Annotated in this window: 80 protein-coding genes (1 of these 80 running past the window's edge); 30 read left to right on the forward strand and 50 right to left on the reverse strand. The window is 39.3% G+C overall.

The features are described from left to right. Positions 1–281, forward strand: the 3' portion of a protein-coding gene (locus EHQ49_RS10575; RefSeq protein ID WP_244241442.1) for a hypothetical protein. Its footprint begins 79 nt before the window's first position; 281 of the gene's 360 nt are visible here — the last part of the coding sequence; its start codon lies off the left edge, out of view; it ends in the stop codon at positions 279–281. A 43-nt stretch (positions 282–324) separates the two neighbouring features. Then, entirely contained in the window at positions 325–1020 is a 696-nt protein-coding gene (msrA, locus tag EHQ49_RS10580; RefSeq protein ID WP_208732202.1) for a peptide-methionine (S)-S-oxide reductase MsrA, read from the forward strand. Between the two features lie 22 nt (positions 1021–1042). Here msrA and EHQ49_RS10585 read toward each other — a convergent pair whose 3' ends face one another. Continuing rightward, a complete protein-coding gene (locus EHQ49_RS10585) occupies positions 1043–2563 on the reverse strand; it encodes an HDOD domain-containing protein (RefSeq protein WP_135579174.1) in 1521 nt (506 codons plus the stop codon). A gap of 197 nt (positions 2564–2760) precedes the next feature. Then, on the reverse strand, positions 2761–3387 hold the full coding sequence (locus EHQ49_RS10590; protein ID WP_135579176.1) for a trimeric intracellular cation channel family protein: 627 nt from the start codon (positions 3385–3387) through the stop codon (positions 2761–2763). Positions 3388–3468: 81 nt separating this feature from the next. On the opposite strand from EHQ49_RS10590, the gene EHQ49_RS10595 reads away from it, so the two are divergent. Next, positions 3469–6558, forward strand: coding sequence for a beta strand repeat-containing protein (locus EHQ49_RS10595; RefSeq protein ID WP_135579178.1), 3090 nt, complete (start codon positions 3469–3471; stop codon positions 6556–6558). A 40-nt stretch (positions 6559–6598) separates the two neighbouring features. Here the strand turns inward: EHQ49_RS10595 and EHQ49_RS10600 are convergent, their stop codons facing one another. From EHQ49_RS10600 to EHQ49_RS10675, 16 genes are all read right to left on the reverse strand, one after another. Beyond that, a complete protein-coding gene (locus EHQ49_RS10600) occupies positions 6599–7639 on the reverse strand; it encodes an SMP-30/gluconolactonase/LRE family protein (RefSeq protein ID WP_135579180.1) in 1041 nt (346 codons plus the stop codon). Continuing rightward, entirely contained in the window at positions 7636–8514 is an 879-nt protein-coding gene (locus tag EHQ49_RS10605) for an acetyltransferase (RefSeq protein WP_135579182.1), read from the reverse strand. Before EHQ49_RS10605 ends, EHQ49_RS10600 begins: the two co-directional genes overlap by 4 nt. 344 nt (positions 8515–8858) lie before the next feature. Beyond that, positions 8859–9224: a cupin domain-containing protein gene (locus tag EHQ49_RS10610; RefSeq protein ID WP_135579184.1), complete on the reverse strand. Its 366-nt coding sequence runs from the start codon at positions 9222–9224 to the stop codon at positions 8859–8861. A gap of 2 nt (positions 9225–9226) precedes the next feature. After that, a complete protein-coding gene (locus EHQ49_RS10615; RefSeq protein ID WP_135579186.1) occupies positions 9227–10084 on the reverse strand; it encodes an SDR family oxidoreductase in 858 nt (285 codons plus the stop codon). Between the two features lie 4 nt (positions 10085–10088). Further along, complete coding sequence (locus EHQ49_RS10620) at positions 10089–11861, reverse strand: sensor histidine kinase (protein ID WP_135579188.1); 1773 nt, start codon at positions 11859–11861, stop codon at positions 10089–10091. A gap of 1 nt (position 11862) precedes the next feature. Then, the gene (locus EHQ49_RS10625; RefSeq protein ID WP_135579190.1) at positions 11863–12231 is read right to left on the reverse strand and encodes a bactofilin family protein; all 369 of its coding nucleotides are present in this window, start codon (positions 12229–12231) and stop codon (positions 11863–11865) included. Positions 12232–12236: 5 nt separating this feature from the next. Further along, positions 12237–12458 (reverse strand): hypothetical protein, encoded by a 222-nt coding sequence (locus tag EHQ49_RS10630; RefSeq protein ID WP_208732204.1) that lies wholly within the window; start codon positions 12456–12458, stop codon positions 12237–12239. Next, entirely contained in the window at positions 12458–12841 is a 384-nt protein-coding gene (acpS, locus tag EHQ49_RS10635) for a holo-ACP synthase (RefSeq protein ID WP_135579194.1), read from the reverse strand. Before acpS ends, EHQ49_RS10630 begins: the two co-directional genes overlap by 1 nt. 11 nt (positions 12842–12852) lie before the next feature. After that, positions 12853–18567: an AAA family ATPase gene (locus EHQ49_RS10640; protein WP_135579196.1), complete on the reverse strand. Its 5715-nt coding sequence runs from the start codon at positions 18565–18567 to the stop codon at positions 12853–12855. Positions 18568–18576: 9 nt separating this feature from the next. After that, complete coding sequence (locus tag EHQ49_RS10645; protein WP_135579198.1) at positions 18577–19341, reverse strand: SDR family NAD(P)-dependent oxidoreductase; 765 nt, start codon at positions 19339–19341, stop codon at positions 18577–18579. Next, positions 19338–20597: an AfsA-related hotdog domain-containing protein gene (locus EHQ49_RS10650; protein ID WP_135579200.1), complete on the reverse strand. Its 1260-nt coding sequence runs from the start codon at positions 20595–20597 to the stop codon at positions 19338–19340. The genes EHQ49_RS10645 and EHQ49_RS10650 overlap by 4 nt, the downstream gene beginning before the upstream one ends. A gap of 102 nt (positions 20598–20699) precedes the next feature. Beyond that, positions 20700–21131 (reverse strand): universal stress protein, encoded by a 432-nt coding sequence (locus EHQ49_RS10655; RefSeq protein WP_135579202.1) that lies wholly within the window; start codon positions 21129–21131, stop codon positions 20700–20702. A gap of 128 nt (positions 21132–21259) precedes the next feature. Then, on the reverse strand, positions 21260–22063 hold the full coding sequence (locus tag EHQ49_RS10660; protein WP_135579204.1) for an ABC transporter permease: 804 nt from the start codon (positions 22061–22063) through the stop codon (positions 21260–21262). Continuing rightward, positions 22053–22970, reverse strand: a complete 918-nt coding sequence (locus EHQ49_RS10665; RefSeq protein WP_135579206.1) for an ABC transporter permease — start codon at positions 22968–22970, stop codon at positions 22053–22055. The genes EHQ49_RS10660 and EHQ49_RS10665 overlap by 11 nt, the downstream gene beginning before the upstream one ends. 10 nt (positions 22971–22980) lie before the next feature. Next, complete coding sequence (locus EHQ49_RS10670) at positions 22981–24006, reverse strand: ABC transporter ATP-binding protein (protein ID WP_135579208.1); 1026 nt, start codon at positions 24004–24006, stop codon at positions 22981–22983. Between the two features lie 34 nt (positions 24007–24040). After that, positions 24041–25210: an ABC transporter substrate-binding protein gene (locus EHQ49_RS10675; RefSeq protein WP_135579210.1), complete on the reverse strand. Its 1170-nt coding sequence runs from the start codon at positions 25208–25210 to the stop codon at positions 24041–24043. Positions 25211–25348: 138 nt separating this feature from the next. On the opposite strand from EHQ49_RS10675, the gene EHQ49_RS10680 reads away from it, so the two are divergent. Genes EHQ49_RS10680 through EHQ49_RS10690 form a run of 3 tightly spaced genes read left to right on the forward strand, consistent with a single transcriptional unit; the run spans position 25349 to position 29544 of the window. Next, positions 25349–26806 carry an NAD-dependent succinate-semialdehyde dehydrogenase gene (locus EHQ49_RS10680; protein WP_135579212.1) on the forward strand — a complete coding sequence of 486 codons (1458 nt, stop codon included), beginning with the start codon at positions 25349–25351 and terminating at the stop codon, positions 26804–26806. After that, positions 26803–28092: a 4-aminobutyrate--2-oxoglutarate transaminase gene (gabT, locus tag EHQ49_RS10685; RefSeq protein ID WP_135579214.1), complete on the forward strand. Its 1290-nt coding sequence runs from the start codon at positions 26803–26805 to the stop codon at positions 28090–28092. Before EHQ49_RS10680 ends, gabT begins: the two co-directional genes overlap by 4 nt. Before the next feature lie 6 nt (positions 28093–28098). Continuing rightward, a complete protein-coding gene (locus tag EHQ49_RS10690) occupies positions 28099–29544 on the forward strand; it encodes a gamma-aminobutyraldehyde dehydrogenase (protein WP_135579216.1) in 1446 nt (481 codons plus the stop codon). A 115-nt stretch (positions 29545–29659) separates the two neighbouring features. On the opposite strand, the gene EHQ49_RS10695 is transcribed toward EHQ49_RS10690, so the two are convergent. Continuing rightward, positions 29660–30337, reverse strand: coding sequence for an LIC_11490 family protein (locus EHQ49_RS10695; protein WP_244241443.1), 678 nt, complete (start codon positions 30335–30337; stop codon positions 29660–29662). Positions 30338–30392: 55 nt separating this feature from the next. Between EHQ49_RS10695 and EHQ49_RS10700 the strand changes: the two genes are divergently transcribed. Together EHQ49_RS10700 and EHQ49_RS10705 are read left to right on the forward strand one after the other, a co-directional pair. Then, positions 30393–31634 (forward strand): SurA N-terminal domain-containing protein, encoded by a 1242-nt coding sequence (locus tag EHQ49_RS10700; protein WP_135579218.1) that lies wholly within the window; start codon positions 30393–30395, stop codon positions 31632–31634. Further along, on the forward strand, positions 31635–32099 hold the full coding sequence (locus EHQ49_RS10705; RefSeq protein WP_135579220.1) for a chemotaxis protein CheX: 465 nt from the start codon (positions 31635–31637) through the stop codon (positions 32097–32099). A 9-nt stretch (positions 32100–32108) separates the two neighbouring features. Here the strand turns inward: EHQ49_RS10705 and EHQ49_RS10710 are convergent, their stop codons facing one another. The 3 genes from EHQ49_RS10710 to EHQ49_RS10720 are packed head-to-tail and all read right to left on the reverse strand — an operon-like array spanning position 32109 to position 35671. Further along, positions 32109–33092: a tetratricopeptide repeat protein gene (locus EHQ49_RS10710; RefSeq protein WP_244241444.1), complete on the reverse strand. Its 984-nt coding sequence runs from the start codon at positions 33090–33092 to the stop codon at positions 32109–32111. Then, entirely contained in the window at positions 33089–33811 is a 723-nt protein-coding gene (locus EHQ49_RS10715) for an LIC_11485 family protein (protein ID WP_135579222.1), read from the reverse strand. Before EHQ49_RS10715 ends, EHQ49_RS10710 begins: the two co-directional genes overlap by 4 nt. 3 nt (positions 33812–33814) lie before the next feature. Next, on the reverse strand, positions 33815–35671 hold the full coding sequence (locus EHQ49_RS10720; protein WP_135579224.1) for an OmpA family protein: 1857 nt from the start codon (positions 35669–35671) through the stop codon (positions 33815–33817). 50 nt (positions 35672–35721) lie between these two features. Between EHQ49_RS10720 and EHQ49_RS10725 the strand changes: the two genes are divergently transcribed. Continuing rightward, positions 35722–37362 carry an ATP-binding cassette domain-containing protein gene (locus tag EHQ49_RS10725; protein ID WP_135579226.1) on the forward strand — a complete coding sequence of 547 codons (1641 nt, stop codon included), beginning with the start codon at positions 35722–35724 and terminating at the stop codon, positions 37360–37362. Here EHQ49_RS10725 and EHQ49_RS10730 read toward each other — a convergent pair. Genes EHQ49_RS10730 through ompL47 form a run of 5 tightly spaced genes read right to left on the reverse strand, consistent with a single transcriptional unit; the run spans position 37359 to position 41190 of the window. Then, positions 37359–38384: an Lsa36 family surface (lipo)protein gene (locus EHQ49_RS10730; protein WP_135579228.1), complete on the reverse strand. Its 1026-nt coding sequence runs from the start codon at positions 38382–38384 to the stop codon at positions 37359–37361. The genes EHQ49_RS10725 and EHQ49_RS10730 overlap by 4 nt on opposite strands. Positions 38385–38431: 47 nt before the next feature. Then, positions 38432–39028, reverse strand: a complete 597-nt coding sequence (gene rdgB / locus EHQ49_RS10735; protein WP_135579230.1) for an RdgB/HAM1 family non-canonical purine NTP pyrophosphatase — start codon at positions 39026–39028, stop codon at positions 38432–38434. After that, complete coding sequence (locus EHQ49_RS10740; RefSeq protein WP_135579232.1) at positions 39025–39375, reverse strand: STAS domain-containing protein; 351 nt, start codon at positions 39373–39375, stop codon at positions 39025–39027. The genes rdgB and EHQ49_RS10740 overlap by 4 nt, the downstream gene beginning before the upstream one ends. 5 nt (positions 39376–39380) lie before the next feature. Continuing rightward, positions 39381–40058, reverse strand: coding sequence for a ComF family protein (locus tag EHQ49_RS10745; RefSeq protein WP_135579234.1), 678 nt, complete (start codon positions 40056–40058; stop codon positions 39381–39383). A 52-nt stretch (positions 40059–40110) separates the two neighbouring features. Continuing rightward, positions 40111–41190, reverse strand: coding sequence for a multi-beta-barrel domain surface protein OmpL47 (gene ompL47 / locus EHQ49_RS10750; RefSeq protein WP_135579236.1), 1080 nt, complete (start codon positions 41188–41190; stop codon positions 40111–40113). Between the two features lie 64 nt (positions 41191–41254). Here ompL47 and EHQ49_RS10755 point away from each other — a divergent pair, with 64 nt between their 5' ends. Together EHQ49_RS10755 and EHQ49_RS10760 are read left to right on the forward strand one after the other, a co-directional pair. Beyond that, positions 41255–41896, forward strand: a complete 642-nt coding sequence (locus EHQ49_RS10755; RefSeq protein ID WP_135579238.1) for a flagellar filament outer layer protein FlaA — start codon at positions 41255–41257, stop codon at positions 41894–41896. 83 nt (positions 41897–41979) lie between these two features. Beyond that, entirely contained in the window at positions 41980–42429 is a 450-nt protein-coding gene (locus EHQ49_RS10760; RefSeq protein ID WP_232225895.1) for a hypothetical protein, read from the forward strand. Positions 42430–42486: 57 nt separating this feature from the next. Here the strand turns inward: EHQ49_RS10760 and EHQ49_RS10765 are convergent, their stop codons facing one another. The 5 genes from EHQ49_RS10765 to EHQ49_RS10785 all read right to left on the reverse strand — a co-directional run bounded on the left by EHQ49_RS10765 (position 42487) and on the right by EHQ49_RS10785 (position 48153). Then, on the reverse strand, positions 42487–44031 hold the full coding sequence (locus EHQ49_RS10765; RefSeq protein ID WP_135579240.1) for a hypothetical protein: 1545 nt from the start codon (positions 44029–44031) through the stop codon (positions 42487–42489). Then, positions 44012–45775, reverse strand: coding sequence for an apolipoprotein N-acyltransferase (gene lnt, locus EHQ49_RS10770; RefSeq protein WP_135579242.1), 1764 nt, complete (start codon positions 45773–45775; stop codon positions 44012–44014). Before lnt ends, EHQ49_RS10765 begins: the two co-directional genes overlap by 20 nt. Before the next feature lie 24 nt (positions 45776–45799). Further along, a complete protein-coding gene (locus EHQ49_RS10775) occupies positions 45800–46837 on the reverse strand; it encodes a PIN/TRAM domain-containing protein (protein ID WP_135579244.1) in 1038 nt (345 codons plus the stop codon). 39 nt (positions 46838–46876) lie between these two features. Then, complete coding sequence (locus tag EHQ49_RS10780; protein ID WP_002978378.1) at positions 46877–47458, reverse strand: CarD family transcriptional regulator; 582 nt, start codon at positions 47456–47458, stop codon at positions 46877–46879. A gap of 83 nt (positions 47459–47541) precedes the next feature. After that, positions 47542–48153: a hypothetical protein gene (locus EHQ49_RS10785; RefSeq protein ID WP_135579246.1), complete on the reverse strand. Its 612-nt coding sequence runs from the start codon at positions 48151–48153 to the stop codon at positions 47542–47544. A 237-nt stretch (positions 48154–48390) separates the two neighbouring features. Here EHQ49_RS10785 and EHQ49_RS10790 point away from each other — a divergent pair, with 237 nt between their 5' ends. Beyond that, entirely contained in the window at positions 48391–48924 is a 534-nt protein-coding gene (locus EHQ49_RS10790) for a class I SAM-dependent methyltransferase (RefSeq protein ID WP_135579248.1), read from the forward strand. Positions 48925–49031: 107 nt separating this feature from the next. On the opposite strand, the gene EHQ49_RS10795 is transcribed toward EHQ49_RS10790, so the two are convergent. Both EHQ49_RS10795 and EHQ49_RS10800 read right to left on the reverse strand, forming a co-directional pair. After that, positions 49032–49796 carry a LamG domain-containing protein gene (locus EHQ49_RS10795; protein WP_244241446.1) on the reverse strand — a complete coding sequence of 255 codons (765 nt, stop codon included), beginning with the start codon at positions 49794–49796 and terminating at the stop codon, positions 49032–49034. 227 nt (positions 49797–50023) lie between these two features. Continuing rightward, complete coding sequence (locus EHQ49_RS10800) at positions 50024–50779, reverse strand: LamG domain-containing protein (protein ID WP_244241447.1); 756 nt, start codon at positions 50777–50779, stop codon at positions 50024–50026. A gap of 244 nt (positions 50780–51023) precedes the next feature. Here EHQ49_RS10800 and EHQ49_RS10805 point away from each other — a divergent pair, with 244 nt between their 5' ends. Then, entirely contained in the window at positions 51024–52598 is a 1575-nt protein-coding gene (locus EHQ49_RS10805; RefSeq protein WP_244241448.1) for a 7TM-DISM domain-containing protein, read from the forward strand. Positions 52599–52602: 4 nt separating this feature from the next. Here the strand turns inward: EHQ49_RS10805 and EHQ49_RS10810 are convergent, their stop codons facing one another. The 7 genes from EHQ49_RS10810 to EHQ49_RS18735 form a co-directional block, all read right to left on the reverse strand. Beyond that, positions 52603–54555: a PP2C family protein-serine/threonine phosphatase gene (locus EHQ49_RS10810; protein ID WP_135579257.1), complete on the reverse strand. Its 1953-nt coding sequence runs from the start codon at positions 54553–54555 to the stop codon at positions 52603–52605. An 82-nt stretch (positions 54556–54637) separates the two neighbouring features. After that, the gene (locus EHQ49_RS10815; RefSeq protein ID WP_135579259.1) at positions 54638–55222 is read right to left on the reverse strand and encodes a cytochrome C oxidase subunit IV family protein; all 585 of its coding nucleotides are present in this window, start codon (positions 55220–55222) and stop codon (positions 54638–54640) included. Positions 55223–55235: 13 nt separating this feature from the next. After that, positions 55236–56009: a cytochrome c oxidase subunit 3 family protein gene (locus EHQ49_RS10820; RefSeq protein ID WP_135579261.1), complete on the reverse strand. Its 774-nt coding sequence runs from the start codon at positions 56007–56009 to the stop codon at positions 55236–55238. Continuing rightward, the gene (locus tag EHQ49_RS10825; protein ID WP_135579263.1) at positions 55996–57612 is read right to left on the reverse strand and encodes a cytochrome c oxidase subunit I; all 1617 of its coding nucleotides are present in this window, start codon (positions 57610–57612) and stop codon (positions 55996–55998) included. Before EHQ49_RS10825 ends, EHQ49_RS10820 begins: the two co-directional genes overlap by 14 nt. Before the next feature lie 9 nt (positions 57613–57621). After that, positions 57622–58584, reverse strand: a complete 963-nt coding sequence (gene coxB / locus EHQ49_RS10830; protein ID WP_135579265.1) for a cytochrome c oxidase subunit II — start codon at positions 58582–58584, stop codon at positions 57622–57624. After that, entirely contained in the window at positions 58585–59421 is an 837-nt protein-coding gene (locus EHQ49_RS10835; RefSeq protein ID WP_135579267.1) for an SCO family protein, read from the reverse strand. Between the two features lie 18 nt (positions 59422–59439). Next, positions 59440–59592: a hypothetical protein gene (locus EHQ49_RS18735; protein WP_167483005.1), complete on the reverse strand. Its 153-nt coding sequence runs from the start codon at positions 59590–59592 to the stop codon at positions 59440–59442. Positions 59593–59716: 124 nt separating this feature from the next. Between EHQ49_RS18735 and EHQ49_RS10840 the strand changes: the two genes are divergently transcribed. From EHQ49_RS10840 to EHQ49_RS10855, 4 genes are read left to right on the forward strand one after another with little or no spacing between them, the layout of a single operon-like run. Next, positions 59717–60598 (forward strand): COX15/CtaA family protein, encoded by an 882-nt coding sequence (locus EHQ49_RS10840; protein ID WP_135579269.1) that lies wholly within the window; start codon positions 59717–59719, stop codon positions 60596–60598. Continuing rightward, positions 60598–61452, forward strand: a complete 855-nt coding sequence (locus EHQ49_RS10845) for a heme o synthase (RefSeq protein WP_135579271.1) — start codon at positions 60598–60600, stop codon at positions 61450–61452. The genes EHQ49_RS10840 and EHQ49_RS10845 overlap by 1 nt, the downstream gene beginning before the upstream one ends. A gap of 45 nt (positions 61453–61497) precedes the next feature. Continuing rightward, positions 61498–62169, forward strand: coding sequence for a TPM domain-containing protein (locus EHQ49_RS10850; protein WP_135579273.1), 672 nt, complete (start codon positions 61498–61500; stop codon positions 62167–62169). Continuing rightward, on the forward strand, positions 62169–63089 hold the full coding sequence (locus EHQ49_RS10855) for a TPM domain-containing protein (RefSeq protein WP_135579275.1): 921 nt from the start codon (positions 62169–62171) through the stop codon (positions 63087–63089). Before EHQ49_RS10850 ends, EHQ49_RS10855 begins: the two co-directional genes overlap by 1 nt. 83 nt (positions 63090–63172) lie before the next feature. On the opposite strand, the gene EHQ49_RS10860 is transcribed toward EHQ49_RS10855, so the two are convergent. The 6 genes from EHQ49_RS10860 to EHQ49_RS10885 form a co-directional block, all read right to left on the reverse strand. Further along, positions 63173–65200 (reverse strand): SpoIIE family protein phosphatase, encoded by a 2028-nt coding sequence (locus EHQ49_RS10860; RefSeq protein ID WP_135579277.1) that lies wholly within the window; start codon positions 65198–65200, stop codon positions 63173–63175. Positions 65201–65273: 73 nt separating this feature from the next. After that, on the reverse strand, positions 65274–66554 hold the full coding sequence (locus EHQ49_RS10865) for a citrate/2-methylcitrate synthase (RefSeq protein WP_135579279.1): 1281 nt from the start codon (positions 66552–66554) through the stop codon (positions 65274–65276). Positions 66555–66610: 56 nt separating this feature from the next. Further along, complete coding sequence (locus EHQ49_RS10870) at positions 66611–66961, reverse strand: STAS domain-containing protein (RefSeq protein ID WP_039938032.1); 351 nt, start codon at positions 66959–66961, stop codon at positions 66611–66613. A gap of 42 nt (positions 66962–67003) precedes the next feature. Further along, positions 67004–67225, reverse strand: a complete 222-nt coding sequence (locus EHQ49_RS10875) for a hypothetical protein (protein WP_135579281.1) — start codon at positions 67223–67225, stop codon at positions 67004–67006. A gap of 50 nt (positions 67226–67275) precedes the next feature. Then, positions 67276–67680 (reverse strand): c-type cytochrome, encoded by a 405-nt coding sequence (locus EHQ49_RS10880; protein ID WP_135579283.1) that lies wholly within the window; start codon positions 67678–67680, stop codon positions 67276–67278. Between the two features lie 63 nt (positions 67681–67743). After that, positions 67744–68658, reverse strand: coding sequence for a TIGR01777 family oxidoreductase (locus tag EHQ49_RS10885; protein WP_135579285.1), 915 nt, complete (start codon positions 68656–68658; stop codon positions 67744–67746). Positions 68659–68732: 74 nt separating this feature from the next. On the opposite strand from EHQ49_RS10885, the gene EHQ49_RS10890 reads away from it, so the two are divergent. From EHQ49_RS10890 to EHQ49_RS10920, 7 genes are read left to right on the forward strand one after another with little or no spacing between them, the layout of a single operon-like run. Further along, positions 68733–69314: a hypothetical protein gene (locus EHQ49_RS10890; protein WP_135579287.1), complete on the forward strand. Its 582-nt coding sequence runs from the start codon at positions 68733–68735 to the stop codon at positions 69312–69314. Further along, the gene (locus EHQ49_RS10895) at positions 69311–70888 is read left to right on the forward strand and encodes an AAA family ATPase (RefSeq protein WP_135579289.1); all 1578 of its coding nucleotides are present in this window, start codon (positions 69311–69313) and stop codon (positions 70886–70888) included. Before EHQ49_RS10890 ends, EHQ49_RS10895 begins: the two co-directional genes overlap by 4 nt. Then, positions 70885–71826 carry a hypothetical protein gene (locus EHQ49_RS10900; RefSeq protein ID WP_135579291.1) on the forward strand — a complete coding sequence of 314 codons (942 nt, stop codon included), beginning with the start codon at positions 70885–70887 and terminating at the stop codon, positions 71824–71826. Before EHQ49_RS10895 ends, EHQ49_RS10900 begins: the two co-directional genes overlap by 4 nt. Beyond that, positions 71827–73479 carry a vWA domain-containing protein gene (locus EHQ49_RS10905; protein ID WP_135579293.1) on the forward strand — a complete coding sequence of 551 codons (1653 nt, stop codon included), beginning with the start codon at positions 71827–71829 and terminating at the stop codon, positions 73477–73479. Then, positions 73454–74005, forward strand: coding sequence for a hypothetical protein (locus EHQ49_RS10910; protein ID WP_135579295.1), 552 nt, complete (start codon positions 73454–73456; stop codon positions 74003–74005). The genes EHQ49_RS10905 and EHQ49_RS10910 overlap by 26 nt, the downstream gene beginning before the upstream one ends. Positions 74006–74033: 28 nt before the next feature. Then, entirely contained in the window at positions 74034–75446 is a 1413-nt protein-coding gene (locus EHQ49_RS10915; RefSeq protein WP_135579297.1) for a phenylacetate--CoA ligase family protein, read from the forward strand. Then, a complete protein-coding gene (locus tag EHQ49_RS10920) occupies positions 75443–76471 on the forward strand; it encodes an AAA family ATPase (RefSeq protein ID WP_135579299.1) in 1029 nt (342 codons plus the stop codon). Before EHQ49_RS10915 ends, EHQ49_RS10920 begins: the two co-directional genes overlap by 4 nt. Here the strand turns inward: EHQ49_RS10920 and EHQ49_RS10925 are convergent. From EHQ49_RS10925 to lmtA, 3 genes are read right to left on the reverse strand one after another with little or no spacing between them, the layout of a single operon-like run. After that, positions 76434–77285 (reverse strand): hypothetical protein, encoded by an 852-nt coding sequence (locus EHQ49_RS10925; RefSeq protein ID WP_135579301.1) that lies wholly within the window; start codon positions 77283–77285, stop codon positions 76434–76436. The genes EHQ49_RS10920 and EHQ49_RS10925 overlap by 38 nt on opposite strands. Next, complete coding sequence (locus EHQ49_RS10930) at positions 77275–77538, reverse strand: hypothetical protein (RefSeq protein WP_135579303.1); 264 nt, start codon at positions 77536–77538, stop codon at positions 77275–77277. The genes EHQ49_RS10925 and EHQ49_RS10930 overlap by 11 nt, the downstream gene beginning before the upstream one ends. A gap of 5 nt (positions 77539–77543) precedes the next feature. After that, positions 77544–78305 (reverse strand): lipid A Kdo2 1-phosphate O-methyltransferase, encoded by a 762-nt coding sequence (lmtA, locus tag EHQ49_RS10935; protein ID WP_135579305.1) that lies wholly within the window; start codon positions 78303–78305, stop codon positions 77544–77546. A gap of 47 nt (positions 78306–78352) precedes the next feature. Here lmtA and EHQ49_RS10940 point away from each other — a divergent pair, with 47 nt between their 5' ends. From EHQ49_RS10940 to EHQ49_RS10965, 6 genes are all read left to right on the forward strand, one after another. After that, a complete protein-coding gene (locus EHQ49_RS10940) occupies positions 78353–79609 on the forward strand; it encodes a 1-acyl-sn-glycerol-3-phosphate acyltransferase (protein ID WP_135579307.1) in 1257 nt (418 codons plus the stop codon). Beyond that, positions 79609–80256, forward strand: coding sequence for a hypothetical protein (locus tag EHQ49_RS10945; protein WP_135579309.1), 648 nt, complete (start codon positions 79609–79611; stop codon positions 80254–80256). The genes EHQ49_RS10940 and EHQ49_RS10945 overlap by 1 nt, the downstream gene beginning before the upstream one ends. A 31-nt stretch (positions 80257–80287) precedes the next feature. Then, the gene (locus EHQ49_RS10950; RefSeq protein WP_135579311.1) at positions 80288–80923 is read left to right on the forward strand and encodes a rubrerythrin; all 636 of its coding nucleotides are present in this window, start codon (positions 80288–80290) and stop codon (positions 80921–80923) included. 83 nt (positions 80924–81006) lie between these two features. Continuing rightward, a complete protein-coding gene (locus EHQ49_RS10955; RefSeq protein ID WP_135579313.1) occupies positions 81007–84237 on the forward strand; it encodes a SpiroCoCo family coiled-coil protein in 3231 nt (1076 codons plus the stop codon). An 11-nt stretch (positions 84238–84248) separates the two neighbouring features. Next, the gene (locus tag EHQ49_RS10960) at positions 84249–84452 is read left to right on the forward strand and encodes a hypothetical protein (RefSeq protein WP_135579315.1); all 204 of its coding nucleotides are present in this window, start codon (positions 84249–84251) and stop codon (positions 84450–84452) included. A 39-nt stretch (positions 84453–84491) separates the two neighbouring features. Beyond that, positions 84492–84729 (forward strand): M24 family metallopeptidase (locus EHQ49_RS10965; RefSeq protein WP_244241450.1); only part of this gene is annotated, 238 nt, incomplete at its 3' end.

An 84729-nucleotide genomic window follows, 5' to 3' on the forward strand; every position in this document is an offset into this window, starting at 1 on the left:
ACAAGTTCCTTCTGAACAGAACGACCGTTTGGTTGTTAAGTCAAACCCTCATCCTTTTTGGCTCTTTTGTTTTTGGATACGGAGGAGGTTCTGAACCTTACGTGTATACAGCGGCCCTAATGACAACGGTCTTAGGTTACTTCATTAAACAAAATTTTTACAAACCGATGGCGCGTTTTTCGGGATCAAAAAATATATTTATCTATCGGGGTAGAACCGGTAATGATTCTCCGCTAAACCCAGACCAGTTCCCAAAAGAAAAAGATGTAACCCCTTCTTAAACCAATTTTGTTTTATTACTAAACCACTTGGACAAACAATCTAATGGATATGGCCTCTACAAAAAAAATCTCATTTTATCCGTTATTCCCTTTTGGAATTTTATTATTTATCTCTCTTTTAGTTAGTTTCCAATGCCATCTTTTTTCGGAAAAAGATGAGAAGGTTCAAAGGATTCATCTAGAACCAAAAAAAGGACAAAAACTGGCAGCTTTTGCAGAAGGTTGTTTCTGGTGTTCGGAACATATTTTTGAATCCGTACCGGGAGTTTTGGAAGTTGTATCAGGATATGCGGGTGGACATACAAAAAATCCAACTTACGATTCAGTAAACACGGAAACAACGGGACATGCAGAAACTGTTTTGGTTTATTATGACCCGTCTAAGATAGATTACGCGGAACTTTGTAGGATTTTTTTCCTTTCCCATGACCCAACGACATTGAACCAACAAGGCCCTGACGAAGGATCTTCTTACAGATCAATTCTATTTTATAGTTCCGATGCCGAACTAAAAATCGCCCAAAAAATCCAAGAAGAAATTAAAGAAAACCGAATTTGGAAAAATCCAATTGTTACTGAATACCAAGAACTAAAAGAATTCTATCAGGCAGAAGGTTACCACCAAAACTTCATTCAAAACAATCCAAACCAATCTTATGTACGTAATGTTTCCATTCCAAGATACAAAGAATTTCAGTCGCGGTATGAATTCTACAAAACTGCCAAAAAACAAAATTAACTTTATTTTGTTTTGGTTCCGATCAATAGGTTAAAAATTCTTCTTTTAGTTTGGTGCGAAAGGAATCAAATTCCGACTTAGAATTTAGTTTACAAAGTTTGAGAATTTCGATTGGGATTTCTGAAGATTTTGCTTCTTTCGCATTGATTGCAATCATCATATCACTCAAATAAATGGGAAATACAATCGAAGCATATTCCTCATCCGCAACAAGAGGTCTATGATGAAATTCCATTGCCTTAACATAAAGGATAGGAAAACTCCATTTTTCACCAACCATAGCACCTAACTTTGAATGTGTAATGCCAATTGCCGATTCTTCCATACTGATAGTAGAGGCAATTTCCCGAGAATTAGAATATGTTTTGATTTGCGACATATGTTGTTTGTCAAAAGACAAAAGTAAAATTTCACCAATATCATGCAGAAGTGACGCCGCAATTAGATTACTTAGGTCTGATTTATTCATTCCCATCTTTTGTCCAATGGCCTTACAATAAAAAGCAGACTCATTCGATTTTTCCCAAATGGCAGCAAAAGCGGGGAATTTATCTTCTAACATCTGCTTGGTTCCCAGGCTATATAATAAAGTTTGTAATTCTTTCAAACCAATTAGTTGGATGGCTCGATCCAAACTTTCAACCCTACCACCGCGTCTAAACGCAGCGGAGTTGGAAAGTTTCAAAATATTGGCAGACAATGCAATATCTCGTTTGATCATTTCTGCAATGGTTCCAATACTTGAATTGGGTTTGTCAATGGCATCTTGAATGTCTTTAATTGCTTTTGGGAATGTTGGTAAATTATCAATTTGAGAAACGATATCATCAATTTTTTCCAACTGTTGGCTTTCTTTAGAAACCTTAGAAGGAATATCGATCATAAAAACAGTTTTGTTTTCTCCAGATTCAAACTTAAAGGCAGAATCCCCCAACCCATCGTTACGTAACATCATGAGAGTCATAATCAAACCAAGGCCAGCACCTTCTTGATCACTTGACATATCCATAAATGCTTCTGCTAAATCGTTATAAGTTTTTGCCTTATCAATCCTTTCTTTGATTCGTGTTGATTCTGCAGATGTCAGTTGCACATTGTTCATGATACGTATGCGCATCAAACTTTTGTTATGAATGAATGAAACAAAAACTCCAAAATTATTTCTCTGGAGTGATTCTTCTATTGTATCACGGTTTTCCAGGTAAGTTTTTTTGAACTCGGCAATCCCCGCTTCATACTCAGCTTCATTTTCTATATTACTAGCTCTGTTTTTGAAAAAAACTCGTTTGGCATTTGCTTTGATTGCATTTGTAACAGTTTCTTTTACCGCTGCAAGCACCGAATCTCTAACAATGATTAGATCAAGTTGTAACAAAAATCGATCTAAAACCTGATATAATGTATTTTCTACTTCATCAGTAATTTGAAAGAATTTAAAATGAAATGGTGAATTCTCTAAAATTGGATGGTTGATATCATCTATGTTAGAATGAAGACCTAAGTCTTGTTTGTATTCTAATGTGACAGCCTTCGGACTTGCCATAAAACCTCAAATAGTGAAGAAGCACCAAGAGGGAATTCCCTAGACTGATATTTGTGGTGACACTTCTTTTCCATTCGACGTAAATATTTTGCTAACGCAAGCGTTTAACAATAAAATAACGATACTTAAAAAATATTGCGGTAAGTACGAAATACCTGTTACGTAAAATCACTCATTTTGCTACATTTGTGTAATAATTAATCAAAAATTTTGATCTTTGGCAAACCTAAGTTGTAACGAACGGCCAGGACTCGAATGGCCACAACCACGCTTGAGGAAACAATTAAATTCACATTGGAATTCACATCCCAAACATTCAGAACGATATACAAAACGGAGCCCACCAAACAAGCTGTAGCATAAATTTCTTTTCGAAAGATAAATGGAACTGCATTCATCAGTGTATCACGAATGACTCCGCCAAAAATTGCAGAGATCATTCCAAGAAGAGCAGATGCAAAGAAATTCACCCCGTGGTCCAAAGCAATCCGAGTTCCAAGCACCGTGTAGATTCCAATTCCTAAAGTATCAAATAAAAACAATTCGCCTTTCAGTTTTGTCAGCAAACGTGGCAAAAGGATGACAAGTAAAAAACCTAGAAATATGGCCCAAAGGATATTCTCATCACGGACCCAAGAAACAGGATAGTTCCCGAGAGTAATGTCCCTTAAAGTCCCTCCTCCAATGGCAGTGATGAAACCAGTAAAAAACACACTAAAGAGATCGTGATGGTGGTCCTTATGTTCCAAAGCAGCAAGGGCTCCAGAAATAGTAAAAACCATGATCCCGGCAAGTCCAATGTAATAAGAAAAACTAAAATCCACGGATTATCTCCTATAATTCTCATTTAGACAGAAAAAAAATGACATTGTCCCTATCTCTCAATTGTTGTATAAAGTAGCGATATGAAAACTCCTACAAGGTTTTTTAGGAATGCCATCCTGATCCCCATTTTTCTTTTTCAGGCATGTGTTCCGAGTTTGTCCAAAGGTATTTTACAATCAGTCAGTGACTTCCTCCAACTGCGTAGTTTAGCCAATGTAAACCCTTCCGGTCCTTATCACATTTCAGTGACTGTTTCTGGCCTTCTTGGTTCTGGTTTGGTCGTTGATTTAAATGCAGGTACCGAAACTAAAACAATCAATACAGACGGTTCTTATCAATTCACAACAACTCTTACAACTGGTAGTAATTTCAATGTGACAATCAGTACACAACCTACACTTCCTGTCCAAACTTGTTCCGTAAGTGGAGGAATGGGAGTGGTGGGATTTGGGGATATCAATTCCATCATTGTGAATTGTGATCCTTTACGTTATACTGTTGGAGGAACTATCACTGGCCTCGATGGAATCACTGGTCTTGTTCTCACAAACTCAGTTGATGGATCAACTCTAAGTGTTGCCGTTGCTTCTGGTTCCTTTGCCTTTACTCAGACCTATTTGGATGCAACTACGTACAATGTTTCGGTTACCACACAACCCAACCATCCCGTACAAAACTGTGTCACGACTAACGGATCCGGTACCATCGCTGGTACAAATATCACTAATATTACCATTGCTTGTACTTCCATTGCTTTTCCCATTGAAATCACAGCTGTGGGAATTGCCTCAGGAACCCTTTCCATACGAAATAATAATTCAGAACTACTGACCATTTCAACAAATGGATTACATAGATTCCCAACAAATATCATAACGAACAATACTTATAGTCTTCAGATAATCTCCACACCTGCAAACCACCAATGTATTCTTTCTGCATCTGGGGGAACGGTGACAGGAACTATTTCTGTCATTGCCAATTGTTTTAGTGTATTGGCGATGAATCCTTCCAATGGGGGAGTCCTCCAACCCACAGAAAACCTTCGTTTACAATTTTCTGATGAAATCAATGCAGGCAGTTGCACAGGATCTACAGGTACATTAAACACTACTTTAAGTATGCCGATCCAATTTGCAGTGGCCACAACTACACTTACGAACGATACCCTCATCGTTTCACCGGCGGCCACGGACAGTTGGGCGAGTGGTCACAAAACTTTAACACTCAATTGTAATAGTGTCGGTGGTTATCCGCTTTCTTCTACAGTGAATTTACTTTACCTAATACCGTCTTCACTTCGTTATGTTGCCGATGCAACTGGGAATGATTTAAATGACGGACTGACTCCTCTTACTCCCAAACGAAATATCCAAGCGGCTATTAATAGTTTTGCAAGTTGTCCAACTTCTGACTGTGCTGTACTTGTGGAAGGAGGATCCTATGATCCAGCTGTCATTGGCGGAACCATTCAACTTGTATCTGGAATTTCATTATACGGCAGTTATGTTCCTACAACTAATTACGGAACTTGGAATCCAGACGCTCACTCCTCCGTAATACTTATGGATACAACCCCTGCCGGTTGTTCCATTTCATCTGCAACTGCACCGTGTGCTTCTATCATAGGAGATGCATCTGTTACAAATAACGTAACCATCTCTGGTTTTAGAATTCAATCTGGACCGGATATTGCACCTAACATGGCAGGAGTCTTTTTGAATTCCACAAACAATGTACGCCTCATCAATAATGATATTAATGGAGGATCGGGTACGAACGGCTCTTCGGGTGTTCATGCCATCAATAGCAATCCCTATCTAATTAAAAATACCGTTGATGGAGGCCTTTGTGGGTCAGCCGGCTGTTATTCTGTTGGACTCTATATTTCCTCGACTACCGTTCTCACACCCATTGTATTAGCCAATATCATTGCGGGTGGGAATATACCATCTACTGTAAATGGAAAATCAAAGGGGATTCAGTATATAGGTTCGACAGGTTTGGATGTAACCAATATCCGAGGAAACCAAATACTAGGCCAAAACGTAGATACAACAACTTCCACCACAAGTGATAGTATTGGTTTTGATATCAATGCGGGAACCAGTTCCACAGGGATTCTATCGGGAAATATCATAACATCCAGTGCAGGTTACAATTCAATGGGTATCCGTATCTCACCTGCTACTTCAATCCAAATTGGATCAACTACTCAAGGGAACTTAATTACTTCTGGAAATGCAGTGAGTGGGTCATACGGAATCTGGTTAACTTCCGGACATATCGTACGACGAAATCAAATCCAAACAGGTAACACTCTCAGTGCTGCCTTAACTACATCCACAGGAATTCTTTCTTTTTCTGGTGGAACTGCCACAATTGAAAATAATGCCCTAGTCATTGGAAATGCAACCTCAACGGCGGCCACAGGAACGGTAATCGGAATTTATGGCGGAACTTCCTTCACCGCTGCATCCAGTATCACTGGCAATTACATGCGTTTAGGTACTGCATCCGGTGGAACCGCAACTTCCGTATCAGGAATCCAACTTTCCTCACCCTTAGCAATGTTAATCGCAAATAACTGGATCCAAAATGGAATCAGTTCTGCACGGGCAAGAGGTATTGAACTTTCTGGAATATCCAGTGCCATTCGAATTTACCATAATACAGTGAATAGTGGATCGGGATCTGTAGGAAACGAAGCCGTTTTGTATCTAAACAATACTTCTTCCTTAGCAGACATCCAAAACAATGTGTTCCTCTTGAATAACAATTCAGGGAACAATGCTTGTATTTATAACGCAGGTCTTGGATTACAAACTGCAATTCGTTTTAATGTTTTATTTAATTGTCTCATTAAAGTACATCATAATTCGTTAGACTATACAGACCTTTGTGCAGGCGGGATTTTTGGTACACCCTCTTGTGTCCTACCACTTGGGCTTGCGGCAAACTTTGGCGACAACCTAATACTAAATCCAAATTTTGTTTCAAACTTTGGAGCCGTTGCTGTTTACACTCCACAACCGACAACATCTTGTTTGATTACAAAATCAACGAATCAAATCATTACGAACAGTTATAATGGAAATGGAACAAGGCCCGGAAGTGATGGGGCTGTTAGTCTTGGGGCTGTAGAATACGACCAAGTTTGTACTCCCTAATCAAAAGTGATTAGGGGTATAGAATACAATTTTTTTCTTTTTAAGGTAAAACGTAAATTCCAACGCGGTCATTGTACAAACTTCCAATGTACAATTGCCTTTTTTTCTCTAAAACACTTGTTACTTCTTTTAAGTGTTCCCCACCTGGATCTTGTAAGGTCATAAGTACTTTTCCGTTTCCATCCATTTTCAGTGCGTAACCGTAAGGTTCTGCCTTTGGCCAGAGGAATTTTGGTAAAAACGAAATCATTCTTTTGACAACTGGGGACGGATGCATATTATCCATACGATCATTTCTTACAGTAAACAAAGCCACCCAGAAGTCACCATTTTCGTTTCGAGTGATATTATCAGGAAAACCGGGAAGATTTTCTATGACAGTTTCTTTATTACCTTTTTTAGGACCTTTTAACCAAAGTTTTGTGACCTTATAACGATAGGTTTCATTTACAAGAAGGTAATCCTCATTTTTGGATAAGGCAATCCCATTGGCAAAATACAATCCGTCCGCGAGAAGTTCTGTTTCTTTAGTTTTTGGGTCATATACAAAAACACGTCCATAAGGTCTTGCTTCTAAAAGATCATATAAATATTCTTTTTGTTCATACACGGAGGCATCAGAAAAATAAATTTTACCATCTAAAGCAATGTCCAAGTCGTCTGTGAATTGAAAAGGTTTACCTTTGTATTCGGAAACAAGGACAGTCAACTTTCCTGACTTATCCATGGACAAAAGCCCACGATACGCATCTGCAATGATGAGGTTTCCTAATTTATCAAACTGGATTCCTAAAGGTCTGCCACCTGTTTTAGCTATCGGTTTGATTTCCCCTTTGAGAGTGATTCGTATGATACGACCTTCTTTGTCCCCACCATATATGTTCCCATCGGCATCGACATCCAGTGATTCCAAACCTTTCACTTTTCCAATAGCAAGTAAAATGGATTTTTGTAGTTCGGTATTAGGTGCGTAAATTCCAACTGCTTCTGGTTTGGTTGGTGGTTCATAAGCCACAGGTTCAAATGTCCTACAAGAAACAAAAACCGAAAAAAGAATGATAGTAGTTCCTAGATTTTTCATTTTGAATGTTTCTCCTTCCCAATCAAAGCATCTTTTAAAGCCCAACGTTCATCCACCCATCGTTTCATTTTTTTTGACATAGGTGCAAACTGTTCGTTTTCTTCCACTGGAACAGCTGAAGCAGGAATTACATCCACAAACACTTTAAGTTTACGGATTTTACCTTGCATCAGCTCTAAAAAACTGGGATTTTCTGTTGGATAAACGATTGTTAAATCGATAAAAGCATCAAGCGAATTCTTTAGTGCCGTAGACACGACCGAAATCCCTCCACTATGAGGACGGAGTAAATTTTCGTAAGGATTTTTCTTTTGTAACTTCTGAACACGTTCAGGGGTCCGACGATGGCCTTCGAGAAAGTTCAAAATAGAAAAAGGCATTCCCGCAAATTTCTCACATACTTTTTTTACGTTTTCCAAATCTTTAGAAGCAAGTTCTGGATTTTTTTTCAACTGCTCTTTCGTACTTCTTTTTACAAAGGGAAAGTCTAACGCAAGCCATGCATGGCCGAGAATAGGAACATATTTTAACGAATCTTTGATGAAAAACCGAATGAGAGGGATTTTTCGATTGAGAACCGACTGAATGATATAAATATCGGACCAAGATTGGTGATTACAGATAATCATATAACGACCGTCATGTTTTAAATCTTTATAAGAATCCCCTATCACTTCAAACTGGACACCATATAACATTCTTGAAATCCGATAGTTGTTTTCGATCCAGATCTCACCCACTTTCAGAAGAAGCCTGTCACCTAACCTTCTTGCTGAACCTGTAGTTACCAGCTTCCAAATGTACAACGGATACATAGTTGGTATAATCGATAACAAATTCAAAAGAAACAAAATATAAGCGATAATTAAACCCAAAGAAAATCTCCCAATTAAAACGTAATACCAAATCCGGGAATGGTAACATTATCCATAATCCCGATATCCTCTCTCCAAACCAAGTAGCACTCCTGATTCCGTATGGGAATCGTTCCCACTCTACTACCATATAGGGTTCATTATGACCAGCAGAAGAATAAGTCAATTGACTTTCCTCCAAATTCAAATCCACGGCGACGGCTTAAATTGAATCAATCTTTCACCACATCAATCCATAAAAATTTAATTGAGTTCTTATCATACAGCAACGTTTTTTGTATTGTGTTTGGTATAATCTATTTCAGATTTCCCTAAACAAATCACCGAATGAGTCTGGTTGACTTTTAAATTTCTTCTTCTCGATTCACTGAACTCAGGGTAAAGGCAGGTTTACAAACGGACCAATATTCTGCCTCATCCGAAAAAGGATTAGAATATCGAACATTTGTTCCTTTTTCAATGAGGATTGATTCACCCGCAGATAGAACCAGTTTTTTTCCATCTACCTCAATCTGTTTTTTACCACGAACCATAAGTGTCCACTCATCAAAGTTAGGTGTTTGAAACGGCTCACCCCAACCAGGTGGTGCGACCATATGTGCGATTGAAATGTCGGAATTCCCTGTCGAAGGAATTCCAAAATGTTCGGCAATTGTTTTCCCACCGGGAACAGGAATTTGAATGGGGGTTTTTTGGTGTTTGAAACCCATATTTAAAAACCGGGAAATTTATAACTAAATTTATGTTTAATAAGATCTTCCGTATAGGCCCATAAATTCCTTCTGGCAGAAAGATCATAAGATGGATCGGAACTTTTTGTGATTTTCTTTTTTACAAAATACTTACCCGAAACCGATGTTACAGATGGATCTGTTGCAAGAAATATAGAAGTTTCCGCACCTTTATCTTCTGAGATAGCAAAAACATTTTGAGCAAAAGTCAAAAGAACTTTCGCCAAACCATCATTATTTTGACCGAATTTGGTTTTTACAAATCCAGGATGTAAACAATTAACAGTAATTTTTGTTTGATTCAAACGTTCTGCGAGTTCGTAGGTAAAATAGATATTCATCAATTTAGATCTTTGGTATTGTTTCCAACCAGAATAATCCTTTTCGCCTAACAAATCGCTGAAATCTAAAGAAACACCCATATGGGCACGAGAGGCAACATTGACAATTCTTGCCTCACCTGCTTTTTTCAAAGAAGGAAGTAAACCTAGAGACAATATAAAATAGTTCAAATGATTCAAAGCAAATGTGGATTCAATTCCCTCTTTGGTAATTGTATGTTTATCAAAATAAGCTCCCGCATTATTGAGTAAAACATCAATTTTGGGGTGATCCTTACGAATTGTTTCTGACAATAAAAAAGTTTCTTTTGCAGAGGACAAATCGGCAACATATGAATGAACAACCGCACCTGTTAGTTGTAACGAGTAGACAAGTGCAGCTAATTTATCTGCATTGCGCCCCACTAATATCAATTCTTCTTTGTTTTTTGCAAAGGAATGTGCACATACCCTTCCAATTCCGTCAGTAGCACCAGTAATTAAAATTATCTTATTCATAAAATCATCCTCCTTGTATTTTCTTAGGAATGGTAAAAACAAACCGTGAACCGGAAACACCATCACTATCTGCAAAAAGAGTTCCACCATTCACAGTTACAAATTCATGGCAGAGCAAAAGTCCGATCCCATTCCCAGTTTCCCCACCAGTTCCAGTCGACTTAATCACTTCCCCTGCTTTAAAAAGTTTATCGATTATGGTTTTGGACATACCCACTCCTGAATCGATAACCGAAACTTGCCAATCCCCATTCACATCCAAAGCTTGAATCAAAATTTCACCATTGGTGTGGCTGAACTTTAACGCATTCGAAACTAAGTTTCGGATTACAGTAATGATCATTCTATCGTCGCAAAATACCATTGCATGAGAAGGGACTTCTACTTTAAAACTGATACCTTTGTTGGAAGCACTCAAAACAAAAAGCTCCAAACATTCTCTTACAATGTTATCTAACCTGTAATAGTGAGGACGAAACTCTTCCTGGCCTCGTTGTAACTTAGACCATTCTAATAGATTTTCTAATAAGGAAAAAACAGATTCCGTGGCATCAACCAAAGATTGTGTCATTCCGGCAAGGGCATCTTCTTTCTTTTTCATGTCCTCATTCAATACTTTGAGTAACATTTTAATACCAGCAAGTGGGCCACGTAGATCGTGGGAAATAATCGACAAAAAACGATCCTTGGTTCCATTAGCGACCATCAACTCACGGTTGACGTTAGACATTTGTTTTTCTAAATTTCGTTGTTCTGTGTTATCTCTAAAAACAATAACCATCCCAATTTTTTTACGATTGGCATCACGAATCTGTTTGGCGGTTACTTCCCAATATTTATCGTCTTTTTCCCAAATCCATTTTGTGAGTGTACGTTTATCCGATAAATGATCAAGGCGGGAAATAATACCTGGGGCAGATGCAAAAAAATACTTATATGAAAGTAAGGTAGAGTTTTTGGAAGCAACATGAAATAAATGTTCTGCCGCCATATTCCAATCTACAATTCGATTATTTGAATCGAGAATCACAACTGCTTCATCTAATTCGTCTACAATCTCTCCACGAACCAATGGAACCAAATCGAACATACGATAATATCCAATGGCAAAGAAAATAAGAATCACCTGAATAGTACTCATCACCGCAGTGATGTTGAGCCCCGGCAAGGGTCTAAAACCTAATTTATGTAAAATTGCAGTTACCCAAATAAAAAGGTACGACAATAGAATCAGTGTATACCTTCGCCTTTCGGTTGACTTTGATATAAAGATTCCTTTAATTAATAAATACCCAACAAATACAGACCAGAAAAATGAAAAAAAATAAGAAACAACAAACCCACCAGTATTGGTTTCTTGAACCCACTGTATTCTTCCATTGATATCCACTAAATAAGTATCTAGTGTTAAGGTTTTAAAAATAGGATCAAGGACACAAACCACCAATGTCAAAAGAGGTTGTATGGTCAAAAGAACCCAAAATCTTTTAGTCAACAAATGTTTGTTTTGTGTAAATTCTAACGAAACAAGAACCATACCCACATTGGCAAGAGACACACCAATGTATAACAGAGAGATAAAGGATCTGTGTAAAGCTGGGCTGATAAATATAAAATCGATTCCATAGAATCCGGTCCACATTAATGAACCGAAAACTAAAACTAAAAGGTATTTAACAAGATCAAGGCGGAAGGATTTTAAAACGAATAGCCCCAATACAAGATTGAAGCCGAATGCTAGAAATAAAAGTAGACTATATGGATGGAATTGCCACAAACTAAGTTTCTTCGCTACTTAGCATTTCACAATTTCCGTCAAAAACAACACCATCAGCAATTTGAAGTTTTGCTGTACGAATATTACCTTGGACTTTTCCTGTTGCTAACATTTCCAATCTTTGTGTGGCAGTTACGTTCCCAATGATGGTTCCACCGACAACAACAGTACCTGCTTTGATGTTTGCTTTCACTCTAGCACCTTCACTGATTACAAGGTAACCATCAGAGATGATTTCGCCGGTGAAATCACCGGAAATTTGTAAAGGTTTCTTGAACGCTAAAGTTCCGCTAAATGCTGTTTCTTTTCCGAGGATAGTGGCAATTACTCCGTGTTCGGTGATGGTTGTTTGCATTTCTTTTTTTGACATAGTTCCTATTTAGTTTTCATATTATACACGCCGTCCCAATCTTCTGGTGGAGGGTCTGCAATATAATCGTCACATCTTTCAATGTATAATTTCGAAGGGCCATCATCAGGATGAATCGCAAGTCCCTTTTTGAACTCTTCTTTCGCTTCCGCGAACTTTCGCGACTTGTACAAGGAAAGTGCGTGGTTGTAATGAACAAGCACTGCCTTCATTTTATCACTAACGATCATTTGGGCTCCTTATAGAAAATAACAACGGCAGTTGCGTAATGGTCAGCATGGCTGATGGATACGGAACTTGTTGTAAATCCTTTCTCTCGGAAAAACTTCTCAGTTTTCCCATGGATGACTAGCGTTTTTTTACCAAAATTTGTACCCGCGAGTTCAATCTCACGCATATCCGCAACTTCCCCCGGATTTAGGTTTAGGGCCTTAATTACGGCTTCTTTACAAGCAAATCGGCCCGCGAGAAAGGGAACGGGGTCTTTGTGTTTGTGACAGTATTCCACTTCTTCATCGGTAAAAACCCGTTTCAAGAACCGGTCCCCATGTTTTTCAAGGAGTTCACGGATCCTTTGGTTTTCAACAATGTCGTTCCCGACGGATAACATAAGATGATTTATTATTTTCGTCGAAGTTCTAATAGTCGAGCAAATAATATATTGTTTTCCTTGTGGTAGGGACGTCTGAGCTGCACTCTTTCAGAATAATCGAAGGCAGCAGAAAAATCACCGTTTTCATACAAGGCTTCTGCAATATAAAATAATGTTAGGCTGTCCGAAGGATTTTTTTGGACATAGTTTACCGCAAATTCAAGAGGGAACGCAGACATTCTGTGTTCTGTATATAAGTATATTTTTTGGACCGAAAGTGGTGCCTCGTGAATCGAGGCAAAATTGTTAGAAATTATTTGTTCCACGTCAGTCCATTTTTTTTGTTTATACAATGTAAGTGCCCTTAGATAAACAAAATGTTTAGGGTGGTTGGAAAGAACATGAATGGGCGATCCCTCTCCGATGTATTCCACTCGAATGAGGGATAAATCATCAATCAATTCACCATGACTTTTGATTGCATCGCGAATGGATTCCAAATCCCCTTGCCCTTCTAGTGTTGTTTTTAAAAAAAGTTCGTCATCTTCATTAACTTCCATTTCGACTTCAGAACCGATCAAAATATCATCTCGTCCATCGGAACCAACAAGTAACAAATCTCCTTTCTCAAGTTGAAAGGTATTGACTTGCAGGGCTTTTTTTGATGCCAAAAGCCCTAACTTCGCACAAACATAGTTATGTGGCAGAAAAAAAGTTTTATGATTTCTGTAAATCACAGGCCTTGGATGTTCAGCATTTAAAAAATAAAAAAATCCAGTTTCGTCATCGATCAAACAAAGAAACATAGAAATGAGCATGGATCCGTCAAAGGTCACAAGAGTGCTATGTAATTCAGTATAAGCATTACTCACCCATTTTTCAGGAGTGATATCCCGCACTTCTTCCGATTGACCATTTCTTTTAATGATGGCTTCAAATACAGATCCAATCACAAGGGCACCACTCGCTCCTTGCATCGATTTACCCATTGCGTCCCCATTCAGAACAACTATGTATTTTTTGTTTTGTAATTGGATCGAAGAAGAGACACATAAGTCTCCCCCAATTTCAGAATTCCATTGTTTGTAAGAAAACTTCTTCTTTTGTTCAGTAAGGAACTGAATATTCATGTTTGAGGAGGTGGCAAGGTTTTGTGTCAAAGGTTCAATGAGTAACGAGGCCAAAAAGTAATCCCCATCTTGTTGTTCCTTAAGACCTTTCACTTCGGTTAACGCGTAATTCAGTTCCTTGGTTCGTTCATCAACCTTTTGCTCCAAGTTGGTATACAAAAGGGAATTCTCGATAGAAACAGCAATTTGCGAAGATAAAATTTTTAAAATTTCTACACGACCAGGTGTGAAAGCATCCGTTGTTAGATTATTTTCTAAATAAACAATACCAACCACAGTCCCGTGACTTAAAATAGGATAACATAATAAAGACTTAGGAAGTGTTGATTTTACGTACGGGTCGTTCTTAAAATCACCTTCTCTAGCGGCATCTCCACAAATTACAACAAGCCCAGTCCTCACCACATAACCGATGATCTGCGAAGGAATTTTATTTTGATTCACATAGGCAACTGGTTCTAAAAAGTCTATAGCAAAGGGTGATTCCGAGTAAACAAAAACTGATTCTTTTTCTGCTTCTGATTCAGCCAAAACTTGCCAACCCGAGTCAGATTTGAGTATAAAGTATCCTCTTTCCGCCCCGGCATTTTCGATGAGAATTTTCATCATCTTTTCCAGAAGACGATTGAGTTGGATTTCTCCAGAAATGGTTTGCGAAGCTTTGATTACCGTATTAATATCTAAAGAAGATCCTACATCTCCAAAAATATCTTTTGTTGTACTAAATAGAGAAAGACTATCAGTGGAGTCGGTTCTAAAGTTTCGACCGATGTATTTTTTTAAAGAAATATGGTTTGCTTCAAGTTGTTTTACTTTAGATAAAAAGCCGTATTTCCCATATCGGTAATGGGCTTCCACCAAATGTAGGTTACTGTATTGTTCGAATCCGGTTTCCTTCCACATCCGAACCAAAAACTCGTTTGCAATGGCTTCTTCCAATATATAACTTGATTCGCGCGCGGAAGAAATCGCCGCTTTACAAGCGATTACTGCCTGCGTTTTTTCATTAGCAAGGTATAATAACAGTGCAGAAATGATTTCATATTTATGGGCGAAGTTTTCGGGTGAACTCTTTGCCCATACCTTCATTCGTTTTTCAAATCCGTATAATCTTTTTTTCAGGGTTGCGGTTGTGACTCCCGGCGGATTTTTTTCGTCTACAATCAACGAAAAAGCAACTAGCGCTCCAAGGAATACATGTTCAGGAACAAACATCATTCCAAACATGGCACCTTCTAAAGTATCTAATTTTGTTGAGTATTCGTAAGCTTTTCCTTTGTCTCCGAGAAAGTATTCGATTCGCAACTTACATAAATAATAATCGAAGAGAGCATTGGCATTACCAGTGGATAACCATTCGGCAACCGTTTCTGTTTCAGAAAAATATCTGCCTTCCAAACACATGGAGTCGGCGGATTCCCCTCTCATGTTTTCAACCAATTGAAGATTGAGACGGTGCACTTGGTAAGCGTGGTTTTGACGTAAACTTAAGAGAGAAGCATCGTAACGAAGTTGGCTTTTGTAAAGGTCTTCTAAATTTTCGCGGAAAGCCAATCCTTGAAAATGGATATTATTCAAAGAATAAGAAGAATATTGTAAATCACCCGTCTCCATTCCGGCAAGAAAACTTTCCCAAAAAATAGGACGGCTATCTCTTGTATGATTTTTCCATGGAGAAATCATACATGCAAACATAAACAAGGTTCTACAACGAAACGTTTTTGCTTCAAGTGAATCAAGTAACCGAACACCTAACTGGCCAAACTTCAATCCATCATCATAATTCCCCAAACCAGAACCTTGGATGATCCCCATCGCACAAAACCCGAATGCACTGATTTCACAAAGCCCGTATCGTAAAGTGTGATTGACAAGTTTCAGAACAATCACAGGAAATAAATTTGGTTCTGCAAGAAAGGAAGGTGCAATACAAGCATTCAGAAGCCGCATGATTGCTAAATATTTCGGATCATCGGAAACAGGTAAGTTTTCCAAACTTTCAATGGACCTTCTACCTAACTTAAATTTAAACTTTAGGATCTCACGAAGCGGAGATAAAGGACCAGCTTTTTTTGGTAATCTTACACCGAGTAACTTTAAGGCTTGTTTGAGTGTCTCCAAAACCTCTTTCATTTTGTTTTGAGTCACAAGCATAGAAGATTGGAGTTCGTAGACTAGAATTTTATCTAAGTCATTCCGAGCAAACTTAAGGATATAATTAAAACTTTTTTCAGCTGCTTCAAAGTTTTTAGAAAGATAGGCAGATCTTGCATAAGCCAAATGGAGTTTTAAAGTATTCTCATATTCAGAATTCCATTCGTCATCCGTCATGAGCCCGGCCATCCGATCAAAGAAAGTAAAGGCGGCATCATATGCAGATGAATTTAATGCTTTAAAACCTGCCTTTTCGTTTAAGATCCGTAACTCGGCTAACTCTTCACTACCCTTCATTTGAGAAGAACCCAAATTCAATTGGTTTACAATGGTAAACAAATGATCTTCTAGTTTGTATTTGTAAAGAATAGAAAGATAGGTTTTTCCAATTTTATAATGTAACTTTGATTTTTCTTCAGGGGAAATAATTTTATAAATTGCTTCCCGTATTTTGTCATGAGTGAAGTTTGCATCCTCCATTCCAAGAATCAGAAACTCTTCATTAGCTAGAGAAACCAAATCCATAGATGCTTTGTGAAATGGTCTTTCTGAAATCGTAGCATAGATATCGTGACGGAACCAGTTTCCAATACAAGCAGTGAGTTTGAGGGCATCGATTAATTCGGCAGACTGAAGATTAATTTTATCTATGATTAAATCGATGACATTATCTGAGATATTTACTGAATCGATTTTATCTTTATCCCAAGACCAATGATCATCTGCAAAATAAATATAAGACCTTTCATAAAGGTTCTTAAACATTTCGTTTACATGAAATGGATTTCCTTTGGTTTTTTTCCAAAGCACTTCGGCGATGGGTCGAATTTCCGATTCCGGGACCACCAGTGTTTCCGAAACCAATAGAGCAACATCTCGTTCTCTGAGTGGTTCTAAACGAATCTCGGAAACAGGAATTTGGTTTTCATGAAGTTCTTCCAATAACCGAGAGAAAGGATCGGTTGGAAACACTTCGTTGTCTCGATAGGACAATATAATAAAAAAATGCGATATTTCTGGATCCGTTAAAACTTCTTTTAATAGAAGAATACTCGAAGAATCAGCCCACTGCATATCATCTAAAAACAAAACAACAGGATGTTCTTTCGTACAAATGGTTCGAAGAAACTTTCGAAAAACTAAATGAAATCGATTTTCTGTCTCTAAACTATCAAGTTCTGGTGGCGCCGGCTTATCACCTAATAACTGTGAAAGTTCGGGAACTACATCAATGATTAACTTTGCATTGGCGCCGAGTGCATTAGAAAGTAAGGTTTTCCATTCTTTTACCGATGATTCACTTTCCGAAAGTAACTGTCGGACAAGACCTTGTAAGGCTAAATTGATCGCACGATATGGAATCGATTTTTTATATAAATCAAATTTACCTGAGGCAAAGTATGCTTTTTCTCTTGTAACTGGTTTTTGGATTTCATTGATGAGTGCAGACTTTCCGATTCCAGATCTACCCGAGATCAAAAAAATTTCAATTTTACCTTCTGTCGCATCCAAAAATTTTTCTTCGAAGATTTGGAGTTGGGATTCTCTTCCGTATAATTTCTTTGGAATTTGAAACCTTGAGGATTTATCATTTTTGGCAAGTTCCATCTGGAACTGATTTAGAGCCTCACGTCCATTTTCTAAAAGAACGGATTGGATTGCTGATAAATCCGAAAGTAAACCAGTCGCTGTCTGGTAACGATCTTCCGGGTTTTTTTCCAAAAGTTTCATAATCAGATCAGAAATAATTTTTGGAGCCCCTGTTCTTTCTTTGGGAGAAAGTGGTGTTTTTGCTAAGTGTGCATGCACCATCTCCAAACTATCTGTATATAAAAAGGGAAGATCTCCTGTGATTAACTGATATAAGGTGACGCCGAAAGAATAAAAATCTGTTCTATAATCTACAGTCCGATTCATCCGGCCAGTTTGTTCAGGAGAAATATGTGCAAGAGTCCCGGTTAAGTTTTGATTCATCGGAAGATAAAAACTTCGATGAGTCAAAAGAGTTGCTGAACCAAAATCAATTACCTTTAAAGTTCCAGTATCTGGATTATAAATTATATTCTGAGCTTTAATATCATTATGAACAATTTTTGCTTTATGAATGTCTATAAGGGCACGACAAACCTCAATGGCAATATTCAAAAAAGTGGCGATATTACTATACTTTCCACTTAACTGTAATTTAGCGAGATCTGTATAACCAACATTAGGAAATACAATGGCAACTGTATTTTGATAAGATTCTAAATCTAAAGGCCTTAACGTATACGTTGAATCAATGGATCTTAGAATTTCAAATTCACTTTTAAAACGTGTGATCTCTTGATTGTCTGGATAATCACGATTTAATAATTTGATCACAACGGAACCACCGGTCGTGGATTCCCCTGTATAAACAGAACTTCTTTTCCCTAAATGAAGTTCCCTGATCGCCTTATATTTTCCTACAGTAAACAATGAAGTTCCTTATCTAGCTGTTTTGCCACCGTCTACTGGTATCACAGCCCCTGTGATAAAAGCAGCTCCGTCTGTTGACAACCAAACACAAGTTTTTGCAACTTCTTCTGGTGTTGCCATTCTACCCAAAGCATAGGATTTCATTCTTTCTTTTTTTACTTCTTCAGGGTTCGGAACGTTCGCATAAAATACATCATCCATTTCAGTTTGGATTCCACCAGGGCACAAAGCAACCACACGAATTCCTGCCGATCCATACTCCAAAGCGGCCGATTTAGTGAGCCCGATGATTCCGTGTTTTGTCATGGAATAAGGGCCGGCTTTTTCCTTTCCTCGAACACCCAAGGCCGAAGATACATTGATGATCACACCACCCTTCCCCTGAGCCAAAAATTGTTTTAACTCAAATTGCATAGAAAGAAAGGTTCCTTTTAAATTTACATCCATTACAGAATCAAAAATATCTAATGGATAATCAGCGGTGGCTTTCAAAACTCCAGAAATCCCTGCATTATTAACCGCAACATCGATAGATCCATATTTGCTGACAATTGATTCAACAAAATTACGAACCGCTTCCGATTGTGTGACATCACAACGAACAAAAATTCCAGTGCCACCTTGTTTTTCAAGAAGGGCTAAAGTCTCTTCTCCTTCTTGTTTTCGTCTTCCGCAAAACCCAACCACATAACCAGCGTTTGCAAATTCCAAAACAATGGATCTACCGAGTCCAGAAGTTCCGCCGGTTACTAATGCTACTTTTTTTCCGCTCATTGGATTTCCCTTTCTTCGATCAAACGTCCGTAACGATTGATTGCTTCCTTTACATTTGCCCGATCCAATTCGGAAATCGATTCAAAACGAAAACCGGCAAAGAAGGTGTCCTCATTATTATCGTCTTCTTTGACCCATAATAAAATACAAGTTCCATGAACGAAACCGACAATATCAAAATGCATAAAAAATTCAAGTTGTTGGCTATTGGCCAAATCACCGGGATGAATCCCGGAGCAGCGCACCATAAACCCGGAATTTGAAATATTTTCGATGGTCGAAACAATATTACGTCCATTTTCCCTAACAGAAATGTTGTTCTTAAATTGATCCAGAATTCGAAATCTTGGATCGATTTCATATACTTCTTCCTGTGTGCTTTTTAAGCGTTTGTATACTTTTAATGGCAGAATACTTGCAGCCATTTCAATCCTGGTGATTTCTTGGTTTTCCTGATAGGCAGTGATTTCCAATTTCGAGTAATTCCAATAACCTGATTTACTGTTTTTGGTCTCAATGGCTTTCGCTCGTAATTTGATTGGCATGTTCATTTTGGCGTATTGGAAAAACTCTGAATTCAAATATAACAATAAAAAGGTGACCCCTTCAAATGGGACCTTTCCATACATATGATTACAAGCAATTCCGAATTGCCTCGCTGCCTCTACGATTTGCATTCCCGAAATATGTTTTAAATTGGGTGGTGAAAAAAATCTATGTCCGGGGGGGATATAAAGGTTCGCAAAAAAAGTATCCTTTTTCGGAATCTCAACTACTGGTTCAAAGATTGATGATATCCTTGATTTCTCTACATTGCCGACATAGTAGTCTCGACGTTTGATGATCTGAAGGATACGAATCTCATCGGATTCTGTGACTTTATCGTTTAATATATATTGTTGTAGTTCTGAATCAAAGTGATAGAAGGTGCTAATAAAATCTCTTTGAGTTTCATCGACTCCGGCATCTTCTAAAATTCTTTCCGCCGATTCTTTACGAATGCGATAAGGAATTGTTTTTAGTTGATAATAACTACCACTAGTATCTTGTCTTTTTGCATAGTATTGTAGCAAAAAATCGATTTCTTCACTACTTAGCTTAGGAAAGAGATGTTCCTCCATGATTACAGATGTAATCATTCTAGGCAGAGCCCTTCGAATATTGGAAACAAAACTATCATCTTGATAGTAAGTTCTTGTATAACGTTTATCGAGAGGTAAAACTGCTGGAAATTCTTCTTTTTCAAAAACCTTCATATGGATCAACCGGAAATCTACTCTAGGGTTCGTCCGTAGATTCCGATGGGATAGAATTCAGCGCAACTAAATTAACAATGTATTGACAAATTTATGTCAATTTCACCTAACGATTGTTACGGAACAAGGTGCGTAATGTACAACGCGATCAGAAACACTTCCCATGATGAATCTTCCAAGAATTCCGTGTCCCCTACTTCCGATCACAATCAAATCTGCTTTTTCTTTTTCAGCAAGTTTACAAATTTCTTCGGCTGGATAACCTTCTATGACCACACGTTCCCATTTTACGGTGGTCTCATCCAAAATGGGATGTATTTTTTCAAAACGCTGCTCAGAGATCCATTTCACTCGGTCTTTCCCTGCTGGAGCCGCATCATAATACCCTGGCAAAGGACCAAAATCCTCAATCACTTCCACAATGTAACATTTTGCATTACTTGCCTTTGCGATAGCTAAACCAAATTCCAATGCTTTGGCAGAACTTGGAGAACCATCGATAGGGATGATCAGTTTTTGAATCAATTTTTCCATACAAGAAGTCTACCACCTTCTCTAGTTTCGAAAAGTGAAATTCCTTTGATAAATGTCAAAATTGGACGATTCCCAGAGTTTTTAGGAGTCCGAAGTATGAATGTGAGTTTTTAGCGAATTTGGTGGGATTACTTTTTCCCACCCTCATCTTCTTTGGTTAAATAATAAGCTACAAGAATCGGCAGTGTTGTGACAAGAATCACAAATACCGCCACCACATTGGTAACAGGCCTTTGCCTTGGACGAATGAATTCTGTTAACATCCAAATAGGAACCGTAGATTGTTGGCCTGCAGTAAAAGTTGTCACAATCACTTCATCAAATGATAACGCAAACGACAACATACCACCAGCTAACAAAGCAGTAGCGATATTAGGTAAAATAACAAAACGAAATGTTTGCCATGGATTGGCACCTAAATCCATAGAGGCTTCTACCATGGAATGCGAACTTCTTCGAAGTCTTGCAAGCACATTGTTATACACAGTTACAATACAAAAAGTTGCGTGAGCAATGACAATGGTCCAAGTACTAAAAGGAATTCCAAAAAGAGACATGGCAGAACGAAGAGAAATTCCCGTCACAATTCCGGGAAGAGCAATGGGTAAAATCACAAGAAAAGAAATCACTTCTCTTCCGAAAAATTTACTTCTGTAGACGGCAAGGCATGCTAAAGTTCCCAGAATGATTGCCATGACCGTGGAGATCGACGCCACTTGAGAAGACAAAATAATTGCTTCCCAAATATCATTTCTATCCCAAGCCACACCAAACCATTTTAGAGTAAATCCCGGTAACGGGAATTGAAATGTTTTTTCATCAGTAGAGAAAGCATACATGATGATGATAAAGATGGGGATATGAATGAAAAGAAAACCAAGAATGGTCGCAACTTTTAACCCGATGGTTCCAAAATTCCATTTAGAGGGCATCGAAAGCTCCTAATCGTTTTGCAATCATTAGGTAAACCATCATGATGACAATAGGGATAACTGAAAAAGCTGCCGCCAAAGGAATGTTACCTGCTGTTCCTTGGTGAGTATAAACGGCCATTCCGATAAAGTAACTAGAATTTCCAATAATGGTTGGAATGATATAATCACCTAACGTTAATGAGAACGTAAAAATAGAACCTGCCACCACACCCGGGAATGCCAAAGGTAATACAACTTTTCGAAACGTTTGAGCAGGTCCACCACCTAAATCAGATGATGCTTCTAAAAGTGATTTAGGAATTCGTTCTAATGAAGCTTGGATCGGAAGAATCATATAAGGAAGCCAAATATAAACAAAAACTAAAAACATACCAATATAGGAAAAGGATAAAGACGTTCCACCGATAACGGGAATGGCTAGAATTACATCCAATACATGTAATAGGCCAAGTTCCTCCAAACACCAAGTAAGAATCCCTTCTTTTGCCATAATGAGTTTCCAGGAATAAACCTTTACAAGGTAACTCGACCAAAGTGGAAGCATGACTCCCAAATATAAAACGGGTTTTAATTTAGGTCCTGCATACATCGCCATATAATAAGCAATAGGGAATGCAATGATCGCACTCACAATAGTGACAGTAAATGCCATAGTTGTTGTACGTATGATGATATCCCAATTTGTACTTTGACGAAATAGATCATAATAAGATTCTAATGTAAATTCTCGTTTGATGACTCCTGAAAAAGAATCAATAGAGAAAAAACTTTGAATGAGGAGTGTAAAAAGAGAACCCAAATACACAACCCCGAGCCAAATGAGAAGTGGCGCGAGTAATAAAAATATCGCAAGGCCCTTACGATAGAAAAGGAAAGTAAAAAACTTATCAAAGGTACTTGTCATTTACAAATCCTCAAAGCAGATGCATATCTGAATCTTTCCAACCCACAAGCACTTCCGAACCAACAGCAATGTTTTCTGCAGAAATTTTTAGGTTTTGAGTTGAGGCAATGATCCGAGAACCATTCGGAGTTTCAAAATGCATTTTAGAAGTAGCACCAGAATAGACTTGGCTTTTCAAAATAGCCTTAAAGGTTCTGTATCCCGTCGAGTGATTGTCTTCTTTAGCGTTAGCAAATACATGGACACGTTCCGGACGAATCATTCCTTTTCCATTTTGACCCGTTAGCCGTTTGGTTTCTTCTACGGAAAGGATATTTGAAGTTCCAACAAAGTTTGCTACAAATTCTGTTTTGGGACGATCGTATAATTCTTCTGGTGTGGCAATTTGCTCCACCTTACCTTTATTAAAGACGGCTATCCGATCGGACATAGAAAGAGCTTCTTCTTGGTCATGAGTGACAAAGATAAAAGTAATCCCTACTTCTTTTTGGATGGCTTTGAGTTCCAATTGCATCTCTTCTCGTAATTTGAGATCCAGTGCACCAAGTGGTTCATCTAACAAAAGTACACCGGGACGATTGATAAGAGCCCGTGCCAGTGCAATCCTTTGGCGTTGGCCCCCAGAAAGTTCTGATGGTTTGCGATTTCCTACATCTGGAAGACGAACCATGGAAAGCATCTCTGACACTCTTTGGTTCAATTCCTTAGTTGCAGTTTTTTTGATTTTTAAACCATACCCAACATTTTCTGCAACCGTCATATGAGGAAATAACGCATAGTCTTGGAAGACTGTGTTTACATTTCTTTTGTAAGGTGGAATGCCTGTGACATCAACACCTTCCAAAAGAACCCTTCCCGAAGTTGTATCTTGAAATCCCGCCACCATTCGGAGGCAGGTAGTTTTTCCCGACCCGGAAGGGCCTAACATTGAAAAGAATTCACCTTTTCTAATCCCGAAGGAGACATCATCCACCGCTATAAATTGGTCGAATTTCCTTGTGACATTTTGAAATTCAACATCGTAAACTTGGTCCATTCCTTCTCCTTCAGTATTCTATGATGTTAGGATCTTATTTACTTCCAATGATGGAAATATAGTCTTCAGCCCATTTTTTATAAGGTACACATTTTCTTCCACCGGAACAATCTTCTTTTGGAGTTCTCCAGAAAGAGATTTTTTCAAAGTTGTTGAATCCATTGACTGCACAACCTGTGTCTCCGAGAAGAGCGTTTCCTTTACAAGCAGATGGAACTGAAGGCACAGATCCAAACCAAGAAGCAAGATCACCTTGCACTTTTGGAGAAAGTGAATGTTCTAACCATTTGTATGCACAGTTTACGTGTTTTGAATCTTTATGAAGCATGGTACTGTCTGCCCAACCAGTTGCACCTTCTTTCGGAACGATAGAAGCTACAGGTTGTTTTTCACCAACAAGTAAATTAACTTGGAATGGCCATGTTGAAGAAGCAACAAGTCCTTCTTTTTTGAAGTCATCCACTTGAACCATTGCATCATGCCAATACTTCGGAACAAGTTGTCTTTGTTTTTTTAATAATTCAATGACTGCATTGTATTGTTTTTCATCCAATTCATATGGATCTTGGATACCCAGTTCTGGTTTTGCTTGTTTTAAGTATAAAGCAGCATCTGCAATATAGATTGGACCATCAAACGCTTGTACACGACCTTTGTTTGATTTCCCATCAGCCAATACTTGTTCTTCAAATACGACATTCCAACTTGTTGGAGCTTTTTTGAAAACTTTTGTATTGTACATAAGTACATTCGGGCCCCATTGATAAGGAACACCGTAATGTTTTCCTTCTACTGTATGCCAAGGAGCATTTTGTAAACGAGAGTCTACATTTTTCCAACTAGGGATTAGGTCAGTATTGATTTCTTGAACCTTTCCACCGGCAACCAAACGAAGAGATGCATCACCAGAGGCAGTAACGAGATCAAACCCACCTTCATTCATGAGTGCTACCATCTCATCAGATGTAGCGGCAGTTTTTACATTGACTTTACAGCCAGAACTTTTTTCAAATTCGGTGACCCAGTCATATCCTTTGTCTGTTTCACCACGTTCAATGTACCCCGGCCAAGCAACGATGGAAACTTCTCCTTCGCCTTGTCCGATTTCGGAAACCTTTGTTTCTTTTTTGCCGCAGGCAACCGTGAATGCGATTGCAAGAACTGCAACAGAAGAAATCACTCGTTTGTATGAATTGAATTTCATAAACCTATGTGCTCCTGGTTTTACTTATGTCAGGAATTAGATACCAACAATTCAAAATTAAGCAACCACTTCCTAGGTTTTCAAAAAAAAGGTAGGAATTTTTCTGCGGTGGGATTTCGATGAAAGCACAGGTTTCGTATGAAATACATCAAAGACAAAGACCTTTTCCGACAAGAAAACTTCATTGGTGGGGTTTGGTGCCCTGCAGAAAACAAAAAAGAAATTTTAGTATATAACCCCGCAAGCGGCGAAAGTATCGGTAACATTCCTCACTCGGAAGAAAAAGATACAACTCGCGCCATCCGTTCTGCAAAAGAAGCTCTCAAAGATTGGAAAACAAGACCAGCAAAAGAAAGAGCAGGAATTTTACGCAAATGGTTCCAACTCATGATGGACAACCAAGAAGATTTAGCTCTCATCATGACACAAGAACAAGGAAAGCCACTAACGGAGGCTAGGGGAGAAATAGCTTATGCTGCTTCTTACATCGAATGGTTCGGAGAAGAAGCAAAACGTTCTTATGGTGATATCATTCCTTCCCATAGAAAAGACACAAGAATTCTTGTTTTAAAAGAACCAATCGGTGTAGTGGGAACCATCACACCTTGGAATTTTCCTGCGGCTATGCTTGCTAGAAAAGTAGCACCAGCACTCGCAGCAGGTTGCACTGTTGTTTCGAAACCAGCGGAACTCACACCCTACTCTGCATTGGCAATGGCCGTTCTTGCGGAACGAGCAGGACTCCCGAAAGGAGTTTGGAATGTGTTAGTTGGTGATCCAATCAAAATTGGGAAAACCATTTTAGAAAGTAAAGAAGTTCGTAAACTTAGTTTTACGGGATCTACAAATACTGGAATTTATCTGATGGAAAAATCAGCAGCCACTTTAAAAAAACTCTCACTCGAATTAGGGGGCAATGCTCCCTTTATTGTTTTTGAAGACGCTGATATGGACGAAGCCATCAAAGGCGCCATGTTATCCAAATATAGAAACACAGGACAAACCTGTGTATGTGTGAATCGTTTCCTTGTCCAGGCCTCCGTTGCTGATGTGTTTGCCAAAAAATTGGCTGACAAAGCGAAGGAACTTGTGGTTGCCAATGGTATGGAACCAAATGCACAACAAGGCCCACTCATAAACGATACCGCTCTGGAAAAAGTAAAATCACATATTGCCGATGCTCTTTCTAAAGGTGCAAAAATCCTTACCGGCGGAAAAGAACACACTCTCGGTGGCAATTTTTTTGAACCTACCGTGCTTTATCCCGTGAATTCATCCATGGTGGTGACAAAAGAAGAAACCTTTGGTCCAGTCTCTTGTATCCAAACCTTCCAAACAGAAGAAGAAGCTGTAAAGTTGGCCAATGACACTGACTTCGGCCTTGCTTCCTATTTGTACACAAAAGATATGGCTCGCATTTTTAGAGTCGCCGAACAACTAGAATACGGAATGGTGGGAATCAACGAAGGTTTAATTTCTTCAGAACAAGTTCCCTTCGGCGGTGTTAAATTCTCAGGAATGGGACGCGAAGGTTCTAAATATGGACTCGATGATTATACAGTAACCAAATATCTCTGCCTCGGAGGAATCACATGACGGGCAATCAAAAACAAACCAACCAAACTTTATGGGAAAGAAGACTCGCAAATGTTCCAAGAGGTGTGACAACCGCCTATCCGGTATTTGCTGAAAAAGCAAAAAATGCAGAAATTTGGGATATCGAAGGAAATAGATTCATCGACTTTGGGGGCGGAATTGGAGTTCAAAATACCGGTCATTGCCATCCAAAAGTAGTCGCTGCCATCCACAAACAAGTGGACCAGGTTTTGCATACAGCTTTCCAAATTATGCCTTATGAACCTTATATAGTTCTCGCAGAAAAACTAAATGCCAAAGCACCCATTGAGGGAGGAGCCAAAACCATCCTTTTTTCATCTGGGGCAGAGGCTTTAGAAAACGCAGTCAAAATTGCAAGAGCAGCAACGGGGCGACCAGGGATCATTAGTTTTCTTGGTGGATTTCATGGAAGAACCATGATGGCCCTTGCCCTCACAGGAAAAGTTGTGCCTTATAAAAAAGGATTTGGGCCTTTCGCTAGTGATGTTTACCACATTCCTTTTCCTATGGAATATCATGGTGTCACAGAAGACGACTCCATAAGAGCCCTAAACAATTTGTTTAAAGCAGATATTGATCCATCACGTGTAGCAGCCATTGCCATTGAACCCGTACAAGGTGAAGGTGGATTTTATATTGCTTCTCCTAGTTTCCTAAAAAAGCTTAGGGCCATTTGTGATGAACATGGAATCCTTCTCATTGCTGATGAAGTACAGTCCGGTTTTGCAAGAACAGGAAAACTATTTGCGATCGAACATTCCGGAATCAAACCAGATCTCATCACTACAGCAAAATCACTCGCAGCAGGGATGCCTCTTTCTGCAGTGATAGGAAAAACTTCCATTATGGATGCTGTAGAACCGGGTGGGCTTGGCGGAACTTATGCAGGAAATCCAGTAGCTTGTGCCGCAGGAATTGCCGTCATGGATCTTATCGAAGAAGAAGGAATTTTAGATAAGTCTGTCAAACTCGGAAAACTATTAGTAAACGAACTGAATGAAATCAAAAAAACCTATCCTCATATTGGCGAAATACGCGGGTTAGGTGCTATGGTTGCTTTCGAACTGGTAGAAAACGGGGATGCCAGTAAACCTTCTGCCGATTTAGCAAAAAAACTAACAGCAAAAGCACTAGAACATGGACTTGTTTTACTTTCTTGCGGTGTGTATGGAAACGTGATTAGAATTTTGGTTCCGATTACCGCAGAAGAGTCTATTGTCAAAGAAGGACTTTCAATCATAACAAAATCATTAAAGGAAATTTGAAGCAGCATGAAACAATTTAAACTTTGGATTGATGGAAAGTGGACAAACACAACCGGCGGGAAACTCATGGACATCGAAGATCCTGCCACTGGCAAAAAAATTGCAAAGGTAATCGATGCGAGTGCCGCCGATGTAGACAAAGCAGCTAAGGCCGCTCACAAAGCTTTTTATGATGGAAGATGGTCAGGGATCACTCCAGGCGAACGTTCCAAAGCCATTTGGAAACTCGCCGATCTTTTGGAAGAAAAAACAAAAGAATTTGCAAAAGCAGAATCTTTGAATGCCGGAAAACCTTATAAAAACTTAAGTCTTGCAGGAGACATCCCTTTTGCAGTCGATAACATTCGTTTTTTTGCCACGGCTGCTCGTGATGTTCATGGAAGCCGCGCAAACGAATACCAACCAGGATATACATCCATATTACGCCGGGAACCCGTTGGTGTTGTGGGCCAAATTGCTCCTTGGAACTATCCACTTCTTATGGCCGTTTGGAAATTTGGACCAGCTCTTGCTGCGGGTTGCACTGTCATTTTAAAACCAGCACCAGGAACTCCCATCACCTCACTGATGTTAGCAGAGCTAACTAAAAAAGCAGGAATCCCTGACGGAGTCATCAATATTGTGACTGGTGGGAATGCTACGGGTCAGGCCATAGTCGACCATCCACTTGTCCGAATGGTATCTCTTACCGGTTCCACAGGAACTGGAAAAAATATTATGAAGTCGGCATCCGATTCCTTAAAACGAGTGCATTTAGAACTCGGAGGAAAAGCTCCACTTCTTGTTTTTGATGATGTGGATGTGAATCTTTTTGCCACAAAAGTAGCATTTGGTGCCACTTGCAATTCAGGACAAGATTGCACAGCCGCGACAAGGATCATCGTTCCCAAATCCTTACAGAAAAAAATCACTGATGCCGTAGTCGATGCAATGAAAGCTGTCAATGTTGGTGATCCCTTTAATGACAAAACCGAAATGGGTCCGCTCATCTCTGCCATCCACCGCGAACGTGTTTTGGGATTTATGGATAGAGCAAAAAAACAAGGGGCAAAAATTCTAACTGGGGGAAGTATTCCCAAAGGTCTAGACAAAGGGTACTTTTTTGCACCTACTGTCATCACCGATGTCAAACAAAACTATGACGTCGTACAAAACGAAATTTTTGGGCCAGTTCTCACCATCCAATCGTACGAAAAAGAAGAAGAAGGGATTCAACTCGCAAACGATGTGAATTACGGCCTAGCGTCTTCCATTTGGACAAAGGATGTAGCACGCGCTATGCGAGTTGCAAAACAATTTGAATTTGGAACCGTTTGGGTCAATGATCATCTTCCACTAGCTTCGGAAACACCACATGGTGGATTCAAACAATCTGGATTTGGAAAGGATCTCTCTATCGAATCTGTGGGTGATTATCTAATCACAAAACATGTGATGGTAGGCGGGGTTTAAAAAACTTAATTACAATCGAAACGGTCGGATCATTCAAAGAATTACCATTCTTAAAAAGTCCGACTGTTTTTACTTTGTCATTACCACAAAGTTTCCATTTTTCTAAAGTAGAAACTTAAACCAAAGCCGCTTGTTTTAAAAAGTCTTTAAAAGTATCGATGTCTTTTGTGAAAAATACTGGTTTCGGTGCTTTGGTTTCCTTCAAAAGAAACACAATTCCTTGGTTGTGAAGAACTACTTGTTCTAACTCTTCGGGAGTGTAGGTATATGTTACATTTCCTGAATGAAACAAAAACTTTCCATTTTCTTCCCGTAAAGTACCAGATCCAATTCGTTTGAAATTCTTTAGGCCATCTTCCATGGCATCAATGTCAGACGACTCTTCGCCAAACGTAAGTTTACCGGAATAATCCAAAAACAAAGTCCCTTCAATTTGGAATCTACTTTCTTTAGGGGCTGGCGGTTCTTGTTCTAAACTTCCCTCTTTCGTGGGGAGTAGAACTTCGGATTTTTGAACCACTGAAGGTGCGGTCTCTTCCGGTAAAGAATAGGAAAGATGACGGTCATCAGAGATGGCACGTTCCTTTCGGATTCGTTCGTCCAGTTGGGGAGAAACCGAAGGAGTTTGGGGCATTCTGTATTGGCCGGGGTTTTGCGTTTTCCGCGGTTGGTAGGCTGCCGGTTTGGATTTTTGCGGGGAAAGGGCTACGTATAAGAAACATAGGACACCCACGAGAATCATAGCAAATGCAGCAAACAACATACTACCTATATTATCTTGCCAAACGGCCAATCCCTTGATTACATTTTTTCTTTACAAGGGTTTCGGAAACGGAAACGCTTCCTTTATGTTCGAAGAAGAACCCTCTACCCTCAAAGAAAAAATCTATCGTACGATTATAGCTCTCTTTTTATTCATTTTGGTCGGAACCCTTATTATTACCTTTTTACCAGGGGACGCGGAACAAAGCCTTATGGGTGCCATCACAGGCCAAAACTCAACAAAAGCTGGCACGATTGCGGGAAGGAGTATTCCGATTGATTACTTCAACGCTGCTAAACGTGATTGTTACTACCGTTACCAACAATATGGCCGAGAAACAGCTCAAAATCCCGAACTCCTCAATTCTTGTGCCTATTCCACAGTTAGGGAAATCTATATAGCAAACGACATTGCAGCATCCGTTGGTTTCCAAGTCTCTGAAATCAGCATCAAACGCGAGATGTCCAAACAAGCACGTGAAGTACATAAAGAATCTGTTTCTCAAGCGGGATACGGAGAAGAAGACTCTCGTTCTCTTACAGAAATTTACCAACAAATTTACCGTTCTGCTCCAATGAATTACCGCATTGATTCGGCGACCGGGTATGCACTATTTCCTAACTTTTTAGATCAACCTCTAGCTCCCACAGAAAACGAAGCCGAGTTAGAAGACGAAGCCAAAAGAGCAAAAATTTCTTTTCGCATCGTAGCAGTTTCTGAAGTCAATCTTCTGAATGCAGTCGAAGCCAAAATCAATATCTCTGATGCAGAACTTAACAAAGAATATGAGAAAGAAAAGAAAGACGGTTCTCTCTCCAAAGATGCATCTGGAAATTTTGTAAGTTTCGAAACAAGAAAACCCCTCCTACTTTCTAAGATGAAATTTGATCGCAAAAGAAAGGAAGTCGAGATTTGGAAAGGTCGTATCGCCGCCAAAATTTCAGAACCAAATGCTTTAGAAGCCATCGCCACAGAAACTTTGCAGCCAATTGAGTCAGTATCCAATGTTTCGTTGTCCGACTTAAAACTAGTCACTTCCAATCGAGGCAATAGCTACCGTTTGGCGAACTCAAGTAAATTTTGGGAAACCCTCGCGAACGATCCTTTTAGCAAAAAAACGGTCGTCGGTCCTTTCTCTGACAATGACAAACAAGTTTACGTGGAATTTGGAGCCCTAACTTACGGACAAACCACAGCAAAAAAACCGACAGATCAGGCTGCAGATTTTTTGAAACAAAGGCAACTTCTTAGCTTTTTTCTTGAAATAAACCAGTCCATAGCAGCAGAATACAACGTAGAGAAAAAAGGCCTTCTCTCTTTAGAATAAATGCAAATTAAAGCCGACTTCATCAACCCGTTCCTGGAAGCAGCCACCATCGTATTTCGTGATGTGTTACAACAGGATCTCCTCCGAGGTAAAATCGGAATCAAGGAATCCCCAGCTCCAAGCCACGAAATTGCAATTATCATTGGAGTTGTGGGTTCATTCAGTGGTGAAGTCGTTTATAGCATGAATCTAGATGCGGCGTACAAAGTGTCCCGCAAACTAGTGCCAGGCCTTTCCGATGAGGATGTAAAAAACGAATATAAAGACATTCTAGGTGAGATTGCCAACATGACTACAGGTAATGCGATGAACATTTTTACCTCAGCAGGCCAATCTGTAGAAATCACAACACCTAACATTCAAGAAACAAACAACACTTCTGTTCGGTTTAACAAAAAACCAACACTCTCCATCAACTTATATTCTAAGTTTGGACGGATCGAAGTGAATGTTGCGATTGCTTAAATTTTAATTTTAAATCGATGAACCTAAAACCCGCAGTCTTTCGCGGGTTTCTTTTCTAAAATCATAACCAGGAACTGGTGTTTTTCCTTCCACTCCGTTCATGTAGAGTTGGTAGTATTTTAAAGAACGTTCCAAATCTCTTTCCTCCCAACTACTCTCATAAACCTTTCCTAAATAATAATGTGCCGGAAGAAACTCTGCTGATTCTTTAAAATTCTTCAAAACATTCACCAATTGGTGGGCTGCCGAACGAAATTCCTTTTTACGAATGAGAAGAGTGGCCATCGCATAATGTGACCTAGGAGTCAGTTCAGGATGTTTGGGAAACTCAGTGACTAATTTAAGATATTCTTTATAAGCTTTCTCTTCAGAATCTGGATTTCCAATTCGGTCAAGTGATCGTGCCAATTCAAACTGAGTTTTGATTTTTAGATCCGGGTCTTCTTGTTTTTCCACAAGACCACTGGATTCTTTATCTTTTCCATCCAAACCAAAAAGGTTTGTATTTTCCACTCGAGAAAATTTTGCTGCGTCACCTTCTTTACCATAAGAATCAGCAAACTCCGATTCAGCGGACTTTTTTTGATCTCTCGTTAAATAAGCCTTTCCCTTTTGAAAAGAAGCCTGCGAAGGATCGACCACTTCCTTCTTTTTTTTCTTTTTATCAGCTGGTTTTGTCTTTGTTATAGATGGAAGTTGGTTCCCTACTACTGCGACGTTTGATCCTGACTCTGCATTATTTGGATTGGAAACAGAAGTGAGTGTTTTAGAATTAATAACAGATTCCGAACTAAGATTAGAGGAAGTGTTTGGTTGATGACTTGTTTGATTCTCTTTTTTTTCATTCCCAGAGTTTTGATTCCAGATTTCAGGAAAAGGCAAAAACAATTCCGTGGTTTGTGCATGAACTGCGGAAACATTGCTAATCAAAATCAATAAAAAAAACAAAGATAATCGCAATACGAGCTCCAAACAAAAATACAAAATTTTCATCGTAAATTTTTTGGAATTCGTTCCAAACTTCTGGGTTTTCCAAAACCTTCACTCGGCTCTGGTGGTTTAGGCAATTTTAAAGTTTCTAAATTCTTTTCTTCGTTTTTTGCCTTCACTTTTTTTTCTAACTCAGACACACGATCAAGCATCCTTTGCATACGAAGGTCTGAATCCGATACCGATTTTGATTCCTCTTTTGGTTGTATAGGTTGAACATCGATGGGAGCTGGAATGAGACCATCACCTGACGGAGTGTAGATGGGAGGGACGGATGTATCTTCTGCCTTACGATTTCTAAAATCATATTCCTTACCCAAAAATTCTTGTTCTTCCGGAATGGTATCGTGTGAGTATCCATTCGATTCACGTTCGCTAATAAAATCAAATTGCATCCGACGATTGGATTCGTATTTCAAATCTTCAGGATCAGACATTCTGACATCTCTACGTTTTCTGTTATAATCCCTTTCAATCTCCGTAAGAAATAGACTTCGTGTGTCCTGGGCAAGTTGCATCCCTTGGGGTTTGGCATTTTCCCAGCCATTGGTCCAACCCACGTAAATCGCCATGATGAGAAAAAATACAAAGAGAGAGATTGCAATTTTTTTGAGTAAGTCTTGGACTTGGGATGGGATTTTATCCACCAGTCCATCGACAGCACCCATCATCTTTTGGGTGTCTACATTCACTTTGGGTATGTTGATGTTTTTGATGTCCATGAATTACTCTTCCGAAATTTTAAAGACGACCCTTCGGTTTGCCCCGCGACCTTCTTCGGTCTGATTGTCTGCAATGGGTGCTGAAGAACCATGACCAAACACCGCAATTCTTAACTCTTCTATCTTATGTTTAGACTTCAAATAATTAGCAACCGAATTTGCTCTTTCCAGGGACAACTTTTGGTTGGCAGATTTTGTCCCTACATTGTCCGTATGGCCCTCAATCAGAATTTTCAAATTGGACGATTTTCGGAGGATTCCTGCCAATCTGTCTAGTTCCGGTTCCGATTCTTTAGTAAGCTCGGCAGATCGGAAGGCAAAAAACAAATTGTTCATCACAATTTGATTTCCTTTTTTTAATTTGGGAAGAACAAGGAGAACTGTTTTTTCTCTATCTTCTTTTTCTTTTCCCACCAAATTTAGGTTTTGTGATACAGGAAGGTATCCTTCCTTCTCTCCATAGAACCCGTAGTTTTCATCATAAGGGAGGATGATACTAAACTCACCTGTCCCTGGATCACTTACAGTGGAACCGATGGATTTTTTTCTGGTTAAAGATTCATACAACACATGAGCCGAAAGAGGTTTTCCTTCTTCATCAACCACTTTTCCTTTGATCACAACGACTGGTTCTGGTTGGAAGTGATGAGGGATGGCAGCCATATACAATTCTCCTTCTCGAGAAACGTAGGCCCAATTTCCAACGGCAGGAATGCTAAAAAAATTAACACCTCTTAGGTTAGAAGACAATTCTTGTGGTTCTGACCAAGAAGTCCAAGAATCATTTTGTCTTCTAGTAATAAAAATTGAAATCCCTTCTTTTCTTCCGGACGAGGAGAAGTATAAGGTTTTGTCATCGGGAGCAAGGAAAGGTGCCATTTCTTCTTCACCCGTATTCAAAGTGTTTCCTAAATTAATTCCTTCTTCAAATACACCAGATTCATTTTGTAAACTGACATATAAATCCAACTTACCAAAATTTTTCTTTTGTTGTGCCGAATAAAGCAAAGTTCGCCCACTAGAAGCAAGGGCAGAGCCACCAAATACTTGTTGGTTGGGATTGTCTGCCTTTCTATACCAATTGTAAAAACTTGGAAAATTGATCGGTGCTGGCATAGACCAACCCGACTCCGTTTTATGTGTTTTGTACAAAGGGGCGCGGTTTTGAATTTTATCAGTTCGATCCTTATATTCTGTTTCTAACTTAGTTAAAACGATATGAAACTCTTTGGGGTTTTGTGCTTCCCTAGATGCAATTTGAGATTTATACATCATCTCTCGTTTTAAGTTGTCCAACATCTCTTCTTCGCCAAAATTACCGAAAACAAAAAGTTCATTCCCACCAGGAAGAGCTGAAATCACAGCAGAAGGAAATTTATTGTTTAGCGGGGTGGGGAGTTGTTCCCCTTGCATCCAAAATCCGTATTGGTCTCGTTTGGCGGCCCAAATTTTTTGTGTGGATCTCCCCCCTTCACGAACAAGTGCTGTCCAAAATAATATTTTCCCATCGGGAGTACACTGCGGGTTAAATGAAAATTGGCCGCCTGTCACATAACGAGGTATTTTTTTTAAAGTCCAATCCGGTGTTTTGCCAGATTCAAATGGCTCTACTTCATATCGAATTGGATTACATGTCTCAGATAACACATCGCATAACATCCGTACCTTTTTTCCGGCCAAATAAGCCAACTCTTCTTGTAAAGCACCAGTACTAATGCGAAAAACTTGTTTGTCTGTACGGAGGAGATGGCCCGTATTCAAAAGATCCCCTTCCAAAACCTGGATTCCATTTTTTACACTTTGCGAACTCGTGAGTCCGTTCCCGAAAAAGAGGAGAATGATGATGAGAATCCGTGCCATACCATACGAAATGTCGGTTGAAACCTCCGATTCCCTTAGAAAATTGACTTATGATCCAAGCTAGCGGCATTACAGTCTCCTTCGGGAAAAAACCTCTTTTCGAAAACGTCTCCATTAAATTCAAACCGGAATGCCGTTACGGTCTGATCGGAGCCAATGGTTCCGGAAAATCGACCTTTATGAAGGTTTTAGCGGGTATTTTGCAGCCCACAGCCGGTTCTGTGGCTGTAGACAAGGATATGAAGGTCGGATACCTCAAACAGGACCATTACGAGTATGAAAATGAGACCGTTCTCGGTACGGTTCTACGGGGAAATCCTGAACTTTGGAACGTCATGTCCGAAAGGGATGCCATCTATTCCAAAGAAGAAATGACGGATGAGGACGGAATGCGAATCTCCGAGATCGAGGAAGTATTTGCTGATATGGGTGGGTATGAAGCCGAATCCGTAGCAGGAGAACTCCTGGAAGGTCTAGGAATCCCGACCTCAGCCCACAACCGCCCATTGAATTTTCTTACGGGTGGATTCAAACTCCGTGTGCTCCTAGCCCAAGTTTTATTTTTAAAACCAGATGTCCTACTTCTCGATGAACCAACCAACCACTTGGATATCAAAACCATCCATTGGTTAGAAGAACTTCTCATCAATTACGAAGGTGTGGTCATTGTGATTTCCCACGACCGTCACTTTATCAACTCCGTTTCTACTCATATTGCAGATTTAGATTACAATACCATCCGTATGTTCCCTGGAAACTACGATGACTTTATGATTGCGGCAGAACAAACTCGTGAGCAGTTAATGAGTGATAGCAAACGAGCAAAAGAAAAAATTGCCGACTTACAAGAGTTTGTTTCTAGATTTTCTGCCAACGCAAGTAAATCCAAACAGGCCACTTCTCGTCAAAAGATGATCGAAAAAATCAAAGGAGAAATGGTGGATGTAAAACCTTCCTCGAGAGTGGCACCTTACATTCGTTTCAAGGCAAAACGAACCCTCGGAAAAGATGTATTCGAAGCTGTAAACATTTCCAAGTCTTATGATGGAAAACCAGTTATTAAAGAATTTAGTACTTCCATCACCAAAGGGGAAAAGGTTGGAATCGTAGGAACCAACGGCGTTGGTAAAACAACCCTTCTTAAGATGTTACTAAAAAAACTAGATCCTGATTCCGGGCAGGTGAAATGGGGAGATTCTGTTGAAACTTCTTTTTTTCCACAAGACCACCGTGAGGCGATGGAACCAGATGCGGACACACTAGTAGAATGGTTATTACGTAACTCTCCACAAGGGACCGAAGTACAAGAAATTCGTGCCATCCTCGGTCGAATGCTTTTCTCTGGGGATATGGCAAACAAATCCACGACGGTTCTTTCCGGTGGGGAAAAATCACGGATGATCATTGGAAAGATGATCCTTGCTTGTGACAATGTCATCGCACTGGACGAACCAACCAACCACTTGGATTTAGAAACCATTGAAGCTTTAAACTATGCATTGTCGTTGTTTGAAGGAACTGTGATTCTTGTTTCCCACGATAGAGAATTTATTTCCTCTCTTTGTACAAGAATTATCGAAGTGACTCCCGAAGGAATCAAAGACTTCAAAGGAAACTACGAAGAATTTTTGGACAGGGAAGGAAACGACTTTTACAAACGACTCACTGGTGGAGCAATACTCGCCACTTAAAATTGCATTTGCAGGGAAAGGTTGATCGATTGGATCTCCTTCCCTGCCATTAGTTCTGTGTTAAAACTAAAGTTTCCCTGACCCAATTTAAATCCCAAACTACCATATCCGAATCCTGACCTATGATTGTGCCTTGAATTCAAACGAATTCCAATAGCACTCGGAACAGAACTAAAATCGTCAGGATTTTCCATTGTAGAAATAGCGGCAAACCGACTTACTTGAACTGCAGTATAACCATGATTATATACAACACCTAATCCAGGTACGATAGATAAAAATCCAATCGTATAATTATATTTTAGATCCAATGAAGCTGATGTGATTCTTGATTGATAAAACAGATCATTTTGACCGATCCAACGCCGTTTGTCCCCATCAATTCTAAACTGAGTGGGCCTTCTATCATAAGCACTGAGATAAATATCTTGGTTGGTTTGAAAAATTCCGAGTCCAAACGATACACCTGATTCTATAGGAAAATATCGTAATACAGCTCCGTAATTAAATACCCTTCCATTCACTTCTGTATTTCGAATCTTTACGAAAGGAATGTTGGCCTCGCCAAATTCATAAGGAAAAAAATGCGTTGTGAGATTCCATTGTTTGGCATAGGGACTACGAATCCACTCCCCTAAATTTACAGTAAAACTAAGTGAAGGTGAAGCAGCCACACCAGCTTTGGGCAGGGTCCTGAGTTCCGAATTCTCATAATAAAAATCGCGAGCTTTAGCTTGTCCCTGGGAAACCGTATAACCAAGGCCCAACCGATACCGGCCCACATTCGATCCGCCGGATTGGTTAGAATTTAAGTTTTGTAAGACGGCATTATCTCCCATAGACCGAAGGAACCGGTTTGTATAAATTCGATCAAAGGTCGGTTCTGCAAAGTTTCCGAGAATTTGGTATTCAGCAGGGATACTAGAACATTCTCCACCCAAACAAAGAACTTGGGCATCGATGGCAGATCCAATCATTGGAATCCATAAAAAAAAGAATAAAATGAGGGGAATCAATCTCATCGAAGTTATAAAAATCTATTAGATTTAAATTTAGAATCTAACTTTTGTTATTTCTGATTTTGTAACCAGGTCAAAAAAAGATCCATTGCTTTTTTACGGTGAGATACTGTATTTTTTTCAGATTCTGGTACTTTCGAAAATGGTTTTCCAAAGGGTGGGTAAATAAAAATAGGATCATACCCAAAGCCAAATTTACCTTCTTCATCGTAATTCTCTGCAATTTGTCCGTCCACCCTTCCCTCAAAGGATACGGCAACGTTCGCATCCACAAAACTGACGACACAACTGTAATAAGCCCTACGGTCAGCACTACCACCTAACTTTTGCAACAACAAATAAGCACGTTCTTTATCAGTGAGCCCTGGCCCTCCAAAACGAGCCGAATACACTCCGGGTTCGCCACCGAGGGCAGAAACAGAAATTCCCGAATCGTCCGCAAAAGACGGAAGACCGGTCAATCGATAGAGTTCTTTTGATTTAATAAAGGAATTTCCGGTGAAAGTGGTTTCCGTTTCTTCAGGCGAAAAAGAAATTCCTAAGTCTTTAGGAAGTTTCACCTCGTATCCAAATGGTGAAAGTAACATCTGCATTTCCTTCCATTTGTGTTCACTTCCGGAAGCAAATGCTAAAGTCTTCTTTGTCAGTGGGAATCTTCCTCGTCGAGTTGGAATCCTTCCATAGCGGCAGACAAATCAGGAAAAATTTCAAATACTTTATCGAGCATTGTAATTTCAAACAACTGAATCAAATCTTCGTCAACCACAATGACTTTGATATCACCGCTCATCGGCTTTAACTTACGTTTGGTGGCAACAAAAATACCCAGCGCTGTGGAGCAAATATGATGAACCTTTGTTAGATCCAGAATGATTTTTTTGACGGAGCTTTGAGTGAGTTTTGAAAGTTCTTTTTCAATTTCGTCGGAATCAACCTTGAGGATGGCCCCAGAAAACTTAATAATCCTAATGTCATCCTTGACTTGAACATCCATTCGATTCAATCACCCCCGCTTAACAGTAAAACAACGCAAGTCACCTTTCTAACACCAGCCTGTTTGTACAGCCTAGCGATTTCATTTACAGTGGCACCCGTTGTGAATATATCATCTACGATTAGAACATGAAGTCCTGCAATGATTCTATCACTTTTTGCAAATTCAAACGCCTTTTTTGCATGAAAAAATCGACTCTCAAACCCTAAAGCTGACTGTTTGTCCACTGAAACCTTACGTAAGCTAGTATCTTCCCTGATTTTCCAGTATTTCTTCAATTTTGCGAAGAAGGCGTAAGCCGCATGATAAGGTCTTGGCCCTGATTTGGGAGAGGAAGGAACGGAAGCCAGCAAATCCGGCGGATCCAATTTCAGAAGTTTTCTAAATCCTCTTTGTCCTAAACAAAAGTATTTTGCGAGTAATCGTTCATTTTGAAACTTCAGAGACTGGAAGAGGTCCTTTTCAATTCCACCTCGCCTTTGTAAATAGAAAGCCTGGTCATAAAAAACAAACCGATCGGATGGAAGTTTGACCTGATTTGATTTAGGATTTTGTTTTTGTGGGAGATAGTGTTTTTTCGTGCAAGGTTTGCAAACAGCCATCGTTTCCGAAAAACGATCATTGGTTCCGCAAAGGACACAAAACTTTGGAAAAACAAAAGATAAAAAAGAAACCCCTCTCATATCAAAAGGGGTCCTTTTTGTAACCTTACGGTCCTAGTTTTTTTAAACGAAACTACTTAGCAGGTGTAGTCGCTGCTGGAGCTGGTGTTTCTGTTTTTGGAGCTTCTGCTGATTTTTGGATCGTAGAAGTTGGAGGAGTTAAATCTACTGTGAGTTTTACTTCCACTACATCAGATTGGTTTCCTACATTGTCCACTGCCATCGCTTTAATGACATGGTCACCTTGTGTTTCGATTGCAATTGCTTCTACATAAGGTTTGAATTCTTCTTCATCAACTTTCACAAGAACCTTTTTGATTCCTGATTCTTTGTCAGTTGCATTTACATAAAATACATTCCCTTTTCTTTGAAAGTTTTTTCCATTGATATCAACGAGTGGAAAAGAAGGAACGATTTCAATTGTAGGTTTCACATCATCCACGGTGATGATGATAGAAGATTCAGGAGAAGAGTTTCCGGATTTATCAGTTGCGGAATACTTAACTACGTTGGCTCCACCATTTTCCAATTTAATTGGATCTGCATAATTTTTTGCAGCTTCTTGGTTGATACTGAATTGTACTTTTTCAACGCCTGTTTGTTGGTCTTCAGCAACAAGTGTGTATGTATTGTTCTTAGAAGCAAAAGGAACTCCGTCCAATACAAAGAACTGTTCTTGTGGAACTAAACTTACACGAGGAGCAGTGTTATCAACGTGAAGGACAAGAATTTTTGGAGTTTCAGCGTTTCCTACTTTATCAACAGAACGGTAGTAAACTTCTGTAAGTCCTTCTTCAGAAATACGAATCGGTTGAGTATACTTTCTGTATTCGCCGTTTTTCGGTTTCCATTCAATAAAATCAATTGTAGAAGACTCATCTTTTGCATCTAATGAAAAAGTAGTTTTGCTAGTAATGAAAAGAGCAGATGCATTAGAAGTAGAAGCACCGGAATCTTTTTTGTCACCCAAAATGTCTTTTACAGTTGTCTCAACTTTATCAACACCATCTTTGGCTTGAGTAGAGGTAGATTCTGTTTTTTTGACTGCCTGGTCTTTTGTGGAAGTAGTGGCTTTTGGTGCAGCAACTTGTGCTGTGATTTGGCCTGCGAAAGATATTGTCAGTATGGCCAAAAGGTATTTGTGCGCCTGCATTTGTATAAGTCTCCTTTTTACAGATAAAACATATATATCCCCCTTCTAAGGAATTATTGTCAACATGATTGCACTGAGAAACTTAAGGAAACTTACACTTTTTCTTTTCTTGTTTGGAATGGTTCCGATTCAGGCTGAGACTGGGATTTGGCGGGAGATTTTACTCGAAAACTTTGAATTGTCCAACTACAATCAGGGAAACCTGCGCACTAAATTGGAAAAAGGTACAAGACTTCCTGAAATCGCCCTTTCTTCCAACTTTACAGCTCCCATTCCTGGATCCAAACAAGCCCTTGTCTTACGAATCCCAAAAGACGCCAATTTTCCTTTTTCTTTATACTTTCCAAAACCCATAGAAGTGAATGCCTTTATCAAAGAAATCACCATTCCCATCTATTCATCACAATCCAACGGGAACCTAACACTGATCATAGAATCACAAGATGCAGAAGTGAGACAATTAAATCTCACTTCTCTAAACTATCGAGGATGGAAATCGATTACGGTTTCAATTTCAAAAAATTTTGATCAAAACGATAGAGTTTTTATGCAAAAAAGTTCCATATGTATACTGGGTTTTTTCTATTTACCTTTTGAAAACAACGATCCAAACCAAGAAGTCCTCATTGCCATTGATGATATAACCGCCATTGTACGAGATAAATATAGGCCGCTTCGTAACAAAGAAATCCTTTTAGAAGATTGAATTTTCACCAATTTGTATCGATTCTTTCTGCAAAAAAACTCTTTTCTTCCCAACCTCATGACCGAACCTGATCCTAAATGGAAATGGAACTGTCCCTAGAACAATACGAAACCCTGCTCAAGTTAGTGTATATGGGAGATTGGGTCATTTCCACCTTGCAAGCCAAAGACAGGTCCGAAGATGAACCTGACACGGATTCTCGGTTTGCCGATGTGGTACGTCATGTTTTCTCACAAGCAGAACATGCAGGCCTTGGAAACATTGTCCAAATCGACCAGAACAATGGTGAGCCCTATTTAACCCGAGAATTCGAGGAAGAAAGCGGTCTTGTTGATATTCTGGAAGACTACGAAGACGAAGTATTCTGGCAAGCTCTCATCGAAAGACTGGCCCACAGAGATTTCCTTCGCCACTACGGGGAAACTGCCATCTCCCAAATGGCAATCGAAGAACGAATCGAAAAAGAAACTCCCTTTCATGACAAATGGGCCCAAGAGTTTCATGAAAACGGTCTTGAAAATTTAAAAATCTAACTGAAATTTTATTTCACCATAGCAGCTAACGTTCATTAGAGGAAAAATCATTCTCTCTTAGTTTCCGATATTCTTCTGTGGTTGGTTTAACTTAGGCCAAAGTAATTTATCTTCTCTTTCCTTTTTTTTGTTCATTGTTTCACTAAGCCTAGTTCGTAAGATAAATTCGATTTGGTCTTTTGAAATATTTGGTAACTGATTCGCGTCCGATACATTCCCCAGATCTCTAAGTAACAACTGAATGGATTCGTAAGCCTTTTCATTTAAAAAATCTCCATTGGTTGGAAGATTAGGAATTCGGTTCCAAGTTTGAATTGCTTCGGATAAAAGTTTGGAATCTTTACGAGCCGTCCCTGCTTCCCAAAGAACTCTTCCTTTGTCGAAATAACCATCTTTGATACGATACCCTTTTGGCGTTTTTGAAATCAAAGTGTCAATGATATCTATTCTTTTTTTAGAATACGCTTCCTCTACATCTTTTACTGAAAATAGTTTTTTATCTTGTAATAACTTTTTATATTTCTGTTCTACTCTTCGTAACGTTTCATACCGCAACGTTTCTTTTTGTTCCGGTGTTGCCAGTTTCAAATATTCTTTTGCGTGAAAATATTGTTCGAGTGCTCGTGTTTGGATTTCGTAAATATTTTCTATGGTAAAAAGAATCTCGGTTCCGGTATTGGTTCCTAAGTTTGCAGAAAGAGCTGCCATCATTTGTCTAAGGAAATCTTCCTTATTTAGATTTTCTTGAAAGTAATCAATAGCAAAATAACTCGGATCCCCACTAAAAGGATAGGCCAACCTTTGTAAATTCTCATAATACAAATCCCTAACAAAAAAACTAAGATCTCCTTTGTCTGGATCATAACCCATAAACCGGGAAATAAACTCATCTAATTGTTTTTCTTTTTTCTGTTTGAGTGTTTTATCTAAGTATTTATTTCGATCCTCTTTAGGCATAGAAAGTGGAGACTTTGGCTCCGCCTCTCCCTCTTTAGAGACACGCATAGTAATCGGCGGAGAGGATTCATCTCCCTTCCGGAACTCTTCTATAATACGATTTCTTTCTTTATGAACAAATAAATTGTCCTCTGCCGTTTCTATATCCACCCGAAAAGGATCACGAATTCCTTTTACTGTAGGGAGAACATCTTTAACAATGATATCCTCATAATCACGATTACGTTTGATGTAAGAATCCGCAACTCCCGAATTTTCATTGATCTGATCGTATTCGTTTTTAAATTGTTTGCGTAAGGTAGATGTACCTTCCAGATCCTTTACTAATTCTTCCCATTGGCTTCCCTTATATTTTCCCTTAGAGAACCCTCCGCCATCACCGTCACCTTCTTCTCCATCACCTGGATCTTCAGTGGTTTCTGCATTTCCAAATTCACCACCGGACTTACCAAAATTCATTTGAAATGCGACTTCTGCCTCCTCTTCCTGGGAATAAATCCAAGGAGGGCCACAGAGAGTTTTTTGATAAGGGGAATCCGAAGAATTAAACGAATATATAATCAGTGTTATGTGAGACACAACAGAAAAATAAAATGCGAAATAAAATCTATTTTCGAATAGAAATTTAAGAATTCCTTTTCGCATAAAAGAAAAACACTAATCCAACAATTCCCATAAACAAATAGGAAAGTAGATTTCCATACAATCTATAAAAAGTCATTTCACCCGGAATCACTTGTACTTTTTTTCGGATCACAGCAGTGGTTTCAATAGGGGTAAAATCGTTGTCAATATTCCGTCCCAAATGATCCGTAAATACCGACGTGCCGGAGTTAGTCGAACGAACAATCCACTTACGGAACTCAATAGCGCGAAGTCGTCCCAAAGTATGATGTTGGTAAGTTTCCACTGAGTTCCCATACCATTTATCATTGGTCACGTTAACAATAAAATCAGGATCTCCTTGAAACTTTCTTACAAATTCGGATATGATCACTTCATAACAAATCAAAGGTAAAAAACTACCGATTTGTTTTTCTTCCACCTTGTCTTTCGAATAGTATTCACGGACACTTGCCGGTCCCATCGTCATTGTATCTTCAAAATGGAGAGCTTTTGATTGAGAAGAATCGTTCTTGCGAGATTCATAATATGGAATTAAATCGAGATTAGTTCCGGGTGCAAATTGTCCGGTTTGACCAGACAAAGCATACATCCATTCAAATGGCATATATTCCCCAAAGATCAGCAAAAAAACCTTTTGATAACTATTCCTTCTTTCTCCATTTGGATTCATAAGCACAGACGAATTATACATCCGAACATCTCGTCTAGAAATTCTCCCTGGAAGTGCCGTTGGAACCAAATCGGCATCCAATTCATTATAAAAAACATTGGTGCCATGACGAAGACTAAGGATGGCCATTAGAGATTCAAACTGGTGCCAATAGATACGACTATATCTTGTTACTTCGGTATCATGAGTGGTAAAAAAAGGAACTCCTGATTCGGGTAAAACTACAAGATCCACAGGATTCCCTGTCAGTTCTCTTTCAGCCATAGTATCAATGCGAGTCATTAGATTTCGAATCTCTTCTGCAGGATTACGTCCGTCTCGAAATTCTAAAGGAGCATTGGGTTGTATCACCAAAACATCACGTTCCGCAACAGGTTTTACATTCGACCATTTATGAAATAAATAATATCCGTTCCCAAAAAACAAAATAATTACTAAACCAAGGCCGATACCACCGAATACAAATTGTTTTCGAAATCTTTTGTGTTTAGAAAGAAAGTGTGTAAACAATCGGAGAAAGGTTTTTGGCTTTCTAAGTGAAAATAGATAATAGGAAACAAAAAAAAGAAATGCAGACAGTCCGTACGCACTCGTATACTCTGCGTTTTGTGCCAGAATATGATGTTCAGCAACAACGTTTCCGAAATACCAAGGGAATACTTGTGGTGTAAAAAACTCGGCAAAAAGAATCGAAAACGAAGCAATGAGTGGGAAAAATCGCCCCACTCGTTTTGCTAAAAAAGAAAAAACCAAAAGATACACGGGGAATTTGAAATTCAGAAGGATCGCCGAACCAACAAAAATGGGAACAGCTAAATACCAGTCAAAACCACCAAATACAGTGGTCATATGATAAACCCAATGAAAAGAAACTAAATAGAAAAGTATCGCAAAACCAAATCCGTGATAGATGAGTTTTCTCCATTCACCACGATTTTGTTTTTCGATGATAAAAAGCCCAAACGGAGCCAACCAAACAAAAAAAGGTAAATTAAGGGGAGCAAAAGAAAGGAAGGAAAATGCTGCAGTGAGCGAATACAAAAAAACGGATATGATACCTTTGCGCGAAATTAAAAAACGTAAGAGTTTCATACCCGTTAGACTACTAAAAGTGGATTACGATTTGTTGTAGTTATTGTTACCGTTTTGCACTTTTGTGAAAATCATCTTTCCGGCAGCGGTTTGAATGATACTTGTCACAACCACTCGCACGTCTTTTCCCACTAAGTGGCCACCGTTTTCAATGACAACCATAGTTCCATCTTCTAAATAACCAATCCCTTGGTTTTCGTCCTTTCCTTCTTTAATGACGGAAATTTGGAATTCTTCTCCGGGAAGAACCACTGGTTTTAAGGCATTAGCAAGATTATTCAAATTGAGAACTCGAACCCCTTGTAATTCAGCCACCTTGTTTAAGTTGAAGTCGTTGGTAACAACGGCTCCACCTGTATCACGTGCTAGTTTCACAAGTTTAGCATCCACTTCTCTTGTATCTGAATAATCAGTATAAGTGATTTTAACTTCGATAGAACCTTTTCTTTGGAGTTTGTTTAACATCTCAAGACCACGTCTTCCGCGAGCTCTTTTGATTGGGTCAGAAGAATCGGAAATGAGTTGGATCTCACGTAAAACAAAGTTTGGAAGGATGAGTGGACCATCCAAAAAATGCGTGTCAGCGATATCTAAAATACGGCCATCGATCACAACAGATGTATCCAGAATTTTATCGCGGATTTGGCTATTCGATGTTTCGAGTCCTGGAATTTGAAAACTAGAACCAGCTCCACCGGCCCCACCACCAAAAATCGCAAGACCAGGCTTTTTCGCGAAAGCAGTTCCTGTTTTGATTCCTGTTAGGAACAAAAGAACAGCAACAAAGATAGCAATGGATTTATATCCGTAATCGTTAAGGAGACTCACAGGGAATGCCGCAATCGACAAACCAAGAAGTGCTCCAACACTGGCACAAAGTAAAATATCAGCTTTGATTTCAGGGAATAATTTTCTCTCACCTAACACGAGGATTAGGGAATAAACGAGAATGATTCCAGCAAGTGTCCCCGCCAAAACGAGGTTTTGCGATTCCGAATATAAGAAGAAAAACGATACCGAAGAGACGATGATCGTCCCAAGGGCTGAAAGTAAGTGTTTCATAACTCAATCCTTATAAAAGAGTTGAGCAAAAACGGAAGTTTATTCTAAATCTAGATCATCATCCAATTCTTTTGGAGGTGGTGCTGGAGCCAATCCCTGAACCGAAGCCGCTAACACATCGGAGACGATGTTTCCTGCTTCTTCCTGGGGTACACCTTTACTAAGTGCAATTTCCATCTTTACTAAATTATAGGCGCTCTCATAGAGCTTTCTTTCCATAATGGAAAGTTCTTTGCCATAGGCACGTCTGTAAAGATTACGGCAAACATCAGCCACCTCGAAAATGGAACCAGACTTGATCTTGTTCATATTGTTCTGGTAACGGACTTTCCAGTCCTCTTCCGTGTCGACCTCATCCTTTTTTAGGAGAGTGAGAACTTTTTTGATCTCTTTTTTATCAATGATCGACCGGATACCCACATCCATTGCGCGATCCACCGGGATAGAGACCTTCATTTTGGAACCTTGAATTTCCAAACTGTAACAGTCCTTTTTCTTTCCCAGAATCAGCTTTTTTGCAACTTCTGTGACTTCACCTACTCCATGGATGGGGTATACAACATAGTCCCCAACCTTGAATTTAGGCTCTTTAGTTTTTTCGTTTAGTTTTTTTGTAGCCAAGTAAGTATAATAACTTCCGTAAATACTCTTGGCATCACTATACCTGAAAATTGACGAATGTCAAGGAAGTTGACAAAAATAGTTTAGAATCGAATGGTTTTTACCCCAGCGTCGGTAAGAGAAGGGAGTTTGGACTTAACCGCTTCTAAAGTTTCCTTAGCATCATCCAACCGATAGAAGTAACCTGCAAAGAGTTTCCCAGTGGAGGTACGAAAGATCCGGCCTCGTAAACTTGGATTTGTATCAATCAATTGTTTGCCGACTGCCACCGCTTCTTCCGGTGTGAAATCCCCAATTTGTACCATATAGTTGATTTGGTCATTTTTGGGCGGAAACTTCAAGGTAGCCGGAAACGGGGATCCCGAAGCCGAATCGGATCCTTCTGCCCGACTTTCTTCTTGGTTCGGTGTTTCCTGAGCTGATTCTGTCAGTTTGGGCGCTGGCAATTTATGGGAACCTACATTCGAAAATGATGTTTCCGAGTTTTCTTTGAATTTGGTTTCCTTTTGTCCGAGTTGGATTCCCACAACCATTCCCGAAGTAAAAAGTAAAATCCCACCAATGAGAAGTATGAATGCCGACTTCGGTTTGGGAGAATTTCCCAAATATGATGGAGTTTGCGGAGAATAGGAAGGAACCTCGCCCTCAAAGGGTCGACCGGATCTAAGCTTTCTTGAATAGTCTATATTTTGCATGGGTCTTCCGGTATCTCTATTACTCTAATTGTCGGACACCGATTCCAAAAAATAGAATGATTTTTGATGAAATCGAAAGGACCTCCGTTTGTTAGATCGTAGTTGAAATCACTAGTCCTATTTCAAAAATGATATTAACAAATCGTGAATTGTCCTCTTTGTGAATCTGAATCGAATCCTTTTTTCACCAACAAATTTCGTTCGTATCAAAGATGTAGGAAATGCCATTCCATTTTTATGGAACAAGAGTTTTTGCCTGGTAGGGACGAAGAGAAGTTGCGGTATATGGAACACAATAACGATGTCCATGACATTCGTTACCAAAATTTTTTAAGACCAATTGTTGAGAAAGTTGTATCCAATCAAAAACCAACCGACCAGGGACTGGACTTTGGAGCAGGACCCGAACCTATCGTTCAGTTTTTACTCGGCCAATTGGGTTATCCAATTAAATTATACGATCCCTTCTTTCACAATCACTTAGAGAATCTAAACCAAACTTATGATTATATGATTCTTACAGAAGTTGTAGAACATTTCCATTTTCCGAAATTAGAATTCCAAAAATTAAACCAATTATTAAAACCAAATGGGATTTTATACATTTTAACTCATCCCTATGACGACTCCATTGATTTCGAAAGTTGGTATTACAAAAACGACAAAACACATACTTTTTTTTATACAAAAAAATCTTTTGAATGGATTTGTAATCAATTTGGATTCAAAAATTTCGAAATTGAAAATCGAATCATTATAATCAAAAAGTAGTATGACTTTCTCATCATTAAAACGAGAAACAGAATTCCTATTCTTAAAAAGATTTTAAAATTAGATTCAGATACAACTTAAACACAGCCAAAATAAACCAATGACACCTAAGGAAGGCTCATTAAGGTAGAAATATCACCTGCACTCAGTTGGCGTCCTTGGAAAAACCAAATGTCATCCATCCTTCCAGTAAAAAAACGAGGGTTACTGTAACCATAACCGATGTTTAGTGGTGTTCCTGCCCACCATTGAAACGGTGCACTACCCGTAACACATCCAGTGACATACGGATCCCCCGTACCTGGGTCGAAGGAATTGATCGAATCAGAGGTAACACCCACATTGACTCCGTTGACCCAAATGGTTCCCTGCTGCGTCGCTCCACTATGAACGTAAGTTATATGAGTCCATACGTTTGCGGATAAAACCGTTGAAGAAGTACCTACGGTAAGATTAGCATTATCCCAAAAGGAAAAAAAAGAAGAAAACTCGGCATGCCCTGTTGCATCCAATAAAAGTCTGGCCCCTGGATTATAACCAATACCTTGCTGAAAACCCATAATTTGATTGTTCGTGGCATTGTGTGGAAAAATCCATAATGCAATGGCAAAGTCTTCGTTACAAAGAGGATTAAAATCACTTGCAAAAAATTGATCGGTTCCATTGAAAGAAGCTGTACCGTTTGGTAGATTGGAACGACTGAGAGAATACGAAGGACCAGAAGTAACAGGCCAAAATGAGCCAGGGGAATATCCATGATGGGCGTTTCCACTCAAATCATTGGTGTTCCCATCCAAAGGATACCATGCATAAAGACCGGAGATTAGTGTGGGTGGGATTTGGAAACCATTTGTAGAATTAAAACCGTTCAAACTACAACGTCCTTGTAAAAAACACTTTAAAATTTCGGTTTCGATAAATGCTCTGCTTTCGTAATCTCCCGTATTATTAAATGAGTTTAGCTGACAGTAAAATGATAAACTGAAGGCGAATGAAAAAAATAGAATCTGTCGAGGGATCCGTATGTATTTCTCCATAAATGCATAGGATATCCGAAAAAAAAAGTTGGTCGTCCGAAACTATATTTCAGGACACTTTTTTAGAAAGGAAGGCTCATTAAGGTCAAAATGTCCGCCGCACTCAGTTGACGTCCTTGGAAAAACCAAATGTCATCCATCTGCCCGGTAAAAAATAAACCAGTATACGCATAACCAATGTTCAGTGGTGTTCCTGAATGCCATTGATTCGGAGAGACTCCCGTTGTACATCCTGCAAAAGAACCAAAGTTCGAAGTAAGACCGCCGTTCACTCCATTGATCCAAATATTTCCCTGCCGAGTGGCGCCATTGTGAACGTAAGTGATATGAGTCCATACGTTTGCGGACAGAACGGTTGAAAAGGCACCAGACAAACCATCTCCATTATAGCCATAAGCAACCCAATAGGCACTAAACTCTGCATTCCCCGATGCATTCAAAACCAATGAAATTCCGGGATTGGCACCTGGACTACTTTGGTATCCCATGATTCTGTTATTTGAAACTACACTTGTGTAGATCCATAAGGCTATGGAAAAATCCTCATGACAAAGAGGAGTAAAGTTACTGGCAAATAATTGGTTGGTTCCGTTGAAAGTCGCAGCACCATTTGGTAGATTGGAACGACTGGGAGCATAAGAAGGGCCTGCGGTCACAGGCCAAATCCCACCTGGGTAGTATCCATGATGATGATTTCCACTCAAATCATTGATGTTCCCATCCAAAGGATACCATGCATAAAGACCAGTGGTCAGTGTGGATGGGATTTGGAAATCATTTGTAGAATTACTGCCTTTAGAGCCACAACGCTCTTCCAAAAAACACTTTAAAATTTCAGTTTCAGCGTATGATTTGCTTTCGTAATCTCCCCTATTATTGAATGAGTTTGGCTGACAATCAAATGATAAACAGAAAACAAATATCAAAAATAGAATCTGAAGAGGGATTCGGATATGAATTGCCATGAATGTAAAGCATATCCGAAAAAAAGAACAAGTCGTCCGACCCTATATTTTGGGACATTTTTAAACTTGCCCAATTGATCATTCATTCAGAAAAGTTATGATGATGTGGTCGAAATCCTTCTTTTTCCTCTATATTAGCTTATTTATCTGTAATTGTTCCTACTTTTACGAAAACAACATCACAAACAAATTCGAGTATTTCGAGGACAAGGCCTACAATATTGATATTTCCAACATAGAATCAGTTCCTAAGTGGAATCAAATTCGAGAAAACACGATTAACTTTCATTATTCAAAAAGTGCAATATGGCTAAGGGCACGAGTTTCTAATGAAACCTTCAAACCCAAGAGTATACTCTCTTTCGAGTGGCGAGTCTTAGATAATATTCAATTATATTTTCCTAACTCCAAAGATTCTTATACTGAATACCGAACAGGGGATAGTTATCCGAAATCTAGTTGGGCTGTCCCAGAATCCTTAAGCCCGAGTTTTCGCATTCCCGACAAGGCAACAGGAACATATTTCTATGTCCGACTGCAATCGAGTTCTTTGATTTCGTTTCCAATTCTGTTACTGAACGAATACGAATTTCAAAATAAAATCCTGATCGAATCATCTGCCACTTGGTCAATTTTATGTTTCTCGGCGGTAATGTTAATCATTAGTGTATTTTATACTTTAGCATTTCGATTACGTGAATTTTTTTACTATTCTATTTATGTCATAACAAATACACTCTGGTGTAATACTCAATTTGGAAATTCATTCCATACCTTTTGGCCGAACGCAATATGGTGGCAAGGAAAGGCTATTTTGTTCTTTCTATCGGTCGGAATTGCCGCCTCATTTCAATTCACTAGACTATTTTTAGAAACAAAAATAAAAACACCATTCACAGATAAATTATTAGCAACTTTAGCGGCCACTGGAATTATCTCGGCCATCGGGATTTTAGTAACAGAAGAATATTCTTTTTTTTCCAAAGTAATTAATATTACTTATATAGTTTCCATTCCTCTGATTCTACTAACGGGTATTAAAGTTTTTCTAATGGGTGAAAAAAGAATTATTTTCTTCTTAGCAAGTTGGGGATTATACTTTTTCTTCGGATATATTACCATTTTTTATCATTTAGGAATTACGAATTACTCCTTATTAGCTGTTTATGGTCCTGCCTTTGCATTCCAATTAGATTTATTTTTTTTGTTGTTCAATTTGTTCCAAAAGTACCAAGACTTAATACTAAATAGAAACATTATTTTAGAAAGAATGTTTACCCTTGAGTCAGGTCCAAAAAACAAATACACAAAATCGAAGTTAGAAAAAATTGATTATAATCATTATTTACACAAACTCGAATTGTGGATGGAAGAGGCAAAACCTTACCTAGATGAAAAGTTAGATTTGGAAAAAACGTCCATAGCAATTGGCCTAAACATCCAACAAACTTCCGAATTAATTAATGCTAAACTCGAAACAAGTTTTCGCTCCTACATCAATTCTTATCGAATTTTGGAAGCGAAACAAATTTTAAAAAACAAACCAGAAATCCCGATCATTTCAGTGGCATTCGCAACTGGATTTGGATCAAAATCAAGTTTCAATTCAGAGTTCAAAAAAACCACTGGATTAACCCCAATCGAATATAGAAAAGAATCTCAATCTATTTGAGGATTCAAATTCTACTGATCAGTTCTTTCAATTTCAAATTGTTTGGTTCCCGATTCTGAATTTGTTTGATTAAAAACGAAAATCGATCTTTGTCTCCATTTAATCGACAAACATCTGCCAGATGAATTAAATTTCTAACATTGGATGGTTGCCGCAATCGAACACGCTCACTAAGTTCTTGCGATTCCCATAAAAACGATTGTGATTTATACAAAGAAAACATTCTTTTATACAAAACAGATGTATGAAACATCCATATAGTATCAGAAGGATAGTTTTCTAACGCAAGACTTGCGTATTCCATTGCCTTTACTAAATCCTCTTTTTTCTCGTATAACTTTGCGATGTATTTTAATTCAGAGATAGAAGTTTCGAGGGCCGACTCATAAGACAACAACAAACCAAGGGCCTGGTCATATTGTTTTTCACGTATATTCTCTTTTGCTTCTACGTAATATTTCCCTGGCCTCGGATACGCGTCCAGATTGTACTGTAAGGAAATTAAACTTAAGTCGTCAGAGTATTTTCCTTTTTTGCGTAAACAATCGAGAAGAGGTTGCATTTGGCCTTGTGCTTCTTCGATATTTTCTAAAATTAAATTTTGATTTTCATTGATATCGCGATACCTTCCCGCTTCCGATAGAACCAAGTCATCTTTCCCATCAGAACCACAAAAAATTTTATCTCCTTTTTTCATTTGAAAAACAGAGATGAACGTATCCGACAATCCCTCCATCACACCTAATTTGTAATAGTGAATTTCATTTTCGATAAAAGATGCTTTTCCATCACGATATAAAATCACCCAAGGGTGTTCTAAATTGATAAAATATAAAGTTCCTGTAGATTCTTCGAGAAGACCAACTACGGCAGAAACCAACATAGCTCCGTCGAAGGTTTCAAATACCTTCTGTAAATCCAAATAACAATCATGTAACCAACGTTCAGGTGACCGATTCGAGGAAACAGGATCCATCCTAGAACGAATGATGATAGAGTTATATACAGCTCCAAGTACGATAGCACCCCCTGCTCCTTGGATTGATTTACCCATGGCATCCCCATTGATAAATGCTTTATAACGTTTCCCTTGTAGAATTAAATTAAATACAGAAACATAGTCTCCACCTAACTGATATTCTTTGTTTCGGAAGTAGAATTTTTTATATTGATTGATTACAGTTTCGATCGCAACAGCATTTCCATCTGCTTCGTGACCAAGGAGTGGCTCCAATAAAAGTGATGTTAAAAAATAATCCCCGTCTTGTTGAGTTTTTAAACTTTGAATTTCATCTACAGTTTTTGTAATTTCTTCATTCTTTTTAATGATTCGTTTGTGGTTTAAAAAGGCATGAAAACGATACCTTTCCATGATGAGGCCACTAAAAATTCCAAGGACATAACTAATCGCCAAGTTTTGCATCGAATACGATGCAGCAGCCGTAGTTAGATCCGGTTGATAAACAATTACAGAAATAAAAAAAATCCAAATAGATATAGGATAATAGATAAATAAAGTTTTTCTCGGGAGAGGTAAAAAGGGAAGGATCATCACGAGCATCTGGTAACCAGAGACATATGGCGCATCGTCAGCAATCCTGCCGGTATAATAAGCCGCAGTGAATAATAAATATGCATACACTAAATAAGCCCAGGTCAGACCTTCCCAATGAGAATGTTTCTTTCTGGAATGATTAAAAAGTATGAATACTATGTAAGAAAAACAAAGAAGACTAAAACCAATCCGAAAGTAGAACAGCTCAGGAAATTCAGGATGGAGTTTAGCATCTGTATCAAAGGCGAAACCTAACATACCAAAGACGCCGATAATACTCCCAGGAATTTGAATGATCCGGGTATGCCTGTCTAATTCTTCGATGTAATCTTTGTTATAAATTTTCCTTTCTGGAATTAGATCTAGGAATTTCGAAAGAATCGTTTTGAAATACTGATACACGATTCTTCATTAGACGAAAAAGCCCGCGCGAGGGCGGGCTTGTTTAAAATGCTTTTGTCTATTTTTTTCTAGACGAGTGGTTTTATTGAAAACTTGTCGTAGGCAAAATTCGTGAGATGATATCACCAAACGAGAAAGCGAAAAGCAATGCCAAGAAGGCAAATGCAGAAAGGAAAATCACTCGGTTTAGCATATTGTCATACTTTAAGTGCATGAAATAAGCCAATACAAAGAAAGCCTTACAAGTTGCCACAGCCATAGCAACAATCATATTCCACTTTCCTAAATCGTATTGTGCTACCCAAACTGTCACAAAAGTTCCAAAGAACAATGCCAAAAGAACATACACATAAGTTTTGATAGAAATTACATGGTGTTCGTGGTGTTCTTCTTCCTCTTCACCATCTTCTACCCACATAGAAGCAGAAGCATGGTCTTCTTTGTGATCTTCATCACCTAAAACAAACTTTAACAATTTGTTATCTTTGTTTTCTTCTGTAAACTTCGCATAACGATCTGTTTGGAAAAACTGACCGAACCAGTTTATGATGAATCCTAAAATAGTAGCTTTTGCGATCCCTGGAGCAAAAATTCCAAATCCAAGAATTGGAGTGAAAACTGCAACGAGGGCGATGAAGTAAAGTCCGTAATTGATTACGTATTCCATTCTATAATACCTTTTATCCTACTAAATAAAGAAGTGGGAAGAGGTAAATCCATACCAAGTCCACTACGTGCCAGAAAAGACCCACACCTTCAACAGGAGTATAGTATTCAGGACCAACCTTTCTTCTTAGAGTTTTGATAAAAACCCAGAAGATCAGGAAAGCACCAGCAACCACGTGAACCCCGTGAAGACCAGTCATGACAAAGTAAAAACCGTAAAACATTTCCCATCTTGGTTGAGAGATCACTGCTTTTAAACGAGATACTTCTTCTGCACTCACATGGTTTTTTTCAAGTTCAGCAGGGTTTTTAAGAAGAGCGGAAATTTTAGATTCACACTCAGCTCTTTTTCCACCCGCACCACAAGAAGGATCAACTAACGAAAATTTGCCAGGAACAGTTCCGACATGGAACTTGTGGCTATATTCGAAGTATTTAATTACCATAAAGGCACCAGCACAAGCGATCGTTAATGCTAACATGATTGCCGCGATTTTATGCAAACCACGTTGCACATAATTAATTGCTGCTGCCATTGTAAAGGAACTGATAAGAAGAACAACGGTGTTCACCGCTCCCATTTTCCAATCTAATGTTTCCGAACCATTTTTGAAAACAGTTGGGTAAAGAGAATGGTAAATAAGGTAACCTACAAATAGGCCACCGAACATAAGGATTTCTGTGCAAAGGAACAACCAGATTCCTTGTTTGGAAGAGGCATATTGGTGTTCTGCACTCTTAAAATGGTGTTGGTGTTGAAATTCACTTGAAGAACTAACGGAAGTCATATGGCCCTGCAGTTACTGTTGGAGTAGTTGTAAAGTTTTCGTGTGGAGGAGGAGAAGACGTTTGCCATTCGAGTGTTTTTGCACCCCAAGGGTTGTCAGAAGCCTTTTCACCTTTAAAAATTCCATGAATGATAGTGATAAGTCCTACCAAAAATCCAAGACCGATGAGCCAAGATCCCACTGTAGAGATTTGGTTAAGGTTTGTGTATTCAGGGAGGTAATCAAAGTAACGTCTTGGCATTCCCATCGCACCGAGTACGAATTGTGGGAAGAAAGTTACGTTAAATCCAGTAAAGATAAGAACCCAAGAAATCCTTCCACCGAGGTCAGAAGTCATTCTTCCAAACATTTTTGGGAACCAGTAGTAGATACCGCCCATAAGTGCCATTAGCGTTCCCCCTACCATTACATAGTGGAAGTGAGCTACCACAAAGTAAGTGTCATGGAAGTGAACGTCCATACCAGTAGATGCGAGGAATACTCCAGTCAAACCACCGATTGTAAACAAAAACATAAAACCAAGAGCGAAGAGCATGGGCGCTTCGAAGGTAACTGTTCCGCGATACATAGTGGAAATCCAGTTGAAAAGTTTGATCGCTGTTGGAACCCCAACAAACATTGTGATGATGGAGAAAATGATACCGGCAAGAGTCGATTGACCGGAAACAAACATATGGTGTCCCCAAACAAGGAAGGATACTGCTGCAATCGCTACTGATGAGTATGCAATCGCACGGTAACCAAAAATTGTTTTTTTGGAGAACGCAGTGATGAGTTCAGAAATCACTCCCATCGCAGGAAGGATCATGATATAAACTGCAGGGTGAGAATAGAACCAGAAGAAGTGTTGGAAAAGAACAGGGTCCCCACCTAAATCTGGATCAAAAATCCCGATTCCAAGAGTTTTCTCTGCTCCAATGAGAAGAAGAGTGATGGCAAGGATCGGTGTTGCAAGGATCTGAATGATGGAAGTAGAATACAACGCCCAAATCATAAGTGGGATTCGATCCATTGTCATTCCAGGTGCTCTGAGTTTATGAGTGGTAACGATGAAGTTTAGTCCCGTAAGGATGGAAGAAAAACCCATAGTAAAAGCACCCAAAACGAGCAAAATCACTCCATTCGAAGTTTTTGCCGTAGAGTAAGGAGTATAGAATGTCCAACCTGTATCCACTTGGTTAAAGATCATTGAAGATGCTCCAATCGCAGCCCCCGCAATGAAAATGTAATAAGAAGCCAAGTTGAGTCTTGGGAAAGCAACGTCTTTCGCACCCAGTTGGATTGGAAGAACAAAGTTTCCAAGAAAGGCAGGAATTCCAGGAATGATCACCATAAATACCATAATGGCACCATGGAAGGTCATAAACTTATTATAAGTGTCTGGCTCTAAAAGTGGTGTGGCACCAAATTTAGCTAAATGCAATCGAATTCCTAAAGCAAAGAAACCACCGATGAGAAAAAGGGTAGCTACTGTTGCAAAGTACATAAGACCAATGCGTTTGTGGTCCAGAGTGGTCATCCAAGACCAGATTCCAGATCCGTGGTTCAGATAATTATGGTCAGTGGAATGACCATGTTCGGATTTTGTATGTGCTGAACTCATCTCTCTTCCTTATTTAATGGATTTGATATATTCAATTAGGTTGGCAACTTCTTCGTCAGACAAAGAACCTTGGAATAACGGCATCGCTGGTTGGTAAGTTTCTACAATTTTAGCAGTAGAAACAAGGATGGATTCACGTAGGTAATTCTCATCCGCTTTTGTTTTACTACCATCAACGAATTTTCGCTCAGAACCAAATAGTCCTTTCATGGTAGGTCCAACAACTCTAGATCCGTCGATCGAGTGGCAAGAAGCACAAGCTTTTTGAGCAAATAGTGTCTTTCCAAGGTCAGCGGGAGTATCTGCACCTTTTTTCTCAGCATGATACCAAGCAGCAAATTCCTCAGAAGGAATGGCTTTGATCTTAATCATCATCCCAGAGTGTTTGGTTCCGCAGTATTCCGTACAGAAAACGATGAATTCCCCCGGTTGTTTTGGTTCGAACCAAAGTTGGGTGAGTTTTCCTGGAACCGCATCTTGTTTGGTTCGGAAAGCGGGAACATAGAAACTATGAATGACATCTTTAGAAGTAAGGACGAGTTTCGTTGCTTTGCCTGCTGGAACGATCATTGGATCATTTGCAGAGCTATAGAACTCTTTTCCATTTGCATAACGATAAGTCCACGCCCACTGCTCAGCAGTTACGTGAATTTCAGTTGCGATATCTTCTGGTGGAACGCGAAGTTTTTCAAAAATCACCATACCCCAGTAGAAAATCCCCATCATGATCACGAGAGGAATGAATGACCAAAGGAATTCCGCAAAATTATTGTGAGTAATGTATGCAGATTTTTGGTCTAAACTTGTACGTTTGAACTTGATGAGGAACCATGTCATTCCACCAATCAAGATGACAAACGAAACAAGGCTTGATATGATCAGAAACGCATAGAGAAGATCGACTTCTTTTGCGATTTCAGTCGCCTGGATAGGCATGAACGAGGTCGCTGGAATGAGACTGCTCCAAGACATCTATGTGACTCCTTGACGGTTGTTATTTGTTATTTTTCGCCAGTTTATGTATAAAAACGCACCGAGAAGGAGTAAGGTGACCGCCCCCCCGAATTGCATCATCCTGTATGCGTATATCGTATATTTATTTTTTCTCGGATCAAATTGAAAGCAAAATAAAGCAAACTTGTCTACAAAACTCCCAATCTTACCAGAAGATGCCTCAAGAAAGGCAAATTTCAAATCTCTTGGTTCGAGTTGGATCCCTTGAAAAATCCGCGAGACCTTCCCTTCAGGAGTCAAAACATAAACTCCACTCGCGTGGATGTATTGTTTTGCTTCCGCATCCCAAGCATACCGAAAGTCCAATTGCTTTGTAAGTGCATCAATGGATTCCTGTGTGCCTGTCAAGAGGTGGAGGCCTTGGTCTGCTCCTTCCCTACCATATTCTTTCAAATAAGCACCTTTTTTGGGAAACGAAACAGATTCGTTTTCTTTCGGGTCAATGGATACCGCAATGTATTGGTATTCTTTGCCGAGAGTCCAATCGAGGGCCTTCAGACCTTGAAACACACCATTTAAGTGGAAGTTACAGAGTGTGGGACATTTGAAATAAACGGGAGAAAGCAGGATTGGTTTTCCCTTCGAGAGAAAATCGGAGAAACGAACTGTTTTTCCTGATTCATCCCGAAAAGGAATATCGAGGTTCAGAGATTTCCCCGTGACATCGGAAAATCCAATGTTTTCTAGTTCTTTCGGGAGTTTGTTTTCCCGAGTGAGGTTGGAATGCGGATCGTACGCATACACGACCCCAGACCAAAACAACAAACAAAGAAAAGAGAAAAGTCTAATGTTCACGAAGGTTTGGTGACTACCCTATTTGGATTGAACGCTTTTGGATTCCATTCCTGGGTTTTCCGGAGTACCCGGATGAACGAAGGAAATATAAGCGAAGAAAAGAATGTTGAGTGCAAGTGTGACAAGGAAAGTCCAATAGCCACCCTTATTGTAAAGGTCTGTGTTTTGCATAAATTTACCTGTTATAGTCTATACGAAAAACTCCTCTTTTTATCCAACAATTTTTAAAAGATGCAAGATTAATTTTATTTTCCCCAAACTCAGATCACAAAACCTGGAGGAAACAGATAGACGTATGACACTCAAACGTTTTTACACCATTCTTTCCGCATTAATTCTCATCAATCTCCTCTACGGACCACTCGTAAGAGCAACAGATTCTGGATTGGCATGCCCTGATTGGCCACTGTGTCACGGGAAATTTGTACCAGAATTTACATTTCAAATTTTTATGGAAGTGGGCCATAGATACTATTCTGGTATTTTAGGGATCCTTGTCGGTATTGGTTTTGTTTGGATTTTACGAAACAAAGACACAAGAAAAAGTTTGGGAATCCCAGCAACACTATCACTGATTTTTCTGATCTCTCAAGTCATACTTGGTGGATTGACAGTTACCAAACTCCTCCACCCAACAACAGTTAACTTACACTTACTCAATGCAGTCCTTCTATTATCTGCATGCCTTACAGTTCGATTGTTGATTCCAGAAGGTCCCAATTCTAAATTTCAGTGGCAAAGACCCGGTAAATATTTTTTTGTTTTTACACTGACTGTAGTTTTATACCAACTTTTTCTTGGTGGGAAGGTTAGTTCTCACTATGCAGGCCTTGCCTGCCCCGATTTCCCAACTTGTTACGGGGAATGGTTTCCTGAAATGAAAGGAACCATTCGTTTTCAAATGGAACATAGGTTGTTTGGTTATTTAGTAACGCTTTCAGTACTTTCACTTTCGGCTTATGGAATCCTTTATTTAAAAAATGGAACCGTTAAAAAATCGCTGAAAATCGCAGCTTATCTTGTCTCTTTTCAAATCCTTCTCGGTGCAATGAACGTTTTATACCACCTCCCAAAACTAATTACCGGATTACACACATTAAACGGTGTTCTTGTGTTTATGTTTTGTTTTATTGCAGCTTTTTACCATTTTCGGTCTGAGGGAAAAGAGGTTTTATAATGTTCCGATTATGGAACCAACTCACAAAACCTAGGGTCACCGTACTCGTTCTTGCCACCGTCCTTCCCGGCATGTATTTAGGAACTACTGGATACCCGTCCCTCTGGGAAATTGGTATCACTCTACTGGGAACCTATCTTATGAGTTCGGCATCCTTTATTCTCAACCAATACATTGAAAGAGAAAGAGATGCCGTGATGTATCGGACAAAACAAAGACCAATCCCGTCGGGTGAAATTTCTCCAGTCTTTGCACTTTCCTTGGGAGTGATTGTTGCGATTGTAGCATTTGTCATTTTAACCTACTATATCAATCTACTAACGGCCGTTTGTGCATTATCCGCTCTTCTTCTCTATGTATTTTTATATACAATTTGGCTGAAACCAAGAACGGAACAAAACATTGTGATTGGTGGAATTTCTGGATGTATCGGTCCACTCATCGGATATGCCGCCATGGCAAATACACTTCCCATCCAAGCCTGGGTTTTGTTTTTAATGATTTTTCTTTGGACACCAGCACATTTCTGGGCCCTTGCTATCTTCCTAAAAGATGATTATGAATTTGCAGGAATTCCTATGATGCCTGTAGTTTCCGGAATCCAAAAAACTGTAAACCAAATCTTTCTTTATGCGATTGCTTATTCGACATCGGTGATTGGGTTTTATTTTACCGATGACAGAATGGGATTTCTTTTTTTGATTTCTGCCATCCTTCTCACAATTTTGATTTTGGTTTTTGCTTATCGTTTGAAACAGTCACAGGATAAACTACTCGCAAAACGGTTTTTCTTTTTTAGTATCTTTCACTTATTTTTAGTAAGTTTAGCCATAGTCATCGATTCTAAAATCTAGGTTTTTTGATTGATTTGAATTAAAATCCCTGTTTTTCTTCTGCCCATGAGCATACTTGCGCGTTATTTTTCGAAGTCCGATTTGGATGAAATCAAATCAGCGGTTGGTGTTGCAGAGTCCAAAACCTCGGCAGAAATCGTTCCTTTTTTTGCAGAATCTTCCCACCATTATAAGGAATGGGCATGGCTTGGCGCCTTTCTTATGGGAGGTTTGAGTGGGGCCCTATTTTATACTGTCGAAAATTTTTATGGCAGCTTATGGGAAGGGGAAGGTAAATCTTTCATTGCGATTGTATCTGTATGGTTAGGTGCTGTTTTGGGACTCATAATCACTACGGTTTTTCCAAAAATCAGAATTAGTTTAGTATCTCGAGGCGCCAAACAATACTTTGTCGACCTAAGAGCAAAAGAAGCTTTTTTAGACGAAGAAGTTTTTAGAACTAAAAACAGAACAGGGATTTTAATTTATATTTCTTTGTATGAACACTTTGTTCGAGTATTACCGGACAAAGAAATTGCCAAAGTTGTTCCTAAATCAGAATGGAATGAAGCAGTTCGTTTGATAGTGGAAGGGATGAAATCCAAAAAGAAAAAAGAAGGGATCGTTTCTAGCATTCTCTTTTGTGGAGACCTGCTAAAGAAATACAACATCCAAAGAGAAAAAGACGATAAAAACGAAATCTCTAACGAAATCCGTGACGGCGGGAAATTGATGTAATGAATATTGATAAAAATATTTCCAATTTAAATTTTGTATCGAATCTACTCCGCAAAAAAGAATTGTTTTTTGTTTTTCTTTTATTTTCAACCCTAACAGGGATCGGTTCCTTTCCTGTACCCAAACTCGAAAGACGAGTGATGGACCATGCAGGAATTTTATCGGAAGCAACAATAACCAAATTAGAATCCGAACTCAAACAATTTGAAACGGATACCTCCAATCAAATTGCAGTGTATACGACCCCAAGCCTTCATGATGAAACCATCGAAGATGTCTCTATGCAAATCTTTGATGAATGGAAATTGGGACAAAAAAATAAAAACAATGGAGTCCTTTTACTTATCGCACCTAACGAAAGAAAGATGCGAATTGCAGTGGGACGTGGGCTAGAAGGAGCCCTCACAGACATCCAAGCGAAACAAATCATTCGTAACGAACTACGACCTAGTTTTAAATCGGGAGATATGGATGGAGGTGTCATAGCAGGGGTCAATGCCATAATGGCTGCGATTCGTGGGGAATACGCACCTTCAGAAGATGATGTAGATACCTCAGGAAGTGATGTGGAATCGGAAGTTTCTTCTGGGATTGTCGGTGGAATTTTTACCTTCATTTCTTTGTTTATCCCAGGTTTTGGTGGTGTTGTATTTTCTATTATAGGAATTATTACTCTTTACCCTCTGTTAGTTGCTATGATGGGAAGTTTTTTTGCCCTTGCTGTTGCCATCATCATCTTCCTTGTGGTCATGATTTTGAAAGGAACCATTGGCAAAGGTGGTAGTGGTTCCGACGGTGGTTTTTACGGCGGCGGTTGGTCTAGTGGAGGAAGTGATTCCTGGTCTTCGAGTGACTCTAGTGATAGTTGGTCCGGCGGAGGTGGTGATTCCTCAGGTGGTGGATCTTCCGGAGATTGGTGATAGGAAATCGGGCCGCTCACTGAAACAAAAGAGCGATGATTCACATCAAACCAATCTTAACAAAAATCACCTAACGTTTTATGTTAGGTGATTTCAATAAAAATAAGTGTGGAGTCGTCTTTCCATTGTGACTTGTTCATTCTTTGGAATAACATAGTTTTGATGGAAGGAACAACTTCTTCGAAGGGTAAAGTTACGGTATTCTGAATCACTTCTAACAAATCCCCCCAGGCCTGTACCCCATCGGATTCGTTTAATTCTTCAAAGAGTCCATCCGTAAACAAAAAAATTCGATCTCCCGATTCAACCTTTGATTCCAAAATTCCATACCGGTAATGTTCCAAAATTCCGATGATGGGGCCTGTGTTTTCAAGCATAGTCGTAGGACCATTTTTTTTCAGATGGATTTGATTTTGTACACCACCCCCCGCATAACGTAGGATTTTTTGATGGAAATCAAAATCCATAACAAGGGCTGGAAAATAAATTTGAAGGTCTGCATTTTTATCATAGAAATGTTGGTTCATATAGAACAACAAATCATTCGGTCGCATGGCTACAGCAGAAACACGTTCAAACTCTGATTGGATCATCATGGAATAAAGGGCCGCCTGTAAACCATGACCGGTTGCATCACCTAAAAAGAATCGATAATAGAAATCTTGAATTCGTTTTACGAAAAAGATATCTCCACCTACTTCAGCAATTGGTTTGTATAATATATCTACTTTGAGATAAGGCTCTAACTCAGGAAGTTTGGTAACACTTTGGATGATGGACTTAGCCAATCGCATATCCTTCCCAATTTGATCCAATTTCCCTTGCAGTTCTTCTGTTTTGTCTTTTACTCGTGTTTCCAAACGTTCATTTAAATCTGTTAGTTGGTTTTGTACACGTTGTAAGGTTTGGTTTTTGTCTGAAAGTTCAATGGCTAAGTTTTCAGCCTCGACAAAACCCCGGGAAAAATTCCTGGCAATGTATACAGACTGTACAAAGAACATGGTAAAAATTCCGAAGTGGATGGTAAGTGGGCCATGAATGATTAGGTTATTGACCAAACTATCATTGATAAAACTAGCAATGAAGATCACAAAACTAAACAAAAAAATAACAGCACCAGGAAGCGAATCGCGAATGGCCCTTACAATGACTAAAAAAGTATAAATCGCACCCATCAAAGTAAAAACCTGGAAAGGAACCATTAAATACGTGTAAAACGATGACCTAGTAACCAAAACGATAAAACAAAATGCAAATCCCAAATATTTTAGAATTTCATAGGCACGACGCGAAAAATACGGTTTAAAAAGTAGATAGACATACTTTGTAAAAATAGGAGTGATCAAAAAGAAACTTAAGTAACTTAGTTTCAAATGAACTTCCCAAGGTAATCCAGGATAAATATGCACCAAGTATTTATTACCTGCAATAAACACTCGCAAGGCGACTAAAATACAGGTTAAGGCAAACCAATAAGTAAATGGATCTTTTTTTCTGTTCCAATACAAAAACAGATGATAAAGACCCATGAACAAAATACTACCGGCAAGTAACATATCTCGCAAAATCGCAAACTCATATTGATGGTGGATCTCCGATGTTTTTCCAAGTGTGATAGTCTGAGCCGGCCCACCCTTTCTATGATGGTAATTGGAAATTTGTAATAATATAGAGGTTTGGTTTTCTTTTGGGAAAAAATCGACGATTTTTGGTCTGTATTCTGGTTTACCATTTTGGTAAGAAGTCGCAACCACACCGTTAGATGCCAATCGAACACCATCAACAAACAAAACATAGGCGGTTTCCATTTCAGGAACTCTGAGAGAAAGTGGGACTCCTTTTTGCCCGTGTTTTACATCTAGACTAAAGGTGGCATACCCATCCCCAGCCAAAAAGCCACGATTCCAAAAAAAATCGGACCAAATGCCGGGGACGGAAAAAAAATGAGGTTCCCGGCTCGTATCTAAGGTTTCGAGTTCGGAGGGAGAAATCAAAAGACCGGGATAGTATTCCCAGTCACCGATGAGTTCTAAAGTTTTTGTCTCGTCTTTTAAGTACGACTCGGCCGACAGAAACCCTTTTTCCACCTTTGGTGGCGCTTCTTTCGGCATACACGAAATCAGCACCAAACACCAAACCATTCCGAACCATCGGAAATTCATAGAGGATAAAAGTCTAACGAACCTATAGGCGACTCTGAACTGGGATGTATTTTCTTTGATTTTCGCCCACATATATTTGTTTTGGACGAACTTTTGAGAAGTCTCCCTTCATTCTTTGTTCTCTCCAGTGTGCAAGCCAACCAGGTAATCTTCCAATTACCTGCATAACAGAGAACATATCCTTAGGGATTCCCAACGTGTGAAATACGAGTCCTGAGTAGTATTCTAAGTTCGGGTAGAGGAGATTTTCCATAAAATAAGGATCGTTCCAAACCACTTCATCAATTTGGAGGGCCACATCTTCCACAGCACTTAACTTTCTGCCTTTGTAGAATTCGCGAATGATTTCACGAGCGACTTGGGCACGAGGACTGACCACATCGTATGCCTTTTGTCCAAATCCATTGGTTTGAATGTTGAGACCACCACGTTTGAATCTTTCAAAATAATCTTTAACAGGTGTTTTTGTTTTGATGATGTCTTCAATAAGGCCAATCGCGGCAGTAGGTCTTCCACCCTCACGAGCTCCCCATTGTGCCATGATCCCAGCAGAGATCGAAGCAAATAAATTTGCTTGAGTGGATCCAACCACTTGAACAGCTGTATTGGATACATTTTGTTCGTGGTCTGCATGTAAGATCCACATTTGGTTTAGAATACGGTCAAATTCTTCTGGTACATTGTAATTGTCCGCAGGAAGTTTGTGCATCATATAAAGAAAGTTTGTACAATAAGGATTTTTATCCAAAGGATAAACAAACGGGTGTCCTACGGCATGTTTGTATGTGAAAGCAGCAATGGTACGAATTTTTGCAAGTAATCTTGCAATGAGATCCACTCCCATATCCAGTTTTTCTTCATATTCCTGCAAATAATAACTAGAAAGTGAAGTTACCATCACAGATAGAACCGCAAGTGGATTGGCAACACCAGGAAAACCATCAAAGAGGTTCAACATATCTTCGTGGATCATTGAGTGTTTTGAAAGGCGACTAGAAAAATCACTTAACTCTTGCTTGGTGGGGAGATTTCCATAAATTAATAAAAACGAAGTTTCCACAAATGTGGACTGATAAGCAAGTTCTTTCAGATCATAACCACGGTAAGTCAATTCACCTTTTTCCGGATCGCGTCTTGATACTTTAGATAAACCAAGAGCTGTGTTAAACAAACCTGGATCCACAGTCACGAGGCCGGTTTTTCTATAAAAATCGGTTAGGTCGATTCCTTCTTTTCCATCGGTACCAATGATGACCGGTAATTTGTATGTTTTGCCCTTGACGTGGATTTCCACTTCACTCATGAAAAGACCTCTCTCCCTCCTATCTTGCGGAAGGGAAGTTAGGAATCTAGAATAATTTAGACTTGGGTGAGTGCAGAATTGAGAGAATCGTGAATGAGGACAAAGTCAGTCAAACCAACAATATCCATCACTTTACGGAAGTGGGTATTGAGTCCTGCGAACTCGATTTTTCCCTGATTCTCAGAAGATTTTGTAATGAGACTGATCAAGGTAGCGATCCCGGCAGAATTGATATAAGAAGTTTCAGAAAAGTTCAAAATGACACGAGTACGTTTGTCGGAAGGGATGGATTCGTAAGATTCCACAATCTCTTCTTCGGCTTCGGATGTGATTTCGCCAGAAATGTGAATCACAGGGAGGTTTCCCCCATTCTCAAATCCCAACCGAATCTTAAACTCTTCCATCATTAGCTTCCAGGGAAATCCACTGAGAACGCGGGTCAACAAAAATTAGGATTTTGATTTTCTTTCTTCCTTAGTCATCCGACCAAAGGGTTGTTTGCATTTTCGGCAGACAAAGTACACATCGGTCGGTGTAGCTGATATCCCGACAAGGCCCATGGCGATCATTCCCCAGGTGGAATACTTTACTACTTTGCGTGCGTTTTCATCCTCACGAGTGGTTCCACAATCACAAGTGGTGCGATCGGCTTTTTTGATTATTTGGTTCATAAGGCAAGTGTTCGGTTCCGGCATATAGACGGAACCGAAAAAGAGAATGATTAGTTTTTAGAAAGGTGTTCTACGTATTTAGCAAGGATGCGAATGTTATCGTCACCCAAATGTCCGTAAGCAACCATTGGTGATCCTTTGATTCCTTCTTTCAATGTTTTAGTTACGCCAGCAGCAGTATTTCCATTTTTCCATTCAGATACTGGAGCTTTGTAGTTTCTTGGTTTTGGATTGAGAGCCGCAGCCGCTGCACCGTCACCAGCACCTTTCTCACCATGGCAAGAAGAACAGTTTTGTAAATAGAGTTCTTCTCCTTTTACAAGATCAGGATCTGCACTAGCGCTAGATTCAACAGCAGCTGGTGTTTCTTCTTTTGGTTTGGAATCGCCACAAGCTACCATCACAAATGCGAAGGAGAGTGCGAATAGAGAGACTAAGACTTTTTTTGAGTTCATTTCTTACTCCGAGATAAGGATGACTCCAGTCTCTCACTTACTTTACGTTTTGAAAAGAAGAAATCAAACTTTTTCTAAAAGATTTGAGAGAGCCGTTTCTAAATTTTGAAACTGAAACTCATAACCGGTAGAAAGAAGTCTTTCGGGAAAAACGTATTGTCCTTTTGTAATCACAACGGCGCCTTCTCCATAAAGCGCTTGTATAACGAAAGAAGGTACTTGAAAAAAATGAGGACGCCTTAGTGTTTTTGCTAAAACACGAGAGAACTCTTCGTTACTTACAGGGGATGAGGAAACTAAATTATAAGCACCTGATGCTGATTCTAATTGCATTAAGTGTAACATTGCAGAAATAAAATCCAATATATGTATCCAACTCATTCCTTGTTTTCCAGAGGCAATGGAACCACCCACTCCCAACAGAAAAGGAGGAATCATTTTTTCCAAAGCACCACCTTTCGGAGATAGAATGATTCCAGTTCTAAATACCAAAGACCGAATGCCTCTTGATTTTAAAGGAAGAGTTTGGTTCTCCCATTCTACACAAAGTTTTGCAAGGAAGTCATCCCCAGGTTTTGTGTTTTCTGTAAAAGGAGGGTGTTGGCCTTCACTCATTCCATAATAACCAACCGCACTAGAGTTCACAAAAACTTTAGGTGGTGATTTTAAATCCAAAACACGAGCAACAAGTCCTCTTGTAAAATCGATACGAGATGTTTCGATCAGCGTTTTTCGTTCATCTGTCCATCTAACGCCCGCTATTGGCTCTCCAACTAAATTGATGATTGCATCCAATCCTTCTAAGTCTGCGGTTTGCGGGAGAATACAAGAAACAAATTCTAAATTAGGATAAGAAGAAAGTTCGGGAGGTAAGGAAGTTTGTCGCGAAAATACGCGGAACCGATGCCCTTTGCTAGACGCTGTTTCGATGAATGACCTACCAATTAGGCCAGTACCACCTAAAATTCCGATTTTCATACGATCTCCTTTCGTTTCAGACCATAAAAAAAGAAGTAGCCCATTTTTTTAGTAAACATAAGTTTTTCTTTCATATGAGACTCGCAATCGTCCTTCCCATAACCTTCGCCATTTTTCTTCTTCTCTTCGGGAATTATTATCTATTTTCCGGAACAAAAAAAAAGATCAACCAATACAAAGAAAATCCGCCGTTCCGAATTGAAGACACAACAGGATCAAATGGCATTCACTTTTTGTTAGACAAAGATAAAAATACGGTTTGGAGAAAGAAACAAAATGGTAAGGACGATTTTGATTTTTTCTTAGAAATGAAATTGTCACATTTTTGGGATGGAAGTCTATTCCAACCGCGGAAGTTTCAAACCCTTACTGTTTTTGCTTGCCCTGGAGAAAGTTTACCTGCCTTCCAAATGCGATTTTTATTACGTGAAAGTATTAACGTAGATAAAGAACTAAGAATGCCAAAGGACGAGCTAACGTTTGTTTACCGGTTCGAAGAAAAAAATCAATCTAAAGTTTCAATTTTATTGTCCAAACTACCTAAATTCCAAAAAGAAACCAACTACCCAGAAAATATCTATATCCTTACACCTGAATTCAAACTGAAATCACAAGAAGGTTGTATCTCCGAAGTAGAACTTGAGGAGGTTCTATGACAAACCCTCCGAGTAAAATCTCAGAATCCCCCACCATTCCAAAAACTAAAACAGCTGATCGTAAATTCGATATCAGTTCTTTATTAGAGGATGGACCCCTTCCTCTTTCCGGTGAAAAAAACCATACCATAGGGCTCGATGAAAAACTACGAAAGGCTTATTTTTGGATTACCAATTTTGCCATCATCAATCCGTTCTATGACATTGAATACAATGACACTCCACCATTAAAATTTACAATTGGAGATTCAAAATCAACAATCACTTTACCTACGGCGCAAAGTTATTCTAGTTTTGTTTTACTTCCTCTTCTCACTCTCATCGTAAGAGGTAAATGTTTGTTAGTTGGTGGCCCCGGAAGAGGAAAAACTGCATCTGCCATTCTTATGGGAGTGATTGCAGGATACCCAATCCGAGAGATCAAACGTGCCATCCAACATGGACAACCCCAAATGACAATCACTGATTTACTTGGGAACCCACTCCCCAGTGATATGATGCAAGCAAAGTCCATGGATGAAATCAAAATCGCATGGAGGAAATGGCTCGGAATGCAGGTAAAAATTATTGATGAATACAATCGCATTCCCACAAGAACACAGTCCGCCCTCCTCACGATTATGGGGGATAATTATGCAGAAATATACGATCAAATTTTTGAATGCCCGGAGGCTGCATGGTATCTCACCGCAAACGACGATGCAGGCGGAGGAACCTACCAAGTCATTGAAGCACTCCGAGATAGGATTGACATTGTAGTTAAGGCCCCACATTTTAACACGCGTTTTATCAAAGATTTAATCCAACGTGTAGAAGAAGGATACAAACCAGAGGCACTTGTCCCCAAAGAAATTGTTTTTTCAGAAGAAGAAATCAAAACCATAAACGAAGAAATTCGAAATGTTGTTTTTCCTCCAAAACTTCGTCGCAGAATGGAATTTTTTACATCCCAGTTCGAATTTATGGAATATGCGGGAGAACAATTAGAATACAAAACAAAAGACACCGCCAAACTAAGTACAGTTGATTTTTCAACACTCAGTTCTGCAGAAACAGGTAAAGACAAAAATAAGGATTTAGGTTCTCAAACTAAAAACGGCCTGAGTGTTCGAGCGATTTTTACTTGTATCAATTATGCAAAAGCCCTCGCGTATTTTCGAGGCCTAAATGAAGTCAGCCTAGATGATTTAAGCCACGTTTTACCTTTTGTTCTACATGATAAATTGGTTCAAAATTCGGATTCACCTTTTTTTGAAGATGTTGAACATAAAGTGTATCGAAGTGACCGCGTGAGTTGGATCAGAAAACTCTTTAGTTTGTCCCTCAGTGAATATGATAGACTTGGTCTCGACAAAAACGATACCATAAGTAATCTCTCGACCAAATTCGAAGAAGGTTTGGAAGGACTTTCCGCCAAAGACACCAAACAAAGATTAATAGAGATAGAACGAGAAATTGAATCAATGGCAAAACAACGTAAGTTGTACGGACATATGTTTGATGATTTATTACAACTTAAATATCTACACCAAAGATATACAAACTATCTAAAGTGGGCGGAATCAAATGTATGAACCAAAAGATTTGGAAAGAAGTTCTTTTAAAAAATCGAGATGTTTGTAACAACCTTGTATTTGGTGAAAAAAAAACAAACTCCCATTTTGCAGAGGAAATCCTTGCCGAAACCTTGGCTCCTTTTTTTGATTCACTCCCCGAAACAAATGATAAACCAGGATCGGAAGTCATAGTCCTTTCCCATTTCCAAACTTTGTTAACTCTGATCTCCAAAAACTTTTTTAAACAAAACCATCCGATCCCCTCTCTTTTTTTTGAAACCATACAGTTGTTTGGTCCCCTCTTCAAAGAAAATCTAACAGAACCGATATCCTACTTGGCCAACGTCCTTGTCAAAATTGAAGATCCAAAAAAAGAACTTTTCCTAAAAAGAATTCACTCATTTGCCCCGTTCACATCCTCAGTAGGAGAATGGAAAACCCTTTTGACTGTTTTTGCTTGGGCCAGTGGAAAACCAGAATACCGGCTCGAGGCAAAAACACAATTTGATTCTCTTTCCTTAACGCTAAAAAAAGAAATCAGTCGACTCGTCGGAATTACGGAAGAGACTTTGTCCCATCCTTTTCCTAAAAGAAACAATCCACCAAAAGAGACTGATCCCGTCCATTTCCGAGTGGTCCCCGGATACACTCTGTTTGGTGGCTCGTTTCAAGAGATCCCATCTCTCTACTCAGAATCTGACTCTGTAGTTGTGGTATCTGGACCAAATTGTTTTTCATTGTATTTAGATCAATTTGGGACAAACGTAATTCCAAAAGAAATAATCCAAACTCCGCAAAAACCAAACGGAACCATCCGTTCTCCCTTTTGGAAACTTATTGTTAGTAAAAAACTAGATCTAAAGGAGATTTTATCTGCGGTAGAATCCGAAGAATCGATTCTACTTACAATACCTCATTCGTATAATATTTATTTGTTTTATTTGGGTTCTACTTAGATGAACTTTGTAAAGGATTGGGAGAACCGTTGGGAAGAAGCACTCAAACTTTGGAGTGATTACGTAAAATTAACACCTGCTAAGTTTTTATTTTCTGTCTCGGAAGAAAAAACTGAGGGTCTAACTGGATCTTTTGCAGCCATACGTTTATTAGATCACAGGGTTTTACTTTCCGTAGAACAAATCAAAAAATACAAACTCGAAGATTATCCCCTAGAAATAATGGGTCATGAAATTGGCCACCATGTGTATTGCCCAGGAGATTTGACTGATCAAGCAAAACTCATTTACATCGCAAGCCTTGCTCTGCCTAGGCTCGAACACCTTACATCGAGAATTGTCAATGTTTATGAAGATCTTTATATCAACGATCATCTAAAACGTTATAACCAATTACGAATGGAGCAAGTGTATCAAAAAATTGGTAAAAACAAAGATAGGTTTTGGAATTTTTATATGAGAACCTATGAATTGTTATGGGCACTTCCCTCAGAAACTCTGACGGAAGGTAAGGTAGATGATCAAATCCAATCGGATGCTAGTCTCGTTTGCCGAATGATTCGTAACTTTCCCAATGAATGGTCGAAAGGGATGTTTGACTTTGCAAGTATTTGTTTTCCTTATTTTTTTGAATCAAAAGAGGGAAACTCATCGAATTTCGAAAAAATGTCGACCATCTTTGATACGTTAGATGCTGGAAAAGGGATGGTCCCCCCTTCCGGAATTACCGACATAGAGGTAGAATCAGAATTATTCCCGACAGAAATTGGACCCATAGCAAAAAGATCAATCAATCCAGCTGATTTTTCATCCATTTGTAAGGCTATGGGAATTGAAGCAGAAACTTCGGACATTGTGTACCAATACTACAAAGACAAAGCTTTGCCATACCTGATTCCTTTTCCGGAGCTACGAACCCCTGGTGCCAAAGAAGAAATTTTAGAAGGAAATGAACTTTGGGATCCAGGTTCCCCAATAGAAAGAATCAATTGGATTGAATCCACTATTCGTAGTCCCATTGTAGTTCCGGGATACACAACAGTAGAAGATCTCTACGGAGAAACGGAATCCTATGAAATCAAAAAGAACCCCATCGACTTAGATTTGTTTGTCGATTGTTCTGGCTCTATGCCAAATCCACAATCTAGTTTGTCCTACTTAACACTTGCTGGTGCCATTATCTCCTTATCAGCACTCAGAACCGGAAGTCATGTCCGTGTGACTTTATGGTCTGGTGAAAAAGAATACGAAACTACAAACGGATTTGTTAGAAACGAAAAAGAAATTTTGAAAGTCCTTACTGGATACTTTGGAGGTGGAACCTGTTTTCCTTTGGATCTACTGGAAGAAGGTTACAAAGAAAAGCCAAAATCAAAAAGGCATATTCTTATTATTTCTGATGATGGGATTGATACCATGTTCACCCAAACTTACCCGAGAAACCCAAGAGCCATTGCAAAAAATGCCTTAGAAAAAGCAGAAGGTGGTGGTTCCATGGTTTTACAACTCTACAATCCAAAGGGAAATTCGATCATCAACGAAATGGGAGAATCTGGATGGGAATTGTACCCTATCCAAAGTTGGGAAGACCTCATCCAGTTCAGTAAAGATTTTGTACAAAGAAATTATGTTAGAAATCAGATACTACGTTAAACAGATTCTCAATTTCCCCATCCTATCTGTGGATTTTAAAACCGTATCCTTAGATGCTTTGTGGTTTGATGCGTTAATGACAAAAAGAAAAGGAATCCTTTCTCCTGTTTTTGACAGATCACTCAACAAAATAACAAACCCCGATACGAGAGCCACCCATGTCCTTCTCACTTATGTAATCTTTGATCCAGATTCTAAAATTCCTGAATTTGATTTAAAAAAACTAACAATATTTCTTTTTGAAACGGTTCCTGAATTGTGTAAACTCGTACACCCATATACGGAATGGACAAAAGATGCAGAAAGAGCAGAGGAACTCATTAGAAGTTTGTTTCAGGCTTTGGATTTATTACCAGCTAACGAAACGAAGGTTTATTTTGAAGATCGATATCGTTCGATTGATTCAAGAGAACGTTTAAGAATCTTAGATCAAACAAAAAAGGCACAGGAACGAGCCAAAGAAATTCTACGGCAAATGAAACAAAAAGAAGAGGAAGAAGCGGCCTCTAAATACAATCGTGAATGAACTAAATAAAAATCGGAATTCCCCTCTAATGTCTGAAGTTTGGGCAGTAGAACTCGAGAAGCTGATTCACTCGCAATATGCTCCCTTTTGGAATGCGAGTATTGGGGACAGAATCGAAAGGGAAGATTTTGATTTTGTTCAAGATTTTAAAAACACATTCTACCAATCTAAAAAAAAACATACTTACATGGACCGGACCGGAGCCATTCAGTTTATTCGAAAAAACCAATTCCGATCTTCCTTTTTCAGAACCCAACTGGAAGGTTTATCACCAGATGATGATTTCGAAGCGATTCCTTTCACTACAAGAGAAGACCTACAATTAAGAATTACCGAAATCATTCCTAATGATATGGATCTAAGTCGAATGGTCGTTAATCCTACATCTGGAACAACGGGTTTACCGATCCTCGCACCAAATCATCCAAGAGCTGTAGGTTGTTATGTACCTTTAATTGAATGGACTGTGGAACAAAATGGAGTGGTTCCCAAACACAGTCCTCAGTCGACTTTCGCCGTCCAACTTTGTTACCAAGAAAAAACCATCGTGTATGCAACAACTCATAGTTTGGCGGGAGGAGCAAAGTTTGCAAAAATCAACTTACATCCGTTAACTTGGAAAAACCCTTCTGATATAAAAAATTTTATTAACGAATGTTCTCCACAAATTCTAACGGGAGATCCATATGCTTTTGAGATGGCCATGAATATGGGTTTGGATTATAAACCAGAGGTTATCCATTCCACAGCCTTGGAGTTAACAGAGAATCTACGAGATAAACTAAAAGAACATTTCCAGTGCCCCATAATCAACTTCTATTCCTTAAATGAAACCGGACCCATTGCTTATTCTTGTTCGGCAAATCCAAGTTGGATGCATATCCTCCCTCACGACATTTACCTAGAGATTGTATCAAATGAAACAGGAGAAGTGGAATCCACTGGAAATGTAGGTGAAATTGTAGTAACTGGTGGAAGGAATCCCTATCTACCCTTACTTCGCTACAAAACAGGCGATCGAGGAGAACTTCATTACGGTCGTTGTACTTGTGGTGATCACTTTCCTCGCCTACGATTGTTATCTGGCAGAAAACCAGTTTATTTTATGAAATCAAATGGCGAAACAGTCAATCCCATCGATGTTGCAAGAATCCTCCGCCGAAATCCTCATATCTATCAGTTTCAAATGGAACAATTTGCCAAAAAAAAATTTATTTGCAGGGTCTCTACTTCGAATGAATTCACAAAACTAACAGAGATAAATGAAGAATCAGGATCCATCACTCAAGGGAATACACTCCAAATTCAATTACGATCGGAACTGGAATCCCTACTCGGTTTTGGTTCAGAAGTTCAAATTGATACAAAATTCCCGTTAGATGGTAAAAAACAAATTGCCTTTATCAATTCTTACTTAGATACACTGGAAAAAACACAATGAACCACGGCTTAGTTCTTGGAAAATTTTATCCTCCGCATAAAGGGCATATCCATCTCATCACGGAAGCAAAAAAAAACTGCGACGAACTGACTGTGCTTGTTTGTTCCTTACAAGCAGAACTCATTCCTGGGGAATTAAGGTTTGATTGGATGCAATCACTGTTCCCAGATCCCAAGATCCATTTGGTATGGGTCCAAGATGAAAACCCGCAATACCCAGAAGAACATCCTGATTTTTGGAATCTCTGGCGAGAGACGATTGAAAGTCACACGAAAAGGAAAGTCGATTTCCTTTTTACCTCAGAAGAATATGGTGAGCCACTTTCGAAAGTGCTCGGTTGTAAACATACACTCATTGATCTAAACCGAAGCCATGTTCCAGTATCAGCTTCCAAAATCCGGGAATCTCCCCTAACATATTGGGAATGGATTCCCGAACTCATAAGACCTTATTTTGTAAAACGCATCGTGCTTACAGGGAGTGAGTCAGTAGGCAAAACAAGTTTGGCCGAGACCTTAAGCAAACATTTCCAAACCAATTGGATTCCTGAATTTGCACGCGAGTATTTAGAAACCAAAGAAGGACCGATGGATGAATCTGATTTTTTGCCCATTGCTAAAGGCCATCTTTTATCAGAAATAGAAATGGCAAAAACATCCAATGGTATTTTATTTTTAGATACAGATCTACTCACAACTAAAGTGTATTTGGAAAGGTATTATGAATCCGAAATTCCTTGGCTCACGGAACGAGCGTTAGGTTTAAAATACGATGACTCTCTTTTTTTGGACATTGATGTTCCTTGGATGAAAGACAAATTACGAGATTTAGGGGAAGAACGAGAATCCATGCGTACACGTTTTTTACAAGCAATGAAAGAAGCCAATCGAAAGTTTCACCTCATTCGAGGGGATTATTCTACACGAGAACAAAAGGCCATAGAAATCGTAACCCAATTGAAATCAAAACCAATGAACCCAGAAATCTTTACTTTAGAACAGAGGCGTTTGCGTAATTTTGAATGACCGTCGTTGGGAGAGGTTTACCAGTCACTAAATGTTTCATTTCATAAAGAGTTGTTCCCGTCGAACGGTTGTCAGTATTTTTAGGGCCGTAGTTGTTTCGGATCGCCTCACCCAAAACCAGGCGAATTTCTAAACTAAATCTGGAAAAACCTTGGTTGTTCTCTTCGGTTCCATGTAAGTGGTGAGAAGAAAATATAAAATAATCTCCAAAATCTCCAGAAACAGAAAATTGTTTTGAGTCCTCTGGGAAAAAATCTGGTTTTGGAAAAACTTTTTCTGCCAAACGGGCATGAGCTGAAGCCTGAAACCCACCAGTCTCCGTCCAATGCGAATAATCAAAGTGGTGAGAATTATTCGGAATGGCTTTAGAAAAATAAGATGGATAAAGTGCAAACCCCGCTCCTGGTTTCACAAGAGTGATGGGAATCCAAAGATTGATTTGGTTTTCTGGGTTGGCATACCAAGGGTCTCTATGAATATAAAGAACCGATTCGGAACCAGAAGCAGTATGAAACCCACTCGGAACACAACGAAGCCGAAATAGATCCACATACAAATCATCCGAATCCATACCAAAAGATGCAAATAAGGGAAAAAGGTAGAGTTTTAACGACTGGTTTTCATAAATCCTTGTTCGGATTTGTTTCATTCGTTCCACAAGTTCGAAGTAAGAAATTTGGGAACTAACAACGACAGGATCCCCTTCCGAGAATTCTTCGTTTATGTATTGTTTGATGGTATCTAAAAAAGGGAAGGATTCGTTTGGGCATCTACCAGAGAAAGTTTCTCCAGCGAACAATGATTCAAGTAACATTGTCCTTGGTTTGTTTCTCTATTTCTGCTTTTAGTTCGATAATACTCATGTACAAGTTGGCAAATGTTGTGAGTTGGTTCATTGCATCTTGTAAACCCGCTTTAAATAAAAGTCCGTTGTCCATATGTTCCCGAAAAATAGTAAGCGGATTTTCCGCCTCCATACTTTCTACCGTTTTTTGGTAAGATTCCATCAATTCTTTTTTATCTAAAAGAGTTTCAGGAACCTTCCAACCATTGGACAACCGACTCATAAATACTATCTACCTTCGACTTCGAGAAGTTTGGTGGTCTTTACAATGATACGAGTGACAACATAAAACACAAAACCAAATCCTAAAAACCAAGTATGAAACGGTTTCCAAATTCCAGTAATGTCTACTGCACGTAAAGATGGCTCTTGGTAATATACTTGAATCAAATCAAAAACAGTAAACACTACAATGATTCCAAATAAACTCGGATATTCGCGTTTCCAAATATTACGGAAAGAAAAATCTAAATTTGGTTTTTTATATCCAGAAAGTCTAGGAATGAAAGCAGGAGTTTTGTCTGCCCATTCCAAATATCCTTTTGCGAACTTCCCTCGAAGGAAATATTCTTCTGCGAAGATAATACGTTCGTAATATAGATAGAAGAACATGATATATACTAACGCAAAAGCAAAATCCCTGAGGATGAATACTGGGCCAAGATACATCAGAAAATTCCCTACATACAGAGGGTGTCTCACCAAAGAGTAGATCCCTGATTGGTTCACCACATCGGCAACTTGTTGTTTTGTATTTCTGCCAGAAGTGTTTTTCGGAGTGTACCCGATCGTAAAACATCTAACAAAAAGACCTGTAAAACTGACAAAAAAAGCGCCAGATAACCAATACAAATTGGACTCGTAATTCCCTTGGAAATAAGGGACATACGGTAGATACAGTAAGGAAAGAAACAAAATGACTCCTGGGATGTAGGAGCGCCATCGGAAGAGAAAATTGCCTTGTTGGTTGAGTTCTTCTATAAGTGCCATGTGAATTCGTACTTGCTTCCTTTGATTAAGCTGTCAGCATTCGTCCTATGTCAATCAAATCCTTTATCCCTGCAAAGTTCAATCTTCCTGCTTTATGGTTTACGGATCTGACACTTCCCGTCCTCAACAAAATGCTCCATAATCTTGAATCCATAGAGATTTCGGAAACCGACCAAAAGACTTTAAAATCCTTTCAAAAAGAACGACTATTATACATCTCCAATCATCCCACAACCAAAGAACCGGGAGTTGCCTACCATTCAGCAAACATCATGGGTTCTAGGTTTCATTATATGGCCGCGAGAGAGGTATTCGAATGGGCCTACGGATTTGTTGGTGACTTCATCCAATCAATAGGAGCCTATTCAGTGTTAGCTGGTGCACCGGACAGAGAATCCCTCAAAGCTTCAAGAGAAATACTTGCTTCCAAAGGCGGAAAACTAGCTCTCTTTCCCGAAGGAGAACCCACAAGCGGAATGAACGACACCCTACTTCCCTTCCAACCTGGAGTGGCACAACTGGGATTTTGGGGACTAGAAGATGCTCTAAAAAAAGACCTTGAAGCAAAAATCTGGATTTTACCAACCTTCGTTAAGTACAGAATGACCGGTTCTATCGATTCCATGCAAAAAGACATCGACCAAGCGGTAAACAAAATGGAACAAAAGTTAGGGATCGAAAAAACAGGAAAAGACATCGTTCATAGATTTTTGTCTGTAGGAAAACGAATGATCGAAAGAGAAGAAAAAGAATATGGAGTTCCTGTGGAAGAAGGCAGAGCTGATGACTTTGACTATCGATTGGGACGGATGCGCCATGCCATGCTCGACAATATTGCGAGAAAAGCCAATATCCCAAAATGGGAGGCGGAAGCCAATGCCATTGAAAAATTAAGAAGAATTCTAAGTGTACTCGAAATGGTATCGGTGGGAATGCCCGATCCGAACGGTGAACTTCCGAGTTTAGAGATGGCAACTTGGGCAAGAAAAGCCGCCACCAAAGCTTACGACTTTATCACCATCCAAACGGCTTATATCAAAGAATTACCTAGTGCAGAACGTTTGTATGAGTTTTTGTATCGTTACGAAAACGAACTTTTTGGGGAATTTAGCCCAAGACCCCACAGAGCAGTTGTTAGATTTGGAACACCATTCACGATCAATGAATATTTAAGTTCTTATAAAGAGGACAAAAAGAAAACGCTAGATCTCATTACAGATCGTCTAAGAAAAGAGTTACAGACCATGCTTGTGGAAGAAAAGTCCAAATCAAATCCATTGTTTCCGAGCCAATATATTTTTTAATGAAAACATTCAGTCGGGAACAAGTTAAAGATTGGGTCGATAAAACCCAACCTATAGAAATGACAACCTATGGTGCCTCCAAAGTTTTGGATGAAAACTTGGTAAATTTACTGGACGCACTTACAGAAAAATATGGGATCCCAGACTTATCCGCAATTCTTTTCACGATTGTTAAAGACTTAATCCTCAATGGTTTTAAAGCCAACTTCAAAAGACTTTTTTTTCAGGAAAACCAACTAGACATTCAATCCCCCGCCGACTATGAATTAGGTGTACGGATGTACAAAAGCCTAATCCTTTCTGGACGTGGAAATACATTTGAACCATTGGCTCGGGAAAAAAATCTCTATGTTCACCTCAAAATCGAACACAACGAAACCCAAATTAAATTTGATGTGAGAAACAATACTACACTTGTACGAGGAGAGATGCAAAAAATTAGGAACTCTCTATTACATGCACAGAACTACAATGATATTATGGAATATTATATCGAAAGGGGAGACAATTCAGAAGGAGAAGGAATTGGTATTGCTCTCTGCGTCATCTTACTCAAAGGAGAAGGCCTTCCCACGGACCAATTTCGGATCTACCATGAAGATGGAGAAACCATCGCTCAACTTACAATTCCCTTGAAGAAAAGCTAGCCCAAAGAAACGTATCTCACATTTTGGGTTTATGGGTTCTGCTACTGTCCTCTCGAATGATTCCATTCCTAAAGTTCTTTCTGATATCGTTGCCAACGAAACAAACCATGCACTATGGCTCAATACTCTCTCCCTATTAGAACATCTTGGTTCGAGAAAAATCCTCCTCACACAATCCAGTGAAGAAACCTCTGAGATGATTTTAAAACATGCCACGGAAGAAGCAAGGCATGCTCTCTTTTTTAAAAAAGCAGCCCGCACCATAAAGCCTAGTTTCCAATTGGGATACCAAAACTCCGCACTCGTTCGGGGAACGGCAGCAAGAATTTATTTCGCAAAACTGGATACACTGGTACGCAGAAGTTTACGCAAAGTTTTTACGGATGAAAAACAATTCACCTACCTTGCTTATTTGTACACCACCACGGTCATCGAAAAACGGGCCATGGTCGTCTATGCAGCGTACGACGAAATTTTGGACCAGACTGGTTCTCCCATTCGCCTAACTAACCTGATTTTAGAAGAGGAAGGCCACCTTTCTGAAATGAGTGCCGAAATGTTCCGTCTCGACCCGGGAGCCAAAGAACGATTGGCGAATTTAGAGACAGAAGAAGCGAAGATTTTTGTCCGATTTTGGCTCCAAATCCGTGAATTCTCGCTGAATTAAAAAAGGCTTGCGGAAAAAATCCGAGCCTGGTTTTCTTCAACCATCTTCATGCGACATAATACTATTATTGGATCTTTGAGAAAATGGGATTAGAAGTCTTTTTATTACCTTTTTTGGCAAGCGTAGCAGTGACCATTGGGCTTCGTCGTTTGGACAAATCGAACACCAAACTCTCCCAACTCAAACGTTATGCGTCCAAATTGACCGATGAAATTGATGGTGTTGCCCTTCAAAAAATCCAATTGGTAAAAGATGCCGGTATTGACCTCGACATCCTTGTCAAACAGTCCCGCAAAGTTGCCGAAGACATCCAACATTTAAGTTCAGAATCTCGCGACCTATTCGAAAAAATCCGCGCAAGTAAAGATTACCTCTCTTCTTTATCAGGTGAGATGGAACAAATTCAAGACTTAAGCACCCAAGTCCGTCGCGAAAAACAATATATGGAAGAAGGACTCTCCCAAATCAATACCCACAAACGAGAGTTACGTGAAGTATCCGAAGATATGGAAGCCCTTCATAACGAATCCATCTCCATGTTGGATACTTTCCAAAACAAACTCAATCATAGAAGTGATGAAATTTTACAATCGGTTGCACAAAAGATGGTGGAACTCGAAAGCCTTCTCGAAACCAAATCAGATTTTTTAGACAACTCTCTTTCTAAAATTGCAGAAACGGCTCGTGAAAAACTTTTGTCCCATGCAGATGTCATGGTGGGAGAAACTGCCGGACGCCTTGACCATGCTCGCAAAGAAATGGACCTACTCCTCGAGTCCATGAAATATGCGCAAGGTGACTTAGATGTTCGCCTCACAAAATTCGAAGATACCTCCTCCTTACTCTCCGATAAAGTCGATAAGTTTGATGAAAGGTTAGAAGAAAAATACCAACGAGCTTCTGGTAAGTTGGAAGAGAAAGTAAACCTACTCGAGAAAAAAATCCAAGAACGTTTTGATTCTATCTTTGACCAAGTCACTCATACAAAAGATTCTTTTATGAAGGGTTTGAGCCAAGAAACAGATGCCATCAAACGTGAAATTGAAGACTTGTCCCTCGAAACACTTTCGAAACGAGATGACATCATCAATGAAACCAGAAGGCAAGCTGATGGTATCAACCAAACCATCATCCAGTTCCAAGAAAAATATTTGGAAGCGGAGAACAAACTCCTTCGCCAAGCGGACATTCGCAAACAAGAACTCATTCGAGAAATCGAAGCCTTCTCCGAAGAATTCCATCGTATCTCGGAAGACTTAAAAGAAGAGGCAAGTTCTCTCAAAAAAAGTGCACTCCAAGAACTTAAAGATTTTGATCGTGAGTTGGATTCTGTGCGCACAAACCAAGAAACGGTAATCAAAACTTCTCTTTTTGAGTTACGAAAAGAACTTGAAGAAAGAATGAACTCTGATTTCAAACTCCAAAAGAGCGAAATGGAATCAGATTTAGAGGCAGTTCAATCACAAGTCAAAGAACTAAACGAAACCGTCACTGCACAAACCAAAGATGTGGATGATTATGTAGAAGAGTTAAAATCAGCCCTTCGTGAATCCGCTCATGAAATCCTAGAAACTGCAGAAGAAAAAGCCAAAGAATCAGAAGAAATTGTCACAGAAAAAATTCGAATCGCCAATGACAACTTAGAACAGTTTGTAAACAAATGGGAAAACGAGTTAGGTAAAATTCGAGAAGATCAAAACTATAGCATTGAAAGACTCCAAGACCGCCTAAAAGAAATTCATGTAGAAGGTGCTGACCTTCTTGGTGAATTCCAAAACCAATTCCAAAAAGCAAAATCCAATTTGGAAATGGCGGCAGAATCCAAAACCAAAGAAAGTATATCTCGTTTAGAAGAAGAAGGAAAACTCGCTCGTAGCGAAGTGGAACGAATCCTCAAACATTTAGAAGAATCTGGCGAATCCTTTTTCAACTTACAAGAAGAGAAAATGGACAGACTCAATGAAACCATTGATTCTAAAATCTCTCACCAATTGACAAAACTTCTTGATAAAGGAAATGTCCAACTAGGCCAACTCGAAGAAAAAATATCGAGCCACCTAAACACCGTCAAACGGAACCTAGACGAAAGTATCAAACGTTCCAAAGACGAATCCAAAAAACAAATCGAAACTTATCAAAGAGACTACGAAAAATCTTTCAAAGAAATTGCAAAAGAAAGCCAAGACTTCTTAAAAGATAGTTTGGATCGTTTCCAAGATTTAAAACACGAAATTAAAAATGGATTGGATGATCTAAACGATACCAAAGAAGAAACACTTTCTAGTTTCCAATCTGAAATGGAAACATTAAAAGAAGACATCTTAACCCTATCCAGTGAACTAGAAACGGTAAAAGAACATTCTGATTTATTTGCTTCCGCCAAACAGATTGCAGAGGAATCCAATCGTGCTGTGGAAGAAATTTCGGAAGCCCTCCGTGCCCTAGAAAAAGGCCGACCGGACATTGACCTTTACCAATCAGCAATTTCCGAGTTTTCAGAACTTAGAAAAGAAATCGCAAACGAATTAGAAACTTTAAAAGAAGCACAGTTCCAATCAGAAGACATCGACAAACAAGTGCAAATCCTTGCCTCAAACCTTGTCCATGTTTCAGAAACCATGGAAGGTTTTGAACAAAGCCTAACAGAAGTAAGTTCCATCGAAACTCGAGTGACCAAACTCACAACCGAACAATCTAAAATTGAAACCTTCCTTTCTTCCTTACAAGAATCACAAGATTCTGTTTTCCATTTAGTGGAGAACTTGGAAGGCCAAAAACACAATGCACGGGAACTCCAAGCCCGCCTCGACATCCTCGACCGCGAAATCGAAGTGGTGGAAGCACGGGAAAAAGAACTGACCGAAACCATTCGTAAGGCCGAAAACCGCACATCTTTCCTTGTGGAACGGGAAGCACAGATTGATTCGGTGGAACGTAAATTTGACAAAATTGAAGAGTTGCTAGGTGACCTTTCCGACCGCCACCGCCAAATCCTCACCCTCCAAAAACGTTTGGAAGACCTGAAAGAATCTTCCCGCGAAACCAAGGACGATTTGGAATCCTTACTTGGGGAAGCAGACGAAACCTTCGAAAAACTCTCCGAATTCCTGGACATTGTCCAAGGGGCCATGCAAAGTCCGGTTCCGGCAGGGAAATCTGACCGAAAAGTTTCGGGAAATCCCCTTGTCGAGAGGAAAAGAGCCACCATCCAGAGCCTCCACGACAACTACCAGTGGTCTTCCGAGGCGATTAGCGAAAAATTAAATATTGAAAAATCCCTCGTAGATAGCATCCTCGGAGTTAGAAAGAAATAACCGAGGTATCCATGTCCGAAGAACAAACAGAAACAACGTCGAAGGAATCCCTAATTGTCACTTCTAAAGTGAAAGCATACATCAAAAGCAAAGGATTTATGACTTCTGGAGACGCAATTGAGGGAATCAACGAAGAAATCTACCGTCTCCTCGACAAAGCTCTGGAAAGAACCTCTGCGAATAAAAGAACAACGGTTCGATCCACAGATTTCTAATCCGTGATTTACATTAAAAACAAATCTGAAATTGAAACGATGAGGAAGGCGGGAAAATTTGCCGCCGAACTCCTCGTCTACCTAGAACCCTTTGTCAAAGCAGGGGTCACCACTCTCGAACTGAACGATCTCGCAGAAGCCTATACCAAAAAAAATGGCCATAGATCGGCCCCACTCGGATACAAAGGGTTTCCTAAATCCATTTGTTCTTCGATCAACCATGTCGTTTGCCACGGAATTCCGAAAAAGGAAGATGTCCTCGCCAATGGAGACATTG

It is taken from the genome of Leptospira perdikensis (assembly GCF_004769575.1).
Classification (GTDB): domain Bacteria; phylum Spirochaetota; class Leptospiria; order Leptospirales; family Leptospiraceae; genus Leptospira_A; species Leptospira_A perdikensis.

What these genes read in the sequence shown, in the direction of transcription:
- EHQ49_RS10925 (WP_135579301.1), bottom strand. Translation starts at nt 77,285, where the DNA reads ATGTTACTTGAATCATTGTTCGCTGGAGAAACTTTCTCTGGTAGATGC.
- EHQ49_RS10875 (WP_135579281.1), bottom strand. Translation starts at nt 67,225, where the DNA reads ATGAACCAAATAATCAAAAAAGCCGATCGCACCACTTGTGATTGTGGA.
- EHQ49_RS10745 (WP_135579234.1), bottom strand. Translation starts at nt 40,058, where the DNA reads ATGAGAGGGGTTTCTTTTTTATCTTTTGTTTTTCCAAAGTTTTGTGTC.
- EHQ49_RS10660 (WP_135579204.1), bottom strand. Translation starts at nt 22,063, where the DNA reads ATGCCCTCTAAATGGAATTTTGGAACCATCGGGTTAAAAGTTGCGACC.
- EHQ49_RS10900 (WP_135579291.1), top strand. Translation starts at nt 70,885, where the DNA reads ATGAACCAAAAGATTTGGAAAGAAGTTCTTTTAAAAAATCGAGATGTT.
- coxB (WP_135579265.1), bottom strand. Translation starts at nt 58,584, where the DNA reads ATGTCTTGGAGCAGTCTCATTCCAGCGACCTCGTTCATGCCTATCCAG.
- msrA (WP_208732202.1), top strand. Translation starts at nt 325, where the DNA reads ATGGATATGGCCTCTACAAAAAAAATCTCATTTTATCCGTTATTCCCT.
- EHQ49_RS10865 (WP_135579279.1), bottom strand. Translation starts at nt 66,554, where the DNA reads ATGAGTGAAGTGGAAATCCACGTCAAGGGCAAAACATACAAATTACCG.
- EHQ49_RS10730 (WP_135579228.1), bottom strand. Translation starts at nt 38,384, where the DNA reads ATGAGATTGATTCCCCTCATTTTATTCTTTTTTTTATGGATTCCAATG.
- EHQ49_RS10740 (WP_135579232.1), bottom strand. Translation starts at nt 39,375, where the DNA reads ATGGATGTTCAAGTCAAGGATGACATTAGGATTATTAAGTTTTCTGGG.
- EHQ49_RS10670 (WP_135579208.1), bottom strand. Translation starts at nt 24,006, where the DNA reads ATGGACCAAGTTTACGATGTTGAATTTCAAAATGTCACAAGGAAATTC.
- EHQ49_RS10855 (WP_135579275.1), top strand. Translation starts at nt 62,169, where the DNA reads ATGAATATTGATAAAAATATTTCCAATTTAAATTTTGTATCGAATCTA.
- EHQ49_RS10790 (WP_135579248.1), top strand. Translation starts at nt 48,391, where the DNA reads ATGGAACAAGAGTTTTTGCCTGGTAGGGACGAAGAGAAGTTGCGGTAT.
- EHQ49_RS10675 (WP_135579210.1), bottom strand. Translation starts at nt 25,210, where the DNA reads ATGAAATTCAATTCATACAAACGAGTGATTTCTTCTGTTGCAGTTCTT.
- EHQ49_RS10765 (WP_135579240.1), bottom strand. Translation starts at nt 44,031, where the DNA reads ATGCGAAAAGGAATTCTTAAATTTCTATTCGAAAATAGATTTTATTTC.
- EHQ49_RS10600 (WP_135579180.1), bottom strand. Translation starts at nt 7,639, where the DNA reads ATGAAAAATCTAGGAACTACTATCATTCTTTTTTCGGTTTTTGTTTCT.
- EHQ49_RS10860 (WP_135579277.1), bottom strand. Translation starts at nt 65,200, where the DNA reads ATGCCGAAAGAAGCGCCACCAAAGGTGGAAAAAGGGTTTCTGTCGGCC.
- EHQ49_RS10710 (WP_244241444.1), bottom strand. Translation starts at nt 33,092, where the DNA reads ATGAAAATTTTGTATTTTTGTTTGGAGCTCGTATTGCGATTATCTTTG.
- EHQ49_RS10920 (WP_135579299.1), top strand. Translation starts at nt 75,443, where the DNA reads ATGAACCACGGCTTAGTTCTTGGAAAATTTTATCCTCCGCATAAAGGG.
- EHQ49_RS10720 (WP_135579224.1), bottom strand. Translation starts at nt 35,671, where the DNA reads ATGGCACGGATTCTCATCATCATTCTCCTCTTTTTCGGGAACGGACTC.
- EHQ49_RS10690 (WP_135579216.1), top strand. Translation starts at nt 28,099, where the DNA reads ATGAAACAATTTAAACTTTGGATTGATGGAAAGTGGACAAACACAACC.
- EHQ49_RS10890 (WP_135579287.1), top strand. Translation starts at nt 68,733, where the DNA reads ATGAGACTCGCAATCGTCCTTCCCATAACCTTCGCCATTTTTCTTCTT.
- EHQ49_RS10665 (WP_135579206.1), bottom strand. Translation starts at nt 22,970, where the DNA reads ATGACAAGTACCTTTGATAAGTTTTTTACTTTCCTTTTCTATCGTAAG.
- EHQ49_RS10885 (WP_135579285.1), bottom strand. Translation starts at nt 68,658, where the DNA reads ATGAAAATCGGAATTTTAGGTGGTACTGGCCTAATTGGTAGGTCATTC.
- EHQ49_RS10805 (WP_244241448.1), top strand. Translation starts at nt 51,024, where the DNA reads ATGATGATGTGGTCGAAATCCTTCTTTTTCCTCTATATTAGCTTATTT.
- EHQ49_RS10845 (WP_135579271.1), top strand. Translation starts at nt 60,598, where the DNA reads ATGTTCCGATTATGGAACCAACTCACAAAACCTAGGGTCACCGTACTC.
- EHQ49_RS10905 (WP_135579293.1), top strand. Translation starts at nt 71,827, where the DNA reads ATGAACTTTGTAAAGGATTGGGAGAACCGTTGGGAAGAAGCACTCAAA.
- EHQ49_RS10775 (WP_135579244.1), bottom strand. Translation starts at nt 46,837, where the DNA reads ATGAAACACTTACTTTCAGCCCTTGGGACGATCATCGTCTCTTCGGTA.
- EHQ49_RS10725 (WP_135579226.1), top strand. Translation starts at nt 35,722, where the DNA reads ATGATCCAAGCTAGCGGCATTACAGTCTCCTTCGGGAAAAAACCTCTT.
- EHQ49_RS10825 (WP_135579263.1), bottom strand. Translation starts at nt 57,612, where the DNA reads ATGAGTTCAGCACATACAAAATCCGAACATGGTCATTCCACTGACCAT.
- EHQ49_RS10655 (WP_135579202.1), bottom strand. Translation starts at nt 21,131, where the DNA reads ATGGAAAAATTGATTCAAAAACTGATCATCCCTATCGATGGTTCTCCA.
- EHQ49_RS10585 (WP_135579174.1), bottom strand. Translation starts at nt 2,563, where the DNA reads ATGGCAAGTCCGAAGGCTGTCACATTAGAATACAAACAAGACTTAGGT.
- EHQ49_RS10700 (WP_135579218.1), top strand. Translation starts at nt 30,393, where the DNA reads ATGTTCGAAGAAGAACCCTCTACCCTCAAAGAAAAAATCTATCGTACG.
- EHQ49_RS10785 (WP_135579246.1), bottom strand. Translation starts at nt 48,153, where the DNA reads ATGCAAAATATAGACTATTCAAGAAAGCTTAGATCCGGTCGACCCTTT.
- EHQ49_RS10705 (WP_135579220.1), top strand. Translation starts at nt 31,635, where the DNA reads ATGCAAATTAAAGCCGACTTCATCAACCCGTTCCTGGAAGCAGCCACC.
- ompL47 (WP_135579236.1), bottom strand. Translation starts at nt 41,190, where the DNA reads ATGCAGGCGCACAAATACCTTTTGGCCATACTGACAATATCTTTCGCA.
- EHQ49_RS10880 (WP_135579283.1), bottom strand. Translation starts at nt 67,680, where the DNA reads ATGAACTCAAAAAAAGTCTTAGTCTCTCTATTCGCACTCTCCTTCGCA.
- EHQ49_RS18735 (WP_167483005.1), bottom strand. Translation starts at nt 59,592, where the DNA reads ATGCAAAACACAGACCTTTACAATAAGGGTGGCTATTGGACTTTCCTT.
- EHQ49_RS10870 (WP_039938032.1), bottom strand. Translation starts at nt 66,961, where the DNA reads ATGATGGAAGAGTTTAAGATTCGGTTGGGATTTGAGAATGGGGGAAAC.
- EHQ49_RS10755 (WP_135579238.1), top strand. Translation starts at nt 41,255, where the DNA reads ATGATTGCACTGAGAAACTTAAGGAAACTTACACTTTTTCTTTTCTTG.
- EHQ49_RS10595 (WP_135579178.1), top strand. Translation starts at nt 3,469, where the DNA reads ATGAAAACTCCTACAAGGTTTTTTAGGAATGCCATCCTGATCCCCATT.
- EHQ49_RS10960 (WP_135579315.1), top strand. Translation starts at nt 84,249, where the DNA reads ATGTCCGAAGAACAAACAGAAACAACGTCGAAGGAATCCCTAATTGTC.
- EHQ49_RS10915 (WP_135579297.1), top strand. Translation starts at nt 74,034, where the DNA reads ATGTCTGAAGTTTGGGCAGTAGAACTCGAGAAGCTGATTCACTCGCAA.
- EHQ49_RS10610 (WP_135579184.1), bottom strand. Translation starts at nt 9,224, where the DNA reads ATGGGTTTCAAACACCAAAAAACCCCCATTCAAATTCCTGTTCCCGGT.
- gabT (WP_135579214.1), top strand. Translation starts at nt 26,803, where the DNA reads ATGACGGGCAATCAAAAACAAACCAACCAAACTTTATGGGAAAGAAGA.
- EHQ49_RS10945 (WP_135579309.1), top strand. Translation starts at nt 79,609, where the DNA reads ATGAAAACATTCAGTCGGGAACAAGTTAAAGATTGGGTCGATAAAACC.
- EHQ49_RS10940 (WP_135579307.1), top strand. Translation starts at nt 78,353, where the DNA reads ATGTCAATCAAATCCTTTATCCCTGCAAAGTTCAATCTTCCTGCTTTA.
- EHQ49_RS10645 (WP_135579198.1), bottom strand. Translation starts at nt 19,341, where the DNA reads ATGAGCGGAAAAAAAGTAGCATTAGTAACCGGCGGAACTTCTGGACTC.
- EHQ49_RS10950 (WP_135579311.1), top strand. Translation starts at nt 80,288, where the DNA reads ATGGGTTCTGCTACTGTCCTCTCGAATGATTCCATTCCTAAAGTTCTT.
- EHQ49_RS10625 (WP_135579190.1), bottom strand. Translation starts at nt 12,231, where the DNA reads ATGTCAAAAAAAGAAATGCAAACAACCATCACCGAACACGGAGTAATT.
- EHQ49_RS10815 (WP_135579259.1), bottom strand. Translation starts at nt 55,222, where the DNA reads ATGGAATACGTAATCAATTACGGACTTTACTTCATCGCCCTCGTTGCA.
- EHQ49_RS10850 (WP_135579273.1), top strand. Translation starts at nt 61,498, where the DNA reads ATGAGCATACTTGCGCGTTATTTTTCGAAGTCCGATTTGGATGAAATC.
- EHQ49_RS10615 (WP_135579186.1), bottom strand. Translation starts at nt 10,084, where the DNA reads ATGAATAAGATAATTTTAATTACTGGTGCTACTGACGGAATTGGAAGG.
- EHQ49_RS10715 (WP_135579222.1), bottom strand. Translation starts at nt 33,811, where the DNA reads ATGGACATCAAAAACATCAACATACCCAAAGTGAATGTAGACACCCAA.
- EHQ49_RS10820 (WP_135579261.1), bottom strand. Translation starts at nt 56,009, where the DNA reads ATGACTTCCGTTAGTTCTTCAAGTGAATTTCAACACCAACACCATTTT.
- EHQ49_RS10840 (WP_135579269.1), top strand. Translation starts at nt 59,717, where the DNA reads ATGACACTCAAACGTTTTTACACCATTCTTTCCGCATTAATTCTCATC.
- EHQ49_RS10930 (WP_135579303.1), bottom strand. Translation starts at nt 77,538, where the DNA reads ATGAGTCGGTTGTCCAATGGTTGGAAGGTTCCTGAAACTCTTTTAGAT.
- EHQ49_RS10895 (WP_135579289.1), top strand. Translation starts at nt 69,311, where the DNA reads ATGACAAACCCTCCGAGTAAAATCTCAGAATCCCCCACCATTCCAAAA.
- acpS (WP_135579194.1), bottom strand. Translation starts at nt 12,841, where the DNA reads ATGTTATCCGTCGGGAACGACATTGTTGAAAACCAAAGGATCCGTGAA.
- EHQ49_RS10650 (WP_135579200.1), bottom strand. Translation starts at nt 20,597, where the DNA reads ATGAAGGTTTTTGAAAAAGAAGAATTTCCAGCAGTTTTACCTCTCGAT.
- EHQ49_RS10955 (WP_135579313.1), top strand. Translation starts at nt 81,007, where the DNA reads ATGGGATTAGAAGTCTTTTTATTACCTTTTTTGGCAAGCGTAGCAGTG.
- EHQ49_RS10760 (WP_232225895.1), top strand. Translation starts at nt 41,980, where the DNA reads ATGGAACTGTCCCTAGAACAATACGAAACCCTGCTCAAGTTAGTGTAT.
- lnt (WP_135579242.1), bottom strand. Translation starts at nt 45,775, where the DNA reads ATGAAACTCTTACGTTTTTTAATTTCGCGCAAAGGTATCATATCCGTT.
- EHQ49_RS10680 (WP_135579212.1), top strand. Translation starts at nt 25,349, where the DNA reads ATGAAATACATCAAAGACAAAGACCTTTTCCGACAAGAAAACTTCATT.
- EHQ49_RS10910 (WP_135579295.1), top strand. Translation starts at nt 73,454, where the DNA reads ATGTTAGAAATCAGATACTACGTTAAACAGATTCTCAATTTCCCCATC.
- lmtA (WP_135579305.1), bottom strand. Translation starts at nt 78,305, where the DNA reads ATGGCACTTATAGAAGAACTCAACCAACAAGGCAATTTTCTCTTCCGA.